Origin of the sequence: Bacillus marinisedimentorum, assembly GCF_001644195.2 — a bacterium.
Lineage (GTDB): Bacteria > Bacillota > Bacilli > Bacillales > Bacillaceae_O > Bacillus_BL > Bacillus_BL marinisedimentorum.
The window spans coordinates 57,672-147,130 of the sequence record NZ_LWBL02000041.1 but is presented as its reverse complement, the minus strand read 5'-3'; the positions used below and the strand labels follow the sequence as shown (position 1 = coordinate 147,130).

The window sequence follows — 89,459 nt, the reverse complement described above, 5'->3', positions numbered from 1 at the left end:
ATCTATATCATGCCACATAAACATCACCTGCAAAATGTTTTTGGATTGCAAAAAGTGCCAGGAATTGACCCACTGGATGACCTCCAGAGAATGCCTGGCACTCCCCTTTCACAACACACCATGAATTCCGCAAAGATTTTCCACCAAACCCTCAAAACCAAAAATTGTCCCGAACAGCCAACCCCGGGCTGTTCGTTTTCATAAAAAGACAAATTGCCGGTTTTGCTTTACAGAAAAACAGGACGCTTTAACAGATTTCTGGTTTTCTCACATAAAAAGCACCTGCTTTTTAGTAAAACCCACTACCCCCGCAACCATGCGGATCATCCTGCAGCAAAAAACCTTCTCAGACAGGAACTGCAGTAAAAAATACTGACTAAGCCAGTCGTCTAATCAGAGGGATAACAGCATTACAGGCATGGCTGACCGCTTCCCTTTTTCTCCAGCCAGGCGTTTGTACTTTTAATCTGACCAACCAGCCGAACTTTACCGACGCAGGGACATCCAATTTTTTCTTCGGTGACTGCAGCCCGTCATTTTGCATACTGAACTGATTTTTTGCAAATAGTAACGGTGCAAAATGAATTTTCAGGGAGGCACACAATAATGGAAAGAAAAATAATGCTTGGACTGTTTGCACTTATGTTGTCTGTGTTAATAACGGCATGTAATGGCAACACGGCAATGGGACCGGAAGACTCCGATTATCTGGATGTAACCTATGACCGGGATGGTGATGGCGGAGGCCGGGAAGGCGGCACCCGGCAGTGGGATGACGGGATGATGAAATGGGGAACCACCGGAAAATATCCGACTGATTTTGATGGTAGATATAATCCGCTCGTGATTCCTGACATGGACAGGAATCAAGGAACGGCTCCGGACCGTGATAGAAATGAAGCCGCGGCTCCAAATAATGATGCGGACCGCCGCCAGGCCCAGCCTGCTCCGGAAACTCCCCAGCAGCCTGCTCCGAATCGTGGGAATCAGCAGGATCAAGCGGCTGACATGAGTGAAGTGGAACGGCAGGTAATCACGCTGACGAACCAGCAGCGTGAACAGAATGGGCTGCCGGCGCTGCAGGCTGATACGCAGCTGACGGATGCCGCGGAGAAAAAGTCACAGGATATGGTTCAGAACAATTACTTTTCCCATACTTCGCCGACGTATGGGTCGCCGTTTCAAATGCTGGATCAGTTTGGCATTGATTACTCGGTAGCAGCCGAGAATATAGCTGCCGGGCAGACATCTGCAGAGGAAGTGGTGAATGCCTGGATGAAGAGCGAAGGGCATCGCCGCAATATCCTGAACAAGGATATCACCCATATCGGGGTAGGTGCCGTACAGGGGGATAGCCGCGGCTACCACTGGACCCAGCTATTCATTAAAAAGTGATTTTTCCGTAAAACAGGCCAGCATTGCCGCAGCAGTAAAGGTGGTGCTGGCTTCAATTTATTGTGCGGCTGGTAAGAATCGTTTGGCGGCCTTTTACAAAAGGCTGTGTTAAAGCTCAATGTTGATTTTCACTAGTTAATTGGAGTGGAAGGTGCGAGACTCCGGCGGGACTAACGGGACAGGTGAGACCCCGCAAGAGCGATAGCGATGAGGAGGCTCACCGCCCGCCCCGCGGCAAAGAAGACACCGTGAGTGCGACCGGAGGGAAGCAGAAACGGATGTCGCACTTGTGCCCTTGGGTGAAAGCGAGTACCTGCAACGGAAATCAACACTAGCGTTTAACAGAGCCTTACAAAAAAAGAAAAACAGCTGAATTTGAAAATAAAACGCCTGTTTTAAAAGATAAAACACAAATAAAAAAGAAAAATCCCTGAAATTGAAAAATAAAAGCTTGCAAACAGCGTTCCAATCCCAAAATAGATATGCTTTTTCAGAAAAAACGCTACAGTCGTCATCAACTTACATACTTTTTTTACTTAAAGGAGGAAACTGGATGTCCTGGCAGCAAAGTAAGACAGGTTGTTTCAGTGAATACGATCAGTTGAAGAAAGTGATATTGTGTGAACCGCACTATATGACGATTCGGGATGTGATCAACGATACGCAGAAACATTTCAAGGATGAAGGCATTCACATCGAGCGGGCGCTTGCACAGCACAAAGTGTTTGTGGAGAAGCTGAAGGAAAACGGGGTCGAGGTGGTGCTTCTGCCTGCATTTGAAAAGTTTCCGGAGCAGGTGTTTACCCGCGATATCGGCTTTTCACTCGGAAATATCATGTTTGTCGCCCGGATGGCAAGCGAAATAAGGCAGGGGGAAGAGGATGTTTTAAAAGAGTGGCTCGAGGGAGAAATCATCTCCTATTATAACTTGATCGGTGATTTGATTGAGGGCGGGGATGTCATCATTGATCGGGAAACGATTTATGTGGGGCTCAGCGACCGGACGAATGAAAATGCGGCAATGCATCTGCAAAACATTCTTCCCCGGTTTGAAGTCGTGCCGGTTCCGTTTACAGCGAAATACCTTCACCTCGATTGTGTGTTCAATATCATTTCTCCGACAGAAGCGCTCGTATTCCCCCCTGCACTCGGAGAAGAGGAAATAAGGTCTTTGTCAGGCCGGTTTGATTTAATCGAAGTGAGTGAGGAAGAGCAATTCACGCTCGGGACGAACGTCCTGTCGATCGGCAACAAGATGCTGTTCAGTTTGCCGGTGAACAGCGATGTGAACGAAAAACTGCGGTCGAGGGGATTTACGGTCATTGAAGTCGATATAACAGAAATCATCAAATCAGGAGGTTCATTCCGCTGCTGCACACTTCCGCTTTTGCGGGGCTGAACCATGAAAAAGGCTCCGCACAATAAGTACGGAGCTTTCCTTCTTATGCTTTTACGTAGTATGCACCTTTATTGACGGATGGAACCGGCGGGAAACGTTCCCCTTTTTCCATGTCCAGTTTTTTCTCATCTTCTGTCAAGTTTGCATCCGAAGTATCTCCTTCAGTGAAGCCGTCAAACTGGTACTTGCCGCTTTCCGGTGCTTCTTCACCAGTTTTAAAACGGTCTGCCGTGTTGAACACCTCCATAAAAGAGTTACATATGAGATGTTCCCAGCTTTCTGTTAAATAAACGTTTGTTTAAAATTGGCAAAAAAAAATAAGGCCCGGCCTGCTGGTGACCTTTCAATCGTCTTCTTTTTCCAGAATCTCTACTGGGGTTTTTTCCTTTTGCCCGTTTATCCGGCGGTAAAGCTGAACGATAAGCAGCCCGTTGTGGTAGGTCGCTTTGACCCTGTCGCTGCGGACGGGGTATGGCAGCTCGATTGTCCGTTCAAAATAGCCCTGGAACAGTTCGTCGTGATATAAGTGGAATCCGGGATAGGCGTACTCGACTTTTCCCCTGATATCGAGTGTGCGGTAATCGGTTACGGCTTCGATATCTTTAATGCTCGTGAGGCCGGGGACGCTGAACAGGCACAGAATTTCGTTTTCGGTTTTGTATAGATTGACAGGCGGGTACTTATCATTGAAAATACCCTGGAATTGGGCGAAAAATTCTTCTCCGAAAAACGAGCTCATATATTTTTGCAAGTCGCGTGTATGTTCCATTCCTTGCATCCGCATCATCTCCCTCCGTCAACTATCATATGATAATTGGGCGCAGGGTGTGCCCGCCCAGCGGCGGTGACCGTTGAAAAAAAGTGCCGGTATTGTATTATGATAAAATCGTTGTATAATTGATTACTCTAAGTGGATTGCCATTGTGGGAGGTAATGATTTGTTAGAAAATAGTTTGGTCATGATTGCGATCATTCTTGTCGTCAATATTGTATACGTCTCTTTCTTTACGATACGGATGATTTTGACGCTGAAGGGCCAGCGGTATTTGGCCGCGTTCATCAGTATGTTCGAAGTTGTCATTTATGTTCTTGGTCTCGGCCTTGTGCTGGATAACATCGATCAAATCCAGAATTTGGTCGCATACGCGGTCGGTTACGGACTTGGCGTAGTGGTTGGCATGAAGATTGAAGAGAAGCTGGCGCTCGGTTACATTACGGTCAATGTGATCAGTAAAGGCTATGATGTGGATATTGCAAAAGCAATCCGGGATAAAGGATACGGGGTGACGAGCTGGCAGGCGAGCGGCCTTGAAGGGGACCGGCTTGCGATGCAGATTTTGACCCCGCGCAAGTATGAACTCCAGTTGTATCATTCGATCAAGGAAATAGATCCGAAAGCGTTTATCATCGCCTATGAACCGAAAACAATTTACGGCGGGTTCTGGGTGAAAAATGTACGAAAGGGCAGGTTGAAACGTGAGCAGTAAAAAGCGCAGGAAAATGAAATTTGAAGTTAAGGAAAACGAGACGATCGCGGACTGCCTCGACCGGATGAAGCAGGAAGGCTACATGCCGGTGCGGCGGATGGAAGAGCCGATTTTTAAAGAAGTAACGGAAGGAAACGAAACAAAAGTCATTCCATGTGGACGAAAAATTGTTTTTGAAGGAAAATTACAGTAAAAACCGAACATTAACTTCTTAAAGACCTTTAACGTTCGATTTATTGGTTGACAGAAATGGACTCCAGTTGTTACTATTATGGTGACAACTGAACGGAATAAATAGTTCTACCTCATATAAATTTGGGAATATGGCCCAAACGTTTCTACCCGGCTGCCGTAAATAGCTGGACTATGGGGGAGAGGGTCTATTATGCCCAATTTTAGGGTCTGAAGGTGGTGAAGCCTGTGATAGATTGCTTTCTCGCATAGTGAGAAGCATTTTGTCACGGGCTTTTTTCTTTGCCTGGACAAAAAGGAATGTTCATCTCAAAAACGAAAATCATAACTGGTGAAGGAGGAGAGGTCCATGGCTGCGAAAGTCGGAATCATAATGGGAAGCACATCCGACTGGGAAACGATGAAGCATGCATGTGATATGTTGGACGAATTGAAAATTCCGTATGAAAAAAAAGTGGTATCCGCTCACCGGACGCCTGACTTGATGTTTACGTATGCGGAAGAGGCGCGGGGCTGCGGACTCAAGGTCATCATTGCCGGCGCGGGCGGGGCTGCCCATCTTCCGGGCATGGTTGCCGCTAAAACGACATTGCCTGTCATCGGCGTGCCGGTCGAGTCCCGATCATTGAAAGGCCTCGATTCCCTGCTGTCAATCGTGCAGATGCCGGGCGGAGTTCCGGTTGCAACCGTCGCGATCGGCAAAGCGGGCGCAACGAATGCAGGATTGCTCGCTGCCCAAATTTTATCGGTTACAGATGAAGAGGTTGAGCGCCGTCTCGAAACAAGGCGCGAGAATATGAAGCAAAAAGTGCTGGAAAGCAGTGATACGTTATGAATAATAAAATAATTGCACCAGGTGCGACGATCGGCATTCTCGGCGGCGGACAGCTTGGCCGGATGATGGCCGTCTCAGCGAAGGAAATGGGCTACAGGGTCGCTGTTCTTGAAGCGAAAGAAGACTCACCGTGTGCCCAGGTTGCGGATTACGAAATCATCGGGGCGTATGACGATCTTGGGGCGGCAGCGCGCCTTGCCAAAATCAGTGACATCATTACTTACGAATTTGAAAATATCCCGGTTGAGACCGTCAAATTCCTTGAAGGAAAAACGTATGTGCCGCAGGGCCATGACCTTCTCGAAATCACGCAGCACCGCGGCAGGGAGAAGGAAGCACTCACAAGACTCGGCGTGAAAGTGGCGCCGTATCGCCTTGTCAATACGAAAGAGCAATTGACTGAAGCGGCGGCAGACATCGGTTTTCCTTCCGTGTTGAAAACGTGCCGCGGAGGTTACGACGGCAAAGGCCAGTTTGTGATGAAAACCGAAAACGATCTGAATGACAGCGAGGTTGTACGCCTTCTGGACCAGGGAGAATGCGTCCTTGAAAGCTGGGTCGACTTCAGCCTTGAAATGAGCGTCATCGTTTCCCGCGGCGTGTGCGGTGAAGTGAAGACTTTCCCGGCCGCTGAAAATATCCATCGCGATAATATTTTGTTTGAAAGCATCGTACCGGCAAGAGTGCCGGATAAAATAAAAGAAAAAGCAGCGAGAGCCGCATTTCATATCGCAGCTTCCCTTGATATGATCGGCACACTCGGCGTCGAAATGTTCATCGGGAAAGACGGCGAAGTGTACATTAACGAACTGGCGCCGCGCCCGCATAACTCCGGGCACTATACGATTGATGCATGTGAGACGTCACAGTTCCAGCAGCATGTCCGTGCAATCTGCGGCTGGCCGCTCGGACCGACGGACTTGCTGAAGCCGGCGGTCATGGTGAACATCCTCGGGGAAGACCTTGAAAACGTTATCCGGCATCTAAACGAGTTTTCGGATATCAAATTTCATCTTTACGGAAAAGCGGAAGCGAAACAAAAACGGAAAATGGGCCATTACACCATTCTCAATACCAATCTTGCAAAAGCAATCGAAAAAGCACAAGACTTGATCAAAAAAACAATCGGACAGGAACCGCAAAAAATTGGGGGTAATGCAGAATGATCGAACGATATACACGGCCGGAAATGGGAGCAATCTGGACGGAGGAAAACAGGTACAAAGCATGGCTTGAAGTGGAAATCCTCGCCTGTGAAGCATGGGCGGAACTCGGCGATATCCCGAAAGAGGACGTCGCCAAAATCCGTGAAAACGCGTCGTTTGACATCAGCCGCATCCATGAAATCGAAGAAGAGACACGGCATGATGTCGTCGCTTTTACAAGAGCGGTCTCTGAAACGCTCGGCGAGGAGCGGAAATGGGTCCATTACGGCCTGACGTCAACCGATGTGGTCGATACTGCTTTATCTTATTTGCTGAAACAGGCAAATGACATCCTGGTAAACGATCTCGAACGCTTTGTTGATATTCTTGCAGACAAGGCGAAAGAACATAAATATACCGTCATGATGGGCCGTACCCACGGCGTCCATGCCGAACCGACGACATTCGGGCTGAAACTCGCACTCTGGCATGAAGAGATGAAACGCAACCTCGAGCGCCTGAAGCGCGCAGTGGAAGGCATCGCATACGGCAAGCTGTCGGGAGCTGTCGGCACCTACGCCAACATCAACCCGTTTGTGGAAGAGTACGTATGCCAAAAGCTCGGTCTGAGGCCGGCGCCGATTTCCACGCAGACGTTGCAGCGTGACCGCCATGCCGACTATATGAGCGCACTGGCACTGACCGCCACTTCCATTGAAAAGTTCGCGGTTGAAATCCGCGGCCTGCAAAAGAGCGAAACCCGCGAAGTCGAGGAGTTTTTCGCAAAAGGGCAAAAAGGATCTTCCGCAATGCCGCACAAACGCAATCCGATCGGATCCGAGAACATGACCGGCATGGCCCGTGTCATCCGCGGCTACATGATGACGGCCTACGAAAACGTGCCGCTCTGGCATGAACGCGACATCTCGCATTCATCCGCGGAGCGGGTCATCCTGCCGGATGCGACGATTGCGCTCAACTATATGCTGAACCGCTTCGGCAACATCGTGAAAAACCTGACTGTATTCCCGGAAAACATGAAGCGGAACATGGAAAGGACACTCGGTTTGATATACTCCCAGCGCGTGCTGCTTGCTTTGATCGACAAAGGCATGGCCCGCGAGGAAGCATACGATATCGTGCAGCCGAAAGCGATGGAGGCATGGGAAAAGCAAGTGCCGTTCCGCCAGCTTGTCGAAGGGGAAGAACAGATTACCGAAAAGCTGTCCCCTGCTGAAATTGAAGATTGCTTTGACTATAACTATCACATCAAACATGTCGATATGATTTTTGACCGCCTCGGCCTGTAAGCAGCCGGGAGTTATTCGATCACCTGGAGGGAGAAGGATGGAAAAGCTGGAGCAGCTGTACGAAGGAAAAGCAAAACGCATTTACAAAACGGATGAGCCGGAAGTTGTCTGGGTGGAATACAAGGATGATGCGACAGCTTTCAACGGCGGCAAAAAAGCGCAAATAACCGGCAAGGGCCGCCTCAACAACGAAATCACTTCAGCTCTGTTTGCGATGCTGACGGAAAAAGGCATCGATAACCATTTTATCGAAAAAATATCCGCAACCGAACAAACGGTGCGGAAAGTCAGCATCGTCCCGCTTGAAGTCGTCGTCCGCAACATCGCTGCCGGCAGCCTTGCCAAGCGCATCGGCTTCGAGGAAGGGACAGAGCTGCCATTTCCGGTCGTTGAATTCTACTACAAAGATGACGACCTCGGCGATCCGCTGATCACACTCGACCATATCAAAGTGCTCGATCTGGCTTCAGATGAGGAACTGCAGGCGATCAAAGAAACGGCACTGAACGTAAATGACATCCTCCAGGCTTATTTCATCGAACGCGATATCAAATTGGTCGATTTCAAACTTGAATTCGGCAAAACGGCTGACGGCACACTATTGCTTGCCGATGAAATTTCACCGGACACTTGCCGGCTCTGGGATAAAGACACGAATGAAAAGCTCGATAAAGATGTGTTCCGGCGGAATCTCGGCAGCTTGACGGAAGCTTATGAGAAGCTGCTTGGGAGGATTATGCAGAAGGAGCAGCTGAACTGAAGCGGCTCCGAGCTGATTCGGCTGTGATAGCCATGGCGTGAGAGTCGTGGTGAACGGCGTAAAAGTCGCGGGTAACGGCGTGAAACCTGCTGGGTATGGCGTGAAACGCACGTTTTGGCGTGAAAGAGAGCCGATTCGGCGTGAAAAAGGATCAGTTCGGCGCGAACCCGGGCAAGTTCGGCGTAAAAAGTCGTGGGTTCAGCGCGAAAACGGCCCCGGTGACTCGGCCTCGATATCCTTGGCGTGAAAGTCGCGGGTAACGGCGCGAAACCTGCTGGTAACGGCGTGAAACGTACGTTTTGGCGTGAAAAAGAGCTGATTCGGCGTGAAAGTGGAGCAGTTTGGCGCGAAATCGGGCAAGTTAGGCGTGAAAAGTGACGATTTCCGCGCGAAACCGGCCCCTGCACGCCTGCCGCATTCACACCAGGCGTGAAAACCGGCGGAAACGGAGCGAAATCAGGCAAGTTTGGCGCGAAACAGCGAAGTTCTCGCGCGAATCCAGCCGGACGCAGTCCTGCCGTACTCACGCTTCCCGCCAAAACCGGAAAAAACAGCATAAAACCAGCACGTGCCGGAACAAAACCAGCCTGCTGGCCCGCAAATCCGCCGATTCCGAAACCAAACGAGGCCCACACCCGCCCAAACTGCCGCTGGCCAAACATCAAATTGTTGATTTTTTATAAAAACCGACTAATCAAATCATCATCTGCTTCATGGACAGGGCATCCAGTCCGCTGAATCTGAAGTCCCTGGCAATTGCCAGGCATTATTTGCAACTAGCCATGTTCCAAAAAAGAGGGGGAGAATCGCATGTACAAGGTAAAAGTATACGTAACGCTAAAACAAGGGGTCCTCGATCCGCAGGGAAAAGCTGTGAACAATTCTCTTCACAAGCTGGGTTACGATGAAGTCGAAGATGTCAGGATCGGCAAGTATATGGAACTGACAGTGAATGATACAGCAAACATTGAGGAACGCATTGAAGAAATGTGTGATAAATTGCTTGCCAATCCGGTCATTGAAGATTACCGATATGAAATCGAGGAGGTTGTCTCCCAATGAAATTTGCGGTGATTGTGTTTCCGGGCTCCAATTGCGATATTGACATGTATCATGCGATTAAAGACAGCCTTGGAGAAGAAGTGGAATATGTCTGGCATACTGCTGATGACTTATCTGAATATGACGCTGTGCTGCTTCCGGGCGGTTTTTCATACGGTGACTATTTGCGCTCCGGAGCAATCGCCCACTTTTCAAAAGTGATGGAAGCGGTCAAACAGGCGGCGGACGAAGGAAAGCCGGTTCTCGGCGTTTGCAACGGCTTCCAGATTCTGCTTGAGTCAGGCCTGCTGCCGGGTGCGATGAAGCGCAACCGTGATCTGAAGTTCATTTGCCGGCCGGTACAGCTCGAAGTCATCAACAACAAAACGATGTTCACCGGCCAGTACGAAGAAAACGAAGTCATCACAATCCCGGTCGCACATGGGGAAGGGAATTATTACTGCGATGCTGATACGCTGAAACAATTAGAAGAAGATAACCGTATCGTTTTTAAATACAGCGGGGAAAACCCGAACGGCTCACTTGCTGATATCGCCGGCATCATCAATGAAGAAGGCAATGTTCTCGGCATGATGCCGCACCCGGAACGGGCAACGGACGCTCTGCTCGGCAGCGCCGACGGACTCGCCCTTTTCCGGTCAATCCTGAAGAACTGGAGGGAATCCCATGTCGTTACTTCTTGAACCGAACGCCAATCAGATCAAAGAAGAGAAAATTTACCGTGAAATGGGATTGTCGGATGCCGAATTCGCGATGGTTGAAAACATCCTCGGCCGCCTCCCGAACTATACCGAACTCGGCCTGTTTTCCGTCATGTGGTCGGAGCACTGTTCCTATAAAAATTCGAAAGCGGTCTTGAAAAAGTTCCCTACAAAGGGTGAGCATGTCTTGCAGGGACCGGGCGAAGGCGCCGGAATCGTCGATATCGGCGACAACCAGGCGGTGGCTTTCAAGATTGAAAGCCACAACCATCCGTCTGCAATCGAGCCGTACCAGGGCGCTGCAACAGGAGTCGGCGGCATCATCCGTGATGTGTTTTCGATGGGGGCCCGCCCGATTGCATTGTTGAATTCGCTGCGTTTCGGCGAGTTGACAAGCCCGAAAGTGAAGTACTTGTTTGAGGAAGTCGTCCACGGCATCGCGGGTTACGGCAACTGCATCGGCATACCGACTGTCGGCGGTGAAGTGCAGTTTGACAAAGCGTACGAAGGCAACCCGCTCGTCAATGCGATGTGTGTCGGGCTGATCGACCATAAGGATATCCAGAAAGGACTTGCGAGCGGTGTCGGCAACACGGTCATGTATGTCGGTGCCTCAACAGGGCGCGACGGCATCCACGGGGCAACGTTCGCTTCCGAGGAACTGAGCGAAGCGTCAGAAGAGAAACGCCCGGCTGTCCAGGTCGGCGACCCGTTCATGGAAAAACTGCTGCTTGAAGCGACGCTTGAAGTCGTGAAATCGGATGCTCTCGTCGGCATTCAAGATATGGGGGCGGCGGGGCTAACCTCATCTTCAAGCGAAATGGCGAGCAAAGCGGGATTCGGCATCGAGATGAATCTTGACGACGTCCCTCAGCGCGAACCGGGCATGACCCCATATGAAATGATGCTGTCCGAGTCCCAGGAGCGCATGCTTCTCGTTGTGAAAAAAGGGCAGGAACAGGAAATCCTCGATATTTTTGAAAAGTATGATCTTGAAGCGGTCGCAATCGGCCATGTCATCGAAGAGAAAGTGCTGCGCCTGTTCCATAAAGGCGAGCTGGTCGCAGAAACGCCGGTTGATGCGCTTGCTGAAGAAGCACCGCAATATCATCCGCCTTCCACCGAGCCGGAATATTATAAAACGTTCCAGGCGATGGAGAAGAACGTGCCGAAGGTCGATAATCTCCAGGAAACGTTCGTACGCCTGCTGAAGCAGCCGACCATTGCGAGCAAGGAATGGGTTTATGATCAGTATGATTACATGGTGCGCACGAATACTGTCGTGGCCCCCGGTTCGGATGCCGCTGTCCTGCGCGTGCGCGGCACAAATAAGGCACTTGCTATGACAACGGACTGCAACAGCCGGTATATCTATCTCGATCCGGAAACAGGCGGAAAAATCGCGGTTGCGGAAGCGGCGCGCAACATCGTCTGCTCGGGCGGGAATCCGCTTGCCATTACGGACTGCCTGAACTACGGCAGCCCGGAAAAGCCGGAAATTTACTGGCAGCTAGAAAAGTCGGCCGACGGCATCAGTGAAGCGTGCAGCACATTGAATGCACCGGTCATCGGCGGCAACGTATCCCTTTACAACGAAACAAACGGAGGCGCTGTTTACCCGACACCAGTCATCGGAATGGTCGGCCTCATTGAAGATACGAAACACATCACGACCCAGAATTTCAAACAAAGCGGTGACCTGATCTACATGATCGGTGATGCGGCTCCTGAATTCGGCGGAAGTGAATTGCAGAAACTGATCGAAGGCGATATTTCCGGCAAGGCGCCGGCGATTGACCTGGCAGTTGAACAAGAACGGCAGCAGCAGTTGCTGCAGGCCATCAAATCAGGCTTTGTCCAGTCTGCACATGACCTGGCCGAAGGCGGCCTTGCGATTGGTGCGGTAGAATGCCTGATGCACGGCGATGACAGCCTCGGCGCGGATCTTGAAGTGAGCGGGGAAGCGGTGACGGCACTTTTCAGTGAAAGCCAGTCCCGCTTCATCGTATCGGTCAATCCGGAAAGCCGGGCGGAATTTGAACTTTTGGTTGATGATGCAAAGCTTATCGGACACGTAACGGATGACAGCCATTTTACGATCAAAGGAGACGGCCCGGAGCCGCTCATCGACATCGAAGTCGAAGAAATGAGGGAAGCCTGGAAAGGAGCGATCCCATGGTTGCTGAAATCAAAGGGTTAAACGAAGAATGCGGCGTTTTCGGCGTTTGGGGCCATCCTGATGCGGCCCATATGACATATTACGGCCTCCACAGCCTCCAGCACCGCGGCCAGGAAGGCACCGGCATCGTCGTGAATGATGGTGACCAGCTCCTTCACGAAAAAGGGCTCGGTCTTGTCACGGAAGTTTTTAATGATGAAAAACTGAAGGCCCTTCCCGGCAATGCGGCTATCGGCCATGTCAGATATTCGACTGCGGGGGGCGGCGGCTTTGCCAACGTGCAGCCGCTCGTGTTCCGTTCGCAAAAAGGCGGCCTCGCGCTTGCCCACAACGGCAACCTCGTCAATGCCAATGCGCTCAGGCACCAGTTGGAGAGCCAGGGCAGTATCTTCCAGACGACTTCCGATACGGAAGTGCTGGCGCATCTGATCAAGCGCAGCGGTTTTATCACGCTGAAGGACCAGGTGATCAATGCCCTGCAAATGCTGAAGGGCGCCTATGCATTTTTGATCATGACCGAGAATGAACTGATGGTGGCGCTTGACCCGCACGGCCTGCGCCCGCTGTCGATCGGCACGATCGGTGATGCGGTTGTCGTGGCATCAGAGACATGTGCGTTTGATGTCGTCGGTGCGGAATATATCCGTGACGTTGAGCCCGGCGAACTGCTTATCATCAATGATGACGGCATGACGTCAGAGCGGTTCTCAACGGCCAACCGTGCGATCTGCAGTATGGAATACATTTATTTTTCCAGGCCGGACAGCAATATTTCGGGCATCAACGTCCACAGCGCCCGTAAAAACCTCGGCAAAGAGCTGGCGAAGGAAGCGCCGATTGAAGCGGATGTCGTAACAGGTGTTCCGGATTCGAGCATCTCGGCTGCCATCGGCTATGCGGAGGAAGCGGGCATCCCGTATGAACTCGGGCTGATTAAAAACCGCTATGTCGGCAGGACGTTCATCCAGCCGACCCAGGAAATGCGGGAACAGGGCGTCAAGATGAAACTGTCGCCGGTCCGCGGCATCGTCGAAGGGAAGCGCGTCGTCATGGTCGATGATTCGATTGTGCGCGGCACAACAAGCCGCCGGATCGTCAAAATGCTGCGCGAAGCGGGAGCGACCGAGGTCCATGTCCGGATCAGTTCACCGCCGATCAAAAACCCTTGTTTCTACGGCATTGACACGTCAACTACGTCTGAACTGATCGCGGCGACACATACGCTCGAACAGATGCGGGAAGAAATCGGTGCGGACACCCTTTCATTCTTAAGTCCGGAAGGGATGGTCAACGCTATCGGGCGCAAGGATGACGGCGAATACAAGGGTCAATGCCTGGCGTGTTTCAACGGCAAGTATCCGACCGATATTTTTGCCGATACGGTCCTTCCTCATGAAAAAGAAACAGTGTAAATAAACGTTTGTTTAAAAACAGAAAGCGGGGCACAGGGATGGCAAATGCATATAAACAGGCTGGAGTCGATATCGAAGCAGGCTATGAATCTGTGAAACGGATGAAAAAACATGTGCAGCGGACGATGCGCAGCGAAGTCATCGGCGGTCTTGGCGGCTTCGGCGGCATGTTCGACATTTCAGCGCTCGGCTTAAAAGAGCCGGTGCTTGTATCGGGTACGGACGGTGTCGGCACGAAGCTGATGCTCGCGTTCCAGATGGATAAGCATGACACGATCGGCATCGATGCTGTTGCCATGTGCGTGAACGATATTGCCGCACAGGGTGCCGAACCGCTGTTTTTCCTGGATTATATCGCCTGCGGCAAGGCGGCTCCCGAAAAGATCGAAGCAATTGTAAAAGGCATTGCGGACGGCTGCGAACAGGCCGGCTGTGCGCTTGTCGGCGGCGAAACGGCAGAAATGCCCGGCATGTATGAGATCGAAGAATACGACCTGGCCGGCTTTACGGTCGGCGCCGCTGAGAAATCGGACCTGATCACAGGGGAAAATGTGAAGGAAGGGGACGTCATCATCGGCCTGGCTTCAAACGGCATCCATTCGAACGGCTATTCGCTGGTGCGCAAGGCCCTTCTTGAAGAAGGCGGACTCGATCTGCACAAGCATTACGATGAAATCGGCCGGGTGCTCGGCGACGAACTACTTGAGCCGACCCGGATTTATGTGAAGCCGCTCCTTGAAGCGATGAAGCAGGTTGAAGTGAAAGGCATCGCCCACATTACCGGCGGAGGCTTTGTGGAAAACATTCCGCGCATGCTTCCGGCCGGGCTGACAGCAGTAATCAAGGAAGGCAAATGGCCGGTGCCGCCGATTTTTGGCATGGTCGAACAACACGGCAGTGTCAAAAAGGACGATATGTATAATATCTTCAACATGGGAATCGGCATGGCAGTTGCCGTATCAAGGGAAGATGCCGAAAAGGCGCTCGCTTTGTTCGGAGAACTCGGCGAATCCGCTTATGAGATCGGCGAAGTCATCAAAGGAGATCAGCTTGTCTTTACCGGGGGAAACGAATCATGATGAAAATGGCATTGTTTGCGTCCGGCAGCGGCACAAATGTCCAGGCGATCATCGATGAAGCGAGAGCCGGACGCCTGAAGGGCGAACCGGTTCTCCTCGTGTGTGATAAGCCGGGGGCTAAAGCCGTCAGCAGGGCGGAAGCCGCCGGTATCCCTGTTTACGAGGTTTCCCCGAAACATTTTGCAGACAAAGCCGCTTACGAGTCGGCAGTACTGGAGAAGCTCCGTCACCATGAAGCTGACTGGGTCGTGCTGGCCGGTTATATGCGCCTGGTGGGCTCCACCTTGCTGCAGGCGTATGAAGGGCGCATCGTCAACATTCACCCGTCACTCCTGCCGGCATTTCCAGGCCTTGATGCAATCGGGCAGGCATTCGATGAGGGTGTGAAAGAGACCGGTGTCACGATCCATTTTGTCGATGAAGGCATGGATACCGGACCGGTCATCGCGCAGGAAGCAATCGCAGTCACGGCACAGGATACGAGAGACTCGCTGCAGAAAAAGATACAGAAAGTGGAACATCGCCTTTATCCCGAGACACTGAACAAATTGTTCCAATCACCTGAAGGAGGAGAAAAGAATGGCGGTAAAACGGGCGCTGGTAAGCGTATCGGATAAGAACGGAATCGTGGAATTTGTAAAAGAGCTGACCGAAGCGGGTGTCGAAGTCGTTTCGACCGGCGGCACGAAAAAAATCCTCGAAGAAAATGGTGTTAATGTAATCGGCATATCGGAAGTGACCGGATTTCCGGAAATCATGGACGGCCGCGTCAAAACCCTGCATCCGAACATCCACGGCGGCCTGCTTGCACGGCGGGACAAGCCGGATCATATGGAACAGCTTCAGAAACACGACATCACGCCGATCGATCTGGTCGTCGTCAACCTCTATCCTTTTAAACAAACAATTGAACAAAAGGATGCCTCATTTGAAGAAGCCATCGAAAACATTGATATCGGCGGCCCGTCAATGCTGCGCTCCGCCGCGAAAAACCATGCCGATGTCGGCGTTGTCGTCGATCCGGCCGATTACGGCAGCGTGCTGGAAGAACTGAAACAAAACGGCAGCCTTTCGGCAGAACTGCGGAAAAAACTTGCCGCTAAAGCATTCCGGCACACAGCAGCATATGACGCACTCATCTCCCAATACTTAACGGAACAGACCGGAGAGGAATTTCCGGAGAGCATGACATTCACGTATGAGAAAAAACAATCTCTCCGCTACGGTGAGAATCCGCACCAGAATGCGGCCTTCTATGAGCCGCCGATCGGTTCAGACGTGTCCATTGCCGCAGCGAAGCAGCTTCACGGCAAGGAACTTTCCTACAATAACATTAATGATGCCGACGCTGCGCTTGCAATCGTGCGCGAGTTTTCAGAACCGGCTGTTGTTGCGATCAAACATACTAATCCGTGCGGAACCGGTGTTGGCAACACAATCAATGAAGCATACAACAGAGCATATGAAGGAGATCCGGTTTCGATTTTCGGCGGAATCGTCGCCGCCAACCGTGAAATTGATGCGGAAACGGCCCTGAAAATGAAGGAGATCTTCCTTGAAATCATTATCGCCCCTTCCTTCAGTGAAGAAGCGCTGGAAATCCTGACATCCAAGAAAAACCTGCGTCTGCTGACGATCGACCTGAACAGCGAAGACCGTTTTGAGATGCGGCTCAACTCCATCCACGGCGGCCTGCTCATCCAGGAAGAAGACAGCTATGATTTTGAGGATGCGGAAATTTCCGTGCCGACGAAGCGTGAGCCGACCGAAGACGAGTGGAACGACTTGAAGCTTGCCTGGCAAGTTGTCAAGCATGTGAAGTCCAACGCCATTGTGCTGGCGAAAGAGAAAATGACGATCGGAGTCGGGGCCGGCCAGATGAACCGCGTCGGCGCCGCGGAAATCGCGCTGAAGCAGGCCGGTGAAAAAGCGGACGGATCCGCGCTTGCGTCCGATGCCTTTTTCCCGATGGACGACACTGTGGAAGCGGCCGCAAAAGCTGGTGTGACCGCCATCATCCAGCCGGGCGGTTCGATCCGCGATGAAGACTCAATCAAAAAGGCGGACGAATACGGCATCGCAATGGTCTTTACCGGCATTCGCCATTTCAAGCATTAATCAACGGAAAGGAGGCAGACGGATGAACATTTTAGTAGTGGGCAAAGGCGGCCGCGAGCACGCCATCGCCTGGAAAGCCGCGCAGAGCGGCAAAGTTGAAAAGGTGTATGCGGCGCCGGGCAATGACGGCATGGCAGATGTGGCCGAGCTTGTCCCGATCCCTGAAACCGATACGGAAGCATTGATCCAGTTTGCGAAGGAAAATGAGGTTGGCCTTACGATCATCGGGCCGGAAGATCCGCTCATCAACGGCATCGTTGACCGGTTCCAGAAAGCGGGCCTTACTGTATTCGGCCCATCAAAGGCAGCCGCGTTAATCGAAGGCAGCAAAACGTTCGCAAAAGAACTGATGGAAAAATACGAAATTCCGACAGCCGCATACCGTTCGTTTACGGACTACGAAGAAGCCTGTGCTTATGTTGAAGATCAAGGCGCGCCGATCGTCATCAAAGCGGATGGGCTCGCAGCCGGAAAAGGCGTGACAGTGGCGATGACGGAAGAAGAAGCACTTGAATCGCTGGCTGATATGATGAAAGGCGAGAAGTTCGGCGAAGCGAGCCGTAAGGTGGTCATCGAGGAGTTTTTACAGGGCGAAGAGTTCTCACTGATGGCGTTCGTCAACGGCAGCACCGTTTATCCGATGGTTATTTCGCAGGACCATAAACGGGCATATGACGATGATAAAGGCCCGAACACTGGCGGCATGGGCGCTTACTCCCCTGTCCCGCAAATCACGGACGCCGCTGTAGAGGAAGCGGTCGAAACAATAGTGAAACCGATGGCAGCTGCCCTCGTGAAAGAAGATGCATCATTTACCGGTATTTTATATGCCGGCCTGATGCAGACAGCGGGCGGCCCGAAAGTCATCGAATTCAACGCCCGCTTCGGCGATCCGGAAACGCAGGTCGTCCTGCCCCGGCTGGAAAACGATCTTGCCGATGTGCTGCTTGATGTCCTGGAAGGGAAACCGGTCGAACTCCGCTGGTCATCCGATGCGGTGCTCGGTGTCGTGCTCGCTTCAAAAGGCTATCCGGGCAGCTATGAAAAAGGAAACCCGATTCCGAAAGTGGAAAACGTGTCCGGAGAAGCGCTTGTGTTCCATGCCGGAACAAAAAAAGCCGGAGACGCCTTCGCGACAAACGGAGGAAGGCTACTCCTTGTCGCTGCACGCCACTCGAACCTCCAGCAGGCAAAAGAACATGTCTATAAAGAAATGGAAAAACTGCAGTCTGATGCGGTCTTTTACCGGACCGACATCGGCCGGAAAGCTATTTCGCACGTTTCTTCCTGACATACACAAACAATATCGCAACGATGCTGCCAATGATTGTCGCATAGATGAACGCATAATCAGTCACGTATTCTTTATATAAATCCGTTGATATGAATTCCATAAAAAGCATCTCCTTTCAAAGCTGGCTTGCAATAATAGGCTGAGTTCCTCAACTGGAGAGGAACTCAGCCCTGTGAGCCGGATTCAGGATGGATTGTACGTTTCTTCCTCGCCTTCATAATCGAACTCATAAGCGTAGTCATCGCCGCGTTCCATTGTCTGCTCGACGATTGCCGTCACCGGACAGTAGCGGGTGATGCCTTCAGCCACTTTCATTGCCCCTGCCATGGCAAGCCAGATGTTCGAGTTCATGTACGGCCTCCGGATAAATCTGGCGGTGACCCATGATAACAGCGTTAACCCCATTGTAATTCTCATTAAGGCATTCAGAATGCCGATGTTTGGTCTGATCATGTTAAATGACTCCTTTCTTTCTCCTGATTTATGTCGGTTCAGACAGTTTGAGAATTCTTCACATAATTTTTACTACCCCTTTAGTGCTTTAAAAGGTAAGGTATGCTAGTATAAAGAAAAGGCTTTCAAAAAATGGGGGAAGAGAGATGCCTCACCAGCGCTACCATTGGAAAAACAAAGAGATCCGCGAACAAATAGCTGTTGTGAACGGTAAAAAATCACCTGACCTTATACTCAAAAATGCAACGTATTTAAATAGCGTCTTGAAAAAATGGATGACAGCAAACATCTGGATTTATGCGGACCGCATTGTCTATGTCGGCGAAAAGCTTCCGGAAAACAGCGGTGCAGCTGAAATCGCGGACTTGAGCGGAAGCTATGTCGTGCCGGGTTACATCGAGCCGCATTCTCATCCGTTTCAGTTATATAATCCCCTGACGCTTGCACATTATTCGTCTTTGAAGGGGACGACAACACTCATAAATGACAACCTTGTGCTCGCTTTACAGCTTCCAGAAAAGAAAGCGTTTACATTTATTGAAGATGTGCAAAAAAAACTTCCGGCAAGCTTGTACTGGTGGTGCCGGTATGACTCCCAGACGGAGCTCCGCGATGAAGATGAACTTTTTTCAAACGGACGGATCAAAGCATGGCTTGAACATGAATGTGTCCTGCAGGGCGGCGAATTGACGGCATGGCCGCGGGTGCTGCAGGGAGACGATCTGATGCTGCACTGGATGCAGGAAACAAAACGGCTCCGCAAGCCGATTGAAGGCCATCTGCCGGGCGCATCCGAAAAAACGCTTGTGAACATGAAACTGCTTGGTGTCGATTGCGACCATGAGGCGATGACCGGCGAAGATGTGCTGAAGCGGTTGAGCCTCGGCTATACGGCGCCGCTCCGCCATTCTTCAATCAGGCCGGACTTGCCGCAGCTGCTCGATGGAATCAATGAACTCGGCATCGATCAGTTTGAAAAGCTGTTATTCACAACCGACGGCTCGACCCCATCCTTTTATGAACAGGGGCTTATCGATTACATGATCAAAATTGCGATCGATAAAGGGGTTCCGGCTGAAGAGGCCTATTTGATGGCGTCATACTATCCGGCACGCCATTATGGGATAGAAAACAGCCACGGCATGATCGCTCCCGGCCGGGTCGCCCACTTGAACATCCTTGAGGACAAACAGAATCCGACACCTGCTTCAGTCGTCGCCGGCGGAAAATGGGTGCTGAAAAATGGTGAGCCGGTAAACGAAGAATTATTTGAGATGGATTTATCGCCGTACGGTTTTGATCCGCTCGACATAAACTGGGACATCGATCCGGAAGATGATTTCCAATTCTCGATGCCGCTTGGAATGGAAATGCAAAACTCGGTCATCATGAGGCCGTACTCCGTCAACTTTGATGTGTCATGTGACACGCTTCCGTCCGATAATGACGAGAATTTCCTGCTGCTGATCGACCGGAACGGGCACTGGCGTGTCAATACGATCCTGAAAGGCTTCGGAACGAGCGTTAAAGGCTTCGCAAGTTCCTACTCGAATTCCGGTGACATCATCGTGATCGGAAAAGATAAAGAAGATATGCTGGCCGCGTTCAGCCGCATGAAAGAAATCGGCGGAGGCATGGTGCTTGCTGAAAACGGCGGGGTGGCCGCTGAAATCCCGCTGCAGCTTCTCGGAGGCATGAGTACTGAAAAAATGCCTGAACTAATCGAACAGCATAAGATGATGACAGAAGAGCTTAAAAAACGGGGCTTCCCGTTCAGCGATCCGGTGTACACTTGCCTGTTCCTGTCATCGACCCATCTGCCGTATATCCGGATCACACCTCATGGCATCCATGATGTGATGAAAAAAACAGTACTCTTTCCTTCGATTATGCGTTAAACTATTATAGTGTGAAAGCATGTCCAGGAAAAGGAAGCACGAAGGGTTGGATTGTTTTGTCTAAATATGTGAAAGTAATAGCAGCATTGCTTGTTATTTTACTGATCGCAGCCGGGTGCAGCAAAGAAGAAAAAACGTCGCAGCAGCAGGAACCGGAACAGCAGGAAGAGAAAAAGGAAGAGAAGAAGCCAGAACCTGAAAAGCCGGAATATAAACATACGTTTCCGTTGACCGGCATCGGCACCGACGAAGAGATCGGCACCCGTCCGGTCGCCGTCATGGTGAACAACCATCCGAAAGCCCGCCCGCAGTCCGGCTTGCATAAAGCCGACGTCGTATACGAGGTGCTGGCGGAAGGTGATATCACAAGACTGCTCGCCGTATTCCAGAGCGAACAGCCTGATTCTATCGGACCGGTCCGAAGCGCAAGGGACTATTACATTGAATTGAGCAAAGGCTTCGATGCCTTTTATGTCACCCACGGTTACAGCCCTGAAGCAAAACAAATGCTAGATTCGGGTTATGTGCCAAGCATCAACGGCCTGTTTTACGACGGCACGCTATTCAAGCGCGCCGATTTCCGGAAAGCGCCCCATAATTCCTACATCACGTATGAAAATGTGCTGAAGGGCGCCGAGCAAAAAGGTGTAGATATGGAAAAGGAACCTGCAGCCTATACGTTCCTTTCCGAACAGGAACTGGACAGCCTCACTGAAGATGAAAGCAGCACAGCAGCTGACGTTACAGTCGAGCACGCGGACCGTTCTTACGCAACAGCCCAATACAAATACAACGAAACCGAAAAGAAATACGAACGCTTCAGCATGGATGAACAAACAATCGACAGGGAAACAGAAACACCAGTCACCATCGATAATTTGTTCATCGTCGAAACCGGCCACCGTGTCATCGACAGTGCGGGCCGGCGTCAGATCGACCTGAAGTCAGGGGGCAGCGCCTACTTGATCCAGCAAGGCAAGCTCCGCAAAGTCGAATGGAAAAACGAAACCGGCCGCATCATCCCGGTTGAAAACGGACAGCCGGCCGGACTTGTTCCAGGGAAAACCTGGATCAGCATCATCCCGGAATCACCGGGCCTGGAACAACAAGTAACGATTAAATAAGGAGGAACTGATATCAATGCAAATCGATAAATTGCGCGGAAAAGAACTCGACCAGCTGTTTAAGGCCATCCTGTCACTTGAGGATGTGGAAGAATGCTACCGTTTCTTTGACGATCTCGCAACAATCAACGAAATCCAGTCACTGGCCCAGCGCTACGAAGTGGCCAGGATGCTGCGCGAAAACTTCACCTACCACAAAATCGAAACCGAAACGGGCGCCAGCACAGCCACCATCTCACGCGTCAAACGCTGCCTGAACTACGGCAACGACGCCTATGCGCTGACACTCGACCGCCTTTACGATGATAAAAAAGAAGAAGTGAAACAGAAGTAATTTTGGGACAAGCCGATTGAATTGTGGTCGGCTTATTTTTTTGGGTTTGATTTGGGTGAGCGGTATGGTGGGTGGCCGGTCTGGGTGGTATGTTCCGGGGTTCCGGGCGCGGCAGGGAGAATTGTTGGGTTTGATTTTGAGTCGCGGGATGGGGGATGGGCTGGTCTGATGCTGACATGGCGGGTGACGGTTGCCGGGGCCGGCAGAGATTAACCGCTGTGTTCGGGCATGTTTACGGAGGTGGGTGGTTGGCGTGAAACTTGGTGTGTACGGCGTGAAACACCCGAGTTATGGCGTGATATCTGCGACAGCGCGGAGCCGGCTGATATGAACGGCGTGAAAAACCAAAGATACGGCGCGAAACCAGCTTGTTATGGCGTGAAACCGACCGAACGGCGTGAAAAACGGGTGAGGGCGCGCGAAACAAGGCTTGCTAGGCGCGAAAGAAGACTGGTTCGGCGTGAAAAACTGAAGTTATGGCGCGAAACCTGCGGCAGCGCGGAGCCGGCCGATATGAACGGCGTGAAAAACCAAAGATGCGGCGCGAAACCGGCTCGATATGGCGTGAAACCGGGATCCTGCCGCGTGAAAGCCAGACCGGCATACGAAAACCGTGCAGGAACACCAGCCAAATGCGGGATTTCACATGAAAACCGGCTGGAAACCGCCAAACTTCTGTCCGCCGCCCACCCTGGCCAGCCATATATCGCCCGGCTGCTCCCCCAGGGAGCCGGCCGATATGATCGGCGTGAAAGATCAAAGATACGGCGCGAAACCAGCTTGTTATGGCGTGAAACCGACCGAACGGCGTGAAAAACGGGTGAGGGCGCGCGAAACAAGGCTTGCTAGGCGCGAAAGAAGACTGGTTCGGCGTGAAAAACTGAAGTTATGGCGCGAAACCTGCGGCAGCGCGGAGCCGGCCGATATGAACGGCGTGAAAAACCAAAGATGCGGCGCGAAACCGGCTCGATATGGCGTGAAACCGGGATCCTGCCGCGTGAAAGCCAGACCGGCATACGAAAACCGTGCAGGAACACCAGCCAAATGCGGGATTTCACATGAAAATCGGCTGGAAACCGCCAAACTTCTGTCTGCCGCCCACCCTGGCCAGCCACACATCGCCAGGCTGCTCCCCAAAAAACACCGGCAATCCCAATCCAACCACCCCGCCCCCTAAAAACAGACAATTCCCCCTTCCGGAAAAAAACATCACCCGCTGTATCCCGGGCAGAAATCACCCCTTTCCATATGGTATAATTCCTTCAGACGAAGCAAGGAGGACCAAACATGTATGATGTGAATGAGTGGCGGCATGTGTTTAAAATAGATCCGAATAAAGAGATTTCTGATGAAGACCTTGAGGCGGTGTGCGAGTCGGGGACGGATGCCATTATCGTCGGCGGGACCGACGGAGTGACGCTCGATAACACGCTGAACATGCTGGCCCGGGTGCGCCGCTATCCGCTGCCGTGTGTGCTCGAGGTATCAAAGATTGAATCACTCACACCCGGGTATGATTTCTATTTTATACCTACCGTGCTGAACGGCGGAAAGCCGGAATGGATCACAGGCCTTCATCATGAGGCGCTGAAGGAATACGGTGAAATCATGAACTGGGATGAGATTTTTGTGGAAGGGTATTGTATCCTCAACGGTGACGCAAAGGCCGCGCGGTTGACCGATGCCCGCACTGACCTTACGCTTGATGATATCGGCGCTTATGCGATGATGGCCGATAAACTGTTCCGGATGCCGATTTTTTACCTTGAATACAGCGGTACATACGGCGATCCGGAAGCTGTGCAGACGGCCAAAAATAAACTTGATCATGCCCGCCTTTTTTACGGAGGGGGAATCCGCACACAGGATCAGGCGGCTGAAATGGCTGCCATCGCCGATACGATTGTCGTCGGGAATATTATTTATGAAGATGTACAAACCGCATTGAAAACAGTAAAAGCGGTGAAAAAATAAATCCAGGTCAAGCTTGCCGAAACGGAAGCAATAGGATACGATTGGAATAAGAACAAATGTTCGGAGGAGTGTAACAACATGCAATATATAAGTCAACGGCTGCTTGCGGGGCTGAATCCGGTCCAGCAGGATGCCGTCAAAACAACCGATGGACCGCTATTGATAATGGCTGGTGCCGGAAGCGGAAAAACGAGAGTGCTGACCCACCGGATCGCTTACTTGATGAGTGAAAAGGATGTCGCGCCTTGGAACATCCTGGCGATCACGTTTACGAATAAAGCGGCCCGCGAGATGAAAGAGCGTGTCGGCCAGCTGACCGGCCCTGTCGCCGAAGACATCTGGATTTCCACGTTCCACTCGATGTGCGTACGGATTTTACGGAGGGATATCGACCGGATCGGCATCAACCGCAACTTCTCGATCCTCGATTCATCCGATCAGCTGTCGGTCATCAAGAAGCTTGTGAAAGAACAAAATCTTGATCCGAAAAAATTTGATCCGCGCTCGCTCCTCGGTACGATCAGCAGCGCGAAAAACGAATTGCAAACGGCGGAAGAATATGCGAAAAGCGCCACCGGCCCATACGAACAGGCAGTCAGCGACATATATGAAGCCTATCAGAAACGGCTGCGCAAAAACCACGCCCTCGATTTCGACGATCTCATTATGACAACAATCCACCTGTTCAAGCGCGTGCCGGAAGTGCTTGAATTCTACCAGCGCAAATTCCAGTATATCCATGTCGATGAGTATCAGGATACGAACCATGCCCAGTACTTGCTTGTAAAACTGCTGGCGTCCCGGTTCCAGAACCTGTGCGTCGTCGGTGATTCCGACCAGTCCATTTACAGATGGCGCGGGGCGGATATCAGCAACATCCTGTCGTTTGAAAAAGACTATCCGCAGGCGAATACCGTGTTCCTTGAGCAAAACTACCGTTCGACGAAAAAGATTCTGGAAGCGGCCAACAAGGTCATCGGAAACAATTCGAACCGCAAGCCGAAAAACCTCTGGACCGAAAATGATGAGGGGAAAAATATTTTATACTACCGCGGCGGCGACGAGCGTGACGAAGCCTATTTTGTCGCGGGCCGGATGAAGGATCTTGCTGAAAGCGGCAAGTACAAGCTTTCCGATATGGCCGTCCTGTATCGGACGAACGCCCAGTCCCGGGTGATGGAGGAAGTTTTGCTGAAGTCCAACATCAGCTACAGCATCGTCGGCGGCACGAAATTCTATGACCGCAAAGAGATCAAGGACCTGCTCGCTTATTTGCGCTTGATCGCCAATCCGGATGATGATATCAGCCTGACCCGCATCATCAACGTGCCAAAGCGCGGCATCGGTGCGACAACGGTCGATAAGATCGCTAACTTTGCCGTCGCCCAGGGCATTTCCATGTATGCCGCCCTGCAGGAAGTGGAGCAGATCGGCCTGAGTGCCCGGTTTGTCAAAACGCTGCGTGAATTCACAACGCAATTGAACAACTGGACGAATATGCAGGAATATTTGTCGGTGACTGAATTGGTTGATGAGGTATTGGATAAAACAGGCTATAGGGACATGCTGAAGAACGAAAAGACACTTGAATCCGAAGGCCGCCTTGAAAATATCGAGGAATTTTTATCTGTCACCCAGAATTTCGAAAAGAGTAATGAAGATAAGAGCCTTGTCGCATTTTTGACCGACCTCGCGCTCATTGCCGATATCGACCAGCTTGACGAAGAGGAAGCGAAGGAGCAGGATGCGGTCACGCTGATGACGCTCCACTCCGCCAAAGGACTTGAGTTCCCGGTTGTATTCCTGATGGGGCTTGAAGAAGGCGTATTCCCGCACAGCCGCTCGCTTATGGAAGAAGACGAGATGGAAGAGGAGCGCCGCCTCGCCTATGTAGGGATCACCCGGGCCGAACAGGAGCTTTTCATCACAAATGCGCAAATGCGGACGCTGTTCGGGCGCACAAATATGAATCCGGTATCGCGGTTCATCAGCGAAATTCCTGAAGAGCTGCTTGAAGATATGCAAAAAGAGAAGGAAAAGCAGTCGCCGTTTGGAGGCGGATCAACCTCCCCGCGCGGGATGAACACGAACCGTCCTGTGCGCAAGCCGGCTGCCCGCCCCGGCCTCAAACAGACCGGCGGCGAATCACACGGCTGGAAGGTCGGCGACAAAGCTTCCCATCAAAAATGGGGAACTGGAACGGTCGTCAGCGTAAAAGGAGAAGGGGAAAGCACCGAGCTCGACATCGCCTTCCCGAAACCGGTGGGCATCAAGCGCCTGCTCGCAAAGTTCGCACCGATCACAAAAGCATAGAAAGGTTGTAGTGGAGCATGGACAAACAACAGGCCAGTGAACAAATAAACAGCATACGCGAGCTGCTCAATCAGTATGCGTATGAATATTACACATTAGATAAACCGAGTGTGCCGGATGCCGAATATGACCGCCTTATGCAGGAACTGATCGACCTGGAAAACAAGTTTCCTGAACTGATCACCGCCGATTCGCCGTCCCAGCGTATCGGCGGCGAACCGCTCGAAGCGTTCGAAAAGGTCCAGCACAAGGTGCCGATGCTCAGCCTTGCCAATGCGATGAACGCCGATGAGCTGAAGGACTTTGACCGCCGTGTCCGCCAGGCGGTCGGCGATGAGGTGCGCTACGTCTGTGAACTTAAAATCGACGGCCTTGCAGTGGCGCTTTTGTATGAAGACGGCAAGCTTGTGCGCGGCGCCACCCGCGGTGACGGCACGACGGGTGAAAATATCACCAGCAACCTGAGGACGATCCGCACAATTCCGCTGAAACTGAAAGACGGGATCAACATCGAGGTGCGCGGCGAGGCATTTATGCCGAAACGGTCATTTGAGGGGCTGAATGAGGAACGCGAACAGAACGGCGAGGAGACGTTTGCGAACCCGCGTAATGCGGCGGCAGGCTCGCTCCGCCAGCTCGACCCGAAAATCGCAGCGAAACGGAACCTTGATATATTCGTATACAGCCTTGCCGATCCGGAAGGCACCGGTATCGAAAGCCACAGTGAAGCACTCGATTATTTAGATGAACTCGGATTCCGCACCAATCCGGAACGGAAAGCGTGCGCCAATATCGATGAAGTGATCGAATATGTTGAAGGCTGGCATGAAAAGCGGCCGGATCTGCAGTATGAAATCGACGGCATCGTCGTTAAAGTCGATAACTTCGAGCAGCAGGAGCAATTGGGTTTCACCGCGAAAAGCCCGCGCTGGGCGATCGCTTACAAGTTCCCGGCAGAAGAAGTCATCACAAAACTGATCGGCATCGAGCTCAGCGTCGGCCGCACCGGCGTCGTGACACCGACGGCTTACCTGGAACCGGTGAAAGTCGCCGGCACAACCGTCAAGCGCGCATCTCTCCATAATGAAGATTTGATCCGTGAAAAAGATATTAAAATCGGCGATATGGTCGTCGTCAAAAAAGCGGGCGACATCATTCCTGAAGTCGTAAATGTTCTTGAAGAACAGCGCGACGGCAGTGAAGAGGACTTCCATATGCCGACTGAGTGCCCGGAATGCGGAAGCGAACTCGTCCGGATCGATGAAGAAGTGGCACTGCGATGCATCAACCCGAAGTGCCCGGCGCAAATCCGCGAAGGGCTTATCCATTTTGTTTCTCGCAACGCAATGAACATCGACGGGCTCGGCGAGAAAGTCATCACCCAGCTGTTCAGGGAGCAGCTGATTATCGATGTCGCCGATCTGTACGAACTTAAATACGACGATTTGATCCAGCTGGAGCGGATGGGCGAGAAGTCCGTCCAAAACCTGCTCAATGCGATTGATGAATCGAAAGGCCGGTCCCTTGAAAAGCTGCTGTTCGGACTCGGCATCCGCCATGTCGGCTCCAAAGCGGCCCAGACGCTGGCCCAGCAGTTCGGCACGATGGAGAAGCTGCAGGGCGCCGGCAAGGAAGAACTGGAAGCCATTAATGAAGTCGGCGAAAAAATGGCTGACTCTGTCGTTCTCTATTTCAGCAATCCGGAAGCGCAGCAGGTGATCGATGAACTGAGGAATCTCGGCGTCAACATGGAGTATAAAGGGCCGAAGCCGGTGGATGCTGAAGAAATCGACTCCTATTTTGCCGGCAAAACCGTCGTCCTTACCGGAAAGCTTGAGCAGCTGACCAGAAATGAAGCGAAGAGCAGCGTCGAGGCGCTCGGCGGGAAAGTGACCGGGAGCGTCAGCAAAAGCACTGACCTTGTCATCGCCGGGGAAGCGGCCGGTTCCAAGCTTGCTAAGGCGAATGAGCTTGGCATTGAAGTATGGGATGAAAACAGGCTTGTTGAAGAACTTGACAGATAAGCTATAATAACCGGTAGTGAGATGAATAATGGGGCTGATCCGTCAGGCGGTGCAGCATCCTCTTTTTCTGAGGAGCCGCACACAGCATGGGCAGCCTCATTCCTGATTCTTTCAAACCTATAATGCAATCATGAGGTGGCTCAATGTTAAATAAAATCGGAGTGGCGGCTCTGGCGGCGATGCTTCTGTTAAGCGGCTGCGGACCGGTGTTTGAAAAGGAAGAAGAAGTTGTCCGGGAAACCGAAGATGAAAAGGAAAAAGCGATCATCCCGAAGTATAAGCTCCCGGGGGATACGTATCAGACGATTTTGCCGTTCCAACCGTCCGAAACGAGGGGACTCGTCAATCAATATGTCTATAACCGTCTTGATATGGAAGAGTTGGAGCGCGGCCTCTTCCGTATTGCCAGAGGCTCGTATCCGATCGATGAATACTTTTTCAAGGAAGGCCATTTTTTAAAGGAAAAAGATATCAGCAAATGGATTCAGCGTGGCATTACCAAAGACGATCCTACGGAAGAGGAAAAGCCGGAGGAAACGGAAGACGGCAATGAGGACGGACAGGAAGGGGAAGATGCCGAAAAGCAGTCGGAGCTTGAAAATGACGCACCTGCCTCCCCTGAATCGGAAGGTGTGAGCGAAAGCAAAAGCCCCGAGTACCTGTCTTATATTATGGAGCATACCTATTATCAAAAGAACGACGATGAACAGGTCGAGCTGGCCGGCATCGTAATCGGGCTGTCGATGAATTCCGTCCATTATTACAAGCAGGCAGAGGGGCCGCCGGCTATGAAGCCGATTCCGTTCAATGAAATGGAAACGCAGGGCAAAAAGATTGCCGCCGAGCTTGTAGAACAGCTTAGGAAGTATCGGGATGCCGAAAATGTGCCGGTGACAGTTGCACTTTTCCGTGAAGAAAAACGGGAATCGGTCGTGCCCGGCAGCTTTTTCGCAAAAGCGGACTTCAAGAGCGGTCAGGCCAAGCCTGATGAATGGCAGACGCTTGATGAAGACTATGTTTTCTTCCCATCAGAAGAAGCGGAGGAAAACCATGCAAAGGCTTCTGAAGTGATGAAAGCATTCAAGAAAAAGATCGAAGGCTATTTTCCGGATTACACCGGGGTGACTGGCAGAGGATTCTACAAAGGCGGCAAGCTTCAGCGCCTGGATATCGAAATTCCGATCGAATTTAACGGTAAAACCGAAATCATCGGGTTCACCGAATACACAGCCGCACAGGTGATGGAACATTTTCCGAAAGACGTTGATGTCAGGGTGAGGATTGCCTCGGCGACCCGTGATGAAAGCCTCGTTAAACGCGAAGCCGGCGCTAGCAAGCCGTTTGTCCATATTTATCAATAAGGCTGTGTTATTGATTGAAACGGAAATCAACAATGCCGTTTACAAAACCGTCAATAAAAAAGCAGGATGTGCACATGAGCTGCAGCATCCTGCTTTTTTTCGTTGTTAAGGAAATCATAAAATTCAAGCGTAGTGGAGACTTCAGGCGCCAGCGGCTATCGTCATAAGCGGTGATCTCCTCCGGGTACCCCCGCTTATACGTACGCCGCTAAGCGGGCGCCTTGCGCATTTCGAGTGTCCAGCTGCGAGCCCTAGCGGCTATCGTCATAAGCATTGCCGCCCCATGAAGGGGAAAAGCGCCCTTCCTGATTCGGCCCTGCCTATGAGTACGCCTCTAAACAAGGGCTCTCCGCATTTAAGAATGTCCAGCTGCGAGCCAGGGTCTGTCGCCATGCATGAAAAAAGGAGTTCCGTCGTGAAAGCCGGGCTGAACGGCGCGAAACAGCTGCTCCGGCGTGAAAGTTGGCCTCTACGGCATGAAATATGGGAGATTCCGCGTGAAAGAGTGATCGTTTGGCGTGAAAGAAACGGGATTCCGCGCGAAAGTGCATCCCCCTGATTGCGGTTGTTCGTAAACGGCGTGAAAAGCCGGGGATATGGCGCGAAGGAACAGTCATCTGGCGTGAAATACGAAAAAAAGGAATAGTCTTTTTATAAAATGAGACAAATCCGGCTGGTTACCGGGCCTAAATGGTTGGAATAATCCTGTATATGAGTAAACAGCCCGGTTTTGGCCGTAAGCTTGCTTGAAACGGTGAAAAAACGTGCAAATTACCATGCCCGGGGTACTCAGGCTGTGCTGGTCTGGCATCGGTTGGGGATACGGATCAGCTGCTCCCCTTCGGAGGGAAAACTGCCCTCACTGCAGGTACCCCCGCTTATGCGTACACCGCTAAGCGGGCGCCTTGCGCATTTGTTCTTCGGGAAAGGATCGGATTAATCCATAAACGTTTCCGAAATCATTTTAAAGCCCTCGATTTCGGTGTCCTCGTCGACTTCGATCATCAAATAGCGCTTGCCGTTGCGGTTTACCTGTTTGACGTATTTCAAATCCTGCGGGCTGATTGAAATGTTGGCAGCTTTTGTGTTGATTTTAATGGATTTCGAATTGTATTTCGGTATGACACTGCTTGCTTTGAACTCGTATTTCTCGTCATCAATGACCGTTTTGAACGCTGTTTCGACCTTTTCGGGGTCAACATCCTCAACACCGCTTACCTTGAGCACGCGTTCTACATCTTTATAATCCAATCTTGGGGTATCTTCTTCTTCATTTTCATCCATCACCCGATTGATTTCTTCATACACGTTGGAAAGGGTGCCTGTTTCGAGCTGGTCGCCGGTCACATGTTTCACGATTTCCTCAAAGACGACTTTATCTTCCAGGGCGGTGAGCGCCGCTTCACTGTTAAGCACTTCTTCGACGAAGTGCGGGTCCAGTTCGTTCGCTTTGCCGGTCGAATACAAAATATGATTCACGTCAGCCGAATGTTCGGAGAAGGCAGGGAACAAAAATCCGGCGACGGGTGCTTTCAGGTTAATGATCGGATCGACTTCAAAGCTGTATTTGAATTGTTTTTCGATATAGTCAAACAGCAATGATTTCTTCGACTCTTCCGTTTTATTGATGCTGCACAGAATGAAAGGGTGGGTGAACACTTCATCCCGCTCACTCGTTTCCGCCTCATCGTTTCTCTTTTTTGTCGGCTTGAAATATTCCCCGCGGATGAAGGTGATGACAATATCCATCTCATACTGCCTGTCCGTCAGCATTTTTTCGACGATGAGGAGCATTTGGTCCTTCCAATCGCCGACATCATCGGCCTGCAGCCCTTCATACAGGATAAGCTGGCTATGGTCGTCAGCTTCACGCTGGAACTTCAATTCGAACAGCTTCGTATCCAATTGGCCGGTCAGCACTTTTTTGAAATTGCTCAGAAAAAGTTCCTGCTGTTCCTGTTCAAGCATCGGGAACGGCCGGCTTTCCTGATGGTAGATGTCGCTGCTTTCCTTCATCACATACACGTTAAAAATATCCTTTATTTTCAATAAATCATTATCCGGCTTGAATTGCTTCCGTATGTTGGCGATGTCTTTTTTGTTCATCCGACGTCACTCCCTGGCTGTTTTATATCGGCAATAGCTATATGAAACTACGGTACTGCAAAAGTTAAGTTTACCATACACAGGTTCGGAAAAGTCACCGGAAAGCTGAAAGAAATTATAGGCAAGTCCTGTGGCAATTTGGTGAACAGCTAAACTTTTAAATAGATGAAACGTATACACATTAAATCCATGTAAGGAGAGGAACCATATGGTAAAAAGGCTGCGGACGATAGTGATGGTTTTGCTGCTGGCAAACTTGATTGGCTGCACTGGCGGTTCATATGGAATTACGGTTGGGAAGTCGATGCCTCAAAGAATGAAATAAGCGGGGAATACAGAAATTTTTCAGGCCATTATTTCAAGAAAGTGACGATTGATGATGGAGAGGCGCTTACCGTCACCTTTAAGGCGAAGACAGAAGAGGGGGATTTGATTGCAAAGGTGCTGGATGGAGAGGGTCAAACCTATAAAACGATAAAACCGGAGGATTCGGTCAAACTCAGCAGGCCTGGCAAATATAAGATGCAGGTAGAAGGCAAAAAGCATAAAGGCAGCTTCACTTTATCGTGGGAAAATGAATGAACTCCACCAGTTTTTTAAAAGAATGGTGTGCCGGCCAATCCATTGAACCTTTTCCCGGTATCGGGTAGAATGGTAGATGTGGTATGAAAACGCATACATAAAAAGGAGGATGGGTCAACAATGGTAATGGCTTATTCACGCGAACCCTTGACGGATTTCAAAGTGGAGGAGAACAAGAAGGCCTTTCAGGAAGCGCTTAAAAAGGTTGAGTCCGAGCTTGGGAAAGAATATGATCTTCTGATTGACGGCGAATGGGTGAAGACGGAGGACAAAATCGTTTCACGCAACCCTGCCAACAAAGAGGAAGTGGTCGGTTATGTATCGAAAGCGAACAAGGATCTTGCCGAAAAAGCCCATAAAGCAGCGGATGCTGCATTTGAAATGTGGCGCAAGGTAAGTCCAGACGCGCGTGCGGACATTTTGTTCCGGGCAGCGGGCATTGTGCGCCGGCGCAAGCATGAGTTTTCCGCCTGGATGGTAAAAGAAGCCGGAAAGCCGTGGATTGAAGCGGATGCCGATACGGCTGAAGCGATTGATTTCATGGAATACTACGGACGCCAGATGATGCGCATTAAAGACGGACAGCTGATCAACTCGCATCCGTCTGAAGAAAACCGCTTCAACTATATTCCGCTTGGCGTCGGCGTCACCATTTCACCATGGAACTTCCCGTTTGCGATCATGTGCGGCACGGCAGTTGCCCCGCTTGTTGCCGGGAACACCGTTCTGCTGAAGCCGGCGAGTGCGACACCGGTCGTTGCGGCCAAGTTTGCGGAGGTGCTTGTTGAAGCAGGCATTCCAAAAGGCGTATTCAATTTCATTCCTGGCAGCGGAGCAGAAGTCGGCGATCACCTCGTTGACCATCCGCGCACCCGTTTCATCAGCTTCACCGGCTCCCTTGATGTCGGCAAGCGGATCTATGAGCGGGCAGCGGTCGTGCAGGACGGCCAGAAATGGCTGAAGCGCGTCCTTGCCGAAATGGGCGGAAAAGATACAATCGTCGTCGACAGCGAAGCAGACCTTGAGCTTGCGGCCCAGTCGATCGTCAAATCGGCATTCGGCTTCTCCGGCCAGAAATGTTCAGCATGCTCACGCGTCGTTGCGCATCAAGACGTGTATGACCAGGTGCTTGACCGTGTCGTTGAACTGACAAATGAACTGACCCAGGGTGATCCGACAGACGACAACAACTTCATGGGACCGGTCATCGACCAGGGCGCTTATGACAAAATCATGGGCTATATCGACCAGGGTAAAAAAGAAGGCAAGCTGATGACAGGCGGTGAAGGGGACACTTCAACAGGCTTCTTCATCAAGCCGACCGTATTCGCGGACGTCGATCCGGAAGCGGTCATCATGCAGGAAGAAATCTTCGGACCGGTTGTCGCGTTTACAAAAGCGAAAGACTATGATGAAGCCCTCAAGATTGCGAACAATACGGTTTACGGCCTGACAGGCGCTGTCATTTCCGATAACCGCCTCCATCTGGAACAGGCGCGTGAAGACTTTATGGTCGGAAACCTTTATTTCAACAGAGGATGCACCGGCGCAGTCGTCGGCTACCAGCCGTTTGGCGGCTTCAACATGTCCGGAACCGACTCGAAAGCCGGCGGACCGGACTACCTGCTGCTTCATATGCAGCCGAAAACAGTCTCCGAATTATATTAATAAATGAAAGAGCCCTCTTGCAGGGCTCTTTTTGCTGGATTGCAAACGATTACAGGAGAACGGCCATATAGAATAACAAGAAATACTTTTAACGAATAATATCTAAAAATTTTAAAATGACATTCGTTTTGGAATAGTGTAATATTTTAGATGAATTCATTACAAGTGTGTCAAAAGTGTTACAAAAACTGATTTAATTTTATTCTTTTTAGTGAATAGATATTTACTATATATCAAATATTATGATAAATAAGTGTGCAGTGTGTATATTTATTCATCACTGTTAATCCTGTCAATTCGGATCGCTGGCAAATTATCGACGTTGTGTTACGATGGATAATGGTTTTTCTGAAAGGGCCGGCAACTCACATGTGATATTCTGGAAAAATAAAAAATAGAAAATTGCATGTGATTGCATATAGTATTCAAACTAATAACGGGGGTGACGAAATGTCATTAACAGCTGCAACATGGTTTTGGCTCATGGTTCCAATGCCGCTACTAGTCATACTATCGATTATTACTTATTTCACTGAGAGGAGAGAATAGAAAACATGAATACAGCCACGTTAATAACGTTTATCGTATACCTGGTCGGAATGCTGGCAATTGGTTTTGCGGCCTACAGACTAACAAGCAATTTATCAGACTATGTACTTGGGGGAAGACGCCTCGGACCTGGTGTCGCCGCACTCAGTGCCGGTGCTTCAGATATGTCCAGCTGGCTCTTGCTCGGACTTCCCGGTGCAATGTATGCAGGCGGGATGAACCAAATCTGGATCGCTGTCGGACTTGCCATTGGTGCTTACCTGAACTGGCAGTTTGTCGCAAGGCGGCTGCGCAGCTACACGGAAGTTGCCAATGATTCTATCACAATCCCGGACTATCTTGAGAACCGTTTCCGTGACGGATCAAAGTTTTTACGTGTTATTTCTGCCCTGGTCATTTTATTATTCTTCACGTTCTACACTTCATCAGGACTCGTCGGTGGCGCGAAACTATTTGTCAGCTCCTTCGGATTAACCTACAACCAGGCCCTCTGGATAGGTGCCATCGTCATAATCTCATACACGTTCCTCGGTGGATTTTTGGCCGTCAGCTGGACGGACTTCATCCAGGGGATTCTCATGTTCCTTGCCTTGATCATCGTGCCGATTGTGGCGATTTCCAATATCGGCGGATGGGGCGAAACCGTCAATGCTGCGGGTTCAATCGATCCTGCCTATCTTGATGTATTCCAGGACATGACAACGCTCGGAATCATTTCATTGCTTGCCTGGGGCCTTGGCTACTTCGGCCAGCCGCACATCCTGGTCCGCTTTATGGCGGTGCGTTCCATCAAGGATATCCCGACAGCACGCCTGATCGGCATGGGCTGGATGGTGCTTTCCCTGTTCGGTGCGATCTTCACCGGTTTTGCCGGTATCGCATTCTTTGCGGATAACCCGCTTCCGGACAGCGAAACCGTATTTATCGAATTTACACAGATCCTGTTCAATCCATGGGTAGCCGGCTTCCTGCTTGCCGCAATCCTGGCTGCCATCATGAGTACGATTGACTCCCAGTTGCTTGTATCATCAAGTGCAGTTGCGGAAGACTTTTATAAAGCGATCCTCCGCAAAAATGCGAGCGAACGCGAGCTTGTATGGGTAGGACGTATTTCAGTGCTTGCAATCGCACTCATCGCCATCCTGCTTGCAAGCGATCAGGACAGCAAAGTCCTTGAACTCGTAAGTTACGCATGGGGAGGATTCGGTGCCGCATTCGGACCGGTCATCATCCTGTCCCTGTTCTGGAAAGGCATGACCCGCAACGGCGCACTGGCCGGCATCATCGTCGGCGCACTGACCGTCGTCATCTGGAAGCCGCTCGAAGGCGGAATCTTCGACCTGTACGAAATCGTTCCAGGCTTCGTACTCGGCTGGATCGCCATCATGATCTTCAGCAAAGTCGGACCGCAGCCTTCCAATGAAATACTTGAAGAATTTGATAAAGCGAAAAACCTGTAGGTGCTGTGCAGGTTGGTGGGACCCTTTCTCTTGGAGAGAGGGTCTTTTTTTGTGGCGGAGGGCGTTGCCTGGCAATTGCCTCGCAATTGCCAGGCAATGATGAGTCTGAAGACCTATAGATGCCTGGCAATTGCCAGGCAATCCCCCAGGCAATCCCCGCAATTGTCAGTCCGCCGTCACAACATTGTAAGCCGCTTCACAAATTCCGGGCGCCATACCAGCCCGCAATCTTGCTTCGCACCTGTTATTTTTGGTATGATAATAGCATTGCACAAGGTTCGAAATAACCGTGGAGGTGAAGAGGAATGTCTCGGATTGATAAGGATCAGGTGAAGCATGTCGCGCATCTTGCCCGTCTGTCGATTACGGAAGATGAAGCGGAAGTGTTCACGAAACAACTCGATAACATCATTTCATTTGCAGAGCAGCTGAACGAACTCGATACAACAGATGTGGAACCGACCACCCACGTTCTTGATATGAAAAATGTGCTTCGCGAGGACAACGCCCGCAAATGGCTTACACAGGAAGAAGCGCTGTTAAACGCACCGGACAAGCAGGACGGCCAGGTCAAGGTCCCGTCTGTCCTGGAATAGGAGGGGTACAAGCATGTCGTTATTCGATAAACGCATCGGTGAAATACACGAGCTGTTACATAAGAAAGAAATCAACGTAACCGACCTGGTCAATGAATCGTACAACCGCATCAAACAGGTCGACGACAAAGTGAAGGCGTTTCTCACGCTGAATGAAGAAAACGCCCGCGCATATGCCAGCGAACTTGACGAAGCGCTCGGCGAGAAGAAGGAATTCGGGCTGCTTTACGGGCTTCCGGCCGGCATCAAAGACAACATCACGACAAAAGGCCTGCGCACCACATGCTCGAGCCAATTGCTCGCCAACTTCAACCCGCTGCACAACGCAACGGTTGTTGAAAAACTGAACACGGCCGAAACCGTCACGATCGGTAAGCTGAACATGGACGAATTCGCGATGGGTTCCTCCAATGAGAACTCCGGCTTCTTCCGCACGCGCAACCCGTGGAACACCGAATATGTCCCGGGCGGCTCCAGCGGCGGTTCCGCTGCATCGGTAGCGGCAGGCGAAGTGTTTTTCTCACTCGGCTCCGATACAGGCGGGTCGATCCGCCAGCCGGCAGCATTCTGCGGCGTTGTCGGCCTGAAGCCTACATACGGGCGCGTTTCCCGTTTCGGCCTGGTCGCGTTCGCATCATCGCTTGACCAGATCGGTCCGATTACGCGCACGGTTGAGGACAACGCCTACATCCTGCAGACGATCGCAGGCCATGATGACCTTGATTCCACATCAGCAAATGTTGATGTAAAAGACTATCTGTCATCCCTGACCGGCGATGTAAAAGGCCTCAAAATCGCCGTACCGAAGGAGTACCTCGGTGAAGGCGTCGACGAAGACGTCCGCAACTCCGTAAAAGATGCCCTGAAAGTGCTTGAAGGCATGGGCGCGACATGGGAAGAAGTATCCCTGCCGCACTCCAAATATGCGGTTGCGACCTACTACCTGCTCGCATCATCTGAAGCATCCGCCAACCTGGCCCGCTTCGACGGCGTCCGTTACGGCGTCCGCGCGACAGGTGAGGAAAACTTGATCGACATGTACAAAAAGACGCGCAGCGAAGGGTTCGGCGATGAGGTGAAACGCCGCATCATGCTCGGCACATTCGCCCTCAGCTCCGGCTACTATGACGCGTATTATAAAAAGGCCCAGAAAGTCCGGACCTTGATCAAAAATGATTTTGACAAAGTGTTCGAAGATTACGATGTCATCATCGGGCCGACAACACCGACGCCGGCTTTCAAAATCGGCGAAAAGATCGATGACCCGCTGACAATGTACGCAAACGATATTTTGACAATCCCTGTGAATCTTGCAGGGGTGCCGGGCATCTCCGTGCCGTGCGGATTCTCAAACGGCCTGCCGCTCGGATTGCAAATCATCGGCAAGCATTTCGACGAAAGTAACGTTTACCGTGTTGCCCATGCTTACGAACAGGCAACAGACCATCATAAAGCGAAACCGGAACTGTAAAGGGGGGAACCAGACATGAACTTTGAAACGATCATTGGACTTGAAGTCCACGTCGAACTGAAAACGAACTCGAAAATTTTCTGCGGCTGTTCAACAGATTTCGGTGCACCCCCGAATACGCAAACGTGCCCGATTTGCCTCGGCCACCCGGGAGTGCTGCCGGTCATGAACAAACAGGCCGTCGAATTCGCGATGCGCGCGGCCATGGCGCTTAACTGCGAAATCGCGACCGACACGAAGTTTGACCGGAAGAACTATTTTTATCCGGACAACCCGAAAGCCTATCAGATTTCCCAGTTTGACAAGCCGATCGGCGAAAACGGCTGGATTGAAATCGAAGTGAACGGCGAAAAGAAAAAAATCGGCATCACCCGCCTTCATCTTGAAGAGGATGCCGGCAAGCTGACCCACACGGATGACGGCTCACTCGTCGACTTCAACCGTGTCGGCACACCGCTGATCGAAATCGTATCCGAGCCGGATATGCGCACGCCCGAAGAGGCGTATGCGTATCTGGAAAAACTGAAGTCGATCATCCAGTACACCGGCGTATCCGACTGTAAAATGGAAGAAGGATCGCTGCGCTGCGACGCCAACCTGTCGATCCGCCCGATCGGCCAGGAAAAATTCGGTACGAAAACCGAGCTGAAAAACTTGAACTCCTTCTCTTTTGTGCAAAAGGGACTGGAGTATGAGGAAGTACGCCAGGAAAAAGAATTGCTCGCCGGCGGAGAAATCCTCCAGGAAACACGCCGCTACGATGAGCAGACGAAGAAAACGATCCTCATGCGTGTAAAAGAAGGCTCCGATGACTACCGGTACTTCCCGGAACCGGATCTTGTCGACTTTTACATCGATGACGAGTGGAAGGAAAAAGTCCGCGCCCAGATTCCGGAGCTGCCGGATGAGCGCCGCGCCCGCTATGTGAACGAACTTGGCCTGCCGGCGTACGACGCCCACGTGCTCACGCTGACAAAAGAAATGTCCGATTTCTTTGAAGCGACAATTGACAAAGGCGCCGATGCGAAACAGGCGGCCAACTGGCTCATGGGTGAAGTGTCCGGCTACTTGAACCAGAACGCTAAAGAGTTCCACGATGTAGCCCTGACACCGGAAGGCCTGGCAAAACTCGTCGGCCTGATCGAAAAAGGCACGATCTCTTCCAAAATCGCCAAGAAGGTCTTCAAAGACCTCATTGAAAAAGGCGGCGACCCTGAAGCGATCGTCAAAGAAAAAGGGCTTGTGCAAATCTCCGATGAAGGCGAGCTCCGCAAGATTGTCACCGGCATTCTTGATGAAAACGGGCAGTCCATCGAAGACTATAAAAACGGCAAAGACCGCGCCCTCGGTTTCCTCGTCGGCCAGGTCATGAAAGCGACCAAAGGCAAGGCGAACCCGCCGATGGTCAACAAGCTTCTTATTGAAGAAATGGATAAGCGCTAAAGGAAAAAGTCCCTCTGAATGGAGGGGCTTTTTCTATACAGGAAATTGTCGGCTAGGGAGCAATTCGATGCAGCTGCCAATTTTAACAATATCGCTAGGCTCGCTAATCGGCGGGTTGTTTTACCATATAGGAAAGTATAAATTGTCAGCAAGGGAGGATTTCCACGCAGTGGCAAATTTAAGATTATAGATAAGGGCAACTACGCCCCTGTCTTCGCCTAAAGGCTCGCCATCGGCGGGTTTTCTTTATATGGAAGTTCATCTCATGTCTCCGTTCATACAGATGCACAGGTAAAAAAGGATAAACTATGTAAAAAGCAAATGAAGTGGTGCATAATAAAAGAGAATTCTCTTGTTTAAGGGTGCATACTGAATTGATTGCTGTGACGGCAATATCCTTAATCAGTTATCAATATTGACTACTAAATGTTTTTTGGAGGCTGAATTTTCTTGGGTATAGAAATACCTATTTTAGTGATTCTCATTTTGTTAAATGCTTTTTTTGCAGCTTCAGAAATTGCATTAATTTCGTTAAATGATAACAAGGTCAAAAGACTGGCTGAAAAGGGAGATAAGAAGGCAATCCTGCTTCACCGGCTTTTATTGGAACCGAGCCGCTTTTTAGCCACTATCCAAATCGGCATCACCCTGGCCGGTTTTTTAGCCAGTGCCTTTGCGGCTGAGAGCTTTGCGGCAAGTTTCGCCGATTGGCTGGTGGCATTGGGAGTTCCGGGGACGCAGGCAGTGCTTGAGGCTGTATCGGTTATTGTGATTACGCTTATCCTTTCCTACTTTACGTTAGTGTTGGGGGAGTTAGTTCCAAAACGGCTGGCATTGACCAAAGCGGAGGCCATTTCCAACCTTGCCGCGGTGCCACTTACAGTGTTATCAAAAATCTCTTCACCTTTCGTTAAGCTCTTAACCGTCTCAACGAATGCGATTGTAAGACTTTTTGGAGTGGATCCCAATGCACCTGATGACAATGTGACAGAAGAAGAAATCAGGATGATGGTTGATGTCGGTGAAGAAAAAGGAACGATTCAAGAAAATGAGAAAGTGATGATCAACAATATTTTTGAACTTGATAACAAAGATGTGGAAGACGTTATGACACATCGGACAAACATTGTCGCCTTGCCTGTCCATTTTAATTTTAAAGAAGTTGTTCATATCGTCAGTGCTGAAAAATATACCCGCTTCCCTGTTTATCAGGATAGCCTGGATAATATTATCGGCATTTTTCATGTTAAGGATCTAATACAATTTATGGAGAATGGGGATGTCGGGAATTTCAGCTTAAAAGAACTTTCGAGAGAGCCTTTATATGTGATAGGGTCGAAAAAAATTGATGATTTCTTTAGAGAATTTCAAATGAGCCATACACATATGGCCATTGTGATCGATGAGTACGGAGGAACGGATGGCATTGTCACGATTGAGGATATTATGGAAGAAATCGTCGGTTCCATCACAGCTGAACATGATGAACTTGAACATGAGGAAGATTCAATCATTCCGATAGATGAAAATACCTTTCTTATTTCCGGCATTGTCAATCTTCATGAAGTGGAAGACATGTTAAAAACGAACCTGCCTGTCGAGGATTATGATACGTTAAGCGGTTTTATCATCGATATGCTTGGTTATATTCCACAAAAAGATGACCATCCGGAAGTGACATACAATCATATTCGTTTTACTGTAGAGGAAGCGGATGAAAAAAGAATTGTAAAAGTAAAGGCTTCTCTGGAAAAACAGCCAATTTAGAATTAAACGCTAGTAAAGCATGAACAAACAGGTGCGTCTCTGAAATAGGCAGATACGCACCTGTTTGTTCTGGTCCACCCTGAGAAATTCGTCAAAACCAGCAGACCTCCCATCACAGCAATCCCCCATGAACGATCGCCGAAACAATCACCATCACCGCTCCAATCAACGTTTCATAGGGCAGTGCTTTCAGCCTCTCTTTCATGGGCATAAAGAGGCTCTCCCGTGAAATGTGGAATAAAGGGCCATGGGGCAAGTGATCGAATGCTGCAGCCCCTGCGTTGATCATCGCTGCGCTTGCCAGAGCGCTGACGCCGTTTTCGAGCAGCGTTTCTCCGAAGACGTTGCTTGAAATCGCGGCGGATGATGTTGCGGACGCGGTTGCCATGGACATGAACGAACCGGAAAGTGGTGCGATGAGCGAAACTGGCAAATTGAAAGCTTGTAAGCCACTCATGATCATGTCATTCAGGGAAGAATGGACAATAATGCCTGCCAGTGTCCCAGTTCCCAGGATGACAATGGCGATTCCGGACATTTTTTGGAGTCCGCTCGTCATATGATCCTTCAATTCTGTTATTTTCCCCATAATGAGCAGGCCGAAGATACCGCCGGCCGGCAATGCGATTAACGAGTCGATTTTAATGTCAAATAACGGCTGCAGGGAAAGCAGGAAGATGGCAAATAAGGGCCCGGAAATTGCTGCCGCGAAGGAGGGCTGGTCTTTCGCTTCTGCCCTTTCTTTTTCGCTTCCGGTCACCTTTGACCCCGTATTGCTCAATTTTTTGGCAATAAAATAGATTAACGCCGCTCCAACGGCAGCCGGGATAATGCCTGCTGCCATCACGCTCGTAAGCGGAACCGAAAAGCTGTCAGCCGCCGCAATCGTGTTCGGATTGGGGGACATGATATTACCCGCTCTTGCTCCGCAAACAACCGCGATTACAATACTGAGCCGCGAAATGCCGGTGCGTTTGGCAATCATTAACGCAATCGGTGACACCGTGATGACAGCGGCCGCAATGAACACGCCCGATGCCGTCAAGATTAACGTTGATAACGTGATCGCCAGCAGTGCTCTTGCTTCCCCCATTTTTTGAACGATTGTATTTGCGATCACGCTCGCTGCGCCGGATTCGATTAACACGCCTACTAATATACCGGCTGCTAAAACCCGCATGATTGCCGGAGTCAGCAGCCTGGCACCGCCCATCATATAATCTACGGTTGCCGGCAAATCCAGCCCTCCGATAATCCCCCCGGCACCAGCGCCAACCATCATTGCATATGTAGGATTAACCTTTCTGAAAATCAATGTAATTGTTATAGCCATTGCTGCAAGTACACCGAAAATGCTGACTTGTGGATCGATGCTGAGCACCACCTTATGTTTTACTGCGTTATCTTTTGCTTATTCGTTTTCAACCAAATATTGCTTTAAGATCTCTCTTGTTCTATCTGAAAGCGGTTTAGCTTTGCGCGTGGAATCATCCATCTGCACGATGACGGTTTCGGCCGTTGCTGCAAGCGTTCCATTCTGATAAATTCCTTGAAACAAAGTCAGGGAACTGTTGCCGATCCTTATAACAGCAGAACCGATCTCCGCGGTTCCCGGCCAGCGAATTTCAGACAGCAAATTCAAGTTTTGGTTCGCGATGACAAATGACGCATTTTCATCATGCAGCGGCTCACTGGCATAGAGGAGCTCTGTCCGGCCGGTTTCGAGGAATGTCGAAAACAGCGCATTATTTACATGACCTTGCCGATCTGTATCTCTGTAACGGATCTTATCATATGTCTTTAACGGGAACTCTTCATAAGCTGGTTTTATTTTATTCATGATTACCCCTCCTGTTTATTACGGAAATGATTGCAGCATACACTAGTACTAATTTTTAAACAATGCGGTAAATAATGTATATCATAACAGGCAATATAAATCTAAGATTGTGCCTTACATTTACAGGTGCAGGGCCTGCATTCGGAAGCCCATAAGCCTGGCATCAGCAGCACACCGGGAGATACGAAATTATACCATTTTCTGGACATTCTATGCCCGTTACACTAAAATCATCCTATACCCAACCTTTAATGAAATGTACTTATATGCCCTGAGTCCCTCTCGCAATGAGGGGCTTTTATATGGAAAAAGGTGAAGAAATGAAAAAACGGAAACAAAAAACGTCTTTCACATTCAAACGGCTCTGGCAGATGACCGACCCGCCGACAGGACAGCTGCTGTTGGCGCTCGTGCTGTCGATTTTCCAGACCGGCGCGTCTCTGTCGATTCCGCTTCTCGTCAAAAACGTGATCGACAGCTTGCCGGAAGAAGTACCGCTGGCAACGGGTGCCTTTGTACTGCTTTTATTCGGCCTGCAGGTGCTGTCGAGCGCGCTGTCCCTTTTTTTACTGACACGGGCCGGTGAAAAAATCATCCGCAGGCTGCGCGACCGGCTGTGGGAGAAACTGTTGTTTTTGCCGGTGAAGTACTATGACGAGCACGAGTCCGGTAAAATGATCAGCCGCGTGACGAACGATACGACTGCCGTCATGAATTTGCTGTCATCGGAAATCGTCCAGTTCGCAACAAGCGTCATCACCGTCATCGTGTCAGTGTTCATCCTGTTCAGCCTCGATGTGCCGATGACGGCCGTCATGCTGTCGGCGGTGCCGCTCATGCTATTGATCGTCATCCCGATCGGCCGCAAGATTTATAAAATTTCATACGGAAAACAGGAGAAGATGTCAGAGCTGACCGGTTTCCTCACCGGGATGCTGGCCGAAATCCGGCTGATCAAAGCGTACAACACCGAATCAAAAGAAATGGAGCGGGGCAAGGGGACGTTCCGGTCGCTCTATGACTACGGCGTCGCCAAGGCGAAAATCGAATCGATTTTGCAGCCGCTCATGGGCACGCTGATGATGGCGATTTTCATCGGAGTCGTCGGTTTCGGCGCCTACCGCGTCAGCCAGGGCTCGATCACGTCCGGCGAACTCGTCGCCTTCATCCTGTACCTGTTTCAAATTATCGTCCCATTCAGTACGATGAGCCGGTTCATCACAAGCTTCCAGGATGCGAAAGGGGCAGGCGAGCGGCTTTTTCAGATCCTCCATGAAGACGATGAACCGGAACTTGGAATCCAGCCTGAGCCGAAGCCTGACCGGCTCGTCTTCGACAACGTCTCCTTCGGGTATGAAGACCATCAAGTGTTAAAAGATGTCTCGTTTGAAGCCGAACGGGGCACGCTGACGGCATTTGTCGGCCCGAGCGGCGCCGGCAAGACGACGATCTTCGCGCTGATGGAACGGTTTTATGAGCCTGATAAAGGGGAAATGAAGCTTGGAGATATACCGCACGATCAATTCAACCTTTCACAATGGCGCCGTTTCTTCGGCTATGTCCCGCAGGAAAGCCCGCTCCTCGCCGGCACGATAAAGGATAACATCCTGTACGGTGTGGAACGTGAAGTGAGCGACGGGGAAATGATGGAAGCGGCAAAGAAGGCCAATGCCCACGAATTCATTGCCGGCCTGCCGAATCAATATATGACGGAAGTCGGGGAACGCGGCCATAAGCTTTCAGGCGGACAGCGACAGCGGATCGCCATCGCCCGCGCTTTTTTGCGGAATCCTGAGTTTCTGCTGCTCGATGAAGCGACATCAAGCCTTGATTCCGAATCGGAGCGGATGATCCAGGAGGCGCTTCATGAACTGCTGAAAGGGCGGACCGCTTTTGTCATCGCGCACCGGCTGTCGACCGTCATAGATGCCGACCGGATCATCGTCCTGCAGGACGGCATGGTGACCGGCATCGGCACGCACGCCGAGCTGATGGAGAACCATGCGTTTTACCAGCTTCTCGTCCAGCAGCAATTCAAACGGGAACCGTTGTGAATGTTTCCAGCTTTTTTACAGTAAACTATTAAAAATGGACATTCGCATGCGAAAGGACTATACTGTGTTATGGACAAATACAGGAAATACTTGAGAACTTTGGGGTGGAAACGGGGCTGACCCGCTTTCCTGAAAAGGATGAGGGAAATGGAAACAAAAAAAGCGAGAATCATATACAATCCAACCTCCGGCCGTGAAGCGGTCAAGCGCGCACTGCCGGACATTTTAATCAAGCTGGAAGGAGCCGGCTATGAAGCATCTGCTCATGCGACGAAATGTGAAGGCGATGCCATTGACGCAGCCCGTACAGCGGCAGAACGCGGCTATGACCTCGTCGTTGCCGCCGGCGGCGACGGCACGATCAATGAGGTCATCAACGGACTTGCCGAAATGCCGAACCGCCCGAAGCTTGGCATCATCCCGGTTGGCACGACGAACGATTTCGCCAGGGCGATCCATGTGCCCCGCTCCATTGAAAAAGCATGCGACATCTTAGTTGAAGGCCACACGATGCCGCTTGATATCGGAAAAGTGAACGAAAAATACTTCATGAATATCGCCGGCGGCGGCCGGATCACCGAGCTTTCCTATGAAGTGCCGAGCAAGCTCAAGACCGTGCTCGGGCAGCTCGCCTACTACTTGAAAGGCATCGAGATGCTGCCGTCTTTTCGCCCGACCAAAGTCAGCATCGAATACGACGGCAAAATGTATGAAGGCGAAGTGATGCTGTTCCTCGTCTCCAACACAAATTCCGTCGGCGGCTTTGAAAAACTGGCCCCGGACGCATCATTTTATGACGGCATGTTCGACCTGCTCATTTTGAAAAAAATCAACCTGGCCGACTTTGTCCGCATCGCCTCCCAGGCACTGCGCGGCGATCACCTGAAGGACGCCAACATTATTTATACAAAGGCAAATCGGATAAAAGTGAAGACCGATGATAAAATCCAGCTGAACCTCGACGGTGAATACGGCGGACTTGCTCCGGCCGAATTCGTCAATCTCTATCATCACCTGGAAGTCATCGTGCCGGAAAAGACCGCCCGCAAGTATGAAGAAAGCGAAGCGGCTGAACAGAAGAAGATCAATGAAGAAAAGGTAAATCCGTAACGGGTTTGCCTTTTTTCATGCCGGTCATTTTGATGCCCCGGCCGTTTGTGATACAATCAGTAAAGCAATTTCACGGTAAAGGAAGAAAAAAACATGGCCAACCAAACACCGCCAGTCCAAAAAAATGAAACGGTCCGCGTGACCTTTGAAGATATGACCCACGACGGCGCCGGCGTCGCCAAAGTCGACGGCTTCCCGCTGTTCGTCCCGAACGCCCTGCCAGGCGAAACCGGCAAGGTGAAAGTCGTCAAAGTGAAAAAAGGCTACGGCTTCGGCAAGCTGCTCGGCCTCGAGGAAGAAAGCATCTACCGCATCGAACCGTCCTGCCCGATCTACAAGCAATGCGGCGGATGCCAGCTCCAGCACCTGAGCTACGAAGGCCAGCTGAACGTGAAGAAAAAGCAGGTCGAAGACGTCCTCCAGCGCATCGGCGGCCTCGATCTTGGAAAAGTCACCGTCCACGACACCCTCGGCATGGACGACCCGTGGCGCTACCGCAACAAAGCCCAGGTCCCGGTCGGCGAACGCGAAGGCGGCCTCGTCGCCGGCTTCTACCAGCAGCGCAGCCACGACATCATCGACATGAACGCCTGCCTCATCCAGGAACAGGCCAACGACGACCTCGTCCAGGCCGTCAAAGAAATCGCGGGCAGCTACGGCATCCGCGCCTACGACGAGAAAAAACACAAAGGCACCCTGCGCCACGTCGTCACCCGCTACGGCAAACAAACCGGCCAGGCCATGGTCGTCCTCATCACAAAGGACGAAAACCTGCCGAACCGGAAAAACATCGTCCGCGACATCACCGAGCGGTTCCCGGCCGTCAAATCCGTCGTGCAGAACATCAACCCGAAGCGCACGAACGTCATCTTCGGCGAGAAGACGAAAGTGCTGTGGGGGAATGAGTATATCTACGATACGATCGGCAACATCAAGTTTGCGATTTCGGCCCGGTCGTTCTACCAGGTGAACCCGCAGCAGACGAAGGTATTGTATGATAAAGCGCTGGAGTATGCGGAACTGACTGGAACGGAATCTGTTATTGATGCTTACTGCGGCATCGGGACGATTTCGCTATTCCTTGCCCAGAAGGCGAAGAAGGTGTACGGCGTTGAAATCGTCCCGGAAGCGATTGAGGATGCGAAGCGGAATGCGGAGCTGAATGAGATTGGGAACGTGGAGTTTGAAGTTGGGAAGGCTGAAGAGGTCATGCCTGCCTGGAAGAAAAAAGGCGTTAAGGGGGATGTGATTGTGGTGGATCCGCCGCGTAAGGGCTGTGATGAGACGCTGCTTGCGACGATGCTTGAGATGAAGCCGGAGCGGATTGTTTATGTTTCGTGTAATCCGGCGACTTTGGCCCGTGACCTTAAGATTTTGGAAGAGGGCGGGTATGAGACTCGGGAAGTTCAGCCGGTGGATATGTTTCCGCATACGACGCATGTGGAGTGTGTGGCTATTTTAATATAAGGTAGTACAAAAGCGGAACCAAAACAATCCTTAAAATTTGTTTGTTCAACAGGGGGAATTAGGACTATGAAAATTTATGGTCTTAATAAAATTTTGAATGTGTTTAGAAAACTTAAGTTACACTTATCCTAAAGGTAGTGTTTTTTTGTTATGATATATTTTAAAGACATTAATATGAAGCTTTGTATATTGTGATACAAGGTACGAGGTGATAAAAGTGAAGGATTTATTGAATTTAATTGAAAAGTCCAGTTTTAAAGATGATTTTTTAGTTAATCCTGGGGATTTGTCCGAAAAATCACTATATAAATTGTTGAAATGGTATGATGGAAATATTTACAATATGTCAGAAGCAAGAGTTAATAATGCCGTTAATATTCTAGCATGGTGTTATACTAACGCCGATGAACTTGATTATCTACCGAGAGATTTAAGGAATAAGTACATTAGAGATGCTTCCAAAAAGTATCAGATTTCCAAAGAAAAACTTGTTAACTTATATTCATCACATACATCTTTGATATTTCCTGACGGAAATCAAACAACTATTATTGCATTCGAGGGTATTGACGGTAGTGGTAAAACCGTTCAGATGTCTTTGCTTGAGAACCGTCTTAAAAAAGATAAAAAAGGAGTAGCGAGCAAGTCATTTCCTATTTATGAAAGCTTTTTTGGTAGTCATATTGGTAAGTTCCTTTCAGGAATGGGAACTTTTGATGCAAACAAAGTTGACCCAAAATCTATGTCTTTGTGGTATGCCCTTGATAGGTGGAAAGCCTTCGAAAATTTTAATTTTACACAATACGATTATCTGTTATTAAACCGTTTTACACTTTCTAGCGCTGTTTATCAAAGTGCCAGGGTAGAACCGAACCAGCGTTTTGAATTTGTAAATTGGATTTTTGATTTAGAACATTCACAGTTGGGATTACCAGTTCCAGACTTGTATATTGTTTTGGATTTAAATGAAGAAACTTCTAAGAAAAATATTTCAACTAAAGGATTTAGACAGTATGTTGGAGAGAAGGCAGACGTTTATGAAGACTCTGAAGTGATTATAAGTAATGCTAGACATATATATCATGAATTAGCTAAGAAACATAAAAATATTTTGATTATAGATTGTTTGGATGAAAATCATAATATGAAGTCACCCGAAGAAATTAACAAACTTGTTATGAAGGTGATTGAGAATGGGAAGTATTAAATATGATCCAAAAGAAAATACATTTTACAATGCAGACAGCAATGTAGAATCAATATTACCACAAGTTATTTGGCATATTACGGACAGGTGTTTTTTATCCTGTCCATATTGTTTTGCAACAAAAACAGGTAGAGAAACGTCGTTAAATCATTTAAATGATTATATGGAAGCGTTTAAGAAGTTAGGAGTTTTAAAAATAGATATCGCTGGTGGTGAACCACTAACCTATAAAAACTTAAATGTAATTTGTAGTGAGCTTTATAGTAATGATATTAAAATGACAATTACAACAAGCGGGGTTGGAAATGAGAATGTGAAAGAGTGGTTAATTGATAACGCTAAAATGTTTAGTTGGATACTAATATCAATAGATGCTCCGACTCCTGCACAACACGATTCCTTAAGAGGGAAGGTTGGTACTTTTTCTAGCTTAAGTAAGTTAATTAGAGAATTGAAGAACAAAGGATACAATAATATAAGAATAAATACACTTATAACAAAAAAATTTTTAATGTCTAACATCGCAGAGCAGTTTGTTGAATTAATTAATGAAGTAAAACCGTTGGAATGGTGTTTAATACAACCACATCCTGCAAATAAAAAAGAGAACTATCATTTGTATGCAACAAGTGAAAGTGAATTTGATAAGATTGTATTTAATATAAAAAATCTAATAAAAGAAAAGTATACTGGATTTGCAAATATTACGTTAAGATATAACAGTAATTATTCAAAGTATTGGATTTTGTATCCGGATGGTAAATTAAAACAACATACTGAGGGAAGTGAAGATGCTTTTTGCTTTAATTTTAACAAAGAGTCTGTTAGCGAAATTGAAAAATTTGTGAAGGAGTACGGTGTATGGCTACCAATGAAAGAGGGGGATATTTATTAATGGATAAAAGTAACGAAGTATTGATTGAAAATGTAAACGATTCACAATTTGTATCTGACTTATTAAAAGGATTAGAAGAAGCCTTAAAAAGGGAAACACAAGAGGTTCAGGTATATAAAAAACCTGAAGCTAATGTAAAAGGTGAGATTATTATTAGTATTGCTGTTGGGTTAGCTGTCAATTTTGTATACGACACCTTAAAAACATTGGTAAAAATGTATAGGAGCCGAGAAGACTTCAGTGGTGACTATACACTTAAAATACAGGGAGAAGAAAAAACTTTAAAAGAAATAGATAAAGAAAAATAATAGACAGGGAGATAATATGATTGCTCTACTTTCAATTGGAGTTGAACAATGTAAAATTGAGTCTCTAGGAAAAATACCATGCGCATCCACAGATGCAAAATTAGTGTATACAACTTTAAGGGATGTCTTAGCGGATGAGTTTTTGGATGTTCACAGCATCTGCTTATATAGCCCTACTCTTTCAGAGTTTGACAACACTCTATCTGTGTTAAGAAAGACATTAACTGGAGAGGATAAGTTGGTAATATATTTTAGTGGTCATGGAGAGTTAATACAAAATGAAAATTTAGATTTAATATTTAGTGATGCTGAGAGTTCCGAAAGAACTGGAAGATTAACTATATCAGGACTTAAAGATAAGTTACTTGGTGCTAAGTTCCAGAGCATACTATTACTAGATTCTTGTCATTCAGGAGCAGGATTAACTATTGCAAATAGCTCTAATATTTTTAGTAATGACCAAATTTCTATAATAACCTCAACTAATCCTTTTCAGCGAGCGAAGTTTGAAAAAGATGGAAGCTTGTTTACTCAATCCCTTTGTAAAGTCATTAATTATTTAAACGAATTAAATAAGACTATCTCTTTAAATTCGATTGCTGAAGAAATAAAAGCGCTTGGTGAGAGTTGTTATATTAATGTACAAAATGGCATATCAGATGTGGTCCTTAAGGCCAATGACATTGTACTAGTTGAAGATAGTGATGACTTCCAGAAAAGATTTCTTATAAGAATTAATGAATCAGATATTACTACTCGTGAAATGTATTGGTATTATCTTATGGATATCCCTGAAAAAACCAAACTAGAAGTAGTAGATAATTATTTATCTGACAGTTATCCTAGCGAACCTCATTGGCTAGTTAGAAGAGCGTTAGGTAGTCTTATTAGTGATCTGAAGATATATAACCGTAAAGAAAGAATAATTCTATCACTACTTGAATCTCAGAATTGGATGTACCAATGTATTGGTCTAATTGGGGCGCGTAAGGAAATAGATAATCAGTCAATTAGAGAGCGTGTTTATAATATTTTTGAAAAAGATACACAAATAGATGCAGTTTGGCTTGCGAATCTTTATACTACAGATAGTAAATATAGTAATATTGATTATGCATTAACTTCTTCACTTACTAAAACCTCTTGGGGAATACTGGATATCTGGATTCGTTATACAAATAAATTAGATCTACCCCATCTTTTAACGAGGATTGAAAAAACTGTAAAAGATAAGTCATTATTACAGCCCTTATATCTCCATTTATTTTTAAAAGGTATCATTTCAGAAACAGATATGGGTAAAGAGTTTGTTCCGTTGGAAGTAAAAAGTAGTAAGTTCATAAGTTTTATGTATGATTTAGAAACAAGGGGAAAAACTAAATCTGTAAGATTAAAATGGCTATTATCATCTCTTTATGGTAATTGGAGAGATCAAATAGATTTAAAATTGAACGAGTACATTTCAAATAATAATGTACAAGAAATTAATTCTGAGTTAAAAATAGCAGCTTACTTACCTTTAGTAGAGATGAGAATGGCTATTTTTCAGTATATGGCTATCTATAAAGACATCTTTGAGAGACATTATGAATCGTTAATCTGGGGGCTTAGAGATCCTCATCCATGGGTGAAAAGAACTGCTATAAAAGCATTTGTTTTTTATCCTGAATTGTTAAAAGAAGCGTTTACAGAGAATATTGACGGTAAATTGTATCCTGGTAAATTGGACTTTATACTTGAAGCAGTTAGTTTGGGAATCGATTGTAAAGATTTTATTAAGAAACAGGACTTAACAATTAATGAGCAAAAGAGTATAGATTGGGCTATAGAAAATACTCTTAAACACAACAAAATCATGATATAGCGTTTACTATTTCAATTTAAACGCTTAAAACTAGAAGAAGTAGGAGAGAAATTTCCTGCTTTTTTATCTGTTTGCATTTAAAAAGAATGAATTGATTTCTTAATTAATGCTAATTCAGCAAAATTCGGAGAGTGCTTAATCAATTCTAAAATTTCGGGAGGGACAAGGGATAGGTACCTTAGCCTGTCTAATTTTGGAATAGTGGGCCTGTCCCTCTGTCTCCTTAATGCATGTGAAGACGGTTTATCGGCAGATTTATAAATTAGGCAGTTTCCTGTGTTTTTTAGGGTGTAGAAACAGAAATATATAAAGGAATAATTTAAGAGGTTGAGTTTTATTAGAAGATTGAACAATTTAGCAACATATATTAATGCCCAGGTATTGATGGTTATTCACATTTTAATGATGTTATGAAAATGGACTTAGGGTATGAAATAAGAATTCCATTGAAGGAAGAAACTGAGTATATGGGAAACAGGTTGCTAGCAATACAATCTTGAATCCATACCGCTTACCCAGGAAAGACCGTTTATTGACATTAATAGATGTTTAAAAGATGAGAACGGGGATATTATCGGCGGAATACTGGCATGTTCAGCACTATTGCATATTCTGAGTATTGAAACACTATGGATAAAAGAAGAATATCGTAATCAGGGAGTTGCGAAACAACTATTAAATGTTGTAGAAACCGAGGCGAGAAAGATGGGTTGTCATCTTGCCTATTTGAGTAGATATGATTTTCAGGCAAAAGATTTTTATTTGAAAAATGGATATGAAATTTTTGGCATATTAGAGGACTGTCCTAAAGATCATATGCTATATCATTTATCCAAGAGACTATAAGTACACTGTACAAAGAGCAAGGGTACAGTTACCTTGTCCCGTCTGATTTTTATGGGACAGTGGACCTGTTAGACCTGTCCCTTAGTCCCTTTTAAAGACCTTTAGAAGGAGCTAAAGGGGACCTTTACAAGTTCTTAGTTAAGTATACACATAAACCTGTGGAAGAGATAGAAAGAGATTTTTCATAATTTATGAGACTGAAATTATCGGAAATACCCGGCTATAAGATGAACTTGGCGAATAAGAATGAAACAGAGGACGGTATCTGCCCCATCAGCAAAACCGTCCCCTATTTCATGTCAATCAATCCGTAAAATCCGGAAGCTCCCCATCCTCCTGAAGATAAACGAGTGTCGTAGGAAGCTTGACATCCCATTCATCCATTTGGCAAGGGTGTTGTGAATCAGGCGAACATACTGGCATTTCGCCATTTGTGTAGGCTTCAGCGTTTTCCTTCAATTCATCGATGATGGAGATGAAAAGAGGGTCGTTGAGGGCAGGAGGATTTCCGCCATTCCAAATTTCATTTGTTGCCATGTAATGCAAAACCGTTTCGTTATATTCTGGATGGACCGGGATGACGACTCGGGCTGAACCGGCCCGCAAGAAGTCTGTAAACTGCGGATCGATGTCGGTCAGTGGAAAGGTTTTGTCCCAGTTGCTTTTGCGGCCCCAGAAATACGGATAGAAGAGGTAGGTCATATTTTGCCATTCGAAAGACTGCTCGAAAAACTGCACCATTTTCCCTTCCACAATTGCTTCGCTTATATTAAACTCCCTGTATCCGTATTCGCCGTTATCTTCCATGGCATTAAACATTTCGTTTGAACGCCAGGTGCCGTCGACACGTGTTTTGGCAAAGTCATTTGTCAGCATCCGCAAGGAACCCTTCTTTAGTTCATCTTGTACAATCTTACGGTTAAATTCCGGGTTGCGGCCTTCGATTTCTACCCCCGCCTGGATTTGAGCTGCTGCAAGTTGTTCGTTGTATTCAGCGAGCTGTTGTTCATAGGCGTTCATGATCGCCTGGTAGGTTTTGATCTGCCAGGCTTGTTTTGCTTCCGGCTTCAACCTGCATTTCGCCACAACATTTATCTGGAAAGCAGTCAGCCAGCCGTTTACAGAGATCGGGATCACGCCCTCGAGTCCGTAAGCAGTAACTGAACCAAATGATTGTCCGGCAATATTACAAATCAAGAAGTAATCCGTATCTTTATTGCCCTGTATTTTCATTTTCCCGTAAAAGTCATCACAAATGTAATCCGGCGGGATGACGAGTTTTTCATTTGTCTTTGCATAAGCCGCATTTTTAAAGTCTGAGTGTGTTGTTTCTGCAAATGCTGCAGATATCCGTTTCACCTCATCGGGATAGGCTTCAACGTCCTGTACATTATATTCAGCCACAAAGTCAGTGTAGTTGGATTTATTTAGATGCTCAGGCTGCAGGGGTTTTCCGGATACCATTGGTTTTTTAGGCTTTTCCATCGTAAAGCCTCCCGCTTTCTGCTGCGACTGTAATTGCAGGTAGAAGGCAGCAGGTTCAGGCAGGATAAATTCAATCATAAGCCGGCGCCCGTAGTTGACCAGTTTTGCTTTATAATGTTTATCCACCCAACGGTAAATCCCGATGACGTGCCCTGAATTGTTATTGTCTTTGTTATTGAAGCCGTGTTCATTTGTTTCTGTGAAGCGCTCTAAAGTCCGATGGGTCCTTTCTTCACGGGCTCGTTTTTCGATGCGGGATACTGAGCGCTCTGTAACACTTTTTGCAAAAGAGGAGGCCGTCTTTGACGATTGTGAAGCTGATTGGTTGATCGCATAATCGGCATAGGCGGATGCGGATACTGGTCCATATTCTGCAGAGATGGAAGCCCCGGCCTTTAAACTCATTTGGTCTTCAATTGTTTTCTGGGCTTCTTTTTGCAGTTCGAACCGTTCAGTTGTTTGCAAATCCTTTTCATTTTCCTCCAGCTGTTCTGTCTCCGTGATGATGATATCTTCAGTCTCTCTGGACCGGCTATGGGTACGGGTCTTGAATTCACCTTGCATGATATTTTCAATATGAGCTACTTCACCTGCGGTATATTTACGCAGTTCTTGCTTAACGACAAGTAGATCCCCGATGCCTAACGGCTTAATCCCTCTGTCGGCAGCTGAATTGGACCTGTTCATGGCGTCCTCCAGCAAATCACCATGAAAATGGGCAATTGGAACATCCTCCAGGATCGCCTTAAATTCACTTGTGGCAATAACATATTGCATGGATTTTTTAGGGAGATTGCGCACGAATTGATTTGCCATGGTATATTTTTCCCCCTCTAGCCCGGAGATGACCTCGGCAGGTTCCAATTCTTCAAAACTGGCCTTGTGACCCGAGAGGACGTTCCATGCAGATTTGCTTAAAAACTCTTGCCCATATCCTTCAAATATCCATGGGGGAGAGTCATTCATTTCAATTGTTTTTACTTGATCAATTCCTTCTACTTTAAAGTCTGGAAACTTAGGGCCTTTTAAAGTAGGTATCTCTGTAACAAATTCAGTGTACTCAGTCACTTTACGGCTTTTCTGCGCTTTGTGAATTCGATCAACATTTTTAATTTCCTTGATTGTGGTGTTTATTGACTTCAGTTTGTCGTATACGTTTTTTAATTTCTCCCGAACCTGCTTTGCTTGCTTGTCTTCATTTCCGTTCTTTTCAATAAAAGGTCGCGGTACAAGGTCCATAGGAATGGCAGGTGTTACTTTTGATAACTCTTTTTCAGTTAAAGGTTTATCATTCTCCTTCTGGTTGGTAAGCAACTCAAGAAAATGAAAAGCGCGAACCCCTTCATAGACACGCTCTCTATTTTCAGGGCGTTTTTCAGGGGCAAGGGTGTGGGCATACAGCAGGTCCCAAAACAAATCCTTTAATCGAACTGCCCGCTCACTTTTCACATATTCTTTCAAGGGCTGTTCAAGTGCCTGTTCCAACGTTTTTTTTGCTTCAGCTACACTGTTTTGCCCCAATGCCTTTTCGATCAAATTTTTTAGATAGTCATGATTTTGGTCTAGTTCCTTTTGTTCGTTCTCCAAAAAATCAGAGGCCATATCAATCGCTTTATTGCGTGCATGTTCACCTTCGAGGCCTTCAACTTTTTTGTGCAGCGGCGACTTTTCTTTTTTATCGTATTCTGTAAATCGCTTAACGATATGTTCTTGAGGTGCTTCCCTGGCAGGGCGTACATTAACAAATTGAAACAAGTTTTCAGATGTCATCATGTTTCCCCTTTCTATTTGGCATTTGTGGGACGGTACGCTTTTCGGGCTTCCATACGAAGCTTTTTCCCGCGGCTTATGATTTTTTTTACTTCGTTGAGAGATATCTTGATTGGAGCATGGTGTTTAAGCGGCTCAACAGACTGGTTGTTTTCCGGGTCATCATACCCGCGAAATACTTTCCAGCCTTTATTCAGCACCTCAGTAAACCAGGGATTATCATCTTTGATCGGCACAAAAAATGTAGCTGCTGCCTTTTGTTGAGGGATCAACAAACTTACCCCTTTTTTAAATGCATAGTTAGGTGGCGCCACAGGTACTCCCCAGACGCTGTTCCGAAGCGTGTGGTTAATGATTGTTTGCGTTTTTTTCAATGAGAACCCGTACGTATTGAAATTTGCGTCTGCTATTGTCCTCCAGGTAAACTGATCCGGTTCCATTGCACTTTTCTTATACTTATCTTCCAATGAATACTTTCGGTCAGTTGCTTTCAGCTGTTCCTTGTGTTGGACAGTATGTACAATTGTTACGGGCACATATCCTTTGACTGCACGGTATCCCTTTTTTGGAGGAAGTGGATTTCGGAGAAAATATTCCAGTAATTCCAACCAATCAATGTAGTCGGCATCCTCGTCATCCTTCCAACGGAGCATCGTTTTGACAATATACCAATGGACGGCTACGGAGCATTCCCTCATTTTTTTATAGAAAGGCTCGGTTCCGTGATCTTTCGCCAAAAGGGAATGGCAGCCAATCCTGCCTGAGCCGATCCATTCATAAAATCGTTCTTTTGCATAAAATTTGAAAGCGTTCATCAAGATTTTTTTGAATTTTTCAGGAAGCCATTTTTGCAAAAAAGCGATTGGACTGGTGACAAAAGCGGTGATATCCGTAATCGCTTCGTATAGCGACTTGCTTAGTTTATGGATGGAATACGCTCTGCTTCCTTCGACGATCACGTTTAAAAATGCTTCCTGCACTTCCGTGGGTGCTTTATTCAGATAAGTAGTTTCACGGGCCACCTGTACAGCAATCAACCTCGAAATCGTCGGTTTTCTTAAGTTCTTTATATCTGTTCCATATTTCTTTTTGTACTTCTGGGCGATCTTGTTGTCCTCATCCTCCACGGCCTGTTTTGGATTATTGATAAATTCCAGCGTATCCCGAATGGTTTTCTGTATTTTTTGCTCGATTTTTGAGGGATTGCTTGCATATTTCTTTCCTGATTGGAACAGCTGGTGTCCCTTTGCATACGGATCAGGCACCTTGCCGCCCCATAATTCTTCCGTTAAATGTGCTAAGGAGAGAATCGTGTCTTTAAAATCGAAGTATCCTGTTACTACCCAATCCTCGTCAGGGTGCTTGCTCCAATCGGATAGCGGTGCAGTGAGGTGTCGTTTCAAGCGTTTTTTATAAGTCGTGTAAGTGCGGTCGATCATTTCGTTGTCGGTCTTCGGCGGGATGATGCCGGAAATGAAATAAGACCCCAGGCGTTTTGCGGCAAGCTCAACCCAATTGGAATGAGCAAAGAAATCCTCAACTTGATGCAGGGCGTGTCCCAGTTTTGCAAGTGTGATGTTCCAATCTGGGTCGTCTTCTTTAATCCCTTTCTTAAAGGCGTTTTTAAAAGCAAGGTCCACTTCTGACAACAATCCTGCAGTCATTTCAATATCGTCGCGCAAATAGGAGTACAAGTCAGGGTCTATTCTCTTCTTGTTGCGGGGGGATCTCGTCCCTGCCTTTTTTCCTGAAGCGACACGAAATGGTTTCTTTGGAGTTTGTTTTCCTGGTGCATAAATGGAGGGGTTCTGTGATGGAAGAATTTCTGGACGGTCAAGGTGTTCGAATGGGTAATATTGTGTATAGGCGCCAGGGCGGTCATCTGCCGGTGATTGATTCGTGCTTCCCCTGGTATTGTTTGGACGTCCAAAGACACTCATAAAACAATCGAAATCCAATCGTTGATCTGTCGTGGAAGAATCTGGATGAACAAATTTGAAATAACCAGTGATTAAGAAAGCATCCCGGAAAAACTTCGCTACCCGTGAGTTGCGTTCATCATTCTGAGCCTTAAATAAAAAATCGATATTGTTATGCAAGTTACTCTTAATGCCTTTGAGGTAGGGGTCTATGTCTGGTTTGAGTGATTTGAGGGCAAAGTCTCCAGCGGATTCATTGATTTCATAAATAGTTGACACTACTTCATCCAGGACAGCATTAATGGAGTTCTTTACGTCTTTTATCGATGATTCAATTCCCTGTTTAATCTTATTCGAGCTGGCTGCATAGGCGACGGGATCAACAGCTTGACTGACATCCGTCAGCCAGTTCCCCAAATAGAATGCATGGATACTCCGATTATTTTTCCCAATAGCCTCCTCCAACAACGGGATTCCTGCTGTTTTGGCGACATCTTCATGTCCATGGGTGTTCATATCTAACCTCCTTTCATCAATTAACAAATGATTATAAAGATTACTTCAATCATTTGTTAAAAAACCCTTTAATTAGTTTAGAGGGAGGGACAGGTACCTTGTCCCGTCTGATTTTTATGGGACAGTGGACCTGTCCCTGCTTTGACACGCTGGTGGAATATGTGGTCAAATTGGAGTTAGTTTAACTCGATGGTTCTCAATAGGCAGAGGAGAACCTGAAAGAAAGAGGGGTTATCATGGAAGCAAACAAAAAATGGATGGCAATCCCAAAAGACGTCCGAAATGAGTTGCTGAACAACGTCTGGTGCGGCAATTGTTCAGGTGAAACATCGATTGTTGGTTTTATTATTGAGGATAGTGAAATGGGCATTGTCCTGAAGGGGAAGTGTAAAACCTGTGGTCGTGACGTGGCGCGGGTTGTTGATTAGGATTATACTGAGAAAGAAACAGGAGACGGTTTTGCAGATGCAGAACCGTCCCCTGTTTCTTTATATGTGTAAATCACTGAAATATTTCCAGCCATTGTTAATCCATAAAAAATTTTCATACCTTTATGTATTTTTTATGCACTTATTCCCAATCATTAGGGAATAAGTGCTTTTGTGTGCAATCTTGCAAATTCATACACAACAATTTCTGGTCAACGAAAGCCCTTACATCCCTTATGAAAGCGTTATATAATGAATCCATAGATGATCATCATATTTTATAAAAGTGCAAAAATGCAAATTTGCTAATTTGAACAGGAGGATCCTTTCATGGTTTTGGATAAAAGACGCGCGTACATGTTATCCATTATTCAGCAATCGCCGGATCCGGTCAAAACGGAAGAGTTAATGCGGAAAATCGGGATATCACAGCGGACTGTATATTATGATCTGGATCAAATCAATGCATGGCTGGAGAGTCAAGGTCTTGAAACGGTTAAAAATGTCCATGGCCAGGGGTTTTTCTTGCCGGAGGGATCAAAAGGAAAACTGAAAGTGGACGCGCAGTACACGTTCAGTGACTGGGAATATCAATATTCCGAGCAGGAGCGGATCTTGTTGATTCTTGCAAAGGTACTGGCAGAGGAGGAAGCTTCCTCTACAAAATCTTTCATGGATCTGACGAACATGAGCCGCGGAACGATTGTCAGCGATCTGAAAAAGGTCAAGAAAACGTTGCAGCAGCATGCCATTCACCTGCGGTACCAGAGAGGAAAAGGTTATGTTGTGGAAGGGCCGGAAGAAGCGAAGCGGACGCTGTTATCCGATGTGTTGTCCAGGATTTTGCTGAATAAGGACTGGCACACGGTGAGGGGAAAAGTGTATGAGATGATCCAATCCGGCCCGGAGAAGACAGTTGATGAAGAAGGGGAACGGAGTGAAATCCGAAAGCTCATTTATGATGCTGAGAGAGAAATCGGGTACACCCTGACAGATGAAATGGTGGAAATGCTCTCCCTGCAATTGATGATAATTTTAAAAAGGGTCCAGGCCGGTAAACACGTTGAGGTCAACGCTGAAGAGAAGAAAGTTCTTCAGCAGACCGAATACTACAAAGCTGCGAAAAAAATCATGGAGAAATTATCGGCGCAGCGCAGCATTTCCTTCCGTGAAGATGAAGTTTGTTTTTTCACGATGCACTTGCTCGGTTCGAAAATTCAGCCTGATGATTTAGGCAATTACACAGAGCAGGAAATGAAGGGGTTAAGGGATGTTGTCGCAAGGATGATCAGGGATTTTCAGTCCTATGCCGGTGTCATCTTCGACGATGTTGGCGAATTGGAAGATAACCTGGTTCTTCATATAAAACCCGCCTATTACCGGTTGAAGTATGGCGTCAGGATTGGAAACGACCTGGCAGAAAGCATCCAAAACAATTACAAGGATATCTACCAATTGACAAAGCGGGTCATCCTTCACCTTGAATACTTTGTGGGGAAGCCTGTGCCTCCAGAGGAAGCAGCATACATCACCATGCATTTCATCGGCTGGCTGGCAAGAGAGGAAAAGCAAATCGAAACGAAATATAGAGCCATTATTGTTTGTGAGAATGGAATCGGCACTTCCAACCTCTTAAAAACCCAATTGGAAAATTTGGTTGCCGGTCTTGATGTCACGAAAACAGCATCTGTGCGGCAGTTCCTTGCAAATGAGCAGGAAGCGGATATCATTTTCTCCACAACATTTATAAAGTCTGAACATATTCCAATCATTTATGTGCCCGCTATTTTAACAAATGTGGAAAAAGAGCAAATTCTTCAGCAAATGAATGAGTTGCTGGATGGAAAAGCTCCTCAGCAAGAACGGGACTTAGCCGATGAAATCATGGATGTTGTTGAAAAGCATGCCACGATTCACGAACGGACAAATCTAAAGGCAGAGTTATCCTTTCTGTTGGAAAAGGATGCTCCAATAAAGAAAAAGGAGCCGAGGAAGCCTATGCTTAAAGAATTATTGACTGAGCAGACAATACGTTTCCAGGATCGTGCTTCCAGTTGGGAAGAAGCGATTCAAATCGCAGCAGAACCGTTGGTTGAACAAGACTACATCCAGGAAGAATATATCGAAGCGATGATTGATAACGTGAAAAAAATGGGAGCTTATATTGTAATCGCCCCAAGGATTGCCCTTCCTCACGCGAGACCTGAAGAAGGCGTGAAGCGATTGGGGATGAGTTTACTCTTGCTCAAGGAACCAGTACATTTTTCTGAAAAAGAAAAACATCGCGCCAATTTGATCATTGTGCTTGCGGCTATTGACAATCAGACGCATCTGAAAGCGCTTGCTCAGCTATCTGAAATGCTATCGGATGAAGAAAATATCGACCGGCTCATCGCGGCAGCCAGCCCGAAAGAAGTGGTCGGCATTATAGAACAAAATGAAAGCAAGACTAAAACCTATTAACCAAGGAGGAAGTAATGATGAAAAAAATTATAGTCGTGTGCGGAAATGGACTGGGAAGCAGTATGATCGTCGAAATGAATGCGAAAGCACTTTTGAAGGAGATGGGAAGGGAAGCGGAAGTCACCCATACCGACCTTTCCACTGCAAAGACGGAACAGGCTGATATTTTCATCGGATCGGAAGACATTGTCGATAAACTGGCGGAAGTCCATCCGAATGTAGTGAAACTCAAAAACCTGATGGACAAGAATGAATTGCGTGAAGCGTTGGAGGCGAACGTTTAATTTTAATAAAGGCAAATATATTTGGGAGGTTATAACGTGGTTGATATCATAATGAAGGACATTTTAGGTTCACCTGCCATTCTTGTGGGATTGTTTGCATTGTTCGGCCTTCTCATCCAAAAGAAGAATATCGCAGATGTCACTTCGGGTACGTTGAAAACCGTGATGGGATTCGTCATTCTCGGAGCAGGTGCGAATGTACTTGTCCAATCTTTGGGCCAATTCAGCAGTATGTTCAACAAAGCATTTTCTGTTGATGGCGTTATTCCGAACAACGAGGCAATTGTAGCCCTTGCCCAGGAAAGCTTTGGCGCGGAAACAGCAATGGTCATGCTGTTCGGAATGGTTGTGAATATTTTACTTGCCCGTTTCACACCATTCAAATATATCTTTTTAACAGGCCATCACACGATGTTCATGGCAGCGATGATTTCGGTAATCCTGGTTACGGGCGGCATTACGGGGGTTCCGATGGTGATCATCGGTTCCATTATCCTTGGCTCATTGATGGTGCTTTCACCGGCGATGCTGCAGCCGTTCACAAGAAAGATAACAGGATCTGATGATTTTGCAGTCGGGCACTTCGGGTCAGTTGGGTACCTGGTGTCGGCGCTTGTTGGAAAAGCTGTCGGGAAAAATTCCAAATCAACAGAAGAGCTGAAAGTTCCAAAGTCTTTAGGTTTTCTACGGGACACGTCGGTTTCTGTCTCACTCACAATGGTCCTGTTATTCTTTGTCGTAGCTTTCTTTGCAGGGCCTCAATATATTGAAACGGAACTGAGCGGCGGCCAAAACTTCCTTGTCTTTTCCTTTATGCAAGGCCTTACCTTCGCCGTAGGGGTTTACATCATTCTTGCCGGTGTACGGATGCTCCTGGGGGAAATTGTTCCGGCATTTAAAGGGATTGCGGACCGGATTGTGCCAAATGCCAAACCGGCCCTTGATTGCCCGGCTGTGTTTCCGTTCGCGGGAAATGCAGTGATTATCGGCTTCTTGAGCAGCTTTGTTGCAGGCCTGGTCAGCATGCTTTTCTTGCCGCTGTTCGGCTTGAAAGTGATTGTCCCGGGGCTCGTTCCTCACTTCTTCACAGGCGCAGCGGCGGGCGTATTCGGCAATGCGACCGGTGGACGAAAAGGGGCCGTCTTTGGCTCCATGGCCAATGGAGTCATCATCAGTTTTCTTCCAGCCCTGCTGCTCCCGGTTCTCGGGTCTCTCGGATTTGAAGGCACAACATTTGGAGATGCAGATTTCGGTGCAGTCGGAATTGTGCTTGGAAACTTGATTAGACTGATCGAATCGAACACGCTAGCCATTACTGCGATTTTAGGCGTGCTCGGTGTCATGTTCCTTCTTGGCTGGAAACGCCATACGAAGGGAAATAAAGATAAAGCTCCGGCTGCTTAATTGAAAGGCTGTGTTAAAGCTCATTGTTAATTTTTACACTAGTTGATTGGAGTGGAAGGTGCGAGACTCCGGCGGGACTAGCGGGACAGGTGAGACCCCGCAAGAGCGATAGCGATGAGGATGCTCACCGCCCGCCCCGCGGCAAAGAAGACACTGTGAGTGCGACCGGAGGGAAGCAGGAACAGATGTCGCACTTGTGCCTATGGTGAAAGCGAGTACCTGCAACGGAAATCAACACTAACGTTTAACAGAGCCAATTGAAAAGATGGGGGACAAGGGGGACAGGCACCTTGTCCCTTTTGGTTTTTTGGGACATTGGACCTGCCCCTCGAATCATTCACACCCTATGAGCGCAATATAACAATAGAATTGAAATTCATGAAAAGGTGATGAAGTAATGAGGGCTGTACAAGTCACAGGGTATGGGGACGTAGACAAGTTAAGAGTAGTCGAAATTCCCAGGCCGGAGCCGAAAGCAAATGAAGTTCTTGTGAAAGTGAAGGCATGTGCCATTAATAATACGGAAATCTGGATGAGAGAAGGGGCTTATGGCACCGATTCCAAGTCCGGCTGGCGGCCAGAAGGGGTTCAGTTCCCGCGTATACCCGGATCAGATATAGCTGGAGAAATTGTTGAAGTTGGCGGCCAAGCAGATGAATCCCTGGCAGGAAAGAGTGTCGTTTTGTTCCCTTTCACTTCCACTGGAGAAGAGGGGACTGAACATATCTCTGAAGACATGTCTTTTATAGGGTCGGAATATGACGGGGGTTATGCTGAATATGTGGTGTGGCCTGCTGACCTTTGTTTTGAGATGCCCCTTTCCACTTATTTGGAAAGTGCCGTTTTTTCAGTAAGCGGGTTGACGGCATGGCATATGGTCAAACAAATTCAAGTGAAACCTGGCGAGACAGTTATGGTCACAGGGGCAAACGGCGGAGTTGGATCATTGAATGTGCAAATTGCCTCTAAAGTGTTTGGAGCTAAGGTTATTGCCATAATTGGCGATTTAGAAGGTGAAGAAAGAATGAAGGAATTAGGGGCAGCGCACGTATTATCCTACAGATCCGATAATTTACAAAAAGAAATTTTAAAAGTGAATGGCGGCCCGATCGACTCGGTTTTGGATGTGGTGGGAGATGCTTTGTTTTCCGCAGCTCTTCAGGTTCTGAAAAAAGGGGGAAAGTTCTGTATTTCCGGATCTGCCGGCGGTCAAAAGACAAATCTTGATTTTAGAACGCTGTATTTAAAACATATTACAATGTATGGATCCGTGTTAGGGACGAGAGAAGAATTTAAAGAAATGCTTCAAGCGGTCTCCGAAGGCAAAATCAAGCCGGTCATTGATAAGACCTTTCCTTTGGAAAAAGTGAAAGAAGCCCAAGTTTATTTTAAACATAAAGGGAAGGTAGGGAAGATCGTATTACTCCCTTAAAATGCTCATTAAGATTCCTGGCCCCGGCCGCGATAACGCTCCGGGGCCAGGGATCTTTTATACCGTTTTATACCTTCCCGGTATATGTCGAATATCGACAAACTTCGAGAAGTGACAGGCACTATTAAATCAGTTTTACTATCCACATATAAGTTACAGGAAATAAAAATGAAATTCTGTGCATATAATCCCTTTAGAGCCAAGGAGGTGGTTGAGCATATGCACGAACAGCAATCATCGATGCTTTCCTGGATCGATCCCTATGTCTACCAGACATTATTGTCCATTCAGGGTAAAAGGATCGTTGTAGAAACAACCCGAGGGTCTTTAAGGGGAAGGCTTCAGACAGTAATGCCTGATCATATTGTTATCGAAGTCAATCAAGTTCCTTTTTTCGTCAGAACTCAACAAATAGTATGGGTCTCACCTTCCCAGGGGTAAGGAGGGAAAGATATGTTCAAACGAATTGACCGTATGCAAATTGAGCTCACGATACCTGCTCATGGAGATGCTAATGCTGCGGCTGCAGTCCAGGAATTGCTCGGGGGACGTTTTGGTGAAATGTCTACACTCAATAATTACATGTATCAATCCTTTGCATTCAGAAATAAAAAGAAGCTCAAACCATTCTATGACCTTGTGGCCAGTATAACTGCAGAGGAATTTGGCCATGTAGAGCTAGTGAATAACACGATCAACTTATTGACAAGGGGAATCACTTTCCCCGGAGATCCTGACACTACACCGCTAAGAGGCGGACTGGACAAACGGAATACGTACCAGTTCATCGCCACAGCTCAGACAGCACTGCCGGGGGACTCAATGGGTAAATCCTGGACAGGTGATTATGTCTTTAACAGTGGAAACCTGGTGCTCGACCTCATGCATAACTTTTTCTTGGAGCTGGGAGCCCGCACCCATAAAATGCGGGTTTACGAAATGACTGATCACCCTACAGCTCGTGAAATGATTGGTTACCTTCTTGTTCGGGGCGGGACCCATGCACTTGCTTATGCCAAAGCAATCGAGATAGTAACCGGTGTTGATGTGAAGAAAATGTTGCCAGTGCCCAACTTGGATAATTCTCAATTTGATTATGCCCGCAAATATGAAGAACAAGGATTAAATAACATTTTATATACTTGGAGTGATAGTGATTATAAGGATATTAAGCAGATTTGGAAGGGCACCAACCCGGAGACCGGCGAACAATTAAAAGTAATCGAAGGGACACCAAAAGGAGCACCGATCCCTGACCTGGATGATCTTCCTGAGCAGTTCGCTCCCGGGATCGACAGGGATGACTACCAACGCATCTACAAAAAGTTGATGGAAAACCTATAACATAAATAAGGGGAAAGAGTCGCAATTAAAATGGACAGAATTAAAAAGAGGGTGCCTTATTTGAGCAGCTAATGGATGATTCCGGTATTGAGCCGGAGTCTTTTTTAATGACCATTGAGAGGGACAAAGGGACAGGTACCTTGTCCCGTCTGATTTTATATAGGACAGTGGACCTGTCCCTCTCGGCGATGCTAGAGATGAAGCCGGAGCGGATTGTTTATGTTTCGTGTAATCCGGCGACGGTGGCTCGTGACCTCAATTAAGCATTATTATTCTAAAAAAGGTATTCGGCTGGTGAAATAGAAGATTTAAACGATGAGGAAAGATGAGCTGCCTATGGGGACAGGTGCCTTATCCCGTCTGATTTTTATGAAACAGTGGACCTGTCCCTCTGGTCCCCATATTAAATTATTTTTGTTAAATGTTATTCACATTTATAGAGGTGTGATGAAAATGGACTTTAGGTATAAAATATCAACTCCGATAGAGGAAGAAACTGAGTATATCGGAAACAGGTTGCTAAACTACAATCTTGAATCGATACCGCTTTCCCAGGAAAAGCCGTTTATTGACATTAACAGATGCATAAAAGATGAGAATGGGGATATTATCGGCGGGATACTGGCATGTTCAGCGTTATGGAATATTCTAAGCATTGAAACATTATGGGTGAAAGAGGAATATCGTAATCGAGGAATTGCGAACCAACTATTAGATGTTGTAGAAACCGAGGCAAGAAAGATGGGGTGTCATCTTGCCTATTTGAGTACATATGATTTTCAGGCAAAAGATTTTTATTTGAAAAATGGCTATGAAATTTTTGGTGTATTAGAGGATTGCCCTAAAGATCATAAGCTTTATCATTTATCCAAGAGATTATGAGTACAACCTGTAAATCACAGATTATTGATAAGAAAGGGGACGGAAAATGAAACGGCGGCAACTTGGAAAGACGGGAATTGAGGTATCCGAAGTCGGTTTTGGGGCATGGCAGCTGGGCAATGCGCAGGACTGGTCCGGAACGACGGAAACAGAAGGGATCAGGCTTGTTCATGAAGCGCTGGAACAGGGCTGCACCTTTTTTGATACGGCACCTAACTATGGGTTGGGAAACAGTGAGACTATACTTGGTAAGGCGCTGAAAGGGAAAAGAAGTGAAGCGGTCATCAGTTCCAAATTCGGCCATCATTCGGATGGGTCCGTCAACTACGACCCCAATCTGATCCGTCAATCTGTGGAGGCGAGCTTGAGCAGGCTGGAAACCGATTATCTCGATTCCGTCCTCCTTCATAATCCTCCTTTTGATGATTTATCCGGGGAGGGTGGCCATTTTGCGGAACTTGAACAGCTGAAAAAGGAAGGGAAAATCCGTGCGTACGGTGCTTCCGTTGATACAGCGAAGGAAATGGAGAAATTGCTTGAATCAACTGGCAGCCAGGTGATTGAGGTGATGTTCAATATTTTTCACCAGGAACCTAAGCAGGCCTTCAAGAAAGCGGAAGAAGCGGGAGCCGGCCTGATTATCAAGGTGCCGCTCGATTCGGGCTGGCTTTCCGGCAAATATGATGCAAACAGTGAGTTTTCGGACATCCGCAGCCGCTGGAGCAAGGAGCAGCTGAGTAAACGAGCTGAGCTGCTTCCGGTTGTCAGGGAGCTGCTTGAACCGGGGGAATCAATGGCACAGGCCGCCCTCCGTTTCATTCTTCATTTTAAAGAGGTTTCGACCGTTATTCCCGGTGCCAAAAGTCTGGAACAATTAATTGGGAACCTCTCTTCAGCGGAAAAACAGATGCCAGAGGCAACAGTTGAAAAATTGGAGCAGCTTTGGAAGGAAGAACTCGAACATCAGCCGCTTGGATGGTAAGTGGAATGATATAAACATGAGAGAAGATGCTGTTGAACTGAATCGGCAGTGTAAAGGGCGGGGGCGTTGAGGATGATCATCGCAAATATGGAAGCTATGCATGCGGAACAGGCGGCGGAGATTTTTGTCCATCAGTATCAGAAGGCCCGAAACCAGTATCCGCTTCTTCCGGATAAGTATGAAGAGAAAGAAGTTGTGTCCAGGTTGCTGAAAGACATGCTAATGAGCAATGAGGGTGTCGTTGCCATAGCAGAAGGGGAGGTCATCGGATATTTAGCCGGTTTCAAAATAGCGGAGTTTAAGAGTTCGAATTGCGGGGTGTATACACCGGAATGGGCGCATGGCGCATCCGGGGAGAATGCAGACGCGGTATTTGAGAAGATGTACGCTGCCATTTCTTCCAGGTGGCTGCAAGATGGGTGCATTGTCCACGCCATTACGGCATTGGGCAACGAGCAGAAGAGGATCGATCAGTTGTTTTGGAACGGGTACGGGATGCACGTTGTTGACGGTGTAAGGGAAGTTCAAGCGGTGGGGGAGGCTGAACAAGAGGGAATCCATATCAGAAACGGGCACCCTGGAGACGCGGGTCAATTGGTGGATTTACTAGATGAACACGAAACCTATCTTGCTTCTGCCCCGATTTTTTTGCCGCAACGGAATAAATATACGAGGGAGGCCATCCTGAGCTGGTTTGATCATCCTGATCTGACAGTCACAGTGGCAGAAAGGGAGGGTGTCATCGTCGCGATCATGAACACGGAAAGCGGTGCCGACAATGCGTGCACAATCGTTCGGGACAGGCAGACGCTTGCGATAAAGGAAACCCATACGATGGCTGCGTTCAGGGGTTTGGGCATTGGCAAGGCGCTGCTGCATCATGTGGAACGTTATGCATCGAATAACGGCTATGAACGGTTATCAGTCGACTTCGAATCTGCCAATCAGTCTGCGAGAACGTTCTGGATGACTCATTTCCGCCCTGTTTGCTATTCCTTGATCAGGTATTTGGATGATAGGAATGTGAGACGGTAAATTGAGTGCTGTCATTACCCGGGTTGTGCCGCTGACATAACGGGGAGTGACATGAGTGCCTGTCACTCCCGGGTGCCATCAGTTGCTTCCGCTGCCCTTTTTTCTATTTGCAATCATAAAAGGGAGATATAATAGCCAGAATGTCAGCAATGTAATCATTTCTAAAGGGATAATATAAAATGGCCAGGGGCCAAGATAATCAATAATTGATGGATTAACCGGCTTTTTGGAAATGAACATGTAATTGCCGTTTAATAAAAAATTCAGGATGAAAATAAGAAATGTATAGATGTTTAGGATTAGAAATGCTCTCCATAAGGAACGGGCGGTCGGTTTGAATTTTTCTACAAAAATCATCCAGACGTTTGCAGCCACAATTGCACCATGAGAAACAAAAAAGTGAATATAGCGGAAGTGCGGAAACGTATACTGGCTCAGATCCGGGGTGATCATCGCCTGCAATGCACTTCCTACACCTGCAAAGTAGGTGAATTCAAATAAGAAATAGCTTTTTGTTAAGATTAAAATGGATGAAAGGATCAAAGATAGACTGCTAAGGTGAAGAGGCAAGGAATACCTGATATCCCAAATGCCAACCCAGCCTAACCAGGTATGCAGGCTGATTTCGGAAATGAATAGCGCAAGAAAAATAACCAGGCGCAGCATTAGATTCAGCCTTTTCTGCCTTAATGGCTTACGAAATAAAAAAATGAAAAATAGTATGAGGATCAATGCCGTTAACGTTAACAGATGGGTTGTGGAAAACAGTTCGAAAGGCTTTGTCCCATCTTGTTGAAAATACCTGCTCATCCTTCTCCCTCCTAATCAAATTGCTATTATGTTGCGTAAGAGAGAGCGGTTCATACAAACCTTTTCCCTGTAACATGCCTGGTCATTCCCGTGAATCATCTTGTTTTAAATATATACCATACGAAAAGCCCTAAATGCATAATAACAGAAGGCGCCGATGCGGGTAATATCGGTTTTGACAGCCGTTTCAGAAGGCGGCTGGCGAATTGGCCGCATTACCAAGAGGGAGGAAACACAGTGAGAGAAATACAGTTTGATCATTATTTCTGGCAAAATGATTTTGTCCGTTTGCGAGCGATTGAACAGGATGATTGGGAAGGTCACTATTACAATCGGTTTGATTCACCCGCAAGACGCTTGTTGAATTATGAAGTGGAATTACCTCCGACCGTGGCGGAAGCACAGCGATTTGCTGAAACGTTCATCGATTTCAAACCGGGTACTCGACGCATTATGTTCACCGTAGAAAATTTGCAAGGTGAAAATGTGGGAGGCATCAATCTGAATAGTATTGATGAAAGAAACGGGACGTTCAGTATCGGGCTGCAAATTGACCGCGATCATAGAGGAAAAGGCTATGGGACCGCTGCGATGGCTATTGTATTGCATTATGCCTTCCTGGAACGGAGGCTGAATAAGTATTACGGCCAGGTGCTGGAGGGGAATATCGCGTCAGCGCGGATGCTGGAAAAGCTCGGTTGTGTCCAGGAAGGGGTAAGGAGGCAAATGGTTTACGGTAATGGGCGTTATCATGATGAATGGCTGTTTGGGTTGACGAGCGAGGAATTTGTGAAATGAAGTGCCAAATAAGGTGCCTGACCCCCGGTGCTTTAAAGAACCTGGGGGCAAGCACCTTTTACTCTGAATATAAAAAACCAGCAACAATAGGAGGCGAAAAAAGAATGGACAAAATCAACGGACAAAGAAAATCAAAACTTTTGAATAATCTATTGGATACTTTACAGAGCAAGTACGTCTTTCCGGAAGCAGCAGAGAAGATGACAGAGCATATCAACAAGAACATATCTTCAGGAGCTTATGATGAGATGGAGAGCCTGGCTGATCTTTGCCGATTGTTAACGGAGCAGCTGCAGGAGGTCAGCAAGGATAAACATTTGATTGTAGAGTACAGTCAACAGGTTCTTCCTGAAGAAGAAAAAGACAAGAAGATTGATATGTGGGAACCGGATAAACAGACGACTGAAGAATATAATTTTGGATTTGTAAAGGTGGAGCGTTTCCCTGGTAACATCGGATACCTGGACTTGAGGCTATTTTATCCGCCATATATGGCGGCAGAGACTTGCCATGCGGCTATGGCGTTTTTGGCGAAGACCAATGCACTTATTTTGGATTTGCGTCAAAACGGCGGGGGAGAATCGGACATGGTGGCGCTGCTCCTCAGCTATTTTTTCCCACCAAAGCCTGTACTTCTGAACACTTTTTATTTCAGAGAGGGAGATCGTATGCAGCAGAGCTGGACGCTGCCGTATCTGCCGGGGGCCCGGTATCTTGATAAGGCTTTATATGTTTTAACCAGCAATAGTACTTTTTCCGGTGCGGAAGAATGTGCTTACGATTTGCAGCAGCTGAAGCGTGCAACGTTAGTTGGTGAAACAACCTATGGCGGGGCTCATACTGTCGACAGTTATCGACTGGAAGATCATGTACAGGTATTTATCCCAAATGGAAGGGTGATCAATCCGGTAACAGGGACGGACTGGGAAGGTGTCGGTGTGAAGCCGGATATCGAAGTGCCTGCTGATGAAGCTTTTGATTATGCCTATAAATCGGCTCTTCAGAAATTGAAGGCAGATGTCGAACAGGGAACGTTAAAGCTGGCAATGCGCACTTTAGACGAAGTGAAGGAAGAACTCAGCGAAAGAGTTTAGGGGTTATGACAATGGAAATAAAGTGCCTGTCACTCCCCGGATTTTGTCGATTATCGACAAATATCGGGAAGTGACAGGCACTTCGTTTAATGCGGCATATTACCTGTCTGCGGTGCTTTCGTATAGCTTTGCAGCATCTGGGTCATATCCTGTTCCTTCAATTGCGGTACTTGGTAGTAGCCGTTTTTATTTTGGTAAAGGAACGTTTCGTAACTCATTTCAATGAAATTCGGGATGCTGTCGGCAAAGACGCGGCGCAGCACAGGGTTTGTCATTTCCAGAGCTGTCATGGACAGCATGGAAGCAAGGCCCTTCGTTTGGCCAAGCATGAAGCCGGAAAAGCACTCATCCGTTAATTCATTAACCGACTGTTTCGGTTTCTTTGGCTGTCCAGGCTTCAGGCCGTATGTGACATTGTTGTCTTGCTGCATTTTGTACTGCTGTGTCGGCGTTGATGGATCCTGGCCAGTCTGGAAACTTTCGACGATGGTATTGTAGGTTTGTGTTGCGAAAGCAGTTTGGCGCTGGGCAATATCCTTTAACTCTTGATCCTGGATGTGTTGACTGTACATCTGATACTGCTCCAGCATGCCGATGAGGCCGGAAATGGCTTCGTGGGCATCAAGTATCTCATGCCCTCCGTGGTTCATGCTTGCGTTTGGCGGCATTTGCTGCCCTGGCTGCATTTGGTTTTGCTGTTGGTTTTGGTTTTCCAAGTGAATCCCTCCTGTAAGTGATAGTCGTTTACAGGGTTAGGGTGCTCAGTTTTGGAGTGAATATGTGTGAGATTGTAGGATAAATTTCCATTTTGTACAAAAGGTGCCGTTATTTCCAGTCGGTGAAACAGTTGCATAACGCCAAAACAAGGAGTAAAATATACTTAGTGAATGTAATATATAATTGTCATATAGAAATATTTAACTTGCATTATATTATTTTTATATTGCATAATGTTAAATAATTCTTACATCTTTTCAGCGTTTCTCCAAGGGGGAATATTGTTGGGACAGAAAAATATGAAGCTGAAGTTGGCGCGGATCGAGCAGGATTTGACACAGGAGCAGTTGGCGGAAAAAGTAGGGGTGACCCGGCAAACAATCGGGCTCATTGAAGCGAGGAAGTATAACCCGACACTCCAGTTATGCATTTCAATTTGTAAAGTGTTAGGCAAAACGCTGGATGAACTTTTCTGGGAGGAATAAAAATGAAACAAAAGCAGATTCAAGACGAACGGATCCTGCAAGGGAAAAGGAAAATCAACTCCAGTGCGTTCGGATTGGTATTTATCGGGCTGTGGCTTATTTTGCTTTATCGGCAGTTCATATTGCATCAAGAAGCTGCCGAGTACCTGGATATCTTCCTTTTGACAATTGGGATATCCATCTATATCACCGTCAATAATGTCATGCAGGGGTACTATATCACCTATCGGAAGAATAAAACGAGAACGTCTATCATGTTTGTTGGTGCCCTTGTTGGCACGATCGTTTTTACAGTGATTCAGGCAATCGTGATGAAAGTGGAATTTACAGGTTCTGATCTGTTTCAGCTGTTGCTTGGTGCAGTGATTTTCTTCATTATCTGGCTTGGCGTTCAATTTTTCCTGCTTTCTGCGAGTGAAAAGCAGGCGAATAAAGATATCGACTAAAGCCGCTCATATAACTTTCCTAATATCGTTCTGATGAATTGGCAGAATTGGTTTAAGCATGAATATACAGTAAAGGAAACCGGAAAAATATCTAGAATGCGAATGTAGAAAGGTGCTGGCCAATATGCATGAATTCCTGGACAAGTATAGTGTTGCAATGACTGCCCTGTTTTTTAAGAAGAGTCAATGGTTCAGAGAAAGTGTAGAGAGCCCGGGATTTGAAGATCATCTTAATCATATTGAGATGCCATCCCTTGATATTAAGGCAGAAGGCTTTTATGAAATTGAGGCGGAAACCCTTGCCGGCAAATTGGATCCTGCTTTTCATGTTGTAAAGTGGCTTGGGCCGGAATATCCTACCCTTATCTATCACCATGGCAATAATGAACGCCCATTTAATTATGGATTTGCCACCAAGAATACGTTTAAGTCCGCCATTTTAGCTGAAAAAGATCTATTTAATGCTAATCTGATAAGTGTTCGGGCACCTTTTCATAATGATGGCATGAAGGCTTATTTAGAAAAAATGAGGGACTTGTCCAACTTTACGGCAATGCTGTCAGCTTCAGTTAAATTGATGGAAATGCTGGTGCAGTATTTGAAAAGCAACGGGTGCAGCAAGGTGGCAGTCGCAGGCATAAGCCTCGGGGGCTGGGTTGTGAACCTGCACAGAAGTTATTATAATAGTGCAGATGTTTATCTTCCGATTTTTGCTGGAGCGGCTTTGGATGATCTGTTTTTAACGTCTTATTATAAAAAGCTGGCAAGTGATCTAGTGAAGGAAAATCCGGATTTGATCAGGAACACATTGAATTTTGAAGAAGAATACAAGCAAATTAAGGATGATAATGTGTTTCCTCTATTAGCCCGATTTGACCAAATTATCGAATTTGACAGGCAAAAGAGATGCTACAACGAGAAAGTCATAAGTGTCATTGATAAAGGACACATTACAGGGGCTCTTGCTTCAGAGGAATTGCGCAGTCATCTATTAAATCACCTCAATTCTTAATGGAGCCCTAAGCAGGAGGATGCTTCTTCTGCTTACAAAAAATCTTCCATAATCTTAATAGGAGTGTCACTTCCCGAATTGATGAACTCGGAAAGTGACCTTTTTTATTCAGTCATTAAATGATAAAGATAAATCATCGAATCACCTGTATTCCGAAGCGAAACATTCCCAACAGGATGCGGCCCGCCCGGCAGCACCAGTTCAAACGGATTTCGTTCATCGGTAACAATAGCAAACGCAGCCGGCAATCCGTTAAGAAATGCAATGACTCGCGAAGTCATACCCGGATTGGTCTTCGCTTCAAAGAAAATCTTGCTTACTTCAGAAGGTTCATTCGGAAATGGATAACTCTGGCCGGGTTCCAACAGCGCGCCCTGGTCAGAAATGCAGGGCTCGGGTTCACAGCTTCTTAAAAAGGGCACTTCAACTTGTATGCGTTTTTTGGATTTGACCGTTGCCGTCACTTTCACAGTGCAAGTTAACTTCTGTTTACTTTTTGTATCGTGCTGCTGAATACATGTGCAGGCTGCATTTGTGACATCAAAGAATAGATCTGCCCCTTCTGGATTGGTGAGTGTCACATTTTTCTCAAAAGATATTACCCTGGCAGAATCATGGTCGCCAGAACGCTTGCTGCCAAAGCTGAGAAACACCTTTATTTGCAACTTCACATCCACTACATCCTGCTGCCCATCCACTTCAATTATCTCCAATATGGTGCATTCCGTTTTTGTGATTTCACATGAAGTGTCTTGACCTCTGGAGAATTCAAAGCATTTTTGCTGTTCCAGTTCGAACATGCAGGAATCAAAAATTCTGTCCACTTCGATACATATTCGCTCAGATGGCGCCGGGCATGGGAATTCAATATCCGCTATTGCGATTCCAAGTGGCAGGTCGCCAATGGGGATTGTAGCTGACACGGTATTTGTGCTTGTGCCAATTACAGAAACGCTGTCATCACAGGCGTTGGTCACATAAGCAAAGTTCCCATCCGGTGTTAGGGCTATGTCAAAAGGACAGGCACCAACAGGAATGTTTTTAAGCACTGAATTGGTATCTGTGTCAATAACAGAAACCGTTTCATTCCCGGCATTTGTGACATAAGCGATCTGGCCATCCGGTGTTATGGCGACATTAGTAGGTGCCGTGCCGACAGTGATCGTCGCCGCTACTGTATTCGTATTTAAGTTTATGACAGATACGGTATTGGCTGCGGCGCTTTGTCCCTGGTTTGCGACATACGCAAAGCTGCCGTCTGGCGCAATCGCGATGCCCTGGGGGAAATCTCCGACAGGTATGCTTTTCAAAACAGTATTTGTTTCCGTATCGATAACGGATACCGCATCGGCTTTTGCAATCGTCACATAAGCAAAGTTCCCATCAGGTGTTATGGCAATGCCGATGGGATCCCGGTCAACAGGAATCGTCGTCACGACTGTATTCGTACTTGTATCAATGACAGATATCGTGCCAGAAGGAGAGGTGGCAAGGCCTGAGTTCGCAACATAGGCAAAGTCACCGTTTGGCGTGATCGCGATACCTGCCGGAAAATCCCCGACAGTGATCGTATCAACGACTGTGTTGGTGCATGTGTCAATTACAGCCACAGTATCAGAAAGATTTGTCACATAAGCAAAGGCGCCATCTGGCGTGATGGCGATATCTTTCGTAATATCCCCGGGAGATAAAACGGGGATAGTCGTTACGATGGTATTGGTGCTTGTATCAATCACTGATACTTTATTCGTGTTTGCAACATAGGCGAAAGTAGGTATACTCATCAACCCCTATATTTGTTGTATTAATATATATGCAGGTGCGTAACAAAACATTATCTGAGGGACAGTTCATCGTATAAAGCCCAAAGCTCGGACACCTGATCCCTCCGTCCCTTTAATGAACCCAATGGGTGAAGGAGATGGAGCAGCCATTTACAAAATGGATGTATTAGATTAAAATACTATATGAATGATTGATTGTTCAATCATAAAATCGCGTAAATTGAAGGTGAGAAGTATGGCTCTTTCTGAAAACCAGAAGTTAAAAATGAAAGAAAAACGACAAAAGATCATAGAGGAATCAATCGGCCTTTTTTCAGAACAGGGGTATGAGGGAACGACCATGAAGCAAATAGCCGGGGCAGCGGGAGTCAGCTTCGGCAGTATCTTTACATATTTTGAAAATAAAGAAGAGCTTTTTCATTGTGCCGTTGTCGAACCGCTTGAAGATTATTCGAAGCAAATCCTCAATTTCAATCCGGAAGCTCAAGACACGCTTGATGAACTAAAGAGGATGGTTACGAACCAGATCAGCTTATTTGCGCGTTTTGGCACGTATCTCAATCTGGTCGTTCAAGTGATCTCCCATCATCATCGCTTCGAAAAAACATTTGAGGAATTGGATGCTTTTCATGATTCATTCAGGGCAAAACTCGTAAAACTAATTGAAACAGGGCAGCGAAAAGAACTTCTTTATCATCAAGATCCTCTGTTCATTGCAACTTCTTACACAAGCCTCCTGATGGGTCTGCGCGTAAACTTAACAGAAGAACCGGATAGCGATGTGTGGGAGAAATTCGCCCCGTTTGCGATGCAGCTTTTCGGACCAAAACCAAATTAAGTTTTGGTCTTTTTTTCAAACTATAAATGATTGATTGTTCAATCATTTAAAAAGGAGGAGTCACATGAGTTTTTTCAGTTTCAATTCGACTGTCCGAATCAGGCTTGTCCTGCAATTCATAACAACAATGGCAACAATGTCGGTTACTCCTTACTTAGTCATCTATTTCTCAAACAACCTCGGGGCGGTTGTAACAGGCTTCATGTTTTTAGGTGTAATGGCAGCAAGCATTGTTGGTACCATAATCGGAGGATTTGTATCCGATCATATCGGCAGAAAGAAAGTCATTGTCTTAGCAGAGGCGCTTGTTTCGATGGGATTTGTCGGAGCAGCCTTAGCAAATTCCCCTTTTACCAATCTTCCTTACGTAACGTTTCTTTTGTTTTTGATGATTCATTTCAGTACAGGAGCAGCTGAGCCAGCTTATCAGGCGCTCATTATCGATGTAAGCAATAAAGAGAACAGAAGAAGCATCTACACATTTTCGTACTGGTTTCGGAACCTGGCTATTGCTTTAGGAGGGATGCTCGGGGCGTTTTTGTTTGATGATTTTATTTTTTTCTTGTTTTTGGGGGTTGCTCTCACCACCCTTATTTCCCTGTTCGTCACCATATTTTTTATTGAAGAAACATTCAGGATTGTGCCCGGGAAGAGATTGAAGGAACAGGAAGGCGAACTAGCCAATCGTTTATCTATGTTCAAGTCTTACAAACATGTACTGAAACATAAGGCATTCAGAGCATTAGTTTTCGGTAATTTATTAATCCTCTCCATAGAAGAACAATTGACGAATGTTATTGGAATTCGGTTGAAAAATGAACTTGCGGAACCTCAATCTATATTCCCTTTCCTTCCCCTGGAAGTCGATGGCGTAAATATGATCGGTATTTTAAAGTCAGAAAATACAATCCTGGTTGTGTGCTTGACAGTAGTCGTCTCGATAATGATGAAAAAGCTTGCAGACAGGTTTGTGCTTTTGGTTGGTTTACTCCTTTATTTTGCCGGATTTACGGTCATCAGCTTCAGCAGCATCCCTTCAACCTTGATGATTGCCATGTTTTTTGCATCTTTAGGGGAATTGATGCATATCCCGGTTAAACAGGCATTGCTGGCAAATATGGTGCCGGATCATGCCCGCAGCAAATATATGGCGATTTATAGTTTGTTTTCTATCGTTGGCGTAAGTACGGCAGGAATATTCATCATTATCAGCGCTTGGATCCCGGCCGTTTTCATTACTGTGATATTTGGCGTGATGGGATTGACCTCGATCCTTCTATTTACCTGGCTGACAAAAGAAGTTCAACCGGAAAGGGGAAGGGACATGGGGACAGGAACATCGCCCCAAGTGCAAAGCTGGGACACGTGACCTGTCACTCCGTCCCACTAAACAAAAAAACAAATCCCCCAACAACGGGGGATTTGCGAGTCCAGTAACCTATCAGCTCGTATAAACTTCTTCCTTACCATCCTTGTTAAGCGCCTTGCGGATATAAGGCAAAACATAGTAGTCAAGACCATACTTGCCAGCGTTCGCTCCAGCTACAAGCAGGAAGATTGTCAACAGGACCATTTGCGGGTTGGAGCTTATTGTTCCGGAGAACAGGAATGCAAAGTTCATGGTGATCCCCATCAAGGCTGCGAATGTTGTGAAGATACCAAGGATCAATGCGAGGCCGACAAGGAATTCTCCCCATGGTACAAGGAAGTTGAACAGGCCTACGTAAGGCAGTGCGAATCCTTCCAGGAAAGACGCCCACCAGCCCTGGACAGCCGGGTGATCACCTGAAGCTTTGCCGATCGCGCCGTGCAGGTATCCTGAAGCGTCAAATCCCCCTCCGGTGATTTTTCCCCAGCCGCTTGTGATCCATGAATAGCCAAGATATACTCTGACGATCAATAAGAGTGCAGAAGCGATATTATTATTGCGTAACCACTTAACCATTTTACCCACTCCTTAAAATTGGATTATTTTAGTGAAGTCCTTCTATGTCTATAGATTACCATTATTTACATGATAAAAAAGTGGTTTTTACAATCATTCACATGTTTGTCAATTTATTTTGGCTTCATTATGACATGGGTCATTGACAGTGACTTGGCGGGCGATGCTGGGTGATGTGGCTGCTTAGAAATTTTTATTATGACTTGTTTGCACTCCCTGCAGTTGTGCGGAGGTGAACTGAATTCCTTCATCGTGTGGATTGTTCGGATAAGCCGGATGATACAATGTATGCATCACCATTAAGAAAGAAGGCGGACAGTTGAGTTGGGATTTTTTTAAAAAAAGCAAAAAGGATTATCCTGCCGATCAATACTCAAATCAATATAAAGATGAGGTGTTGCATTCTATAGTAATGGATAACGATCTAACTAAAGTGCCTATTGCTTTCTCATTTTTGCTGACACATTCAAATGACTTGAAAAAAAGGACGGTTGAGGCTCTTCATCTATGTCTATCCCAGTTAACGAGCAAAGAGGTATTAGCATTAGATACGCTCTTCAGAAACAGAACTTCTATGGATTGGTCATATGATTGGAAAAATGAGTCACCAAAGAACCTTTACTTTTCAGATATCTCTGATGATGAGAAGGTAACCGTTTTAGGGCTGGGTACCTTTCATCCAAATGGATTCTTCAGGGAAAAAGCTCTAAAGTTATTAGGGGCATTTGAGACAGGAAGAGAAGTTCCATTTTTACTGCTACGGTGCAATGACTGGGTTTTTGAGGTTAGGAATATAGCGAAGAGTCTTATTCACAATCGTATAAAGGTCAGCTATGCCGAACAAATTGTAAAGCACTTGCCGATTGTGTTTAAGTTAAAGAACTCTAACCGCGTTGATCACAGTGTTCTCATTGAAAAAGTAGTAACACTCCTTTTACAGCAAGAAGCTGTCCCTTTCCTGCACAAGGGAACAAAATCAAAAGATAATAAAATCAGGTACTTCAGCTATAAAATTATGATCTATTCGAACATGTTTAAAAGAAGTTCGCTAGTTGAATATTTAAAACTGGAAAAAGAGCCTCATTCACGGCTGTTATTATTTAATGAAATAATGAATGACATCAATGAAAATGAATTTAATGCGTATTACTCAATTTTAAAAAGAGATAAATTTCCAAAGATACGTGCTGAAGTTTTACTGAAAAGCTATACTTTTAATCCTCATCAAAGTAGAGAAGACCTTGAAAAAGCTCTGTTTGATAAAAGTGGGACTATAAGGTCGATAGCAAGATTTTTATTAAAGAAACTGGGCATTACTGATTTTGCCTCTTACTATATAAAGGTGATCAACCATCCCCATAATGAGAATTTACGCGGAGCTTTATTAGGAATTGGAGAAGTTGGTGATAAAAATCATATCGAAGCGGTTCTGCCGTTTCTGGAATCTGAAAAGGCTGGAAATGTGAAAGCTGCCATTCGTGCCATATCAATGCTGGACGCTAATAACTATAGGTCTGAATTTATAAAGATGCTGAGTCATGATCATAATGGAATTGCGAAAGAAGCCAGAAAGGCGTTGCAAAAAACTTTTTACAATGACAAGGTGAATGAAATATATCGAGTATATAAAGAGGGAAAAACCCCTCACAGTAAATATAATGCTGCTATTTTGCTAGCGTCACTTCCAAAGTGGGATTCTATCCGATTCATTATTGAGTTTTATGTAAATCACAACGACGATTCGATCAGTGATTATGGCAAATTACAGTTGGTAAAATGGATTGCAGCTTTTAACAGGACTTTTAGTGCGCCGAGTAAAGAACAGGAAGCGTCTATCAGACAAGCATTAATGAGGTACGGAAGTGAATTGGACGAAGAAGATAGAAGACATATAGAGTTTTATTTAAAGGGGTTTTAATTTTTCTTCTTATAAATAGGTTCATAATAACTTTTATATAGCGGTGCCTGTCACTCCTCGATTTATGTCGACTATCGACAAATTCCGAGGAGTGACAGGCACGTTGTATATCTGCGGCACCATGTGTAGGGACGCGGGAATTGTCTCTCCCTCCGTCCCTAGGCTGAAGGACAGTTGAGGTTGGGTATACTTAATGTGTGATTCTTATTTCGAGGAGTGAAGAGGTCATATGAAAAAGTTGACGGTAACGGAAGAAGCAGCCGATTGGTTCATATCTGAATTGGGGCTGGAACAGGGGGATTACGTTCGCTTTGTGGTTAAAATATATGGAGGCATCCCCACGGTCCATCCCGGTTATTATCTGGGGCTAGCGACAGGAAAAGAAGGGACCGTCACCATCAAAGATGAAGTGAAAGGCATCACGTTTTATTTCAGTGAACAGGATGCATGGCTTTTGGAAGAGCACGATTTGCATATCAAAAACACAGAACAAGGTCTGGAGTACGAATTCAACGAACAGGGGCCTTGACTTGACCAGCCCGAATCAGGCGAAAATCCAAACGACCTTCAAGTGGTGAGGTGACCGGAGTTTCTCCCCGAGAGGGATTGGGAAAGTATCTTGAATTGAGGGGGAACCCTGTCGCCGTGAACCCCGAACCCCGCTTTTGCGTGTGGGGATATAGTGGTGCATGCACCTGCCGTTTTACCGCGGTATGGAGGCATGCATCTTTTTTAGTACCAGATATTAATACTTGTTTCTTATTTTTGGTTTTTTGTAACAATTCTCACATATGTAAGAACGAATCTTTGATAAGGTTTAAGGCATAGGCTCGAGAATGGGTGGCAGTTTCCGTCCATTGATTCGCATGATGAGGGTCAAATTTTCCAGAAACGGGGTTATGTAGTGAACGCATTGCAGATAGGAAATATGAAACCGAACGTTCCGATTTTACAAGGGGGAATGGGCGTAGGCATTTCGTTAAGCAGGCTTGCGGCGGCTGTGGCGAATGCCGGCGGAATCGGTACAATTTCCGGAACCGGCATTTCAACCGAAGAATTAAGGGGTCATATCGCCAGAGCAAGGGAGCTGACAAAAGGGGCGGGATATATCGGTGTGAACGTGCTGTTTGCCATGAATGACTTTGCGGAGAAGATGAAGGCCGCAATGGAAGAGAAAGTGGATTTCATCGTATCCGGAGCTGGCATTTCAAGGGATATGTATGCATGGGGAAGGGAGTATGGGGTGCCGGTCATTTCCATTGTTTCATCTGCGAAGCTGGCCAGGCTTTCTGAAAGGTTAGGTGCTGCGGCCATTGTGGTGGAAGGTCATGAGGCAGGGGGGCATCTCGGAACGGACAGGCCTTTGTTCGACATCCTTCCTGAAGTGGCGGCAGCTGTTAACGTGCCGGTTATTGCTGCCGGCGGGATTTTGACCGGCGAGGATATCGCCAGGGCAATGAGGCTGGGCGCTTCAGGCGTTCAGCTGGGTACACGTTTTGTGGCAAGTGAGGAGTGCGATGCCCCCGAGTCGTTTAAACATACATACATTGGTGCGGAAAAAGAAGACACACTATTGGTGAAAACGACTGTCGGTTTACAGGGAAGAGCGATTAAAAACGCCCTTACAGATAAAATCATCGAGGGGAAGAAGTTGAAAATCGAAAAATGCGTGGCTTGCTTAAAGAAATGTTCCCATCAGTTTTGCACGCTGGACTCGCTATACAAGTCCATGAACGGCGATGTGACGGATGGACTGGTATTCTCCGGAGCAAGGGTTGGCGAAATCAAAGACATTTTGCCGGTGAAAACCATTATGGATCGGCTTATGGAGGAATATCAGAACATTAGCGAAAGGGTTCCGGCTCATTAAGCGGTGTCCCCCTATGGAGGTTGTCCTCATTTTCTTATGAAAAAGGCTGCGTTAAAGCTCAATGTTGATTTCTTTCACTAGTTGATTGGAGTGGAAGGTGCGAGACTCCGGCAGGAAGCAGGTACAGATGTCGTACTTGTGCTGTGGTGAAAGCGAGTACCTGCAGCAGAAATCAACACTAGCGTTTAACAGAGCCGTTAAAAAAACAGTAAAAAAGAGCGGCCGGCATCGTCTTGATGCGGGCCGCTCTTCGTTTAATGAACAGGCACTGTTTATGTCATGGAAATATTCTATAGATATGCAAACACTAGCACTGACCTTCGTGTGATTTTTTTTGTATACCCAGTGTGTTATTTTATAGGTAAGTGCCTGTTGTGCTGAGCGGCCGGAAAACAACTGGGGTAAACTATCTATAGAGAGGGCAATATATGATGCTGATTACGAAAAAAGCATTGGCTGAGTCATTAAAAAAACAAATGCAAACAATACCGCTAGCCAAGATTACGGTTAACAATATTGTTAAAGAATGTGAATTGAACAGACGTACCTTTTACTATTATTTTAATGACATCTATGATCTTTTGGAATGGATTTATAAAACCGAGCTTAAGGAAGTAGTCGGAGAAGATAAGACGTATGTGTCGTGGCAAAAAGGGCTTTTGGAAATATTCAAGTATTTGTATAAAAATAAAAAAATAGTAATGAACACCTATCATTCAATCGATCGAGACATTTTGGAAAATCATTTATATAATGAATCCTTTACGATTATACTGGGAGTTGTAAATGAATTCGCAAAAGGTCTGAATGTATCAGAACAAGATAAACGATATGTGGCGAACTTTTATAAAATTGCTCTGGTAGGGGTAATCATTGATTGGATAAAAAATAATATGATGGAAGACACTGAAGAAATTGTCCATAACCTTGACAAAATCATAAGCGGGGAGATCTATAGAGCCTTATTGAAATACGAAAAAAAGGAAAGTTAATAAAACATAACTTTCCTTTTTTAGAGTGTGTAAATAATAGTGTGTTCTTTTCGGTTTCAACTAAACGCTCTCAAAATACTGTTACTTTATATCAAACCTTCTAAAGATGTATTGCTTAACAATTTTTTAATGATCGGCTCAGCTGGCAACGGCCGGCCGCTATTTAATGTTTTAACGGCATTGGCGATCACACGGATGTCATATTGACTCGGATATATTTCAGGTGGATTTTTTTCGAGTCCAAGTAAAGTATATACAGCGATCATCGCAGAACGGACGGAATATTCTACAGTAAATACACAATCCCCTTCAATCTCTGCAAATTGCCCTAAAAATGCAAGGTTTGCACTTCCTTCAGGCACTACTTGCGGCCGGTCCCCTTTAACACGAGGCATAAATTGGCTTGTGATGTACGGCATCATCGAAGGAATGACAATGGATGTATCAATATATTCTTGCATATCTTTCTCATCAATACCAAGATGATATAAAAGTTCCTGTAATAATTCCCTGCCGGTACAGTCACTCATTCTCTTTTTAATGAAATCGCCTTCGTTATCAGGGAATAAACCGTATGCCCAGAGGACGATCACATCTTTAGGCTGGTCAAGAAACTGGGGTTGTCTATTTACCGTAACACTTAATAACCAGCTTGAGTCTTTAACGGTTATGATTCCCCCTGTTACAGTCCGATGCGGAACGATTTTGCGTTCAGCAAATTTCTCGACAAGTTCTCTCATTTTAGGGCCCCTGGCCGTTATCGTATAGGATTCCCATTTGCTTTTCTCAATATCACCACAGAAGACTTCCGGGTTTCCGAATGACGCATCTTTTTCAGCGATTTTCTTCCACAGACTCCAGCTTCCGCCATCGCTTTTATCTAAAACTGGAGCTTTGTCCATGCTTCCGAGCGTGGAGTTTTCCGTCATCGAGCCATTCGTGAAGAATACCAGGTCATTTTCAGTCGTTTTAATCACTTCTTGTTTTTTGCCATCGCGAGTTAAATGAATTCCTGTAACTGTTTTTTTATTTCCGGCAATATCGATATCTAAATCCGTTACTTGTGTATTTAAGTCAAATACCACACCCTGTGATTCGAGCGATTTTTTAAGGGGCAGAACCATGGAATCGTATTGATTGTATTTAGTGAATACTAATCCTTCCATTCGGCTCATTCCCGGCATCAAATGGATAAAACGATGCATATAACGTTTCATCTCTACCACACTGTGCCAGGGTTCAAATGCAAACATACTTCTCCAATATAGCCACATATCCGTTTCTAAGAATGAATCATCGAAAAATTGTTCAACGGTAGCTGCACCTAAAGACTCTTCTGTTGCAAGAAATAACTTAGTGAGCTGCTTGACGTGATGTTCAGCTAATCCGAGACTTGAAAAATCAAGTTTTTCACCACGATTGGCAATTGCACGGCAATTTGAATAGTTAGGATCAACAATATTTAATTCTCTGAATTCTTCTAAAACCGTTCTTTCAGGGTCTTCCAGAGAGGGAACTCCTCCGAATAAATCCCACACACATTCATAATGTTCTTCCATTTCTCTTCCGCCGCGGGCAAGATATCCATCCTCCGCATTTCCGGAACCATCCAAAGCGCCGCCGATAACATGATCCTGTTCTAAAATCGTAATCTGTTTACCGTCCATATGACCATCACGAATCAAGTATTCAGCAGCAGCTAATGAAGCGATGCCTCCACCGATTAAATATGCCTTTTTGTTTTCAATTCCTTTAGGTTTTACCGGGTTGATCCTTTCATAACTTCCCATAATTCAATTTATCCTCCTTTAAGTTAAGTATCCTGTTCCATTTAAATGATATAGAGTAAAAATATATAGTGAAATTACCAAAGGAGGCTAAGTGTGCAAATTTGAAACAAAGTCTTTGAATTGTGCAGGTCTTATGATAAAAGTACCAGCTAAATATTGAATAGATACGTGTGTAAATCAAAAAGCAAACCCCCTATCAGCAGGGGATTTGCCGGTCCGGAAATCTATTAGTTTGTATAAACTTCTTTTTTATCATCCTTGTTCAAGACCTTCCGGATATAAGGCAGCACATAGTAATCAAGGCCATACTTTCCAGCATTCGCTCCAGCTACTAGCAGGAAGATCGTCAACAGGACCATTTGCGGGTTCGTGCTGGTTGTTCCGGAGAGCAGGAATGCAAAGTTCATGGTGATCCCCATCAAAGCTGAGAATGTTGTGAAGATGCCAAGGATCAATGCGATTCCGACAAGGAATTCTCCCCATGGTACAAGGAAGTTGAACAGGCCGACGTTAGGGAGTGCGAATCCTTCAAGGAAAGAAGCCCACCAGCCCTGGACAGCAGGATGGTCTCCTGAAGCTTTGCCGATCGCGCCGTGCAGGAATCCGGAAGCATCAAATCCTCCTCCAGTGATTTTCCCCCATCCGCCTGTGATCCATGAATATCCAAGATAAACTCTGACGATCAATAAGAGTGCAGAAGCGATGTTATTATTGCGTAACCAATTAACCATTTTGCCCACTCCTTAAAATTGGATTGTGTTGGTGAATTCTTTCTACGTCTATAGATTACCATGATTTACATGGTGAAAAAGTGGTTTTTCCAATCATTCACATCGTTGTCAATTTCTTTTGGCTGAATTGTGACATTGGTCATTGACAGAGACTCGGCGGATATATCCGGGCGGTTCCTGAATGATCTTGTTTAGAAATATCGGCCGTTATTTGTTAAGACTTTATAATTGCTGGTGCTCATACCAGTTGTGATCGGTTCTATTTTTTCAACCTGTTTGCTGGTATCGTAATCGCTAAAGACTTTTTGCACTTGAACTAAATCTATTGGTATACGTTCGCAAATGATTAAAGGGACAATCAAGCTCACAAGCTTCCATATAATCACGGTTTGTCTATCATTCATAAACGAACAACTTGTAATCGCACTTCATTAATGTTTTTCATAACTAACACATTTCTTTGCTATAGTGTTGTCATCAATGAGGTTAAAAGGAAAACCGCAGATATAGAAATAAAAAAGAGGTGTCAGTTGTTATGAAACATATATTTAAAAGTGTGGTAATCGTTTTTCTGACTATGATTGTTTTAGGTGGTTGTAATAAGGGAGAGACAGCTGCCAATGAGGAAAAAGCAACTGTTCAGAGCAATGAATCAATAGAACAAGTAAGTGAAGAGGATATTATTGAACAGGCAATTGTTGATTTCTATACGTACTATCCCGATAATAAGCACATTTTAAATGTCGATGAGGTAAAAGAGTATCTTGATAGCTTTTTTATCCTTGATGTCCGCCCTCAAGATTCCTTTCATAAAGGACATTTGCCGGGAGCTGTGAATATCCCGCTAAAAGAAATCGGGAAAAGGTTTAATGAAATACCAGAAGATAAACGCGTGCTGGTCATTTGTACAACTGGCCAAAGTGCTGCTCAAACATCAGGTGTATTAAATGTAGGCGGGAAAGAGGCGTCTTCATTGTCTGGGGGATTTGTGGCATGGGAGGAAGCTGGACTGAACGTCGAGCAATAAGTGCATGCATGGATTATTTTGTTTCAGCGCAATGTTTCAAAGAAATTACATAGGAAAAACCTTGCTGCATGTACAAAGCAAGGTTTTTTTAATCTGTTCTGCATTCTATTGGAACGAAAAGGGAGGAGAGTCACTGTTCAACAACTGCCCCGTTGCCCTTTAGTGTGTCAATTACCTGGTCGATTTTAGCACGCACTTTTTTATAATCAATCGTCTTCCAATGCTCAAGAATTGGAATAAGTTCCGTTTTACCGGATGCTGCAACTTTATCCAATAGCAGGAGAATCATGCCGCGGTTTCGATCTTTCAATGTTTCGACAAACTTAAATTCCCCGCTATCAGCAGCCGTGATCAGGTTCTCAAGCAGCTCACTCGCATAGGTTTCCCGCTCGATTTCCCAGCCTTTGTCTGAGAATACAAGAAGCGGCAATTTGTAGTCGTATTCGAGGTCTAAATAGTCGCTCAAGATCATCCAGTCAATTTTCGCGAGAATGTCGGCCTGTTTTGTTCCTTTGAAGGCACCGTAGACGGGGCACTTGTCCAGTTCGAGGGCGAGGACTTTTTTGTCTTTTGACCCGGCAAGGATTTTCGCAAGCATGTGCCGGCCGCCTTGCATGATTAATTCATCCGCTCCCCGCAAGATCACTTTCATTTCTTCCATCGGCAACGACTTGATTCCTTTTGCATCAAGCTGATAACGGACCCGTTTTACTTTTGGCATGAGACAACCTCCAGTTTATGATCTTAAGCTTTATTTTAACGAACGGAGGGCGAGCTGTCACTTCGGTTGTACGCGAAACTGAAATTGGCTACCCGGGATTTGGCAGCAGCTGCTGGATTGGATAAATGCTGGATACAGGCACCGGTTTTTCTGGAAGTGCTTCAGTAAAAAACATGCAAAAAAACAAACTCAATGCGCTTTACTGTGGTAAAATTTAACTATGATAATTGTCACAATGCAGAGTACATAAAGGGGGGGTTCGTTATGGCAGATAGCTCCACTTCATATGAAAATAATCACTTCCATTTTATTATAGATAAATGTATGCAGCTTGGATTTGTGATTCATTTCGCATGGGCGTTTTTGTTTTTCTGGCTGAATGCCGGGATGATGGGTTATCTCAATCTTGCCAGTTCACTGGCTTATCTTGTGGGATATCACCTTAATAAAAAGAGTCATACTTCCACGGCATTATTGATCGGTCATCTCGAAATCGTGATTTATGCCTCGCTTGCCGTTTATACACTCGGATCAAATTCAGGGTTTCAGTATTTCATCCTGGATGCGATTATCGTCACCTTCATTGCCCCGCAACCTCGCTTGATTTTGAAGTCTTTCATCCTTATCATCGATACGGCTGTATTTGCTGCCTTATCTTTGCTATTCAGAACGCCTTTTATCCAGTTGGAATCAACCGTTTTAAACGGCCTTCATCTAATGAATATTGTCACGCTCTTCCTTACTCTTGCAATCGCCACTCACTTTTTTCGTACCGTGACCGTTTCAGCTGAAGATAATCTTGTTGAACTTAATAAGGAGCTTGAGGTTCTTGCCAATACCGATATGTTGACCAATCTCTTAAATCGCAGAAGCATGTTTGCCATCATTAATGAAGAAGCGGAGCATCTTAAAAAGTTTCAAAAGCCTCACACGCTCATTCTCGCTGATATTGATGACTTCAAATCTATTAATGATTCCTTCGGACATGATTGCGGCGATTTTGTTTTGAAGGAATGCTCTTCTTTTTTAAAAAGTTCTCTCAGGAAAAACGATTATATTGCCCGATGGGGCGGGGAGGAATTCTTGATTGTCCTCCATGAGACAGATCAGAATGAAGCGTATCGTATGATTGAACGAATCAGAGCAAACCTGGATAAAGAGACATTTCATTACCAGGGCATCGATTTGAGTATTTCCCTCACATTCGGGATGACAGAGTATAACGATCCGGCCTTGGATGCTTCTGAGTATATTAAGAAGGCGGATAAGGCGTTGATCATCGGAAAGAATCAAGGGAAAGATTGCGTTGTTGTTTTGTGATGGGAATATCAAATAATGATATAATAGATATAGAAATCAGAATATTTCATGAAAATGAATGGAAAGGAAGTTTATATGAAAGTCGCAATCTTCGACTTTGACGGAACGTTATTTCCTGAAGAAACATTCCCATTG

At 46.7% G+C, this 89,459-nt stretch carries 85 protein-coding genes, 1 pseudogene and 1 riboswitch (1 of these 87 only partly in view); of the genes and pseudogenes, 70 read left to right on the top strand and 16 right to left on the bottom strand.

Going from position 1 to position 89,459, the window contains the following annotated elements:
- From A4U59_RS22040 to A4U59_RS12815, 3 genes are all read left to right on the top strand, one after another.
- The coding region (locus A4U59_RS22040) for a hypothetical protein (RefSeq protein WP_211274939.1) at positions 1-204 on the top strand (204 nt) is incomplete at its 5' end.
- Between the two features lie 402 nt (positions 205-606).
- Entirely contained in the window at positions 607-1,395 is a 789-nt protein-coding gene (locus A4U59_RS12820) for a CAP domain-containing protein (RefSeq protein WP_070120972.1), read from the top strand.
- Between the two features lie 553 nt (positions 1,396-1,948).
- Positions 1,949-2,794 carry a dimethylarginine dimethylaminohydrolase family protein gene (locus A4U59_RS12815; protein ID WP_070120971.1) on the top strand — a complete coding sequence of 282 codons (846 nt, stop codon included), beginning with the start codon at positions 1,949-1,951 and terminating at the stop codon, positions 2,792-2,794.
- A 43-nt stretch (positions 2,795-2,837) separates the two neighbouring features.
- On the opposite strand, the gene A4U59_RS12810 is transcribed toward A4U59_RS12815, so the two are convergent.
- Together A4U59_RS12810 and A4U59_RS12805 are read right to left on the bottom strand one after the other, a co-directional pair.
- On the bottom strand, positions 2,838-3,041 hold the full coding sequence (locus tag A4U59_RS12810) for a YjzC family protein (RefSeq protein ID WP_070120970.1): 204 nt from the start codon (positions 3,039-3,041) through the stop codon (positions 2,838-2,840).
- A 96-nt stretch (positions 3,042-3,137) separates the two neighbouring features.
- Positions 3,138-3,563 carry an Hsp20/alpha crystallin family protein gene (locus A4U59_RS12805; protein WP_169823960.1) on the bottom strand — a complete coding sequence of 142 codons (426 nt, stop codon included), beginning with the start codon at positions 3,561-3,563 and terminating at the stop codon, positions 3,138-3,140.
- A gap of 190 nt (positions 3,564-3,753) precedes the next feature.
- On the opposite strand from A4U59_RS12805, the gene A4U59_RS12800 reads away from it, so the two are divergent.
- The 17 genes from A4U59_RS12800 to purD all read left to right on the top strand — a co-directional run bounded on the left by A4U59_RS12800 (position 3,754) and on the right by purD (position 18,365).
- A complete protein-coding gene (locus A4U59_RS12800) occupies positions 3,754-4,281 on the top strand; it encodes a DUF2179 domain-containing protein (protein WP_425388902.1) in 528 nt (175 codons plus the stop codon).
- 13 nt (positions 4,282-4,294) lie between these two features.
- Positions 4,295-4,474: an NETI motif-containing protein gene (locus A4U59_RS12795; protein ID WP_070120985.1), complete on the top strand. Its 180-nt coding sequence runs from the start codon at positions 4,295-4,297 to the stop codon at positions 4,472-4,474.
- 92 nt (positions 4,475-4,566) lie between these two features.
- A riboswitch (purine riboswitch) is annotated at positions 4,567-4,668 on the top strand.
- A 154-nt stretch (positions 4,669-4,822) separates the two neighbouring features.
- A complete protein-coding gene (purE, locus tag A4U59_RS12790; RefSeq protein WP_070120968.1) occupies positions 4,823-5,308 on the top strand; it encodes a 5-(carboxyamino)imidazole ribonucleotide mutase in 486 nt (161 codons plus the stop codon).
- Positions 5,305-6,474, top strand: coding sequence for a 5-(carboxyamino)imidazole ribonucleotide synthase (purK, locus tag A4U59_RS12785; protein WP_070120967.1), 1,170 nt, complete (start codon positions 5,305-5,307; stop codon positions 6,472-6,474). The genes purE and purK overlap by 4 nt, the downstream gene beginning before the upstream one ends.
- The gene (gene purB / locus A4U59_RS12780) at positions 6,471-7,763 is read left to right on the top strand and encodes an adenylosuccinate lyase (protein WP_070120966.1); all 1,293 of its coding nucleotides are present in this window, start codon (positions 6,471-6,473) and stop codon (positions 7,761-7,763) included. The genes purK and purB overlap by 4 nt, the downstream gene beginning before the upstream one ends.
- Before the next feature lie 37 nt (positions 7,764-7,800).
- Positions 7,801-8,523, top strand: coding sequence for a phosphoribosylaminoimidazolesuccinocarboxamide synthase (gene purC / locus A4U59_RS12775; protein ID WP_070120965.1), 723 nt, complete (start codon positions 7,801-7,803; stop codon positions 8,521-8,523).
- A gap of 37 nt (positions 8,524-8,560) precedes the next feature.
- Positions 8,561-8,770 (top strand): hypothetical protein, encoded by a 210-nt coding sequence (locus tag A4U59_RS21780; protein WP_169823959.1) that lies wholly within the window; start codon positions 8,561-8,563, stop codon positions 8,768-8,770.
- Positions 8,767-8,901, top strand: coding sequence for a hypothetical protein (locus A4U59_RS22405; protein WP_281183665.1), 135 nt, complete (start codon positions 8,767-8,769; stop codon positions 8,899-8,901). The genes A4U59_RS21780 and A4U59_RS22405 overlap by 4 nt, the downstream gene beginning before the upstream one ends.
- Positions 8,898-9,206, top strand: a complete 309-nt coding sequence (locus A4U59_RS22035; RefSeq protein WP_070120964.1) for a hypothetical protein — start codon at positions 8,898-8,900, stop codon at positions 9,204-9,206. Before A4U59_RS22405 ends, A4U59_RS22035 begins: the two co-directional genes overlap by 4 nt.
- A 127-nt stretch (positions 9,207-9,333) precedes the next feature.
- Entirely contained in the window at positions 9,334-9,585 is a 252-nt protein-coding gene (gene purS, locus A4U59_RS12765; protein ID WP_070120963.1) for a phosphoribosylformylglycinamidine synthase subunit PurS, read from the top strand.
- Positions 9,582-10,268: a phosphoribosylformylglycinamidine synthase subunit PurQ gene (gene purQ, locus A4U59_RS12760; RefSeq protein ID WP_070120962.1), complete on the top strand. Its 687-nt coding sequence runs from the start codon at positions 9,582-9,584 to the stop codon at positions 10,266-10,268. Before purS ends, purQ begins: the two co-directional genes overlap by 4 nt.
- Positions 10,252-12,486: a phosphoribosylformylglycinamidine synthase subunit PurL gene (purL, locus tag A4U59_RS12755; protein WP_070120961.1), complete on the top strand. Its 2,235-nt coding sequence runs from the start codon at positions 10,252-10,254 to the stop codon at positions 12,484-12,486. The genes purQ and purL overlap by 17 nt, the downstream gene beginning before the upstream one ends.
- Entirely contained in the window at positions 12,462-13,877 is a 1,416-nt protein-coding gene (gene purF, locus A4U59_RS12750) for an amidophosphoribosyltransferase (RefSeq protein ID WP_070120960.1), read from the top strand. The genes purL and purF overlap by 25 nt, the downstream gene beginning before the upstream one ends.
- A 38-nt stretch (positions 13,878-13,915) precedes the next feature.
- Positions 13,916-14,956 (top strand): phosphoribosylformylglycinamidine cyclo-ligase, encoded by a 1,041-nt coding sequence (purM, locus tag A4U59_RS12745; protein WP_070120959.1) that lies wholly within the window; start codon positions 13,916-13,918, stop codon positions 14,954-14,956.
- A complete protein-coding gene (purN, locus tag A4U59_RS12740; protein ID WP_070120958.1) occupies positions 14,953-15,573 on the top strand; it encodes a phosphoribosylglycinamide formyltransferase in 621 nt (206 codons plus the stop codon). The genes purM and purN overlap by 4 nt, the downstream gene beginning before the upstream one ends.
- The gene (gene purH, locus A4U59_RS12735; RefSeq protein WP_070120957.1) at positions 15,536-17,074 is read left to right on the top strand and encodes a bifunctional phosphoribosylaminoimidazolecarboxamide formyltransferase/IMP cyclohydrolase; all 1,539 of its coding nucleotides are present in this window, start codon (positions 15,536-15,538) and stop codon (positions 17,072-17,074) included. The genes purN and purH overlap by 38 nt, the downstream gene beginning before the upstream one ends.
- Positions 17,075-17,096: 22 nt before the next feature.
- Positions 17,097-18,365, top strand: coding sequence for a phosphoribosylamine--glycine ligase (gene purD, locus A4U59_RS12730; protein WP_070120956.1), 1,269 nt, complete (start codon positions 17,097-17,099; stop codon positions 18,363-18,365).
- Here the strand turns inward: purD and A4U59_RS22400 are convergent.
- Both A4U59_RS22400 and A4U59_RS12725 read right to left on the bottom strand, forming a co-directional pair.
- The gene (locus tag A4U59_RS22400; RefSeq protein ID WP_281183664.1) at positions 18,343-18,468 is read right to left on the bottom strand and encodes an EYxxD motif small membrane protein; all 126 of its coding nucleotides are present in this window, start codon (positions 18,466-18,468) and stop codon (positions 18,343-18,345) included. The genes purD and A4U59_RS22400 overlap by 23 nt on opposite strands.
- 83 nt (positions 18,469-18,551) lie before the next feature.
- Positions 18,552-18,821 (bottom strand): YgaP family membrane protein, encoded by a 270-nt coding sequence (locus A4U59_RS12725; protein WP_083270832.1) that lies wholly within the window; start codon positions 18,819-18,821, stop codon positions 18,552-18,554.
- Between the two features lie 146 nt (positions 18,822-18,967).
- Between A4U59_RS12725 and A4U59_RS12720 the strand changes: the two genes are divergently transcribed.
- From A4U59_RS12720 to A4U59_RS21770, 10 genes are all read left to right on the top strand, one after another.
- Entirely contained in the window at positions 18,968-20,719 is a 1,752-nt protein-coding gene (locus A4U59_RS12720) for an adenine deaminase C-terminal domain-containing protein (RefSeq protein WP_070120955.1), read from the top strand.
- 68 nt (positions 20,720-20,787) lie between these two features.
- On the top strand, positions 20,788-21,843 hold the full coding sequence (locus A4U59_RS12715; protein ID WP_106406335.1) for a DUF3048 domain-containing protein: 1,056 nt from the start codon (positions 20,788-20,790) through the stop codon (positions 21,841-21,843).
- Between the two features lie 16 nt (positions 21,844-21,859).
- Positions 21,860-22,177, top strand: a complete 318-nt coding sequence (locus tag A4U59_RS12710; protein ID WP_070120953.1) for a YerC/YecD family TrpR-related protein — start codon at positions 21,860-21,862, stop codon at positions 22,175-22,177.
- 240 nt (positions 22,178-22,417) lie between these two features.
- Entirely contained in the window at positions 22,418-22,990 is a 573-nt protein-coding gene (locus A4U59_RS12705) for a hypothetical protein (RefSeq protein WP_211274938.1), read from the top strand.
- A 75-nt stretch (positions 22,991-23,065) separates the two neighbouring features.
- Positions 23,066-23,239 (top strand): hypothetical protein, encoded by a 174-nt coding sequence (locus A4U59_RS21775; RefSeq protein WP_169823958.1) that lies wholly within the window; start codon positions 23,066-23,068, stop codon positions 23,237-23,239.
- A 225-nt stretch (positions 23,240-23,464) separates the two neighbouring features.
- Positions 23,465-24,151: a heptaprenylglyceryl phosphate synthase gene (gene pcrB, locus A4U59_RS12700; RefSeq protein WP_070120951.1), complete on the top strand. Its 687-nt coding sequence runs from the start codon at positions 23,465-23,467 to the stop codon at positions 24,149-24,151.
- A gap of 78 nt (positions 24,152-24,229) precedes the next feature.
- On the top strand, positions 24,230-26,464 hold the full coding sequence (pcrA, locus tag A4U59_RS12695; RefSeq protein ID WP_070120950.1) for a DNA helicase PcrA: 2,235 nt from the start codon (positions 24,230-24,232) through the stop codon (positions 26,462-26,464).
- Positions 26,465-26,481: 17 nt separating this feature from the next.
- Entirely contained in the window at positions 26,482-28,488 is a 2,007-nt protein-coding gene (gene ligA, locus A4U59_RS12690) for an NAD-dependent DNA ligase LigA (protein ID WP_070120949.1), read from the top strand.
- 143 nt (positions 28,489-28,631) lie between these two features.
- Complete coding sequence (locus tag A4U59_RS12685) at positions 28,632-29,849, top strand: CamS family sex pheromone protein (protein ID WP_070120948.1); 1,218 nt, start codon at positions 28,632-28,634, stop codon at positions 29,847-29,849.
- A gap of 322 nt (positions 29,850-30,171) precedes the next feature.
- Positions 30,172-30,408, top strand: a complete 237-nt coding sequence (locus A4U59_RS21770; protein WP_169823957.1) for a hypothetical protein — start codon at positions 30,172-30,174, stop codon at positions 30,406-30,408.
- 377 nt (positions 30,409-30,785) lie between these two features.
- On the opposite strand, the gene A4U59_RS12680 is transcribed toward A4U59_RS21770, so the two are convergent.
- Entirely contained in the window at positions 30,786-31,955 is a 1,170-nt protein-coding gene (locus A4U59_RS12680) for a DUF4317 domain-containing protein (RefSeq protein WP_070120947.1), read from the bottom strand.
- A gap of 366 nt (positions 31,956-32,321) precedes the next feature.
- Between A4U59_RS12680 and A4U59_RS12675 the strand changes: the two genes are divergently transcribed.
- The 7 genes from A4U59_RS12675 to A4U59_RS12645 all read left to right on the top strand — a co-directional run bounded on the left by A4U59_RS12675 (position 32,322) and on the right by A4U59_RS12645 (position 41,491).
- On the top strand, positions 32,322-32,537 hold the full coding sequence (locus tag A4U59_RS12675; RefSeq protein ID WP_070120946.1) for a hypothetical protein: 216 nt from the start codon (positions 32,322-32,324) through the stop codon (positions 32,535-32,537).
- Between the two features lie 120 nt (positions 32,538-32,657).
- The gene (pruA, locus tag A4U59_RS12670) at positions 32,658-34,205 is read left to right on the top strand and encodes an L-glutamate gamma-semialdehyde dehydrogenase (protein ID WP_070120945.1); all 1,548 of its coding nucleotides are present in this window, start codon (positions 32,658-32,660) and stop codon (positions 34,203-34,205) included.
- 554 nt (positions 34,206-34,759) lie between these two features.
- A complete protein-coding gene (putP, locus tag A4U59_RS12665; RefSeq protein WP_070120944.1) occupies positions 34,760-36,214 on the top strand; it encodes a sodium/proline symporter PutP in 1,455 nt (484 codons plus the stop codon).
- A gap of 305 nt (positions 36,215-36,519) precedes the next feature.
- Positions 36,520-36,810, top strand: coding sequence for an Asp-tRNA(Asn)/Glu-tRNA(Gln) amidotransferase subunit GatC (gene gatC / locus A4U59_RS12660; protein ID WP_070120943.1), 291 nt, complete (start codon positions 36,520-36,522; stop codon positions 36,808-36,810).
- Between the two features lie 13 nt (positions 36,811-36,823).
- Positions 36,824-38,281 (top strand): Asp-tRNA(Asn)/Glu-tRNA(Gln) amidotransferase subunit GatA, encoded by a 1,458-nt coding sequence (gene gatA / locus A4U59_RS12655; RefSeq protein WP_070120942.1) that lies wholly within the window; start codon positions 36,824-36,826, stop codon positions 38,279-38,281.
- 15 nt (positions 38,282-38,296) lie between these two features.
- On the top strand, positions 38,297-39,724 hold the full coding sequence (gene gatB / locus A4U59_RS12650; protein WP_070120941.1) for an Asp-tRNA(Asn)/Glu-tRNA(Gln) amidotransferase subunit GatB: 1,428 nt from the start codon (positions 38,297-38,299) through the stop codon (positions 39,722-39,724).
- 450 nt (positions 39,725-40,174) lie between these two features.
- Positions 40,175-41,491: a hemolysin family protein gene (locus A4U59_RS12645; RefSeq protein WP_070120940.1), complete on the top strand. Its 1,317-nt coding sequence runs from the start codon at positions 40,175-40,177 to the stop codon at positions 41,489-41,491.
- A gap of 112 nt (positions 41,492-41,603) precedes the next feature.
- Here the strand turns inward: A4U59_RS12645 and A4U59_RS12640 are convergent, their stop codons facing one another.
- A complete protein-coding gene (locus A4U59_RS12640; protein ID WP_070120983.1) occupies positions 41,604-42,863 on the bottom strand; it encodes a GntP family permease in 1,260 nt (419 codons plus the stop codon).
- 39 nt (positions 42,864-42,902) lie between these two features.
- Complete coding sequence (locus A4U59_RS12635) at positions 42,903-43,331, bottom strand: acyl-CoA thioesterase (RefSeq protein WP_070120939.1); 429 nt, start codon at positions 43,329-43,331, stop codon at positions 42,903-42,905.
- A 302-nt stretch (positions 43,332-43,633) separates the two neighbouring features.
- On the opposite strand from A4U59_RS12635, the gene A4U59_RS12630 reads away from it, so the two are divergent.
- From A4U59_RS12630 to A4U59_RS22595, 8 genes are all read left to right on the top strand, one after another.
- Complete coding sequence (locus tag A4U59_RS12630) at positions 43,634-45,385, top strand: ABC transporter ATP-binding protein (protein WP_083270831.1); 1,752 nt, start codon at positions 43,634-43,636, stop codon at positions 45,383-45,385.
- Between the two features lie 147 nt (positions 45,386-45,532).
- A complete protein-coding gene (locus A4U59_RS12625; protein ID WP_070120938.1) occupies positions 45,533-46,495 on the top strand; it encodes a diacylglycerol kinase in 963 nt (320 codons plus the stop codon).
- 93 nt (positions 46,496-46,588) lie between these two features.
- Positions 46,589-47,962: a 23S rRNA (uracil(1939)-C(5))-methyltransferase RlmD gene (rlmD, locus tag A4U59_RS12620; protein ID WP_070120937.1), complete on the top strand. Its 1,374-nt coding sequence runs from the start codon at positions 46,589-46,591 to the stop codon at positions 47,960-47,962.
- Between the two features lie 217 nt (positions 47,963-48,179).
- Positions 48,180-49,169 (top strand): dTMP kinase, encoded by a 990-nt coding sequence (locus A4U59_RS12615; RefSeq protein WP_070120936.1) that lies wholly within the window; start codon positions 48,180-48,182, stop codon positions 49,167-49,169.
- Positions 49,156-50,064, top strand: a complete 909-nt coding sequence (locus A4U59_RS12610) for a radical SAM protein (protein WP_070120935.1) — start codon at positions 49,156-49,158, stop codon at positions 50,062-50,064. The genes A4U59_RS12615 and A4U59_RS12610 overlap by 14 nt, the downstream gene beginning before the upstream one ends.
- Positions 50,031-50,372: a hypothetical protein gene (locus tag A4U59_RS12605; RefSeq protein ID WP_245680553.1), complete on the top strand. Its 342-nt coding sequence runs from the start codon at positions 50,031-50,033 to the stop codon at positions 50,370-50,372. The genes A4U59_RS12610 and A4U59_RS12605 overlap by 34 nt, the downstream gene beginning before the upstream one ends.
- A gap of 16 nt (positions 50,373-50,388) precedes the next feature.
- Positions 50,389-52,236, top strand: coding sequence for a caspase family protein (locus A4U59_RS12600; protein ID WP_070120933.1), 1,848 nt, complete (start codon positions 50,389-50,391; stop codon positions 52,234-52,236).
- Between the two features lie 504 nt (positions 52,237-52,740).
- The gene (locus A4U59_RS22595; protein ID WP_083270830.1) at positions 52,741-53,082 is read left to right on the top strand and encodes a GNAT family N-acetyltransferase; all 342 of its coding nucleotides are present in this window, start codon (positions 52,741-52,743) and stop codon (positions 53,080-53,082) included.
- A gap of 303 nt (positions 53,083-53,385) precedes the next feature.
- On the opposite strand, the gene A4U59_RS20910 is transcribed toward A4U59_RS22595, so the two are convergent.
- Together A4U59_RS20910 and A4U59_RS12590 are read right to left on the bottom strand one after the other, a co-directional pair.
- The gene (locus A4U59_RS20910; RefSeq protein ID WP_211274937.1) at positions 53,386-56,340 is read right to left on the bottom strand and encodes a hypothetical protein; all 2,955 of its coding nucleotides are present in this window, start codon (positions 56,338-56,340) and stop codon (positions 53,386-53,388) included.
- Positions 56,341-56,351: 11 nt separating this feature from the next.
- A complete protein-coding gene (locus A4U59_RS12590; protein WP_070120932.1) occupies positions 56,352-58,772 on the bottom strand; it encodes an HET-C-related protein in 2,421 nt (806 codons plus the stop codon).
- A gap of 236 nt (positions 58,773-59,008) precedes the next feature.
- Between A4U59_RS12590 and A4U59_RS12585 the strand changes: the two genes are divergently transcribed.
- The 11 genes and pseudogenes from A4U59_RS12585 to A4U59_RS12540 all read left to right on the top strand — a co-directional run bounded on the left by A4U59_RS12585 (position 59,009) and on the right by A4U59_RS12540 (position 69,026).
- Positions 59,009-59,200: a hypothetical protein gene (locus A4U59_RS12585; protein WP_070120931.1), complete on the top strand. Its 192-nt coding sequence runs from the start codon at positions 59,009-59,011 to the stop codon at positions 59,198-59,200.
- A 330-nt stretch (positions 59,201-59,530) separates the two neighbouring features.
- Positions 59,531-61,663: a BglG family transcription antiterminator gene (locus A4U59_RS12580; protein WP_070120930.1), complete on the top strand. Its 2,133-nt coding sequence runs from the start codon at positions 59,531-59,533 to the stop codon at positions 61,661-61,663.
- A gap of 17 nt (positions 61,664-61,680) precedes the next feature.
- On the top strand, positions 61,681-61,947 hold the full coding sequence (locus tag A4U59_RS12575; protein WP_070120929.1) for a PTS sugar transporter subunit IIB: 267 nt from the start codon (positions 61,681-61,683) through the stop codon (positions 61,945-61,947).
- 36 nt (positions 61,948-61,983) lie between these two features.
- Entirely contained in the window at positions 61,984-63,351 is a 1,368-nt protein-coding gene (locus A4U59_RS12570; protein ID WP_070120928.1) for a PTS ascorbate transporter subunit IIC, read from the top strand.
- A gap of 397 nt (positions 63,352-63,748) precedes the next feature.
- Positions 63,749-64,783 carry a zinc-binding dehydrogenase gene (locus A4U59_RS12565; RefSeq protein WP_070120927.1) on the top strand — a complete coding sequence of 345 codons (1,035 nt, stop codon included), beginning with the start codon at positions 63,749-63,751 and terminating at the stop codon, positions 64,781-64,783.
- An 84-nt stretch (positions 64,784-64,867) separates the two neighbouring features.
- A complete protein-coding gene (locus A4U59_RS22490) occupies positions 64,868-65,224 on the top strand; it encodes a YuzF family protein (protein WP_342670197.1) in 357 nt (118 codons plus the stop codon).
- Positions 65,225-65,236: 12 nt separating this feature from the next.
- Positions 65,237-66,127 carry a manganese catalase family protein gene (locus tag A4U59_RS12555; protein WP_070120925.1) on the top strand — a complete coding sequence of 297 codons (891 nt, stop codon included), beginning with the start codon at positions 65,237-65,239 and terminating at the stop codon, positions 66,125-66,127.
- 179 nt (positions 66,128-66,306) lie between these two features.
- Positions 66,307-66,384 (top strand): annotated as a pseudogene (locus A4U59_RS21765) (tRNA (uracil-5-)-methyltransferase); the annotation flags it as partial.
- Positions 66,385-66,442: 58 nt separating this feature from the next.
- On the top strand, positions 66,443-67,009 hold the full coding sequence (locus A4U59_RS12550) for a GNAT family N-acetyltransferase (protein ID WP_211274936.1): 567 nt from the start codon (positions 66,443-66,445) through the stop codon (positions 67,007-67,009).
- A gap of 46 nt (positions 67,010-67,055) precedes the next feature.
- A complete protein-coding gene (locus A4U59_RS12545; RefSeq protein ID WP_070120924.1) occupies positions 67,056-67,991 on the top strand; it encodes an aldo/keto reductase in 936 nt (311 codons plus the stop codon).
- A gap of 72 nt (positions 67,992-68,063) precedes the next feature.
- Positions 68,064-69,026 carry a GNAT family N-acetyltransferase gene (locus A4U59_RS12540; protein ID WP_070120923.1) on the top strand — a complete coding sequence of 321 codons (963 nt, stop codon included), beginning with the start codon at positions 68,064-68,066 and terminating at the stop codon, positions 69,024-69,026.
- Between the two features lie 78 nt (positions 69,027-69,104).
- Here A4U59_RS12540 and A4U59_RS12535 read toward each other — a convergent pair whose 3' ends face one another.
- Positions 69,105-69,836, bottom strand: coding sequence for a YwaF family protein (locus A4U59_RS12535; protein ID WP_070120922.1), 732 nt, complete (start codon positions 69,834-69,836; stop codon positions 69,105-69,107).
- Positions 69,837-70,073: 237 nt separating this feature from the next.
- Between A4U59_RS12535 and A4U59_RS12530 the strand changes: the two genes are divergently transcribed.
- Positions 70,074-70,634 (top strand): GNAT family N-acetyltransferase, encoded by a 561-nt coding sequence (locus tag A4U59_RS12530; protein WP_070120921.1) that lies wholly within the window; start codon positions 70,074-70,076, stop codon positions 70,632-70,634.
- A 104-nt stretch (positions 70,635-70,738) separates the two neighbouring features.
- Positions 70,739-71,728, top strand: a complete 990-nt coding sequence (locus A4U59_RS12525; RefSeq protein ID WP_070120920.1) for a S41 family peptidase — start codon at positions 70,739-70,741, stop codon at positions 71,726-71,728.
- An 86-nt stretch (positions 71,729-71,814) separates the two neighbouring features.
- Here the strand turns inward: A4U59_RS12525 and A4U59_RS12520 are convergent, their stop codons facing one another.
- Positions 71,815-72,414, bottom strand: coding sequence for a spore coat protein (locus A4U59_RS12520; RefSeq protein ID WP_070120979.1), 600 nt, complete (start codon positions 72,412-72,414; stop codon positions 71,815-71,817).
- Between the two features lie 330 nt (positions 72,415-72,744).
- On the opposite strand from A4U59_RS12520, the gene A4U59_RS12515 reads away from it, so the two are divergent.
- From A4U59_RS12515 to A4U59_RS12505, 3 genes are all read left to right on the top strand, one after another.
- Positions 72,745-72,930, top strand: a complete 186-nt coding sequence (locus tag A4U59_RS12515) for a helix-turn-helix transcriptional regulator (protein WP_245680554.1) — start codon at positions 72,745-72,747, stop codon at positions 72,928-72,930.
- Between the two features lie 2 nt (positions 72,931-72,932).
- Entirely contained in the window at positions 72,933-73,376 is a 444-nt protein-coding gene (locus tag A4U59_RS12510) for a DUF6773 family protein (protein ID WP_070120918.1), read from the top strand.
- Between the two features lie 124 nt (positions 73,377-73,500).
- Positions 73,501-74,388 carry an alpha/beta hydrolase family protein gene (locus A4U59_RS12505; protein ID WP_070120917.1) on the top strand — a complete coding sequence of 296 codons (888 nt, stop codon included), beginning with the start codon at positions 73,501-73,503 and terminating at the stop codon, positions 74,386-74,388.
- 104 nt (positions 74,389-74,492) lie between these two features.
- Here A4U59_RS12505 and A4U59_RS12500 read toward each other — a convergent pair whose 3' ends face one another.
- Positions 74,493-76,172: a beta-propeller fold lactonase family protein gene (locus A4U59_RS12500; protein ID WP_070120916.1), complete on the bottom strand. Its 1,680-nt coding sequence runs from the start codon at positions 76,170-76,172 to the stop codon at positions 74,493-74,495.
- Positions 76,173-76,437: 265 nt separating this feature from the next.
- On the opposite strand from A4U59_RS12500, the gene A4U59_RS12495 reads away from it, so the two are divergent.
- Entirely contained in the window at positions 76,438-77,010 is a 573-nt protein-coding gene (locus A4U59_RS12495) for a TetR/AcrR family transcriptional regulator (protein WP_245680552.1), read from the top strand.
- A gap of 64 nt (positions 77,011-77,074) precedes the next feature.
- Complete coding sequence (locus A4U59_RS12490; RefSeq protein ID WP_070120914.1) at positions 77,075-78,379, top strand: MFS transporter; 1,305 nt, start codon at positions 77,075-77,077, stop codon at positions 78,377-78,379.
- Between the two features lie 72 nt (positions 78,380-78,451).
- Here the strand turns inward: A4U59_RS12490 and A4U59_RS12485 are convergent, their stop codons facing one another.
- Complete coding sequence (locus A4U59_RS12485; RefSeq protein ID WP_070120913.1) at positions 78,452-78,955, bottom strand: DoxX family protein; 504 nt, start codon at positions 78,953-78,955, stop codon at positions 78,452-78,454.
- A 319-nt stretch (positions 78,956-79,274) separates the two neighbouring features.
- Here A4U59_RS12485 and A4U59_RS12480 point away from each other — a divergent pair, with 319 nt between their 5' ends.
- The 4 genes from A4U59_RS12480 (at position 79,275) to A4U59_RS12460 (ending at position 83,735) form a co-directional block, all read left to right on the top strand.
- The gene (locus tag A4U59_RS12480; protein ID WP_070120912.1) at positions 79,275-80,873 is read left to right on the top strand and encodes a HEAT repeat domain-containing protein; all 1,599 of its coding nucleotides are present in this window, start codon (positions 79,275-79,277) and stop codon (positions 80,871-80,873) included.
- A 229-nt stretch (positions 80,874-81,102) separates the two neighbouring features.
- Positions 81,103-81,402, top strand: coding sequence for a HesB/YadR/YfhF family protein (locus A4U59_RS12475; RefSeq protein ID WP_070120911.1), 300 nt, complete (start codon positions 81,103-81,105; stop codon positions 81,400-81,402).
- A gap of 399 nt (positions 81,403-81,801) precedes the next feature.
- On the top strand, positions 81,802-82,743 hold the full coding sequence (locus A4U59_RS12470) for an NAD(P)H-dependent flavin oxidoreductase (RefSeq protein ID WP_070120978.1): 942 nt from the start codon (positions 81,802-81,804) through the stop codon (positions 82,741-82,743).
- Between the two features lie 428 nt (positions 82,744-83,171).
- Positions 83,172-83,735, top strand: coding sequence for a TetR/AcrR family transcriptional regulator (locus A4U59_RS12460; RefSeq protein ID WP_070120909.1), 564 nt, complete (start codon positions 83,172-83,174; stop codon positions 83,733-83,735).
- 86 nt (positions 83,736-83,821) lie between these two features.
- Here A4U59_RS12460 and A4U59_RS12455 read toward each other — a convergent pair whose 3' ends face one another.
- Both A4U59_RS12455 and A4U59_RS12450 read right to left on the bottom strand, forming a co-directional pair.
- Positions 83,822-85,525 (bottom strand): oleate hydratase, encoded by a 1,704-nt coding sequence (locus A4U59_RS12455; RefSeq protein ID WP_070120908.1) that lies wholly within the window; start codon positions 85,523-85,525, stop codon positions 83,822-83,824.
- 227 nt (positions 85,526-85,752) lie between these two features.
- Complete coding sequence (locus tag A4U59_RS12450; protein ID WP_070120907.1) at positions 85,753-86,256, bottom strand: DoxX family protein; 504 nt, start codon at positions 86,254-86,256, stop codon at positions 85,753-85,755.
- Between the two features lie 535 nt (positions 86,257-86,791).
- Here A4U59_RS12450 and A4U59_RS20905 point away from each other — a divergent pair.
- Positions 86,792-87,283, top strand: coding sequence for a rhodanese-like domain-containing protein (locus A4U59_RS20905; RefSeq protein WP_083270827.1), 492 nt, complete (start codon positions 86,792-86,794; stop codon positions 87,281-87,283).
- A 130-nt stretch (positions 87,284-87,413) separates the two neighbouring features.
- Here A4U59_RS20905 and A4U59_RS12440 read toward each other — a convergent pair whose 3' ends face one another.
- On the bottom strand, positions 87,414-88,004 hold the full coding sequence (locus tag A4U59_RS12440; protein WP_070120906.1) for an RQC-minor-1 family DNA-binding protein: 591 nt from the start codon (positions 88,002-88,004) through the stop codon (positions 87,414-87,416).
- Between the two features lie 264 nt (positions 88,005-88,268).
- Between A4U59_RS12440 and A4U59_RS12435 the strand changes: the two genes are divergently transcribed.
- Positions 88,269-89,324, top strand: a complete 1,056-nt coding sequence (locus tag A4U59_RS12435) for a GGDEF domain-containing protein (RefSeq protein ID WP_070120905.1) — start codon at positions 88,269-88,271, stop codon at positions 89,322-89,324.
- A 48-nt stretch (positions 89,325-89,372) separates the two neighbouring features.
- Positions 89,373-89,459, top strand: partial view of an HAD family hydrolase gene (locus tag A4U59_RS12430; protein WP_245680551.1) — the beginning only. Its footprint extends 600 nt past the window's final position; the window shows 87 of its 687 coding nt (coding positions 1-87); the start codon lies at positions 89,373-89,375; the stop codon falls past the right edge of the window.

What these genes read in the sequence shown, in the direction of transcription:
- A4U59_RS12720 (WP_070120955.1), top strand. Translation starts at nt 18,968, where the DNA reads ATGCCTCACCAGCGCTACCATTGGAAAAACAAAGAGATCCGCGAACAA.
- A4U59_RS12555 (WP_070120925.1), top strand. Translation starts at nt 65,237, where the DNA reads ATGTTCAAACGAATTGACCGTATGCAAATTGAGCTCACGATACCTGCT.
- A4U59_RS12470 (WP_070120978.1), top strand. Translation starts at nt 81,802, where the DNA reads ATGAAACCGAACGTTCCGATTTTACAAGGGGGAATGGGCGTAGGCATT.
- A4U59_RS12600 (WP_070120933.1), top strand. Translation starts at nt 50,389, where the DNA reads ATGATTGCTCTACTTTCAATTGGAGTTGAACAATGTAAAATTGAGTCT.
- A4U59_RS12805 (WP_169823960.1), bottom strand. Translation starts at nt 3,563, where the DNA reads ATGGAACATACACGCGACTTGCAAAAATATATGAGCTCGTTTTTCGGA.
- A4U59_RS12625 (WP_070120938.1), top strand. Translation starts at nt 45,533, where the DNA reads ATGGAAACAAAAAAAGCGAGAATCATATACAATCCAACCTCCGGCCGT.
- A4U59_RS12810 (WP_070120970.1), bottom strand. Translation starts at nt 3,041, where the DNA reads ATGGAGGTGTTCAACACGGCAGACCGTTTTAAAACTGGTGAAGAAGCA.
- purC (WP_070120965.1), top strand. Translation starts at nt 7,801, where the DNA reads ATGGAAAAGCTGGAGCAGCTGTACGAAGGAAAAGCAAAACGCATTTAC.
- A4U59_RS12545 (WP_070120924.1), top strand. Translation starts at nt 67,056, where the DNA reads ATGAAACGGCGGCAACTTGGAAAGACGGGAATTGAGGTATCCGAAGTC.
- A4U59_RS12515 (WP_245680554.1), top strand. Translation starts at nt 72,745, where the DNA reads ATGAAGCTGAAGTTGGCGCGGATCGAGCAGGATTTGACACAGGAGCAG.
- A4U59_RS12500 (WP_070120916.1), bottom strand. Translation starts at nt 76,172, where the DNA reads ATGAGTATACCTACTTTCGCCTATGTTGCAAACACGAATAAAGTATCA.
- A4U59_RS12510 (WP_070120918.1), top strand. Translation starts at nt 72,933, where the DNA reads ATGAAACAAAAGCAGATTCAAGACGAACGGATCCTGCAAGGGAAAAGG.
- A4U59_RS12475 (WP_070120911.1), top strand. Translation starts at nt 81,103, where the DNA reads ATGAAAAAGTTGACGGTAACGGAAGAAGCAGCCGATTGGTTCATATCT.
- A4U59_RS21775 (WP_169823958.1), top strand. Translation starts at nt 23,066, where the DNA reads ATGGCGCGAAACCTGCGGCAGCGCGGAGCCGGCCGATATGAACGGCGT.
- A4U59_RS12520 (WP_070120979.1), bottom strand. Translation starts at nt 72,414, where the DNA reads ATGCAGCCAGGGCAGCAAATGCCGCCAAACGCAAGCATGAACCACGGA.
- A4U59_RS12540 (WP_070120923.1), top strand. Translation starts at nt 68,064, where the DNA reads ATGATCATCGCAAATATGGAAGCTATGCATGCGGAACAGGCGGCGGAG.
- purN (WP_070120958.1), top strand. Translation starts at nt 14,953, where the DNA reads ATGATGAAAATGGCATTGTTTGCGTCCGGCAGCGGCACAAATGTCCAG.
- purL (WP_070120961.1), top strand. Translation starts at nt 10,252, where the DNA reads ATGTCGTTACTTCTTGAACCGAACGCCAATCAGATCAAAGAAGAGAAA.
- A4U59_RS12455 (WP_070120908.1), bottom strand. Translation starts at nt 85,525, where the DNA reads ATGGGAAGTTATGAAAGGATCAACCCGGTAAAACCTAAAGGAATTGAA.
- A4U59_RS12440 (WP_070120906.1), bottom strand. Translation starts at nt 88,004, where the DNA reads ATGCCAAAAGTAAAACGGGTCCGTTATCAGCTTGATGCAAAAGGAATC.
- A4U59_RS12550 (WP_211274936.1), top strand. Translation starts at nt 66,443, where the DNA reads ATGAGGAAAGATGAGCTGCCTATGGGGACAGGTGCCTTATCCCGTCTG.
- A4U59_RS12575 (WP_070120929.1), top strand. Translation starts at nt 61,681, where the DNA reads ATGAAAAAAATTATAGTCGTGTGCGGAAATGGACTGGGAAGCAGTATG.
- A4U59_RS22400 (WP_281183664.1), bottom strand. Translation starts at nt 18,468, where the DNA reads ATGGAATTCATATCAACGGATTTATATAAAGAATACGTGACTGATTAT.
- A4U59_RS12585 (WP_070120931.1), top strand. Translation starts at nt 59,009, where the DNA reads ATGGAAGCAAACAAAAAATGGATGGCAATCCCAAAAGACGTCCGAAAT.
- purE (WP_070120968.1), top strand. Translation starts at nt 4,823, where the DNA reads ATGGCTGCGAAAGTCGGAATCATAATGGGAAGCACATCCGACTGGGAA.
- A4U59_RS12580 (WP_070120930.1), top strand. Translation starts at nt 59,531, where the DNA reads ATGGTTTTGGATAAAAGACGCGCGTACATGTTATCCATTATTCAGCAA.
- A4U59_RS12710 (WP_070120953.1), top strand. Translation starts at nt 21,860, where the DNA reads ATGCAAATCGATAAATTGCGCGGAAAAGAACTCGACCAGCTGTTTAAG.
- A4U59_RS12725 (WP_083270832.1), bottom strand. Translation starts at nt 18,821, where the DNA reads ATGATCAGACCAAACATCGGCATTCTGAATGCCTTAATGAGAATTACA.
- A4U59_RS12490 (WP_070120914.1), top strand. Translation starts at nt 77,075, where the DNA reads ATGAGTTTTTTCAGTTTCAATTCGACTGTCCGAATCAGGCTTGTCCTG.
- rlmD (WP_070120937.1), top strand. Translation starts at nt 46,589, where the DNA reads ATGGCCAACCAAACACCGCCAGTCCAAAAAAATGAAACGGTCCGCGTG.
- purK (WP_070120967.1), top strand. Translation starts at nt 5,305, where the DNA reads ATGAATAATAAAATAATTGCACCAGGTGCGACGATCGGCATTCTCGGC.
- A4U59_RS12450 (WP_070120907.1), bottom strand. Translation starts at nt 86,256, where the DNA reads ATGGTTAATTGGTTACGCAATAATAACATCGCTTCTGCACTCTTATTG.
- A4U59_RS21770 (WP_169823957.1), top strand. Translation starts at nt 30,172, where the DNA reads ATGAGTACGCCTCTAAACAAGGGCTCTCCGCATTTAAGAATGTCCAGC.
- A4U59_RS12680 (WP_070120947.1), bottom strand. Translation starts at nt 31,955, where the DNA reads ATGAACAAAAAAGACATCGCCAACATACGGAAGCAATTCAAGCCGGAT.
- A4U59_RS12535 (WP_070120922.1), bottom strand. Translation starts at nt 69,836, where the DNA reads ATGAGCAGGTATTTTCAACAAGATGGGACAAAGCCTTTCGAACTGTTT.
- A4U59_RS12820 (WP_070120972.1), top strand. Translation starts at nt 607, where the DNA reads ATGGAAAGAAAAATAATGCTTGGACTGTTTGCACTTATGTTGTCTGTG.
- A4U59_RS12605 (WP_245680553.1), top strand. Translation starts at nt 50,031, where the DNA reads ATGGCTACCAATGAAAGAGGGGGATATTTATTAATGGATAAAAGTAAC.
- pruA (WP_070120945.1), top strand. Translation starts at nt 32,658, where the DNA reads ATGGTAATGGCTTATTCACGCGAACCCTTGACGGATTTCAAAGTGGAG.
- gatB (WP_070120941.1), top strand. Translation starts at nt 38,297, where the DNA reads ATGAACTTTGAAACGATCATTGGACTTGAAGTCCACGTCGAACTGAAA.
- putP (WP_070120944.1), top strand. Translation starts at nt 34,760, where the DNA reads ATGAATACAGCCACGTTAATAACGTTTATCGTATACCTGGTCGGAATG.
- purQ (WP_070120962.1), top strand. Translation starts at nt 9,582, where the DNA reads ATGAAATTTGCGGTGATTGTGTTTCCGGGCTCCAATTGCGATATTGAC.
- A4U59_RS12685 (WP_070120948.1), top strand. Translation starts at nt 28,632, where the DNA reads ATGTTAAATAAAATCGGAGTGGCGGCTCTGGCGGCGATGCTTCTGTTA.
- A4U59_RS12630 (WP_083270831.1), top strand. Translation starts at nt 43,634, where the DNA reads ATGGAAAAAGGTGAAGAAATGAAAAAACGGAAACAAAAAACGTCTTTC.
- purM (WP_070120959.1), top strand. Translation starts at nt 13,916, where the DNA reads ATGGCAAATGCATATAAACAGGCTGGAGTCGATATCGAAGCAGGCTAT.
- A4U59_RS12460 (WP_070120909.1), top strand. Translation starts at nt 83,172, where the DNA reads ATGATGCTGATTACGAAAAAAGCATTGGCTGAGTCATTAAAAAAACAA.
- purB (WP_070120966.1), top strand. Translation starts at nt 6,471, where the DNA reads ATGATCGAACGATATACACGGCCGGAAATGGGAGCAATCTGGACGGAG.
- pcrA (WP_070120950.1), top strand. Translation starts at nt 24,230, where the DNA reads ATGCAATATATAAGTCAACGGCTGCTTGCGGGGCTGAATCCGGTCCAG.
- A4U59_RS12800 (WP_425388902.1), top strand. Translation starts at nt 3,754, where the DNA reads ATGATTGCGATCATTCTTGTCGTCAATATTGTATACGTCTCTTTCTTT.
- purS (WP_070120963.1), top strand. Translation starts at nt 9,334, where the DNA reads ATGTACAAGGTAAAAGTATACGTAACGCTAAAACAAGGGGTCCTCGAT.
- A4U59_RS20910 (WP_211274937.1), bottom strand. Translation starts at nt 56,340, where the DNA reads ATGATGACATCTGAAAACTTGTTTCAATTTGTTAATGTACGCCCTGCC.
- A4U59_RS12485 (WP_070120913.1), bottom strand. Translation starts at nt 78,955, where the DNA reads ATGGTTAAGTGGTTACGCAATAATAATATCGCTTCTGCACTCTTATTG.
- A4U59_RS12495 (WP_245680552.1), top strand. Translation starts at nt 76,438, where the DNA reads ATGAAAGAAAAACGACAAAAGATCATAGAGGAATCAATCGGCCTTTTT.
- A4U59_RS12815 (WP_070120971.1), top strand. Translation starts at nt 1,949, where the DNA reads ATGTCCTGGCAGCAAAGTAAGACAGGTTGTTTCAGTGAATACGATCAG.
- A4U59_RS12635 (WP_070120939.1), bottom strand. Translation starts at nt 43,331, where the DNA reads ATGAATAAAATAAAACCAGCTTATGAAGAGTTCCCGTTAAAGACATAT.
- A4U59_RS12525 (WP_070120920.1), top strand. Translation starts at nt 70,739, where the DNA reads ATGGACAAAATCAACGGACAAAGAAAATCAAAACTTTTGAATAATCTA.
- A4U59_RS12505 (WP_070120917.1), top strand. Translation starts at nt 73,501, where the DNA reads ATGCATGAATTCCTGGACAAGTATAGTGTTGCAATGACTGCCCTGTTT.
- purH (WP_070120957.1), top strand. Translation starts at nt 15,536, where the DNA reads ATGGCGGTAAAACGGGCGCTGGTAAGCGTATCGGATAAGAACGGAATC.
- gatC (WP_070120943.1), top strand. Translation starts at nt 36,520, where the DNA reads ATGTCTCGGATTGATAAGGATCAGGTGAAGCATGTCGCGCATCTTGCC.
- ligA (WP_070120949.1), top strand. Translation starts at nt 26,482, where the DNA reads ATGGACAAACAACAGGCCAGTGAACAAATAAACAGCATACGCGAGCTG.
- A4U59_RS12610 (WP_070120935.1), top strand. Translation starts at nt 49,156, where the DNA reads ATGGGAAGTATTAAATATGATCCAAAAGAAAATACATTTTACAATGCA.
- A4U59_RS12565 (WP_070120927.1), top strand. Translation starts at nt 63,749, where the DNA reads ATGAGGGCTGTACAAGTCACAGGGTATGGGGACGTAGACAAGTTAAGA.
- purF (WP_070120960.1), top strand. Translation starts at nt 12,462, where the DNA reads ATGGTTGCTGAAATCAAAGGGTTAAACGAAGAATGCGGCGTTTTCGGC.
- A4U59_RS12795 (WP_070120985.1), top strand. Translation starts at nt 4,295, where the DNA reads ATGAAATTTGAAGTTAAGGAAAACGAGACGATCGCGGACTGCCTCGAC.
- A4U59_RS12590 (WP_070120932.1), bottom strand. Translation starts at nt 58,772, where the DNA reads ATGAACACCCATGGACATGAAGATGTCGCCAAAACAGCAGGAATCCCG.
- purD (WP_070120956.1), top strand. Translation starts at nt 17,097, where the DNA reads ATGAACATTTTAGTAGTGGGCAAAGGCGGCCGCGAGCACGCCATCGCC.
- A4U59_RS20905 (WP_083270827.1), top strand. Translation starts at nt 86,792, where the DNA reads ATGAAACATATATTTAAAAGTGTGGTAATCGTTTTTCTGACTATGATT.
- pcrB (WP_070120951.1), top strand. Translation starts at nt 23,465, where the DNA reads ATGTATGATGTGAATGAGTGGCGGCATGTGTTTAAAATAGATCCGAAT.
- gatA (WP_070120942.1), top strand. Translation starts at nt 36,824, where the DNA reads ATGTCGTTATTCGATAAACGCATCGGTGAAATACACGAGCTGTTACAT.
- A4U59_RS22490 (WP_342670197.1), top strand. Translation starts at nt 64,868, where the DNA reads ATGTCGAATATCGACAAACTTCGAGAAGTGACAGGCACTATTAAATCA.
- A4U59_RS12435 (WP_070120905.1), top strand. Translation starts at nt 88,269, where the DNA reads ATGGCAGATAGCTCCACTTCATATGAAAATAATCACTTCCATTTTATT.